Source organism: Paraburkholderia caffeinitolerans (assembly GCF_902859945.1).
In the GTDB taxonomy this organism is placed as follows: Bacteria; Pseudomonadota; Gammaproteobacteria; order Burkholderiales; family Burkholderiaceae; genus Paraburkholderia; species Paraburkholderia caffeinitolerans.
The window spans coordinates 1-115343 of the sequence record NZ_CADIKL010000019.1; the positions used below are offsets into that span (position 1 = coordinate 1).

Sequence of the window (115343 nt, forward strand, 5' to 3'; positions counted from 1 at the left end):
CCGTGTGCTGCTGAACGATCCGGCGACGGGCGTGATGCGTCATGCGGATGCGGGCTACGAGCTTGCGCAGCAGACGGCGCGTGAAGCCGGGCTCAAGCTGCCGATGCTGGGCAAGTAAGCTGTTTGCACGTACCGCTGGCGGGGCGGTGCGTGCGGTACCTGAGAAAAGCGCCGTGCGGCTTGAATGGCCGTGCGGCGCTTTTTTCGTTGCAGTGGCGAGCAAGCACATCGTCCCCGAAGTTCAGCCGTGAGAGGCCAGTTCAATCCGGCTACCTTACCTCGAATCCAGAAAAGCAAAGCTCGCATCGGTATAAGGTTTGTGCCCCGGCTCGCTAGAATTGTGCTTTCGTCCTGCTTACGATTTCGTACAGGCAGGCCGCCATGCCATTCAACGACACACGGGGACCCTAATGACAACACGCTTCGGACGCACGGCACACTGGCTCGGCGCGGGCATCATCGCATTGAGTGCGGCAGCGCATGCCGACACCTCGCTGCTCAACGTCTCATACGACGTGACGCGCGAACTGTACAAGGACATCAACGCGGGTTTCATCGCGGATTACCAGAAAAAAACCGGCGAAACCGTGTCGATCAAGCAGTCGCACGGCGCGTCGAGCGCACAGGCGCTATCGGTGCTGCAAGGCTTGCAGGCCGACGTCGTGACGATGAACCAGCCCAACGACATCGACCTGCTCGCGCAGCAGGGCCATCTCGTGCCTGCGGACTGGCGCGCGCGCTTGCCCGACGCAAGCGCACCGTACACGACGACGATGGTGTTCCTCGTGCGCAAGGGCAATCCGAAACACATCAAGGACTGGGACGATCTCGCGAAGCCCGGAGTGCAGGTCGTGATCGCCAATCCGAAGACCTCCGGCAATGGGCGCTACGCTTACCTCGCGGCGTGGGGTTATCGCAAGCAGCAGGGCGCGAGCGACGCGCAGGCGCTCGACTTCGAGCGTGCGCTCCTGAAGAACGTGCCGGTGCTCGACTCGGGCGGCCGCGGGGCCACCACAACGTTCACGCAGCGCGGCATCGGCGACGTGCTCGTGACCTTCGAAAACGAGGTCGCGCTGATCGATTCGGGAGTCGGTGCGAAGGACTTCGAAGCCGTGTATCCGTCTGTGAGCTTGCTGGCGGAGCCGCCGGTGTCGATCGTCGACAAGGTCGTGGACAAGCGCGACACGCGCAAGGTGGCGCAGGCGTATCTCGACTATCTGTACACGCCTGCTGCGCAGGAGATTATCGCCCGGCATCATCTGCGTCCGCGCGATGCGAGCGTGCTCGCGAAGCACGCCAGCGAGTTCAAGCCGATCAAGACCTTCACGGTCGAGCAGGTATTCGGCAACTGGCAGAAGGCGCAGGCCGCGCATTTCGCCGATGGCGGCACGTTCGATCAGATCGTCGTCGACCGGAACTAACGCGGGATTCGGTGATGAAAAAAGGCGCTTCGCGTGATGGCGAAGCGCCGTTCAACTCATCGCTTCGTGAGCGCGATGCTCGTGGGCTCAGCCGTCAAATACCCCACACTCGCCCCAAACCGGTCCTTGTAATTCGCGCGCACAATCGGATCGAGCGTTGCCACCACCTTGTCGTGCAACGACGATTCCCAGTCGCCCGCATGCTGGAAGTTGCTCATGATGTAGGTCCAGCCGTTGATCTCATCGACCGCATGCAAGCCCGTGGACTCCGCGCCGGCGGGGCAGGACAGCACGCGCGCCAGCGATTTGGTGTCCACGTTGTAGGCCCACAGGAAGTTGTTCACGTGCATGCCCGAATCCTCACCGATAAACAGCGTGCGCAATTTTTCGGAGAACTTGAGATTATCCGGATTCGCGATCTTGTCGGCGTTCGCGAGATTGCCTAGCGCGTCCGCAGCGGCAAGGTCCTCGCCAACCAGTGCTTCCGGCGCGCTCATGTCGACCGGCACCCAGTCGCTGTCGATGGCGCTGCCGGCCGTGTCGCGCTGGCCACCCTTCAGGTTCAGCGCATAGACCGCGCCCGCGGCGATCTTCTTGTCGAGCGCGACGTCGCGCGAGACCGCATTGCCCTTGACCATCGATGTTTCGATCCGTGACATCGCGCTGTAGACGATCTTGTCTTTCGCGTTGATGGTCGTGCCTTCGAGTTTCGTGAATGCCATGCTGGCGCCAAGCAGCGCGGCATAGCGGTGCGTCTCCAGAAACGCGGCGGCCTTCTCCATGCCCGGCTTCACGCGGATCCAGTTGAACTTGCCGCCGAAGTGGATCTTCGTGAAGGTCGGGTCGGCGGGATCGGCGGCCGCGACGTCCATGATGTCGGCTGCCTTCAGCGTGTTCGCAAGCGTTTCGATCTCGTCGCTCGTCGCGTGGCCGATGCGGATCCACGTGAGCGTCGCGGACCCGGCTCCTGCCGACGAGGTCTGCGTCCACTTCGCGACGTACAAGGTCCCCGCCGAGAGATCGGCGGCTTTGTCGGCGATGAACATGAATAAGCCGCCATTGGTTGCGTCGTCACCCATCATCACCGTGCGCTGGTCCGGCATCACCTGAACCAGTTCGTGCGAGATGCGGCCGAGGCAATAGTGCTTCTTCACCGTGCCCGTGCCGTCCGCGTTGACGGTGATCTCGGGCAGGTGGCCGTAGTGATACGGGTTCGCCTTTGTCTCGTCGCCGAAGGTGTTTTTGCTGAACGCCTTGAATTGCGCGTCGGTTGCCGCCTTCGTCGCGTCCGGTTCGTATTCCTCGCTCGAGAGGTGCGTATTCCACGGCGAGAGGCTCGCGCCGCACGTGATCCAGAGCGCGTGCGCCTTCGAGGTGTCGACGTTGTGGTACTTGACGAGCTTGAGCGCGCCCGTCGCCGGGTCCTGGTCGAGCGTCAGCACTGCGATGGGCGAGGGCAACTGGCCGTATTGCGACGCGCTCGCCTGGTCGCGCGTCGTGTATTCGAATTGCACGACCGCGAACACGGCGTTGCCTTTCACGCCGGGAACGCTGGCGTTCTTCAGCGTCAGCAGCGAGCTGCCGTCCGGGCAGTCCGAATAAAACTGGCGCTCCTTGCCAGCGACCGAGCGGTCGATGATCGGCTGGTTGTCGATGTCGTAGTAGCCGCCCGCGAGGATCGTGCCGCCGTGGCCGTCCGGCACCTGGTCGCCCGTTACGAAGAACGGCTTGTACGCGAGTTTGAAATTACTCGATGAGCCATCGGAGAACGTCACCGAAAGCGTCGAGCCGACCGTCGTGGTGGCCATTGCCGCTGCGTTGTCGAGCGTGGGCGCGGCCATGGGTGAAAACGTTGCGGCGGCGAAGGTGGCGGCGGCGGTTGGCGTGGCCGCCGGGCTGTCGTTGCCGCCGCCGCACGCGGTCAGCAGGGCGGGCAGGGCAGCGCCGGAAAGCGGGAGCATGGGCGCGCCGGCGAGCATCTTCAGGAGTTGGCGGCGAGCAGTATTGGGCAACGCGGACATGTGGAATTCAGGGGCGGTTGTTTGAATTCCGTAAGGCTAATGTTTGAATATGAAAGTTAAATGAAAATATTCAGGCTGCCGTCCCGTCCGTTCTTCGACAGACTTCTTCGAACCATGCGTTTTCCGCATGCTCCCCTCGACAATTAATCGTTTGTGATGCTTTTGAGGCCCAGGGATACTGCCGCAATTCCCAGACGTGGCGACGAATCGGCATCCCATCATGCGATCAGACTACAACTTCATTAACGGTCAGTTTTTTGAAGCGGACGCGCAGCGCATCGCCGTCTACAATCCCGCGAACGCCGAGCTGATCGGCCATGTGAGCGCCGCGAGCGTCGCCGACGCGGCCCGCGCGGTCGAAGCCGCCAAAGAGGCGCAGCGCGCCTGGCGCCGTTTGCCGGCCGCCGAGCGCGGCGCGATCCTGACGCGGTTTGCCGATGCCATCGACGCGCGCTCCCCGGTGATTGGCGCGGTGCTCGCCGCCGAATCCGGCAAGAGCGTCGCCGACGCCACCGCCGAAGCCCACTACGCCGCCGAGATCCTGCGCTATCACGCGCAATGGGCGCGCCGCATCGAGGGCGAGGTGATCCCGAGCGACAGAGCCAACGAAAACCTGATCCTGATGCGCGAGCCGATTGGCGTGGCCGCGTGCCTGATCCCGTTCAATTTCCCGATCTACACGTTGCTGCGCAAGATTGCGCCGGCGCTCATCACGGGCAACACCGTGGTTGCGCGGCCGAGCAACAACACGCCGTGCTCGGCGTTCGAGGTGGCGCGCGCGGCTCAGGACGCGGGTCTGCCGCCGGGCATCTTCAACGTGCTGGCGATGGACCACGACACCGCCGCCGCGCTGTGCACGCATCCGGGCGTCGGCATGATCACGCTCACGGGCAGCGTCGCGGCGGGCCGCAAGGTGCTCGACTACTGCAAGGAAAACATCGCGAAGCCGTCGCTCGAACTGGGCGGCAAGACGCCGGCCATCATCGAGGCCGATGCCGATCTCGAAGCCGCCGCCACGGCCATCGTGCGCTCCAAGACCACGCATTGCGGCCAGTTGTGCACGGCCATCGAGCGCGTCTATGTGCAGGAGTCCGTGCATGCGCGCTTCGTTGCGCTGTTGCGCGAGAAGATGAGCGCCGTGAAGTTCGGCGACCGTGCGCGCGACGCGGCGTGCATGGGGCCGCTCGTCAATGCACAGGCGCGTGCCACGGTTCATGCGATGGTCGAGCGCGCCGTTGCCGAAGGCGCTGTGATCGAGACGGGCGGCTATCTGCCGGAAGGCGCGGGCCACTTCTATCCGCCCACGCTGCTGAGCCACTGCCGCCAGGACATGGAGATCGTGCAGGAAGAGATCTTCGGACCGGTGTTGCCGGTGATCGGTTACGAGACGCTAGACGACGCGCTGCGCATGGCCAACGATCACCAGTTCGGCCTCTCCTCGGTGCTTTATACGGAACGCTATCGCTCGGCAATGCGCGTGGCGAACGAGATCGAGGCGGGCGAGCTTTACGTGAACCGCACGCCCGCCGACCCGTACCAGGGCTTTCACGCCGGCTGGAAGCGCTCGGGCCTCGGCGGCGACGACGGCAAGCACGGCATGCTCGAATTCACGCAGACGCGCCTCGTCGTCATGCCGTTCTGATTGATGATTCGTTTTCCTGATTGAACGCCATGGGGCGCTTATTGCAACGAGCGCCCGCCCAATAAGAAGCAGACCGTCCACCGTGGGCCGCGCGCCCACGCAGGCGAGTCTGCAAATGGAGACCATCGTGCAGAAGTCCATCACCAAACCCGAAGCGGCGGCGAACTCGCCGCACACCGATATCCCAGCCGTCGCGGCCTCGGGTGCGTCGCAGCGCTATGTCCAGTTACTGCTGCTCGTGCTCGCGGCCGGCGGCATTTATCCGCTGCTGTATCTGCGTCAGGTTTATCAGACCACGATGCTCGATGTCCTGCACATCGACAATGCGCAACTGGGCTACCTCTATTCGATGCTCGGCATCGTCTTCTTTCTTTCCTATTTGCCGAGCGGCTGGCTTGCCGACCGCGTGGCGCCGCGCTTGTTGATCTGCTTCTCGCTGATCGGCACGGGCGCGCTGGGCCTATGGTATTCGACCGCGCCTGCGTTCAACGCGCTGCTCGTGATCTTCTGCTGCTGGGGCCTCACGACGGGGCTCACGTTCTGGGCGTCGGTGCTCAAGCGCGTGCGCATGATCGCTTCGCCGACCGAGCAGGGCCGCTTCTTCGGGCTGCTCGACGGCGGGCGCGGGCTGGTCGAGGCGCTGCTTGCGACCGCGGCGCTCGCGCTGTTCGCCGCCGCTACCGGATCGGGGCGCGGCGAGGCGGCCGGCCTGCGCCACGTGATCTATATGTACTCGTTCACGTGTATCGCGCTGGGCGCGGTGATGACGCTTTTCAAGGATCCGGCGTCTGCCAAGGACGAAGCCGGCAAGCAAGCGGCCGATGCGGACGCTTCGCTCTGGCGCGATCTCAGGACGCTGGCCTCGATTCCGCAACTCTGGCTCATGGCGGCCGTCGTGTTCTGCGGCTATCAGATCTTCTGGGCCACTTACAGCTTCTCCGCGTATCTCCAGCAGGGCGATCTGCACATGAGCGTGGTGGCCGCCGGCATGGTGACCACGGCGAAACTCTGGATGCGGCCGATCGGCGGCATAGGCGGCGGCTTTCTCGGCGACCGTTTCTCGAACCTGCGCGTGCTGATCTGGGCGATGTTCCTCGCCGTCGCGGGGCTGGTGGGCCTGATCCTGCTGCCTGCGATGCACAACGTCGCGCTGCTGGGCGCGGTGGTGCTATTCATCGGCCTCATGACTTACGCGATTCGCGGCCTCTACTGGACGCTGCTCGACTACTGCGCGGTGCCCATGCGCATCACGGGCCTCGCGATCGGTCTTGTCTCGCTGGTCGGCTACTCGTCCGATATTTTCCTGCCGCTCGTGAACGGCTATTTCACGGAGCACTACGCGGGGCTGCTCGGCTACCAGTTCTATTTCGCCTATGTGGCGGCCATTGGCGCGCTTGGCGGCATTGCCGCGCTGGTGCTCAAGCGCATGTCCCATTCCCACACTGTCTGAATCTGCCCGAACCATGAAAGTCGTCGCCATGCAAACGCATGTCGTCGCGGTGCCTCCCCCGCACCTCGGCGGCATGTACTGGATCTTCGTCACGCTGCAGACCGATTGCGGCATCGAGGGCGTAGGTGAAATCTACGCCGCCACGTTCCATCCGGACGTGATGGTGCCCGCGATCGAAGATGCCTTCACGCGCTATCTGCTCGATCACGATCCGCACCACGTCGAGCGCTTGTTCCGCGAGGCGTATTCGAGCGGCTTCACGCAGCGCCCGGACCTCACGATGATGGGCATCGTGAGCGGCCTCGAAATGGCGTGCTGGGACATCATCGGCAAGGCGGCGAACAAGCCGGTGTACGAGTTGCTGGGCGGCATGGTGAACGAGCGCTTGCGTTCGTACACCTATCTTTATCCGAAGAACGCCAAGGGCGAATACGATTACGACGACCCCGATCTCGCCGCCGAATGCGCGCTCGAGAACGTGAAGCGCGGTTTCACCGCGGTCAAGTTCGATCCGGCGGGACCGTACACGGCGTACTCGGGGCATCAGCTTTCGCTCGAAGTGCTCGATCGCTGCGAAACGTTCTGCCGCAAGGTGCGCGAAGCGGTCGGCAACAAGGCCGATCTGCTGTTCGGCACGCATGGGCAGATGGTGCCTTCGTCGGCCATCCGGCTCGCGAAGCGGCTGGAAAAATACGATCCGCTGTGGTTCGAAGAGCCGGTGCCGCCGGGCCAGCCCGATGCCATGGCCGAAGTGGCGAAGCACACGAGCATCCCGATCTCGGCCGGCGAACGCCTGACGACCAAGTACGAGTTCCACAAGCTGCTGGAAGCGGGTGCCGCATCGATCATCCAGCTCAACGTCGCGCGCGTGGGCGGCTTGCTCGAAGCGAAGAAAGTGGCGGCGCTCGCAGAGGTCTATTACGCGCAGATCGCGCCGCACCTGTACAACGGTCCGATTGGCGCGGCGGCGAGCATCCAGCTTGCAGCTTGCACGCCGAACTTTCTGATTCAGGAAAGCATCGGCACGTGGGATGGTTTCCACGCGCAGATTCTCAAGCAGCCGATTCAGTGGGAAGACGGCTACATCATTCCGTCGAAGGCGCCGGGTTTGGGCGTCGAACTCGACATGGACGTCGTGCGCGCGCATTCGCCGTACACGGGCAAGCGTCTGCATCTGCAGATGGCGGACCGGCCCGCCGACGTGCGCGACACTGCGCCCGCGCGCGGCTGACCGGTGGGGGCAAGCCAATGAACTATGACTACATTATTGTCGGCGCGGGATCGGCGGGCTGCATTCTCGCCGAACGGCTTTCGGCTTCGGGACGTCATTCGGTGCTGCTGCTCGAAGCAGGCGGCTCGGACAATTCGTTCTGGTTCAAGATCCCGATCGGCTTCGCCAAGCTGTATTACGACAATAAGCACAACTGGATGTATTACAGCGAGCCGGAACCGCAGCTTGCCGGACGCCAGATCTACGCGCCGCGCGGCAAGGTGCAGGGCGGCTCGGGCTCGATCAACGCGATGATCTACGTGCGCGGCGCGCAGCGCGATTACGACGACTGGGCGGCTGCGGGCAATCCGGGCTGGTCGTATCAGGACGTGCTGCCGTACTTCCGCAAGCTCGAATCGCATCCGCTGGGCGATACGACCTGGCACGGCGCGAACGGCCCGGTGCGCATCACGCCGATGAAGGATGGCGCGCACCCGATCTGCCAGAGCTTTATCAAAGGCTGCGAGCAGCTCGGCTACGAACGCAACGACGACTTTAACGGTGCGCGGCTCGAAGGGGTGGGCATCTACGATGTCAACACGCGCAACGGGCAGCGTGCGTCGAGCAGCTTCGCGTATCTGCATCGCGCGGGGCAGCGGCCGAATCTCAAGATCGAGCATCATGCACAGGCGTCGCGCGTGCTGTTCGACGTCGATGCAAGCACAGGCAAGCGGCGCGCGAGCGGCGTGGAGATCGTCCAGCAGGGCGTGAAGCGCACGTTCCATGCGAACCGTGAAGTGATCGTTTCGGCGGGCGCGGTCGATTCGCCGAAGCTCCTGCAGCTTTCGGGAGTGGGCCCGCGCGCGCTGCTCGCGCAGCACGGCATCGAGGTGATGCACGAGTTGCCGGCCGTGGGGCAGAACTTGCAGGACCATCTGTGCGTGAGCTTCTACTATCGCTCGCGCGTGAAGACGCTCAACGACACGTTCAGCAGTTGGGCCAGCAAGCTCAAGTTCGGCCTGCAATATCTGATCAGGCGCACCGGGCCGTTCTCGATGAGCGTGAACCAGTCGGGTGGCTTTTTCCGCACTAATCTGGACGAAGCGCATCCGAACATGCAGGTGTATTTCAATCCGCTGTCGTATCGGATTCCCAAGTCGAATCGCGCCCAGCTCACGCCGGAACCGTACTCGGGCTTTCTCGTCTGCTTCAATCCGTGCCGGCCCACGAGCCGCGGTTCGGTCGAGATTGCCTCGGAGAACGTTGCGGATGCACCGAAGATTCGCGGTAACTATCTGTCGACGCAGAAGGATCGCGACGAGGCAATCGCGGGCAGCCGCCTCGTGCGCAAGCTGATGACGGCGCGCGCGCTCCAGGAAGTCACGGTGGAAGAGGTGACGCCCGCCGGCGAGGTGAGCGACGACGCCAGCATGCTCAAGTTCTTCCGCGAGCAGAGCGGCTCGATCTATCACTTGTGCGGCACCTGTGCGATGGGCCCGGACCCGCGCACGGCGGTGGTCGACGCACGCCTGCGCGTGCACGGCATCGAAGGTTTGCGCGTGGTGGATGCGTCGATCTTCCCGAACATCACCTCGGGCAACACGAACGCGCCCACCATGATGGTCGCGGAAAAAGGCGCGCAGATGATTATCGAAGACGCGGATCAGGAGATTGCCGCACGCGGCCTGGCGGCCAACGTTCAGCGCGCGGCGGCGATTTCCTCCTGAAGCCACTCGCGAAAAAGCTGTAGCGGCCTGGACGCCTGCGGTTCGGGCCGGGCCTCGCCAGGCCGGGCCGCGACAGGCCGCACCACGAACCAGTACGACTGGCGCCCATCCACGTGGATGTCGCGCACCGGCGCGAGCCGTCCATCGGCGAGTTCGCGCGCGATCATGTGGCGGTCGGCCATGGTCACGCCGAGCCCTGCGATAGCGGCGCCGATCGCATGATCGAGCAGATCGAATTCATAGCCGCCCGAGGTGTCGACATCGTCGATGTGCGCGGCGTCGAGCCAGTGCCGCCACGTGAGATAGCGCTGGTTCTCGCCGGCGAGCACATGGAGCAGCGTCTGCTGCGTGAGATCGAGCGGGCCTTGCGCGAGCAGCGCCGGCGCGCACACGGCGATGTGCGATTCGTGCATCAGTAGCGAGCTTTCGAGTCCTGGCCATTCGCCGTCGCCGAAGCGGATCGCACAATCGAGCGTGGTGGAATCGGCAAGGCTGTCCTGCAAGTGCGTCGTGAGGCTCAGTTCGAGCGTGGGATGGCGCGCGTGCAGGCGCGTGAGGCGCGGCACGAGCCAGCGGCTCGCGAAGGTGGGCGGCGCGTTTACGCGCAGGCGGTTCAGGTCGCTCTTTTGCTGGATCGTGCGCACGGTCAGTTCAATGCGGTCGAACGATTGTTGCAGCGTGCGCAGGAGAGCTCGGCCCGCGTCGGTGAGTTCGAGCCGGTGGTGATGGCGCTCGAGCAGGGTTTCGCCAAGCTGCTCCTCGAGCTGGCGCACCTGGCGGCTCACGGCGCTTTGCGTCACGTTCAACTGCTCGGCGGCGCGAGTGAAGCTGCCGCTCGTGCCTGCCGCCTCGAATGCTTTCAAAGCATTCAGCGCCGGCATTTTTCGCTTCAAGGTCGTCTCCTCGCGGGTCACGTCGTCTCGAAACGACGGGGCGCCAAAACGACGGAGTATACCGGCGCGCCAGGCGTCTCGGTATACCCTCGGGCCGTCGTTCATTGCCGCGAACGCGCGAGCGCCGCGAGCCCGAGCGTGACGGCCAGCGCGAACACGTAGAGGCCGCCGGGGCCGATTAGCCGCATGAAGACCGAGGCGATGGTGGGCCCGGCCGCGCCGCCCAGCGAGAACACCAGCAGCAGTGTCGCGCTGGTCTGCACGCGGCGGGCCTGGTCGACGCGATCGTTGACGTCGGAGACGATCACGCCGTAGAGCGTGAAGGTAAGCGCGACGTAGAGAAACAGCAGCACGTTCACCAGCAACGGCGCGCGCACGACGATCAGCGCCGCTGCCGCGAGCCCGGCGACGAGCGACACCGCGCCCAGCGTCGTGCGCCGCCCGAGGCGATCGGAAAGCCGTCCAACTGGCCACTGCGAGAGCAGCGCGCCAATCAGCACGATGCCCATCGCATGCGAAATGTCGCTCGCCGGAAAGCCGATGCGCGCGAGATAGACCGGCGTGAGCGCGTAGAACGCGCTGGAGAGCAGCCCCGCGCCGATGCAGGCGGGCAAGCTACGCGGCGCCGCGCGATGCAGTTCGCGCAGGCCGTCGAGCAGCAGCGTGGGGCGCTTGGGCGTGCCGAGCGGCGAAGCGTTCGCGGCCCGGACCGCGGCGACCGGCGGCGGCGCGGTTTGCTGCCAGTCGCCGATCAATGCGACGGGAATCAGCGCGGCCACGAACAGGCCGTTCACGAGCCCATGTTCGAGGTTGCTGCCGGGCGCGCCCACGCCGAGCAGAAACTGGCCGATGCTCACGCCGAGATAGGTGAGCACGAGATAGAGCGCGAAGGCGCGCCCGCGCTGCGCGTTGGGCACCGCGCCGTTGACGCCGCTTTCGATCGACGTGAACACGCCCATCATGCTGAAGCCCGTCAGGAGCCGCAGCGCGGCCCAGATATTGGGCGAATCGAACGATAGATAACCGAGTGCCGCGAGTGCGGCGAGCGCGCCGAAACCGATGAAGGTGCGCTGCGGCCCGATGCGCGTCACGAGCGGGCCGAGGCCGAGCCCACCCACGATGAAACCCACGTAGTAGCACGACTGTACGAGGCCGACGTCCAGCGCCGTATGCTGCGCGGCCAGCATGCGCAGTGAGATCAGCGTGGTGAGCAGGCTATTGCCGCAAACGAGAACCGTGTAGCCGCTCAGCAGGCCAAGGAGCGCCCGCATCCGCGATTAGTGCGTCACTGCGCCAGAACGGCGCTCCACGAAGCGGCGCACGTAGTCGTGGGCGGGGCGGTGCAGGATGTCGTCGGGCGTGCCGCACTGGATCAGACGGCCGTCGCGCAAAATCGCGATCTGGTTGCCGATGCGCAGCGCCTCGTCGAGATCGTGCGTGATGAACACGATGGTCTTCTTGAGCGTCTTCTGCAGTTCGAGCAACTGGTCCTGCATCTCCGTGCGGATCAGCGGATCGAGTGCGGAGAACGCCTCGTCCATCAGGATCACGTCGGTGTTCGCGGCCAGCGCGCGGGCGAGCCCAACGCGCTGGCGCATGCCGCCCGAAAGCTCGTCGGGGTAGTGGTCGGCGTAACCGGCCAGCCCCACCTTGCCGAGCCATTCGCGCGCGCTCGCAAGGGCGTCGGCTTTCTTTTCGCCGCGCGTGACGAGCGCATAGGCGGCGTTGTTGAGCACGGTCTGGTGCGGCAGCAGGCCGAAGCTCTGGAACACCATGCTCACGCCGTAGCGGCGCAGGTGGCGCAGGCCGCCATCGGAGAGCTTGAGCACGTCGTTGCCGTCGATCAGGATCTCGCCCACGGTGGGCTCGATCAGCCGGTTGAAGTGGCGCACGAGCGTGGACTTGCCCGAACCCGAGAGCCCCATGATCACGAAGATCTGGCCCGAGCCGATCGACAGGCTCACGTCGTTCAGGCCGACGTTGCAGCGCGTTTTCTCGAGCACCTCGGCCTTGCTCGCGCCGCCGCGCAGCATTTCCAGCGCACGCTGGCCCGCTTCGCGCGTGCCGAAGATCTTGTACACGTTCTTGACTTCGATGCCGCTCATGGTCGTTACCTCATTGCGTATTCGGAGTGCGCCGGCTTCTGCGTGATTGCTTCATGATGCCAGCGCTAATGCGTTCGCGTTCGTTGGGTGGCTTGTGCGCCGGTCACTTGGCCGGCTGGCTGCTCATGTCGCCGCGCAGGTCGCCGGATCCAGCCTCGTTCGCGTCGCGATTTTCCTGATCGCGGCCGCGGCGAAACGGAATCCGCGAGGGCTGCTTCGACTTGCGCGCGAGGCCGCGCGTGCGGCGTCCCTGGCCGTAGCCCTGACTGATGCGGTCGATCACGATCGCGAGGATCACGATGGCGATGCCGGCCTGCGTGCCCTTGCCGACGTCGAGCGTCTGAATGCCCGCGAGCACATCTTCACCCAGGCCGCGCGAGCCGATCATGGAGGCGATCACCACCATCGAGAGCGCCATCATCGTGGTCTGGTTGATGCCGGCCATGATGCTCGGGCGCGCGAGCGGCAATTGCACGCCGAACAGCAGTTGCATGCGCGTGGTGCCGAATGCGCGCGCGGCTTCGACGATCTCGGCGTCCACGTGGCGGATGCCAAGGTCGGTCAGGCGGATCAGCGGCGGCAGTGCGTAGACGACGGTGGCGAGAATCGCGGGCACCTTGCCGAGGCCGAACAGCATCAGCACCGGAATCAGGTAGACGAAGCTCGGCAGGGTTTGCATCACGTCGAGCACCGGCAGCAGCACGCGGCGAAGCTTGCTGCTCGACGCCGCGAGAATGCCGATGGGCACGCCCAGCACGACCGAAATGAGCGTGGCGACCACCATCAGCGCGAAGGTCTGCATGAGCTTGTCCCACAGCCCGAAGCAGCCGATCAGCCAGAGCAGCGCAACGAACAGGACCGCCACGCCGACGCGGCGCGACGCGTGCCACGCGAGCAGGCCCACGGCGGCGAGGATGACCCACGGCGGCGTCGCGCGCAGCAGGCCTTCGAGCGGCACGAGCACGTAGCGCAGCATCAGGACGCTGAAGTTGTGAAACGCGTCGCCGTGCTGCTGCACGAACGTGGTGACCTGGTCGTTGACCCAATCGGCGATGGAGAGGTGAAGAAACGGAGATCCCATGGTGAGCCTCATTCTGCGTGTGACAGGTGATGCGGGCTGCCGTGCTGCATGAATCGCGGCACGGCTTCGGGCAGGGCGCTTAGCTGCGCAAGCCGGCTTGCACGCGCGCCGCGACGTCCGGCGTGACCCATTGCTTCCAGATTTCGGGGTGCTGCTCGAAGAACGTGCGCGCGACGACGGAGGCGTCGAGTTTCTTGTCATGCATCTGCTGGACCAACTGCTCGTCGAGCGCGAGCGGCAGGCTCACTTTTTCGAAGAATGCCACGGCGCCGGGTGCGCTGTCGTAGAAGGGCGTCGAAACGGCGATCTTCAGATGCGAGACCTTGAACGCCGAGGCGCACGGCGTGCCCTTCGGGTCGGTGATGGTGTTCCAGCAGACGTCCGAATACGGCGCACCCTGCAATTGCACGAACTTGTACTTCGCCATCAGGCCGGCCGGCTGCCAGTAGTAGAACAGGATGGGCTTGCCGCGCTCGTAGGCCGAGGCGATGGCCGCGTCGAGCGCGCCGCCGGTGCCGGGGCGGAAGTTCGTGTAGTCGTCGCCGAGCTTGTAGGCGGCGAGCAGGCGGTTGTTGAAGCGCTCGCAGTCCCAGCCGGCGGGGCAGTTATAGAAGCGGCCCTTGCCGGGCTCTTCGTCGTCGGTGAAAAGGTCCTTGTATTGCGCTAGTTGCGAGACGGAGCGCAGTTGCGGCGCGAGCGGTTTGATGCCGCGCTTGGGGTCGCCGTTGATCAAGTAGTCGGGCACGTACCAGCCTTCCTTGTCGCCGCCCGGGATCAGTTCGCCCACGAGCTTCACGCTGCCGTCCTGGAGTGCGCGCGCAACGATCGGGCTGCGCCCGGTCCAGTGCTCGGCCCACACCTGGAGGTCGTTTTTGGAGAGCGCGGTCTCGGTGGCGGCCGTGGCGCCCGGCACGACCTCGGTTTTGCAGCCGTAGCCCTTTTCGAGCACGGTGCGGACCATTTCGGTCATCAGCGCGCCGCTTTCCCAGGTGATCTGCGCAAGCTTCACGGTCTTGCCGGACTCGCACCAGCCTGGCGCGGCGAAGCTGCTCGTGGCGGCGCTGGTTAGCGCGAGCGCGGCGGCGAAATGCAGGCCGGTACGCGTGATACGTCTCATGTCGTCTCCTCCGTTACGGAAGCTATATATGGGCCTCTTCGCCATCGCGCGGGCCGTGCTTTTTGAATCAACGCGAACAGAGTCTAACGACAGCATTTGGGGTTGCGAAGCAACGAAAAGTCATCGAAGCATTACCTGATCTCATGGCAATGAATTCGCGTCATGCCCCCATGAGATTTCATAGCTTTTGGGCGTGTTTGGCGTGTGCTGGAATTCGTCTCGACGCACGGATCGCACCGATGCAACACGCTGCGCTGCGGTGCACAACACGGTGCACAACACATTGCCAACCTTGGAGACGGAGTCGGATATGAAAGCCCTGGAAGTCTATATCGGCGAAGGTTTTGCAGGACCCGGCGTCAACGCCGCCCATATCAACATCATGATCGGCCCGCGCAGCGGACCGGTGGGCCAGGCGTTCACGAACAGCCTGTCTTCGCCCTCGCAGGGCCATGTGCCGTTCATGGTGGTCGCGCAGCCCAACGTGCCGGTCAAGCCCGCCACGCTCTACGTGAACAAGGCCGACATTCGTGGCGACCTGCACGGCAACGCCACTTGGGGCGCTTCGCAGGCGGCCATCGCGAAGGCCGTGACCGAGGCGATGCTAGACAGCACGCTGCCGCCCGAGGCCGAGAACGAATGGTGCATCGTCACGGCGAACTGGGTGAACTGGTCGTGCGACGACCTCGACGCCGTCTACGAGAACAACTACGCGGCCTGCAAGACCGCGATTCGCGCCGCCATGAACGGGCTGCCCGCGCTGCACGACGTCGCGAAGATCAAAGACCAGATCAGCAATCCGTTCTATACGCCCAAGGCTAAAGCGGCCTGAGCCGCGCGTACCGTTACAGGTGACTACGATGCAATACGTGCAACTCGGCCGCTCGGGCCTCAAAGTGTCGCGTCTGTGCCTTGGCACGATGAACATGGGCACGCCCGACTGGAAGCCATGGATCTACAACGAAGCGCAGAGCGAGCCGATCGTGCGCCGCGCGCTCGAAGCGGGCGTGAACTTCATCGATCTCGCCGATTTTTATTCGACCGGCGTGGGCGAGGAAGTGGTCGGGAACATCGTGCGCCGCCTCGCCAAGCGCGACGAACTCGTGCTCACGACCAAGGTGGGCTATCCGATCGGGAGCGGTGTCAATAACCAGGGCCATTCGCGCAAGCACATCATGGACGGCATCGATGGCTCGCTGCGCCGTCTGCAAACCGATTACGTCGATATCTACATGCTCCACTACTTCGACACGAATACCCCGGTCGAAGAAACCATGGACGCGCTCAACGATATCGTGCGCGCGGGCAAGGCGCGTTATATCGGCGTGTCGACCATGTTCACGTGGCAGTTCGCGAAGATCCTGCAGGCTTGCGAGCGCTACAACTTCGCGCGCCCGATCAACATGCAGTTGCAGTTGAACTGCGCGTATCGCGAGGAAGAGCGCGAGATGATTCCGTTCTGCCAGGACCAGGGCATTGGCGTCTCGGTGTTCAGCCCGCTCGCGCGCGGCCTGCTGTCGGGCGATGCGAAATCGGTGCGTAACCAGACCGACTTCTTCACGGTGCAGATGTACGACGATGAGGTGTCGCGCGAGATCGCACGCTCGGTGGCCGAAGTGGCCGACGCGCGCGGCGTTTCGTGCGCGCAGATCGCGCAGACGTGGGTGTTGAGCCGCCCGGGCGTGACGTCGATGCTGGTGGGCGCCGATACCGTCGCGCAGTTCGAGAGCGCGCTCGCGGCGCTCGATACGCAGCTCGACGCCAGCGAGCTTTACGAACTCGATCGCAACTACACGCCGTGCGACGTGATCAACGACTATGTGAGCTCGCGCATTCCGCGCGCGCCGCGTGCGTCGCGCCGGCTGGAGATCGCAGCATGATTGGCGGCCTGACTGAAACGCGCCTGTGGCGCACGTCGAGTTTCATCGACGGTGAATGGGTGGCGAGCGACGCCACCTACACGGTATTCGATCCGGCCAGCGGCGCGGCGCTCGCGGAAGTCTCGCGCGCCGGCGCGCGCGAGACGCTGCAGGCGGTGGCGGCGGCGGCCCAGGCGTTTCCCGCATGGCGCGACGCCACCGCTGCGGAGCGCGGCGCGAAGGTGCGCCGCTGGGGCGAACTGATGCTCGAACAGCGCGAGGACCTCGCGCGCATCATGACCGCGGAGCAGGGCAAGCCGTACACGGAGGCGCTCGGCGAGGTGGCCTATGCGGCGAGCTTTCTCACGTGGTTCGCGGAAGAGGCGCGGCGTGCCTATGGCGACGTGATTCCCGCGCCGAAGAAGGGCGCGCGCATCGTCGTGACGAAGGAGCCGGTGGGCGTGGTGGGCGCGATCACGCCGTGGAATTTTCCGCTCGCGATGGTCACGCGCAAGGCGGGCCCGGCGCTGGCGGCGGGCTGCACGATGGTGCTCAAGCCCTCCGAGGAGACGCCGCTTTCCGCGTTCGCACTCGCGGAACTGGCGGTGCAGGCCGGCATTCCGCGCGGTGTGTTCAACGTGGTGTCGGGCGACGCGCCGGCGATCGGCGACACGCTGATGGCCTCGAAGGCCGTGCGCAAGATCTCGTTTACGGGTTCGACCCGCGTGGGCAAGCTGCTCATGCGCGCCGCCGCGGACAGCGTCAAGAAGGTCTCGCTCGAACTGGGCGGCAACGCGCCGTTCATCGTGTTCGACGACGCCGATCTCGATGCTGCCGTGGAAGGGGCGATGGCCTCGAAGTTCCGCAACACCGGGCAAACCTGCGTGTGCGTGAATCGCTTCTACGTGCAGTCGGGCGTGCATGATGCGTTCGTCGAAAAGCTCGCGGCGGCGGTGCGCAAATTGCGCGTGGCGAACGGCATGGAGCCGGGGGCGACGCAAGGGCCGCTCATCAACGCCGCCGCGCTGCGCAAGGTGGAGGCGCACGTGAGCGACGCGCAAGCCAGGGGCGGCGCAATCGTGTGCGGCGGCGCTCGGCATGCGCTCGGCGGCACGTTCTACGAACCCACCATCATCACCGGCGCGCACGGCGGCATGATGCTCGCGAACGAGGAAACCTTCGGCCCGGTGGCGGCGGTGTTCCGCTTCGAGACCGAGGAAGAGGCGATCCGCGCGGCCAACGATACCGACTTCGGCCTTTCCGCGTATTTCTACGCGCGCGACATTGGCCGCGTGTGGCGCGTGGCGGGCGCGCTCGAAAGCGGCATGGTCGGCATCAACGAAGGCATCATCTCCACCGAGGTCGCGCCGTTCGGCGGCGTGAAGGAGTCGGGGCTCGGCCGCGAGGGTTCGAAGTACGGACTCGATGAGTACCTCGAAACGAAGTACATGATGATGGGCGGGCTGGGTTGAGCCTGCGTTGAACGCCGGGCGTCACGTCCCCGCGTGCGTTTCGCCCGGCTGCCGCCCGGCAAAACGTACGCCGGGCGCCGCATCCGCATAGCTGCCGACCAGCGTGGACGTCACGACACAACGCGTCGCGGCGATCTTCCACTCGCCATCGATCTTGCGGTACTCGTCTTCGTAATACGCGCCGAGCTGCGTGAATGCGCGCTCGCGCGTATCGAGCATCTGGTAGTGCAGCCCCCAGGTGCCGCGCGCGTGCGCGCTGTCGAGCACCTCGATTTGCGGATTGACGCCGTGATGCATCTCCACGATATGCGGATGGCAGCCTAGCCGCTCGAAAACGGCCACCAGGCCGTCACGGTTGTCGAACACGCCGATCGCGCCGTAGTCGATGCGCACCGGACCGGCGGCAAAGCATTCGCGCATACCTTGCGGGTCCTTCATGTCGCAGCAGGCGAAGTAGCGCGCCTTCAGGCTGCGAATCGCATCGGCGTCTTCGAGCGCGCGCAGGCGCGCCTCCAGGGCTTCGATCGGGCTCATTCCGTCTCCTTGATTCGGCGCCGCACCGCTGCGGATGCCTGAGCGCTACGGTAGCGTTGCGCTCGCGCCAGCCCATCGTCCAGTCGGACGATGCGCGGAGGCAGAGGCCGTTCTTACCATCCGATGACACCAAGGAGACGCCTGCCGATGGACGACGCCACTCGCACACTCTGGGCATTCGAGCAAATCCGGCAATTGAAATATCGTTACTTTCGGGCAGTCGACTGCCACGACTGGGCGCTGCTCGCGCAATGCCTGAGCGAGGATTGCCGGGCGCGCCTGTATGGCGGCAAGTATGCGTACGACGGCCGCGAGGCCTTCGTCACCAGCTTGCAGGCGCTGATCGGCAAACCGACGTTCCTCACCATGCACCATGGCCATCACCCGGAACTGGAACTGCTCGACGACGATCGCGCACGCGGCGTCTGGTATCTGGAAGACCACGCGATCGACCTCGAAAGCAATATCGTGCTGCATGGCACGGCCCTCTACGACGACGAGTACATCCGGCGCGACGGCGTCTGGCAGATCGCGCGCACGCACCACGAGCGGATTTTCGAATCGGTCACCTCGCCGATTCCCGATTCGTTCAGTTTGACGGCCAACCGGTTTCAGCCTCACGCGCTGGCATAAGACGCAGCCTGATTCCGGCGAGCACGCGCCTCGCCCTCTCATTACAACCCGGAGACGATTCGATGGAAAAAGTCATTTACGTGCTGTGGCGCGATTCCCAGGTTCCCGCCGACTCATGGCGTCACGCGGTGCGCACGACGCTTGCCGACACGCTGCTCTCGCGCGGCGCGCACGGCGTGCAGGTCAATCTCGCCGATGCCGACGTCGAGCCAGCAGCGGCCCTGCGTCAGCAGAATACGCAGCCGGGCATCGAAGGCACGGTTTCCATCTGGATCGACAGTTCGGTGGCCATGCTGCGCCAGCCGTTCGACGAAGCCGTGCGCGCTGTCGCGCCGCATTTGGCTGCTTATCTGGTCACCGAATCGCAGCCGATCCGCAATACGCGCTTCGTGCCGAAAGCGGGTGAGCGTACCGCCGGTTTTGCGCAACTCGCGTTTCTCACGCGGCCGCCGCGCCTCACGCACGAAGCGTGGATCGACGTGTGGCACAACCACCATACGCGCGTGGCGATCGACACGCAGGACAACTTCCTCTACGTGCAGAACGTGGTCGTGCGCGCGCTTACGCGCGCCGCGCCGCAATACGATGCGATCGTCGAGGAATGCTTTCCGGCCGCCGCGATGAGCGATCCCTATGCGTTCTTCGACGCCGTGGGCGACGAGGAAAAATTCCAGCGCAATCTCCAGACCATGATGGAAAGCTGCGCGCGCTTCATTGACTTCGACAAGATCGACGTGATTCCAACCAGCCAGTACATCGTGAAGAGCGTCAACGGTTGAATCGATGCGTTGAAGGTCACCCGCGTTCCGCGTGATGCTCGATGAGCCAGTCGCTGAAATTACGCACGCGCTGGGTGTCCTGCACTTCGGGCCGTACGTCGAGCCAATAGCCGGCGGGTCCATCCACTTCGATTTCGCTGAGCTGCACGAGCGTGCCGTTCGCGAGTTCCTGCTCGATCATGTGCCGGTCGGCGACGGCAATGCCGAGTCCGGCCACGGCGGCATGAATGACCTGGTCTAACGTGCTGAACTCCATCTCGCCGCGCGGCGCCATTTCCACATCGAGCTTTGCGGCTTCGAGCCACGCCTCCCACACGAGCAGACGGCGATCGATATCGAGGATATAGAGCCACGGATGCTGCGCGAGGATGGCGCGCAGCGCGTCCTCGTCCGCTGGCGGGCCGTCGAACTCGCGCGCCGACGCCACGAGCACATGGCGCTCGCGCATGAGCCGCGTGCTCTGTCCGCCGGGCAGCGGCTCCATGCCGAAGCGGATCTGGCAATCCTCGTTGCGCTCGCTGCCGTGCAGCGGCCCGTATTCGTTCGTGATGGAAATGCGCAGATCGGGATGGCGTACCTGAAAATCGCGCAGACGCGGCGTGAGCCAGCGCGTGGCGAGCGTGGGCGCGGCGTTCAGCGTGAGGAGGCGGTTCGACGGATCGGCGCGGATCGTGTCGAGGGTATGCGCGATGCTGTCGAACGCGGCTTGCAGCGTGGGCAGCAGACGTTTGCCGGCAGCGGTGATCTCGAGCCGGTGATGATGGCGCATGAACAGCGGCGTGCCGAGATAATCCTCGAGCAGACGAATTTGCCGGCTGATCGCGCCTTGCGTGACGTGCAGATTCTGCGCTGCTTTCGTGAAGCTGAGGGTTCGGCTCGCTTCTTCGAATGAACGCAGTGCCGAAAGAGAAGGAAGTCGGCGCATGATGCAACCTCTTGATGCGAACAAAGCGCCGGACGGTGCCGGCGCCTGACCAATGAGACAGTGAGTTAGAACACGTGCGTGATGCCCACGCGGCTCACGACCTGGTTCTGCGTGCTGGCCGGGTTGAAGCCCGTGATCTGCGCATTCTCCGCCGACCCTGCCGCATGCTGGTACGAACCCATCGCGTAGACCGAGGTGCGTTTGGAAAGCGCGTACTGCGTGATCAGGTTGAACTGGTGATACTTCGGCGACTGGTCGGTTGCGTGGTCGAGGCCGTCCGTGAAGGTATAGCCCACGCCCACCGTGAAGGCCGGCGTGACCGCGTAGGTGCCGGAGAACTCGTAGTTCTGGAAGTGCAGGTCGTGACTGCCGTTACCCGAGGAGAAGTCCACGTTGGTGTACTGGGCCATCAGCTTCAGGCTGCCGAGCGCATACGACGCGCCCGCCGAGAGAATGCCCTGATAGCGCGCGTTGGCGAGCGCATCGCCGTAAATGGCGTTCACGTAGCCGCCGCCGCTACCGTAGCCGGCCACCGCCGTGATCGGATTGTTCACGCGCAGGTAGCCCACGCCGGCGCTGAACGATCCGGCCGTGTACGCCGCCGCCGCGCTATACGACGAGTTGGTCGAGAACTGGCCGGCCTGGCCGCCGAACGAATAGTGGCCTTCGAACTGGAATCCCGCGAACACGGGGCTGATGTACTTCACCGCGTTGTTGACCGGGAACCCGTTGTCCATGTTGTCCATATCGTTCGGGTGTGCGAAATACCAGCCGCCGTAGTTGCCGTTGAGCGAATACGGCTCGATCAGGTCGACGGTGGCGTCCCACTGCTTGCCGAGCGTGAGCTGGCCGTATTGTTGCGATTTCAGGCCCACATAGGCATTGCGCGAGAAGGCGAGGCCGCCGCCCGCGGCTCCCGTGGCCGCGTTGAAGCCGCTTTCGACGCGGAAGATCGCCGCGAGGCCGCCGCCCAGGTCTTCGCTGCCGCGCAGGCCCCAGCGGCTGCCCGCCGGCACGCCGCTTTGCATCTGGAACACGTGGCCGCCGCTGCCCGGCACGATATTGCCGTTCGCGCCATTGACCACGTTATTGGCGTAGTCGATGCCGAGGTCGACGATGCCGTACAGCGTCACGCTGCTTTGCGCATGGGCGCCCGCTGCGGCGAGCGCGAGCGGCAGCGCCGCGATGATTTTTTTCTTCACCCGGAGTCTCCGTTCTGGTTGGGTTGTTTCTGGTGGGTTCTGGTGGTTTCTGTTATGCGCTGGTTACGCGCCAAGCGACTTCTGCACCTTCGTGGCGACATCGGCGGGCACCCACGCCTTCCACATCTCCGGGTGCTCCTTGAGGAACTTGAGCGCTTCGGCCTGCGCGTCGACCTTATGCTCGGTCATGTCGAGAATCGTCGTGTTCAGGAAGTCGATGGGGAAGTTCACCTTCGAGAAAAACGCCGTCACGTCGGGCTCGGCCTGGGAGAAGGGCGTGGAAACGCCGATCTTCAACTGCGAGACCAGGTACGACGACACGCACGGCTGCGCGCTGTTCGGGTCGCGCAGCGTCTTCCAGCAGGCCTCGTTGAACGGCGGCATCTTCAGTTGCACGAACTTGTACTTGGCCATCAGCGCAGCCGGTTCCCAGTAGTAGGTGAGAATCGGCTTGCCGCGCGCATACGCCGACGAAATCGCCGCATCGAGCGCCGCGCCCGTGCCGGGGCGGAAATTCGTATAGGTGTCGTCGAGCTTGAGTAGCTTCAACAGGCGCGTGTTCACGCGTTCGCAGTCCCAGCCCGAGGGGCAGTTCAGGAAGCGGCCATGGTCCGGTTCCTCGTCGTCGGTGAAGAGCGACTTGTATTTGGGCAGGTCGCTTACCGAGAGGAGGTCCGGTGCGACGGGTTTGATGCCGCGCTTCGGATCGCCGTGTACCACGTAGTCGGGCACGTACCAGCCTTCCTTGGTGCCGCCCGGCAGTGTGTCGCCCACGAGCTTCACCGTGCCCGCCTTCACCGCGCCCGCGATGATCTCCGAGCGGCCCGTCCATTGTTCCGCCCACACTTGCAGATCGTTGCGCGAGAGCGCCGTTTCCGTGGCCGCCGTGCTGCCGGGCACCGTGTCGGTCTGGCAGCCATAGCCGTTCTTGACGATGTAGCGCAGCACTTCGCTCGTGAAGTTGCCGCTTTCCCAGGTGATGCCGGCAAAGCGCACCGGCTTGCCCTGGCTGCACCAGGTACCGGTCGCGTGCGCTGCGGGTGCGGCCAGCGCGGCGACGGTGAGCGGAGCGGCGAGGCAGGCCGCGCGGATCAGAGAGGTGATTCGTTTCATTGCATGTCTCCTTGTCGTTTAAATGATTCGGAATGCTTGTCAATGCGCCGTTGAGATCCGGCGCTTTTCCGATGTTGGGACGGGCTGCCTGCGCGTGTCTCGGTGCGGGCGGTGATGCGACGATGCGTTCCTGCGTGGGCCGTTTTAGTCGTAGCGGCTGTCGGTTGCGCGTGTGGCGACGAGCACGGCTTCGTCCAGTTCGATGCCGAGCCCGGGCGCCTTGCCGAGTTCCATCCAGCCTTGCGCGTCGGGCTCGATGGCTTGCGTGAGCGGGAAGTCGCGTCGCGCGGGCGTCCATTCGGGCGGGTCATAGGGAAACTCGACGAAGGGTGCGTGCGCGGCGCCTGCCACCACATGGAGGTTTGCGGCCAGGCCGATGCCGTTGCCCCACGTGTGCGGCGTGAAGACCTTGCCGTGCGCCTCGATCTGCGCGGCGAGCCGCCTTGCGCCTTCCATGCCGAGCGTGCAGACGACATCGGGTTGATAAACGTCCAGACATTCGTGGGCGAGCAGCGCCGCGAACTCGTGCGCGTCGCGTGTCATCTCGCCTCCGGCGATGCGCACATCGGTCTGCTTGCGCAGCCACGCGTGGCCCTCATAGTCGCCGCGATGCAGCGGTTCTTCGACCCAATACACGCGATGGCGCTCGATTTCGCGGATGACCGCGAGCGCCTGTTCCGCGCGCCACGGCGCCTGGATGTCCCAGGGCATGCGCCAGCCCTGGTTGCAGTCCACCATTAACTCGATGTTTTCGCCGGCTGCTTCGCGCACGGCGGCGAGCGCGGCGAGATCGTCGGCGAGGCTTGCGCGCCCGAAACGCACCTTGAGCGCCGGAAAGCCGCGCGCGACCGCGTGCTCGGCCCAGTGCGCCATGCCGTCGAGCGTGCGGTGCACACCCGACGATGCATACGCGCGCACCCGGTTCGAGCGCCCGCCCGCCATCTGCCAGCACGGCTGGCCGAGAATCTTGCCGGCCAGATCCCAGAGCGCGACGTCGAGCGGCCACAGGCGGCCCGCGTGGAAGCTGAGGTTGTCGAGCACGGCGGAGTGGCGCGCGAGGTCGAGCGGGTCGGCGCCGATAAAGAGATCGCGATAGTCGTCGAAGCCGTACATGGCGTCGCCAGAACCGATGCCGACGCGGCCTTCGGTATCTTCCACGCGCACGATGGTGGCGGGAAAGGCGCGGCGTGGCCGGCTGTCCCAGGAGGCCGGAAAGGGCGGGTCGAGTGGCAGACGGTGCTGGCTGACCGTGATGCGGGCGATGCGATTTGTCATGGCGCGTGTGGCGTCGTCCGGCGCGCGCGAGAGCCCACTGCGGCTTACTTCGGCTCACTGCGCGGGCGGCGATTGTCTCCTTGGCCGTTCGAGGTGTTACGGCATCCTAGAGGGTCAATTTGTGGCACTCAATGAAGTCAATTCAAGTAAATGACAGCATTCAATTCCGCGAATTGGGCGCGATAATGACGCCGCATGTCGTGCACGCGCACGCCGTGCTCTGACCGGGAAAACACCATGAACAGCTGGCTGCCCACCTTGCCCGCGCTGCCCCGCAACGAACCGAAGTACCGCGCGATTGCGTACGCGTATGCGCAGGCCATCGACGGCGGCCAGATGCTGCCCGGCGAGAAACTGCCCGCGCACCGGCTGCTCGCGAAAAAGCTTCACGTGACGACCGGCACGGTCAGCCGCGCCTATGCGGAACTGGAGCGCTGCGGGATGGTGGTGGCGCGCGTGGGCGATGGTACCTATGTGGCCGAGCCCGACGCCGACGGCGCGCGTTTGCCCGCGCGCACGGGGCAGACGCCGGCGCAGCGCGTACCGGCGGCAACGGGCGTTCCGGCAGCGGCTGGCGCGCTCCAGCCGGGCGCCGCCACAACGCGGACCTTTGATCTCGGTCAGAACGTGCCGATGCCGACCGACGAAGCGGCACTGCTCACGCAGACGCTGCGCGAACTCGCCGCTGACGAACGTCTCGCCGGCGAACTGCTGCTCTATCAGCCCGAAGGTGGACGCCGCTCGCACCGCGAGGCGGGGGCTCGCTGGCTCGCGCGCCAGGGCTGCGTGGTGTCGGCCGAGCGCGTGCTCGTGACCCAGGGCGCGCAGCACGGGCTCGCTTGCGTGCTGCGCGCGGTGCTGCGCCCGGGCGACACGATCTTCGCCGAGGCGTTGAGCTACCCTGGCATCGTCGCGCTTGCGCGGCAGTTGCGGCTCAATCTCGTGGGCATCGAAATCGACGAGGAGGGCATCGTGCCCGCCGCGCTCGAACGGGCCTGCTTGCTGCTCGCGCCGCGTGCGCTGTTTTGCGTGCCGACGCTGCACAACCCGACCACGGCGACGCTGTCCGAAGCGCGGCGCGCGGCCATCGCCGAGATTGCCGTGCGCCACAATCTCGTCGTGATCGAAGATCTTGTGCCCGCCGCGCTGCTCGACGCGCCGCCCACGCCGCTGGCCGCGCGCCTGCCCGAGCACGGCATCGTCATCAGCAGTTTGTCGAAGGCGCTCGCGCCGGGTTTGCGCATCGGCTACGTGCAGGCGCCGCAGGATTGGGTCGGGAAGATTCTTGCCGTGATACGCAGCGACTGCTGGATGACGTCGCCGCTCTCCGCCGAGATCGCGGCGCGCTGGATCGTGAATGGCGATGTCGATCGGCTCGTTGCGCAGCAGCGCGCCCAGGTGGACGTGCGCCATGCGATTGCGGCCGAGGTGCTGGCGGACTGGACGTATCGCACCGATCCCGCGAGCCCGCATCTATGGCTGCCGCTCGCCGAGCCGTGGCGGGCCGCCGAATTCGCCGCCGCGCTGCGTCAGGCGGGCGTGCATCTGAAGACCGCGGACAGCTTCGTGATCGGGCGTGGTTCCGCGCCGCATGCGGTGCGGCTGAGTCTGGGCGGCGCGCGCAGCCACGAGGCGCTGCGCGACGCGCTGGAGCGGCTCGCGCGCACGTTGCGCAACGGGCCGGAGGGACCTTATTCGGCGTGAAGCCGGAGCCTCACGCCGTCACGCTTTCTTCCGAGCTTTCTTCCGCGATATCGCGCCGCGCTGCCACAAGGCTGTCGACATCCACGGGCACGCGGCGCGCGACTGCGCACATCAATTCATAGCCGATCGTGCCGGATGCTTCGGCCACCTCATCAACTTTCACGCGTTCGCCCCACAACTCCACTTGCGAGCCGATGCCTGCGTCCGGGCAGGGCGTGAGGTCGACGGTCAGCATGTCCATCGAGACGCGCCCGATCACGCGCGTGCGCACACCGTCGACGACGATGGGCGTGCCCGTGGGCGCGTGACGCGGATAACCGTCCGCATAGCCGCACGCGACCACGCCGATGCGCATGGGCCGATCGGCCTCGTAAGCGCAGCCATAGCCGACCGTTTCGCCCGGCGTCAGCGTTTGCACGCCGATGATCTTGCTCGCGAGCGTCATGGCCGCGCGCAGCCCGACGCCTTCGACATGACGCGCCACGCCCGTGGGCGACGCGCCGTAGAGGATCGTGCCGGGCCGCACCCAGTCGCGATGCGCGCGCGGATGCCAGAGCACTGCCGCCGAGTTCGACAGCGAGCGCTCGCCGGGGATGCCTGCGGTGGCGGCGTCGAAGCGGTCGAGCTGCCAGTCGATGGCACTGTCGTCGGCGTTCGCGAAGTGCGTCATGAGCGCGATGTTGCCAATAGTGGGCGTCGCGCGCGCGCGTTCCCAGGCTGCACGGAAAACGTCGGGCCGGTAGCCGAGGCGGTTCATGCCCGAGTTCATCTTCAACTGGATGTCGATTGGCTGCTGCGTGCGCGCTGCCGCGAGCAGCGCGAGTTGATCGTCGCAATGGACGGCCACGGTCAGCCGATGCGCGACGGCGGTGGCGACATCGACGCTATCGAAAAGGCCTTCGAGCAGCAGGATGGGCTTGGTCCAGCCGAGTTCGCGCACGCGCACGGCCTCGTCGAGATCGAGCAGTGCGATGCCGTCCGCGCCGGCCAGCGCCGGATAGATGCGCTCGATGCCATGACCATAGGCATTGGCTTTGACGACGGCCCAGACGCGCGCGCCGGAGGCGCTTTGCTTCGCGGTCTGCAGATTGTGGCGGACGGCTTCGGGATGGATGCGGACGGAAATCGGGCGCGGCATGGGCGATCCTGATGGCGAAGGTGAGTGGCGTTAGCCAGTGGTTTCCGCAATCGTATTGATTTTCACCCAGTTATTTTTAATGTATTTTTCCTGGAATTTGGGTTTATCTACTGCTGGCGTGCCACTCGCGCTACGCGGTCAGGATCAGGCTGCGATCACGTCGATGCGCAGCGCCTCGCCACCCGCTGCGATTTCGAGCAGGCGGTCGACGTTCGGGTGTGCGCCGGGACGGTTGCGCGCGTCGGCCGTGTGCTCGGCGAACACGGCGAGGCCGTGCTCGGCCGCCTTGGCGTCGAGCGCGCCGAAGGCCTGCTTCAGGTAGTGGTAGACCGCGAGCGAGCCCTGCTTGCCCGGCTTGTTCTCGATGGTGGCAACCACCGCGCCCTGGCCGTTCACGAGATCGATGCGCTCGATGCCGTCGATGGCGGGCAGTTGCGCGAGATTGTCCTTGAATGTGGTGCCGGGTTGGATCACTGAAAACACTCCGTTTGAGTTCGATGAGTTGCGTAGGGTCCGTATCTTAGCCGATGGAGGTTCAGCGCTTCGCCTTCGCAATCGCATCGAGAATCGCGTAGGCCGCGTTCACGCGCGCCTCGTTCGGATATGACTTGTTGGCGAGAATCACGACGCCGATCTGCTGCCCCGGTATGAACGCCACGTAAGTCGAAAAGCCGTTGGTCGAGCCGGTTTTATTCAGGAGCGCCTGGGCTTGCGGCGGCAGCGGAGGTGTGAGCGCGCGCGCCGGCATGCCCTTGTAAAGCGCATCGGGGCTGTTGCCGCGCTGGAGCGTTGGCAGCGCGACCGGCCACGGATACTGCTCCCACACCAGATCCTGCGTGAAGACGCCCGACGTGAAATAGCCCGTGTGCGTGCAGGCGATGGCGCGTTGCCACGCCGCGTCGAGCGGCGCGAGACCCATGTTGGCGTCGAGATAGCGCACGAGATCGCCGGTGGTCGAGCGCAGGCCATAAGCCTCGTCTGCGAATACGCCGGGGTGCAACCGCACTGGCGCGTCGTGCTTGTCATAGCCCTGCGCGTAGCGCGGCATGCTGGAAGCGGGCACGTCGAGCCACGTGTGCGTCATGCCGAAGGCGGGCAATAGATCGTTCTGCACGGCGTCGCGAAACGGTACGCCCAAGCTTTGCGCGGCCGCGCGCCCCAGCAGGCCGATGCCGAGATTCGAATACACGCGCCGCGAGCCGATTGGACCCGGTGGTTGCCAGTCGCGCAACCAGGCCGTCATTTGCGTGTCGTTCGTGACGCTGTCCGGCACGAACAGCGGCAGGCCGGTGGTATGCGTGCCGAGATTGAGCACGCTCACGTGGTCGAACGGGCTGCCGCGCAATGCGCTCACGTACTGGCTCGCGGGCGCGTCGAACGAGAGCTTGCCGCTCGTCTGCGCACGGCAGGCCAGCGTGGCGGTGAACGTCTTGGTGAGCGAGCCGAGTTCGAACAGCGTCTCGCTGTCGACGGCCGGCGCGCCGGCGGTCTTCGACGCCACGCCGTAGTTGTAGAACGCATGCTTGCCGCCCACGGTGATGCCCACTGCCACGCCCGGAATGCCGTACTGGGTCCGCAGCGGGGCGATGGCGGCATCCACGGCGGCCTTCACGTCGGGTTGCGTCGCGCTGGCGCTGGCCGCCGCACACGTGATCGTCATCAGAAAGAGTTTTAGCTTGGTTTTCATGCGATTGGCCATGGCCAGGTTTCCGGAGCGGTTTTGGGCGGCGCATAAACACGCCAGTTGGCGTGAAATTTCGGGCGAATCCTTAGAAAAGCACGACGCGCGCCGAGGATTGTGGTGCGTTGCCGGTCCCGCGACAAGCGACGATAATTTGGCTCTGACAAAAGCCAAACTTATAGGTCGTTTATGCGCCCCAATTTACCGCTCCATGCGCTCAGAGCCTTCGAGGCGTCGGCGCGCCACTTGAGCTTCACGCGCGCGGGCCTCGAATTGAAGGTCACGCAGGCGGCGGTCAGCCAGCAGGTGCGCATGCTCGAAGAGTGGCTCGGCGTGCCGCTGTTCAGGCGGCTGCCGCGCGGGCTCGGCATGACCGACGAGGCGCGCGCGCTCTTGCCTGTGCTGAGCGACGCGTTTGGCCGCATCGAGGCCGTGCTCAAGCAGTTCGAAGGCGGACGTCTGCACGAGGTCTTGACGGTGGGCGTGGTGGGCACCTTCGCGATCGGCTGGCTGATGCCGCGGCTCAAGTTGTTTCGCGAGGCGCATCCGTTCGTCGAACTGCGCCTGCTCACGAACAACAATCTCGTCGACCTCGCGGGCGAGGGGCTCGATTTCGCGATTCGCTTCGGCGACGGCATGTGGCCCGCCACCGAAAACACGCGGCTGCTCGACGCGCCGCTCGCGGTGCTGTGCGCGCCCGAGATTGCACGCCGGCTTGCCGCGCCCGCCGATCTCGCGAAAGAGACGTTGTTGCGCTCCTATCGCACCGACGAATGGCTGCGCTGGTTCGTGGCCGCGGGGCTCGAGCCGTGGACCGTGAGCGGGCCGATCTTCGATTCGTCGCGGTTGATGGCCGAGGCGGCCATGCAGGGCGCGGGCGTGGCGCTCGCGCCCGCGCGCATGTTCGCGCGCGAGTTGCAGGCGGGGCTGCTTGCGCGGCCATTCGATGTCGAGGTGCCGACCGGCAGCTATTGGCTCACGTGGCTGCGCTCACGCGCGATGTCGCCGGCGATGCGGTTGTTTCATGACTGGGTCGTGGGGGAGGCAGAGAAGGGCAGGTGACGCGTTTTCCTCCCGCGTTCCTCACAACACATTCAACATCGCCAGCGCCGTTTCCTGCAGATGCGGGAGCACGCGTTTGACCGCGGCTTCGGCGCTTTCATTGCCGATCGACATATTGGTGCTGAGCGCGGCTACTACGTCTCCGTTGCGGTTGCGCAGCGGCACGGCCACGCCACGCACGCCTACTTGCAACTGCTGTTCGATGAGCGCATAGCCATCGGCGCGAGCGCGCACGATCTTCTCGCGCAGCCGCACAGCGCTCGTGATCGTATGCGGCGTGAACGGCACGAGTTCGACCGTGTCGAGCCACGCCGACACCGCCTGCTGATCCTCCAGGTGCGCAAGCAGCACCACGCCGGGCGAGATCAGCGGCGCGGGCACGCGCGCGCCGAGCACGAAGCCCGTGGTCATCACGCGCGAGACGCCGTTGCGCGCAATCACCACGAGGTCCCAGTCGTCGAGCACGCTCACATAGGCCGATTCGTTGAGCGTCGCGCTCAATTGCTGCAAATATGGCTGCACGGTGCGCGGCAAACGTGCCGAATCGAAATACGACCAGCCCACGCGCAGCACGCGCGGCGTCAGTCCGAACAGCCGCCCATCGGTATGGACATAGCCCAGCGATTCGAGCGTCAGCAAATAGCGCCGTGCAGCAGTGCGCGAGAGCCCGGTGCGTTCGGCGGCTTGCGTTGCGGTCATGCGCGCGTGCTGGTTGTCGAAGGCTTCGAGAATGGCGAGGCCTTTTTCGAGTCCGGCGATCCAGTCGCGTTTGGCAAGAGCGGTGGTTTTCATGATCGGATAGCGCAAAGGCCGGGCATGCGCCCGGCCTCGATAACCAGTGATGGAACGAGCGCGCCGTGGCTACGCTTGCGCAGGCTTCATGGTGGCGGCCACGATCAGCGAGATCAGGCAGCCGATGGCGAGATACGCGGCCACCAGATGCCACGAGCCGCCGCCGAAGCTCACCAGCGCCACGGCGATGAACGGCGTGAAGCCGCCGCCCACGACGCTCGCGAATTGATAGCCCACGCCCGCGCCGCTATAGCGGTACTCGGCGCCGAACAATTCGGTGAAGAGCGGCTGCTGCACGCTCACCACCATGTCGTGCGCGAGATTGGCCAGCGCCACCGAGAAGATCACGATCCACACCGTCGAGCGTGCTTCGAGCGCGAGGAAGAACGGCACGGCGCTCGCGAGGCCGATCACCGCGCCAATCAGATAGATGCGGCGCAGGCCGAGGCGGTCGGCGAGCCACGCGAAGCAGGGGATGGTCACGCACGAGAGCGCGCCGACGAAGAGGCCGATGCCAAGAAACAGATCGCGCGACAGGCCGAGGTTGGCGGTCGAATAGCTGAGCGCAAAGGCGGTCACGATATACATCGTGAAGAGTTCGGCGAGGCGCAGCGCGACGATATAGAGAAACGCTTTCGGATGACGCGTGAGCGCTTCGAGCACCGGCATCTTGAGCTTGCGATGGCCGTGCTCGACCTTCTCGACGAACTCGTGCGACTCGTCCATGCTCGAGCGCACCCACAGGCCCACGAGGACCAGCACCACGCTGAAGATGAAGGGCAGACGCCAGCCCCACGAACGGAACGCTGTTTCGCCCAGGCCGTGGCTCAGCAGCGTGACGATGCCGGTCGCGAGTACGAGGCCCACGCCGTAGCCCACTTGCACGCCGCTGCTGTAGAACGCCTTTTTGCCAGCGGGCGCGCTTTCCACGGCCATGAGCGCGGCGCCGCCCCATTCGCCGCCAACGGCGAAGCCCTGGATCGCGCGAAACAGCACGAGCAGCACGGGCGCCCACCAGCCGATCGAGGCGAAGGTCGGCAAGAAGCCGATGGCGACGGTGGAGAGGCCCATCATCATGACGGTGAGCACGAGCATGCGCTTGCGTCCGAGCCGGTCGCCGTAATGGCCGAACACCACGCCGCCGAGCGGCCGGAACAGGAAGCCCACGCCGAAGGTGGCGAAGGCCGCGAGCGTGCCCATGTTGCGGCCGATGTTCGGGAAGAACGCCGCGTTGAAGACGAGCGCGGCAACGATGCCGTAAAGCAGAAAGTCGTACCAGTCGACGACGGCGCCAACGAAGCTGCCGAGCGCCGCCTTCCTCGCCTGGCTGCGCGAGCGGTCGAGGTTGGCCGGTCCGGCGGCGTCCGTGGTGTCGAGGGTGGGGGTCATGAGGGTGTCTCCTTACGCTGGTCTCATGCAATGCCGCTTGCCTGGGGTGCCGCGACGGTGAAACGGAGCATAGGACCGCGTACGCGCCAGGGCAATGCGCCAGGCGCGCATGATGCGCGATAATCGCCCAGATGCGTGCGATTATCGAACGTTTTGCGGGTTAGCACCAAGGCCGGCGAGGGGCGAGTTCACCCCTCGGCTTTGGGCGAAGTGTACGATCTGGTTAAAATCTGCGTTGCCCTTTTCCGTCCGTTTCAGGAGCCTTCCGCATGCCGTCCACCCCCCGTTCCGCCTCGCAGGATCAGGCTAATCCGCTTGGCATGGCCGGTCTGGAGTTCGTCGAATTCGCCGCGCCGGAGCCCGCGGTGCTTGGCGCGCAGCTTGCGCAACTGGGGTTCAAGGCGATCGCGCGCCACGTGAGCAAGAACGTCACGCTCTATCGCCAGGGCCAGATGAATTTCCTCGTCAATGCCGAACCCGATTCGTTTGCTTCGCGTTACGCCGAGGAATACGGCATGGGTGTTTGCGCGATCGGCGTGCGCGTGGACAATGCGCGGCGCGCCTTCGAGCACGCCTTGCGGCTGGGCGCGTGGGCGTTCGAGGGCGAGCGGCTCGGCAGCGGCGAGCTCAAGATCCCGGCCATTCAGGGCATTGGCGACTCGCACATTTATTTCGTCGACCGCTGGCGCGGCCGGGGCGGTCAGCGTGGCGGCGTGGGCGACATTTCGATTTTCGACATCGACTTTCGGCCCATCGACGTCGCGACCGCACAGGCCGATCTCGACCACGGCGGCACGGGCCTCCAGCGCGTCGATCACCTCACGCAGACGGTGGGCGCGGGGCGCATTGGCGAATGGCTCGACTTCTATCGCGATCTGCTGCATTTCCGCGAGATGCACGAAATCAACGCGAATTGGCACGTGGCAGAGGGCTCGCGCGTGATGGTGTCGCCGGACGGCGAGATCCGCATTCCCGTGTACGAGGAGGGCACGCGCCGCACCGAGCTCATGCACGACTACCTGCCCGATCATCCGGGCGAGGGCGTGCAGCACATCGCGCTCGCGACCGACGACATCGTGCCGTGCATCGACGCGCTGAAGGCCAATGGCGTGGAGTTCGTCGAGCCGCCCACTGCGTATTACGACTCGGTCGACGCGCGCTTGCCGGGCCACGGCGTCGATCTCGATGCACTGCGTCAGCGCCATGTTCTGATCGACGGCGAGATTGGCGCGGACGGCGTGCCGCGCCTTTTTTTCCAGACCTTCGTGAAGCGCCGCCCCGGCGAGATTTTCTTCGAAGTGGTGCAGCGCAGCGGCCATCATGGCTTCGGCGAAGGCAATCTCGACGTGCTGGCGCGTTCGCGCGCCAATCAGCCGGTCAAACCGTGACCACGATCTTGCCCACCTGCTCGCCCGCTTCCATGTAGCGATGCGCGTCGACGATGCGATCGAACGGGAAGGTACGGTCGATCGCGGGCTTGAGCGTGCCCGAGGCGAGGCCTTCGGTAATGAAGCGTTTGGCGCGTTCGAGGCGCGCGGCATCGGTGGTGATTTCGAAGAGCTCGTAGCCGCGCACGGTGAGATGGCGCGCAAGCAAGTCCATCACGGGGATGCTCAACTCGCGCGTGTCGAGCGCGCCGTACTGGAAGAACATGCCCTGCCGTGCGAGCGCGCGCAACTGATGCGCTGCTTCGGGGCCGCCCACCGGATCGAACGCGATTCGCGCGCCCGTGCCGCCAGTCAGTTCGAGCACCTGTTTCGTGAGTTCCGCGCCGCCGCCCGCGATCACGTGCTGGGCGCCTGCTTTTAACAGCGCTTCGCGCTTCTTCTCGCTGCGTGTGAGCGCGATCGGCACGGCGCCCACCGTGTTGGCGATCTGGATCGCAGCGAGGCCCACGCTGCTCGACGCCGCGCCCACCAGCACCGCCTCGCCTTGTTTCAATCCGCCTAATTCGATCAGCGCGCCCCACGCAGTGGTGTACATCATCCACGTGGCAGCCGCTGCTTCGAACGACAGCCCGGCGGGGTTCTTCACCACGGCATGCGCGGGGGCGTTCACGCGTTCGCCGTACATGCCGTATTCGAGGAACGAGAATGCGGGCACGACGCTCACGGCGTCGCCCACCGCGAGGCCATTCACGCCGCTGCCCACGGCTTCGATCACCCCCGAGCCCTCATAGCCGACCCCAGCCGGAAAGCGCGGCGCATACGTGTATTCGCCGCTGCGGTACATGACTTCGGCGCGATTCAGGCCAATGGCTTTCACGTGGATCTGCACTTCGCCGGCGCCGGGCGCGGGCACTTCGACATCGTCGATTTGCAGGACTTCGGGGCCACCCGTGCGATGAAAGCGAACGATTCTGGACATATCGGACTCCTTGTCAGGTCGATCGGCACGAGGGGTGCAGCGTGGCTGCAGCGCTCGTTCGATCAAATGGTTTCGAACGAGCACAACTGTAGGCCGCCGCGTGCCTGGAATAAACGCGCGCTGCGATTACTCATTGTTATTCGATCGATAACAATGCGCGACGTTTGTTGCAGAGGCTTGCCGGGAAAGGTATTTCAAGCTGGGTAGCGCCGCCCCACGAACTCCGAGATCCAGTCGACGAACACGCGCACCTTGCCCGGCAGATGGTCGCGATTCGCGTACATGACGGAGATCGGCTTGGGGGCGCTGGCGATGCCGGGCAGCACCTCCACGAGCTGGCCCGCATCGATATGCGGCTGGAGCGCGGGACGCAGCGCGTGCACGAGGCCAAAGCCCGCGAGCGCGCACGCGAGCAGCGCCTCGGAGTTATCGGTGAGCACGCTGCTTTCGAGCTTGAGCGTCACGGTTTCGCCGGCGGGGCGGAAGGTCCAGTCGATGACGCGGCGATTGCGGCCCGTGAAGAAGTTCACGGCCTTGTGCGCGCGCAGGTCGTCGAGCGTGCGCGGCACGCCGTGGCGCGCGAGATACGAAGGCGACGCGCAAGTCACCATCGGCACCGCGCCGATCTTGCGCGCGACCATGCTGGAGTCCCTGAGCTCGCCGATGCGCACGACGCAGTCGATGCCTTCACCGATCAGATCGACGGGCTGGTCGCTCGCGCCGACCACGAGCTCGATCTGCGGATAGCGCTGCTGGAACTCGGGCAGCGCGGGAATAATCACGGACTTGGCGAACGCCGTGGCGAAGTTCAGACGCAGGCGGCCCTTGGGCTGCGGACGCTGCTCCGAGAACTGGGCGAACGAGGCGAACGTGTCGTTCACGCTGGCGAGCAACTGCACGCAGCGCTGGTAAAACGCCTCGCCTTCGGCGGTCATGCTCACGCGCCGCGTGCTGCGATTGAGCAGGCGAATGCCGAGCTCCTGTTCGAGTTGCTGAACGGCCTTGGTGACGGCAGGGCGATGCAGTTGAAGCACCTCGGCGGCTTGCGTGAAGCTGCCGCGCTCGACGATGTTCACGTAGATCTGCATGGTTTGCAGACGGTCCACGGGGGGCTCCTTGGGGCGGCTGGGTGGAGTCGGGCAGCTTGGGGATTAAACACCCAATCCTCAAGAGAGGGATATTCATCCCTGTTTTGAGGAATTGGCGTGCAAAGCGGCGCTCAGCGCCCCTCCCAACAAACCATAGCCAATATACAAGTTGTTTGACAACTAATTAAACCGAGTGCTACCGTGCGGCATATCGACCACACCCATCCCCGCACGAGGCCTCATGAACGTATCCCCGATCGTCGAGCGCGAATTCGCCTCGACCGTGATGGCGGTGCCGCCTCTGGCACGCCGCTCCGATTTCTCGCTCGACGTCGAACAAAACCGCAAGCTCGTTCGCCACATGGAAGCGGGCGGGCTGCGCACGTTGCTGTACGGCGGCAACGCGAATCTTTATCACGTCGCCGTGAGCGAGTTCCGCGACCTGATGGACATGCTGGCGGAGGTCACCGCGCCCGAGACGCGCGTGATCCCGGCCATCGGCCCCGACTACGGCAAGATGCTCGACCAGGCGCGCATCCTGGCCCAGACGCAGCACCAGACGGCTATGGTGCTGCCGCTCGCCGGCTTCACCACGCCCGCGGGCGTCGAGGCGGGCCTCACGCGCATCGCCGACGCGGCCGGCATTCCGCTCACGCTCTATATCAAGAGCGAGAGTTATGTCGACGTGGACACGCTCGCGCGCCTGATCGACCGCGGCACGCTGATTGCGGTGAAGTACGCCATCGTGCGCGAGGACCCGTCGAACGATCCTTATCTGCGCCGCCTGTTGCAGAGCGTGAGCGCGTCGCGGGTTGTCTCCGGCATGGGCGAGCGTCCGGCGCTCGTGCACGTGCGCGACTTCGGCCTCGCTTCGTGGACCACCGGTTCGGGCTGCATCGCCGCGCGCGCGGTGATGGCGCTGCTCAGCGCCGCCAAGGAAGGCCGGGCCGACGAAGCGCAACGGCTCTTCGAAGCCTTCATGCCGCTCGAAACGCTGCGCGACGACATTTCGCTGATCCGCGTGCTGCACGACGCCGTCACGCTCTCCGGTATCGCCGACATGGGCGCGATCCTGCCGCTGCTCTCGCATTCGCCGGCCGAGACGCTGCCCGCCATCGGCGCGGCCGCGCGAGCGCTGCTGGCGTTCGAGCAGTCGCTGACGGCCGCGGCCCAGGACGGCAACCTGACAAGCATCCAGCAAAAGGTTCAGAAAGGCCCGATTGTTGCTTGACAACTTTATGCATGGGTCGGCATTCTTTGATGCGCGACGCAGTGGGCCAATCCAGTTGCAGAATAAGCAGTCGCATTAAAACGGTCGCACAGAGCACATTCCATAAACCGTTGTGAGGAGACAGACGCAATGTTCGATGGACGCTTGAAGGCCAGCATGCTGGCCGTATGTGTGGCGGCTGCGGCGCTGTTCGGCGCGGGCGTGGCGAAGGCCGATCCGGTTTCCCTGAATGTGGTCGACGTGGCCGGCAATCTGCAGCTCACGCAGAAAGCCTTCGAGGCATTCAAGGCGAAGAACCCAAATCTCATCTCCAACATCACTTACACCAATGCGCCGGCGCCGCAACTGCCCGGCAAGATCAAGGCGATGCAGGCCGCGGGCCGCGCCGACATCGATCTCGTGCTCACCGGCACCGACGCGCTGGCCGCCGGCATCGAGCAGAATCTCTGGATGAAGCTGCTGCCCGATCAGTCGGCGGCGCTGCCGGGCGTGCTCGACAAGTACGCGCCGGGGCCGCGCAAGATGCAGGAGCTCGCGCAGGGCTACGGCCTCGAAGTGTCGTATATGCCGGCGGGCCCGCTGATCGAGTACAACCCCGCGAAGGTGCCCAAGCCGCCGCATACGCCGCAGGAACTGCTCGCCTGGTGCAAGGCGAACCCCGGCAAGCTGATCTATGCGCGCCCGGCCAACTCAGGCCCGGGCCGCACGTTCCTGATGGGCCTGCCGTACCTGCTCGGCGACAAGAATCCGCAAGACCCCATCAACGGCTGGGACAAGACCTGGGCGTTCCTCAAGGAGCTCAATACCTGCGTGCCGTACTACCCGGGCGGCACCTCGGCGGTGATGAAGGAACTGGGCGAGGGCACGCGCGACATGACCGTGACGGTGACGGGCTGGGACATCAACCCGCGCGCGCTCGGCATCGTGCCCGCCGATTTCCGGGTGCAGGCGTTCGACAATATGACGTGGGTGAACGATGCTCACTATATGGTCGTGCCGAAAGGCGTCTCGAAGGAGAAGCTCGCCGTGCTGCTCAAGCTGATGAACTTCATGCTCGAGCCGCAGCAGCAGGCCATGACCTATGACGACGGCTACTTTTATCCGGGCCCGGCTGTGAGCGGCGTGACGCTCGCGATGGCGCCGAAGCAGAGCCAGGACGTGATCGCCAAATATGGCCGCCCCGAATACGCCAAGTGGCTCGCGCAGTATCCGCACGTCCAGCCGCTGCCGGCGCAGGCGATGGTTGCGGCGTTCCAGAAATGGGACCGCGAAATCGGCTCGCAGAAGTCGCAATAATGGGGGCACGAGTCTGCAACGGGTGCCTCGCGCCCGTTGCCTGAACCGGGGCAAGTGGATCTCGCGTTTTCAGGAACGTGTCATGAAGCATTCATTCGATCGTCTGCGTCTGGACGCGGTGTGCCGCAGTTTCGCCAACGCCCAGGGCGCCCAGCTCGCGGCGTTGAGCCATCTCGATCTGGAGATTCGCCGTGGCGAATTCATCGCGCTGCTCGGACCCTCGGGCTGCGGGAAATCCACGGCGCTCAATTGCATCGCGGGCCTGTTGTCGCTCACGAGCGGCAGCATCTGGCTCGACGACCTGCGTATCGACGTGCTGCCGCCCGAGAAGCGCGGCTTCGGCATGGTGTTCCAGAACTATGCGCTGTTCCCGCACATGAGCGTGCTGGAGAACGTGGGCTTCGGCCTGAAGATGCAGGGCGTGCCGCGCGAGGAAGCGAAGCGCCGCGCGCGCGAGGCGCTGCAACTCGTGCAGCTCGTGGGCCATGAGGCCAAGCTGCCGGGCCAGCTTTCGGGCGGTCAGCAGCAGCGCGTGGCAATCGCGCGCGCGATCGTGATCGAGCCGCCGCTCGTGCTGATGGACGAGCCGCTGTCGAACCTCGACACCCGGCTGCGCATCGAGATGCGCGCGGAAATCCGCCGCATTCATAGCCAGCTCGAGCGCGCCACGATTTACGTGACGCATGACCAGGACGAAGCGCTTTCGATGGCTGACCGCATCGTTGTGATGAAGGAGGGCGTTGTCCAGCAAGTCGCGACTCCTAAGGAAATTTACAGCCGCCCCGCGAATCTGCACGTGGCGCGCTTCATGGGTTATCGCAATGTGCTGCCATTCGCCGTGATCGGCGAGCGGGGCGAGCATGTCGCGCTGTCCGCGTCGGGCGTCACGCTCACGGGCGTGCCGATGGACGACGCCATCGCACTGGCGGGCGGCAGCGCGATTTCGGTCGCGATGCGCCCCGAGGATTTCGAGCGCGCCGGCGCGGGCGATGCCAATGCCTTCGACGTCGAAGTCGAGATGGTCGAATACGGCGGGCGCGATTCGCTGCTGCTCGCGAACGCGCCGTTCGGCAAGCTGTGGGCGCGCGTGGCCGGCGAGTTCGAAGCGGGCGAGCGCGCCACGCTGCGCGTTGCGCCTTCGCGCGTGCTGGCCTATGCGGAGCGCGCATCATGAGCGCGCTCGCCCGGTCGCGGGCCAAGCCGCCGCGCGACGCACGCGGCTGGCTGATCGCGCCCGCGCTGGGCTTTATCATCGCGATGTTTCTTTATCCGTTTGCCTATGGACTCATGCTGTCGTTCAAGCCGATGAACGGCGGCGGCATGTTCGCGAACTATCTGCAGTTCATTCACGATCTCTCGCTGTGGCCGACCGTGTTCGTCACGCTCAAGCTGGCCTTGCCCGCGACGGTCATCAACGTCGGGCTTGCGCTGCCGGTGGCGTTCGCGCTGCGCCGCAAGTCGCGCTATCAAAAGCTCGTGACGACGCTGCTCGTGATTCCGGTCACGCTCGGCACCGTGCTGATCGCCGATGGCATGCTCAGCTACTTCGGCCCGAACGGCTGGTTCCCGCAGGCGCTGCACGCACTGCATCTCTATACGAACGAAGAGATTCGTCTTACGCACAACTACTGGGGTGTGCTGATCTCGTTGATTGTTTCCGGCTTTCCGTTCGCCTTTCTGCTCACGCTTTCGTATGTGACCGGCATCGACCCGACGCTGGCGCGCGCGGCGGCCACGCTCGGCGCGGGGCCGTGGCAACAGTTCAGGCAGATCTATTTGCCGCTGCTCGCGCCGGGGCTCACGATGGCCGCGTGCCTGTCGTTCGTGCAGGCCTACTCGGTGTTTCCGTCGGCGGTGCTGCTCGGCGCGCCCGCTGGCCCCACGCGCGTGATTTCCATCGCGGCTTCGGAAGCGGCGTTCGAGAGCTACGACTACTCACTGGCTTCGACCATCGCCATCGTCATGGGCTTCGTGCAACTGATCGTGGTGGCCGCGATGCTCGGCGCGAAGCGCTACTTCTATTCGGGTCCGGTGAGCGGAGGGAAAGGCTGATGGGCGTTCATCGACACGATGCGGCTGGGCTGCACGCCGGCGCGCCGGCGCGCGAGGAGCATCCCGCGCCGGCAGCCGGGACTGCGCGGGCGAAGCTGGCTTCGCGCCTGCCCGGCGTGCTCTGGAAAGGGCTCGTGTGGGGCGGCATGGCGTTCTTCCTGCTCAACGTGCTGCTGCTGATCGCGACGGTGGGGGTGAACTCCATCGCCACGCGCTGGTTCGGCACGCCGCTGCCCCAAGGCTTCACGCCGCACTGGTATGCGCAGGCGTGGCGCGACTTCCAGCTCGGCAGCGTGCTGTGGGTCACCTTCGAAGTGGTGGGCGCGGTCGTGCTGCTGTCCATCGCGCTCGGCGTGCCGGCGGCCTATGCGCTGGCGCGCGCGCAGTTTCCCGGCAAGCGCATCGCCATGCTCGTGTTCCTGCTGCCGCTGATGGTGCCGCCCGTCACCTATGGCATTCCGATGGCCACCGCGATGTATCACTTCGGCCTTGCCGGCACGCTGCCCGGCGTGATCCTGGCGAACCTCGTGCCCGCGCTGCCGTTCGTGATTCTCGTGATGACGCCGTTCATCGAGCAGATCGACCCGAACCTGGAATCGGCCGCGCGCATTTTCGGCGCGAATACGCTGCGCTATTTCCGCTACGTTTTACTGCCGCTCCTCGTGCCGGGGATGCTGGCGGCCGGGCTGCTCGTGCTGGTGCGCACGATCGGCATGTTCGAACTCACTTTTTTTACCGCCGGACCCGATACGCAAACTCTGGTTGTCGCGTTGTATTACGCTGTGTTCTCGACGGGCGTGCGCGCGCCGCAGTCCATCGACGCCATGGCGATGATCTATATGGCCATCACGCTCGCATGGGTGCTGGTCGCGCTGCAGTTCGTCAGCCCGACACAACTCGTGTCGCGCGTGAAGGAGTCGCGCTAGCGGAGCGCCGGCGGTTTGATTGACCTATCCGCGGAAACACCTGGAGCCAAGGCAAGATGAGCAACAAGCGAAAGACCCCCCAAGAACTGCGCAGCCACCGCTGGTATGGCGCGAACGACCTGCGTTCGTTCGGCCATCGCTCGCGCACGGCGCAGATGGGGTACAGCCGCGAGGAGTATGCGGGCAAGCCGGTCATCGCGATCCTCAACACGTGGAGCGAGATGAACCCTTGCCATACGCACTTCAAGCAGCGCGTGGAGGAGGTCAAGCGCGGCATCTGGCAAGCAGGCGGTTTCCCCATCGAGCTACCGGTGCAGACGCTCTCCGAGCCGTTCCAGAAGCCCACCACGATGCTTTATCGCAACTTCCTCGCGATGGAGGCCGAGGAAACGCTGCGCTCGTATCCCGCCGATGGCGTGGTGCTGATGGGCGGCTGCGACAAGACCACGCCCGCGCTGCTGATGGGCGCGATCTCGATGAACCTGCCGACGATCTTCCTGCCCGCCGGCCCGATGCTCAACGGCAACTGGAACGGCGTGACGCTCGGCTCGGGTTCGGACACGTGGAAGTACTGGGCCGACCTGCGCGCGGGCAACATCACCGAGGACGACTGGAAGGGCGTGGAAGGCGGCATCGCGCGCTCGCCGGGCCACTGCATGACGATGGGCACGGCCTCCACCATGACGAGCGCCGCCGAGGCGCTCGGCTTCACGCTGCCGGGCTTCGCTTCGACGCCCGCGCCCGATTCGCGCCACGCGCAGCTGGCGGCGAAGACGGGCATGCGCATTGTCGAGATGGTGTGGGAAGACTTGAAGCCCTCGGACATCGTCACGCGCCAGGCGGTCGACAACGCGGTGACCACCTGCCTCGCGCTCTCGGGCTCGACCAACGCGATCGTCCATATGATTGCGCTGGCGCGCCGCGCGGGCGTCGAGCTCACGCTCGCGCAGTACGACGAGGTCGCGCGCCGCACGCCGGTGCTCGCGAACATCCGCCCGACCGGCAAGTACCTCATGGAGGACTTCTATTACGCGGGCGGCTTGCGCGCGATGCTCAAGGAACTCGGCGACCTGATCGACGGTACGCAGATGACCGTGAACGGCAAGACGCTCGGCGAGAACATCGCCGATGCGCAAATCCATAACGAAGCGGTGATCTATCGCCGCGCGAAGCCGCTGATGCCGCACACGGGCCTCGCCGTTTTGCGCGGCAATCTCGCGCCCGACGGCGCGGTGATCAAGCCGGGCGCGGCCGAACAGCGCCTGCATGTGCATACGGGCAAGGCCATCGTGTTCAAGGATTACAACGACATGGCCGCGCGCATCGATAGCGAAGCACTCGATTGCGACGAGAACAGCGTGATCGTGCTCCAGAACGCGGGGCCGGTGGGCGCGCCGGGGATGCCCGAATGGGGACAACTGCCGATTCCGCAGAAGATCCTCAAGAAGGGCGTGCGCGACATGCTGCGCATTTCAGACGCGCGCATGAGCGGCACGAGCTACGGCGCCTGCGTGCTGCATGTGGCGCCGGAATCGTTCATCGGCGGGCCGCTCGCGCTCGTGCAGGACGGCGACCTGATCGAGCTGAACGTGCCCGAGCGACGCCTCAACGTGCTGATCTCCGACGAGGAATGGGCGCGCCGCAAAGCGGTATGGGTCGCGCCCGCGCCGCGCTTCACACGTGGCTATGGCGCGATGTACCAGATGCACGTGATGCAGGCGGACAAGGGGTGTGAATTCGATTTCCTGCAGCGTGACGGCGTGGCCGGCTCGTCCAGCGGCGGTGGTGGGGGTGGCGGCGGCGAGCCCGAAATCCACTAAGGGATTGGCGGCGGGTACGGAGCGCATAGTAGTCAGCCCGAGATGTTTTCGGGGGCATGCAAATTAGTGCGCCAGGTGCGCCGCGCGCGGCTGCGCTATCATGCAGTCCGTTTTTCAATATAAATCCGGCCGAATGCGCGGGGATGCCTCGCGTGCCTCGCCACGCACCCGACCTCTTCAATGCTCGACTTTCATTTCTCCGGGGGCGTCCTGCTCCCGCACATGCAGGCGCTCGACGTGCTCGAACTCTGCGGCATTGCCATTGCGCTCGTGCTCGGCGGCATGGTGAAAGGGGTGACCGGCATTGGTGTGCCGCTCGTCGCCATGCCGATCCTCACGCATTTCCTGCCCGTGAAGCAGGCCGTGCTGCTGCTCTCGATGCCGATCATCCTCGGCAATATCCCGCAGGCGCTCGAAGGCGGGGAGCTGTGGAAGACCGTCAAGCATATTGCCGCGCCGCTGCTTGGCACCGTGATCGGCAATATCGTTGGCGTGGCTGTGCTGATCCGGCTCGAACCGCACCACGCGCTGGCCGCTTCTGGCGTCACGCTGATCGTGGCTGCTGCACTCATGATTGCTTCGCCGCGGCTCAAGCTCTCGTCTTCGATCGTCAAGCCGGTGGGCTTCGCGCTTGGGTTCGGCGCGGCGCTCATGGAGAGCATTGCATCGGTGCCCGGGCCGCTGCTCGCGATGTACCTGATCGCCACGGGCGCGACGGGCCGCGTGTTCACCAAGCAGATCGCGATCATTCTCGTAGTTTCGGTGCTCACGCTGGTCACCACCTTCAGCGGCGGCGCGCACGCCAGCGGCGCCGACCTCGCGATCTCCGCCGCGGCGAGCCTGCCTTCCATCGCCGGCATGTTCCTGATCCGGCCGTTGCGCGACAAGCTGCATCCGCTGGCGTTCCGGATCATCGTGCTCGTGTGCGTGCTCGCTGCAGCGGTTCAGATGATCATCAAATCCGGCGTGATTTGAGGCGACCCGCGTAGGGCGTCACGCCTGCTTGCCGCGCTTTTCCACTGGCGTGAAATCGAAGCTCGCGAAACTGCCGCCCTGATAACGCTGTGCAACGGCATCGAGCGGATTTTCTTTGGCGAGAATTTCGGCGGCGTAATCTTCGGCGTTTTGCTTCGGCTGGTAGCCCAGGCGCGTGGCGTCGTCGTGTTCGCCGCTTTGCACCCAGTAGCTGCGCGTGTTGTTCGACACGCCCCACACGACCGCAAAGCCGATCGACTCCACATTGATCACGCGATCGACGAGATGGAACAGGTCGTCGTGGCCGAACCACGTGCTCAAATGGCGAAACTCGGTGGGCTTCGGCAGGCAACTGCCGATGCGTACGTTCACGGTCTCGATGCCGTGCTTGTCCCAGTAGAGCCGCGCGAGCGATTCGCCCCACGCCTTGCTTAGCCCATAAAAACCGTCGGGGCGAAATGCGCAGTCGAGCGTGAGCTTGTCTTCCACCGGATACATGCCGATCGCGTGATTCGAGCTCGCGAACAGGATGCGCTTCGTGCCATGGCGGCGCGCGCCTTCGTAGACTTCGACAAGCCCGCGCAGGTTGTTTTCGATGATCTCGGGCAGGGGACGCTCGACGCTCGTGCCGGCCATGTGGATCAGCACGTCGACGCCTTCGAGCAGGCGGTCGACCACTGCGGGATCGCGCAGATCGCCGTGCATGACATCTTCGCCGGAAACGAGCGGTTCCAGCGGCTTCGAGCCGGCCGCCGAACGCAGGTTCACGCCGCGTTCGAGCAGGCCACGGCGCAGGACGGTGCCGAGCTGGCCGGCCGCGCCGGACAATGCAACTTTCTTCACAGTGGGGTTACCTCACATAAAAATGCCGAAAGCCGGCGCCCGAGCGTGCATCGGGCGCCGGCCGATGAAACGGTCAGGCTTTCGCCGGGTGCGAGGGACGCAGCGCGGGATCAACCGCGGGGTCGCGTTCGTTGTCCTTGCGCTGGTTCGAAATCAGCCGCCAGGCCACCACCGCGCCGATCACATCGAACAGCATGAGGCAGACGAACAAGGGGTTATAGCCGATCGTGCTCGCCATTGCGCCGACGATGAGCGAGAACACCGTCGCGCCGAGGTAGCCGAACATGCCCGAGAGGCCCGTGGCCGTGGCCACTTCGTGCTGGCCGAAGACGTCCGAGGCGAGCGTGAACAGTGCGCCCGAAATGGTCTGGTGCGCGAAGGTGCCGACGCAGAAGAGCGCGATGGCGGCGTACGGACTCGCGACGAGTCCCACGCAGGCCGGGCCGATCATCAGCACCGCGCCAGTGGTGATGACGAGCTTGCGCGACGTGATGAGCGAGCAGCCGAACCAGCGGATGAAGAGCGGCGCGAGATAGCCGCCGACGAGGCAGCCGAGGTCGGCGGCGAGAAACGGCATCCACGCGAACAGCGCGATTTCCTTCAGGTTCATGTGGCGCACGGTGAACATGTACAGCGGAATCCACGCGCCAAAGGTTTGCCATGCCGGCTCCGCGAGCATGCGCGGGATACCGATGCCCCAGAAGCGGCGCTGCTTGAGCACTTCCTTCCACGACGGGCGCTTGCCCGCGGTGCTCTGTTGCGCGACGTCCTGGCCCGCGCGGATGTACTCGGCCTCGTCCTGCGAGAGCCGCGGATGTTCGGCCGGCGAGCGGAACAACACGAGCCACAGCGCGACCCAGATCAGCGCGGCGCCGCCGGTCACCACGAAGGCAAATTGCCAGTTGTACTTAAGAATGCACCAGACCACGAGCGGAGGAGCGATCATCGCGCCGATCGACGTGCCGGTGTTGAGCCAGCCCGTGGCGACCGAACGCTCTTTGGCCGGAAACCACTGGCTGATGGCCTTCATGCCGGCCGGGAAGATGGCGGCTTCGCTCACGCCGAGCAGGCCGCGGAAGAAGGCCAGCGCGGGCCAACTGGAGGCGAGGCCGTGGAGCATGTTGGCGATGGCCCAGGCGAAGGCGAAGATCGCAAAGCCGATCTTGACGCCCACGGAGTCGAGCACGAAGCCGGCGATAGGCTGCGAGAGGGCATAACAGGCCTGGAACGCAGTGACCACGTACGCATACTGCTGCGTGGACATGTGGAGCGTTTCGGTGAGCGTCGGCGCCGCCACGGACAGCGAACTGCGTGCGAGATAGTTGAAAACGGTGCCGATCATGATGAGGCCGATGATCCACCACCGCAGCCCCTTGATAGTCTTGCGTTGCACTGCTCGTCTCCTGTTGTGCCGGGGTGACCGGGGTCCTCATGTAAGACAGCATTCTATTTGCGGCAAAGTTGTAAAGCAACTTATGTCTCGATGGGGATTTCCCTGGGCGTGCCACGGCGTCCAAGGGCGTACATCGGATTGAGCTGTCGGACGAATGGCCCGCGTATGAGGTACGGCGGACGAGTTGACAATTGATTGGTTGTATTACAACAATGCTGACGTGGCGTCCGGCTGTGCCTGAGCGGCCCGCCTACCTCCAAAAAATGGACGAGACACGATGAATTCACCTGTCATTGCCATCAGCGAACACGCCCTCGAACAACTGCGCCACGTTTCCACCGCGACGCTGACCACCCAGCTCTTCAAGCACGGATTGCGCAACGTCTTCTTGCAAGGCGTGAAGCCGCTTGTCGCTCCAGTGCCCGGCGCGCCCAATCTCGTCGGCCCGGCCTTCACGATGCGCAACATCCCGGCGCGCGAGGACCTCGATCAGCTAAGCGCGTTCCAGAACCCCGAGCATCCGCAGCGCAAGGGCGTCGAGACCGTGCCGGCCGGCGCCGTGCTCGTGCAGGATTGCCGTGGCGTGACTGATGCCGCGTCGATGGGCTCGATTCTCGCCACGCGCATGCGAGTGCGCGGCGTGGCCGGCATGGTGTCGGACGGTCCGGTGCGCGATAGCGCGACGATTGCCGCGCTCGGCCTGCCGGTTTTTTGCGCGGGCGCTTCGGCGCCGCTCAATTTGTGCCGGCATCACACGGTCGATCTGAATGTGCCCATCGGCTGCGGCGGCGTGGCCGTGTATCCGGGGGACATCATCGTCGGCGACACCGACGGCGTGGTGGTGATCCCGCGCCATCTCGCGGAGGCGGTGGCGGAGGCCGCGTGGGAACAGGAGTCGCTCGAGTGTTTCATTACCGAGCGCATCGAGGCGGGCGCGGCGCTGCCCGGCACCTATCCGCCGAACGAGGCGACGCTGGCCGCCTACGCGGAGTGGAAGCAAACACGGCGGTAAGCGCGGCGCTGAGCGCGCCGTTGCTCGGCAGTCGCGGCGTGCAGAACCATGCCGCGCCGAAATTTTTCTCTTTTTCCGATACGAAATGGCGAAGTTTCAGGATCAGGACATCATCGAAATCGTGCGCGGCGGCTCGTGTTTGCGGGTTGCGCCGCAAGCTGGCGGGCGGCTGCTCTCGTGGCATCTGCACGGCGCGCCGGTCATCCACTGGCCCGATGCGGCCGACTGGAGCCAGCCCGCACTGGTGCGTGGCGGCAATCCGCTGTTGTTTCCTTTCATCGCCCGCCATCGCGTGGACGGGCGCATCGGGCTATGGCGCGACGCGCAGGGCGTGGTGCGCGAAGTGCCGATGCATGGCTTCGCGCGCGATTTGCCGTTCACGGCGCAGGTGGATGCGCAAGGCCATGGCGTGCACATGACCTTGACCGACAGCGCGGCCACGCGCACGGGCTTTCCGTTCAGTTTCCGCTTCGAAGCCGTTTATCGGCTGTTGGACGAAACAACGCTCGACGTCGAGTTGATCACGACGAACACGGCCACGGCGGACACAACAGCCATGCGCGACGGCAGCATGCCGTACTACGCCGGCCATCACTTCTATTTCTCGCTGCCGCACGCGCAGCGCAGCGCAGCGACGCTGGCGCTGCCGCGCAACGTGTACCGGCATCAACTCGCGGACGGCACCACGACAACGCCCGAAGCGGGTGCCGAGGTTTACCGCTTCGACGACCCGCGGATCGTCGACCGGTTTCATTGCCTGGAAGGCGCACCGGCGTGTCCGGTGCGCATCGAAATGCCCACGCTGCGGCGCGCGATCGAAATCGATTTGCGCCGTCCCGGCTCGGTGTCCTGGTACGCCGTGACGTCGTGGACGCTCGCGCCCGATTCGGACTTCTACTGCGTGGAACCCTGGCTCGGCCTGCCCGATGCGATTCACAGCGGCCTTGGCCTGCGCTGGCTGGCGCCGGGGCAGACGGAGAAGGCTTCGCTGCGCATCAGCGTGAGCACGCTCGATTGAAGGGCGGGCTGGGTAACGTGGGCAGGTTCACGCTCGCGGCAGGGCTGGCGCGCTCAATGCGTGCGCCGTATGACTTACAATCCGGAACACACCTGACAACTTCGCACGTAGCACTTCACCATGGCTGAGCAGAAAGCGCCGAACATGCCGGCGCGGATTTACAGCGACATCCTGAGCCGCATTATCGAAGGCGAATACAAGGAAGGGGAGCGGCTGCCGACCGAGCACATGCTTGCGGAACGCTTCGCGACCTCGCGTCCGACCGTGCGCGAAGCGCTTGCGCAGTTACGCGCGGACGGCATCATCGCCACGCGCCACGGGTCGGGAACGACCGTCATGCGCCGCCCGGACCCGGACGTGCGCCGCTTTGCGCCGCTCGAAACGTTGTCGGACATCCGGCGCTGCTACGAGTACCGCGTGGTGGTCGAGGCGGGCGCGGCGGCGCTTGCCGCGCAGAAGGCCGACGATGCCGATATTGCCGCGATTCGCCACGAATGGGACAACCTCCAGACCATCGTCGAAACGTCGGGCATTGGCGCGAAGGACGACTTCGCGTTTCATATGGCCGTGGCCCGCGCGTCGAAGAATCAATTCTTTATCACTGCGCTCTCGGGCATCCAGGAGCAGATGGTGTTCAGCATGAATCTGTCGCGCAACCTCTCGCTCGTGAAGTCCATCGAGCGGCAGCGCATCGTGCAGCAGGAGCACCTCGAAGTGCTCGAGGCCATTCAGGCGCACGACACCGAGCGCGCGGCGCGAGCCATGCGTGATCATCTCGAGAACGCGGTGAGTCGCATGTTCGGCTCTTGATCTGCGCTTGGGCCGTGCTCGGGCCGTGCCAGGCCCATCAATGAAAAAAGCGGGATTCGCTTGGGCGAATCCCGCTTTTTGTTCGACCGTGACGCCCATTCGGGCGCCCGGTCAACAACGCCGAAAGGCGTTGCCTTTATTCGTCTGACTTCTTAAGCAGCTTGCTTCGGGCCACGCGTGGCTTGAGCAGCGGCCTTCGATGCAGCCTTGGTGACCGCTTCGAAGTTGCTTTCGGCCATTTCGGCAGCTTGCTTGGCGGCCTTGTTCACCGAGTCGTAGGCGCCTTGAGCAGCCGTGATCGCCGACTTGAATGCTGCGACGGCGGTTTCCGAACCGGCCGGTGCGTTCTTCGCTGCGTTGTCGATCAGCGATTGCACGGCGTGCTGCTGCTGCTCGATCTGGCTTTGCGCGGCTTGCGTGAATTCCGACTGCGCGCTCGAGACGATCGCGTAGACGTTACGGCCATAGGCCAGCGCCTTTTCGGCGGCCGGTTGTGCGAAGCCTGCTTGCAGGGCGAAGAAACCTTGCGGGTCCTTGGCCGACAGCGTGCGCTGAGCGTGTTCCTGGCCTTCGGCGATGGCGGCACGAGCCGTCTCGATGTTCAGTTCGGCGAGCTTGACTGCGCCTTCGAATGCCTTGTTCGTGAGACCGAAGAGGGCTTCAAGACCGGCTTTCTGGGTGGCGGCGAATTGTTCGGGGGTAGGCAGAGTCATGTCGTCGTTCCTGAGGGTGGACCGTTACGCGTCGGTTCCGTTACGAAAAAAAGAAAACTTTCTGTCGATCACCGGTTCGCGTATTGGTGCGATGCAGCAATCAGGTTCCATAATATCTCAAAACAAAGACGTGTCAAGCATTTTTTGTGCGTCGCATCAATTCCGTAAGCCCCTGATTCGCATTGGAAAATCGCGACAAAACGAAGGCGTTTCGAAAGTATCTTTGTGCGCCAGAAATTTCTTATGCGAAACGTATGGTTAGTGCGTTGAACCGCCCAAGCGCAGCCCCTTGTGAGCAAGGGCACAATGGCACTCTCTGGCTACCACTGGTCGACACAGGAGATGTGAAATGGCTGATTCGAGCGGCAAGTCTCTCGGCAAATCCACGACAGGCGCCGGTGCACCGGCTGTCAGCGACCGCAACTCGCTGACCATCGGTCCCGATGGTCCGATTCTGTTGCACGACGTGCATTTTCTCGAGCAGATGGCGCACTTCAACCGCGAGAAAGTGCCGGAGCGCCAACCGCACGCGAAGGGCGCCGGCGCGTTTGGCGAGCTCAAGATCACTGAGGACGTTTCGAAGTACACGAAGGCGGCCCTGTTCCAGAAGGGCGCGAGCACCGAAGTGCTCGCGCGCTTTTCCACGGTCGCGGGCGAGATGGGCAGTCCCGACACCTGGCGCGACGTGCGCGGATTCTCGCTGAAGTTTTATACGTCCGAAGGCAATTACGATCTGGTCGGCAACAATACGCCGGTGTTCTTCGTGCGCGACCCGATGAAATTCCCGCACTTCATCCGCAGCCAGAAGCGGCTGCCTGATTCGGGCTTGCGCGACAGCCACATGCAATGGGACTTCTGGACCAACAATCCTGAGACGGCGCACCAGGTCACGTATTTGATGGGCGAGCGCGGGCTGCCGAGGACATGGCGCCATATGAACGGCTACGGCTCGCATACGTTCATGTGGGTGAACGCGCAGGGCGAGAAGTTCTGGGTCAAGTATCACTTCCATACGAACCAGGGCATGCAGTTCTTCACGAATGCCGAGGCGGAGGCCATGTCCGGCCGCGACGCCGACTTCCATCGCCGCGACCTGTTCGCGGCGATCCAGCGCGGCGAGCATCCGTCGTGGACGGTTGCCGTGCAGGTCATGCCCTATGCCGACGCCAGGACCTATCGCTTCAATCCGTTCGATCTCACCAAGACGTGGTCACACAAGGACTATCCGCTCATCAAGGTCGGCACGATGACGCTCAATCGCAATCCGGAGAACTTCTTCGCGCAGATCGAGCAGGCGGCGTTCTCGCCCGGCAACACGGTGCCGGGCATCGGGCTGTCGCCGGACAGGATGCTGCTGGGCCGCGCGTTTGCCTATAACGATGCGCAGCGCGCGCGCATTGGCACGAACTTCCATCAGTTGCCGGTGAACCGCCCGAAAGTGCCGCTGCAGACCTATATGTTCGACGGCAACATGACTTACGAGCACAGCGGCAACGCTCCGGTCTATGCGCCGAACAGCGGCGGGCGTCCGTGGGCCGACCAGACCGGCTCCGTCGAAGATGGCTGGGAGTCCGATGGCGAAATGGTGCGCAGCGCCTATACGCTGCATGCCGAAGACGATGATTTCGGCCAGGCGGGTCATCTCGTGCGCAACGTGTTCAATGACGCGCAACGCGCGCAACTCGTCGATCAGGTCGTGGCGAGCATGGGCGGCGTGCGCAGCCCGGTGCGCGAGCGCGTGTTCGAGTACTGGAAAAATATCGATGCCGAGGTTGGGCGCGCGATCGAAGCCAAGGCGGGCAGCGGCAAGTAAGGACCCTGTTAGCTGCGCTGTTATCGGGTTGAATTCGGCGCTGAATGTTTGAACCGGAGCGGTGCTTGTGCGCCGCTCCGGTTTTTTTATCGACGCGTGGCTGTGCGTCCGGCGCGCTTCTGCGTGGCGCGAGGCGAGGGCGCATAATGCGCGGATCGCACTATACGGTCCGCGCAATTTGCATTGCGCGCGAGGGAATAAAATCGCTGCGCGGCGCGTTATCCCAGACTGAAACGTTACGGCACGCTCACGTGAAAACATCTCTTTCCGCCACACCTGATTCCGCGACCATGGCATCCGCGCAGAAATACACGCGCGTTGCCGTGCTGCTGCATTGGTTGATCGCCTTGCTGATTCTCGCTAACGTCGCGCTCGGCCTGACCGCCGCGCTGTTGCCCGACGGCACGCTTACCGACGAGTCGATTCGCTTCGTCATCGACACGCACAAATCCATTGGCATCACCGTGCTCGGCCTTGCGATTCTGCGCGTGCTGTGGCGCTTCACGCACCGGCCGCCCCCGCTGCCCGCCGAGTTCCCCTCGTGGGAGCGCTCGGCGGCGCACGCCGCGCACATCGCGCTGTACGTGCTCATCTTCGCAATGCCGCTTTCGGGCTGGCTCCACGACTCCGCGTGGGTGGCCGCCGCGTCGCATCCCATGTATCTGTTTGGGCTGTTTCAGTGGCCGCGCATCGGCTTCATCATGAATCTCGATCCGGCGACCAAGAACCAATTGCACGATCAGTTCGGCGCGCTGCACACGGCGTGCAGCTATGCGCTTTATGGCGTGCTCGCGCTGCATGTCGCGGGGGCGCTCAAGCATCAGTGGATTGATCGCCATTCGGTGCTGCGCCGGATGATGCCGTGAATACCGGAACAAGGACTGCCTTGAACAACCCCCTCGACGAGGCCCTCGCGCGTACGTCGCCGCGCCTCGCGCCGCCGCGAACGCCGTTTGTCAGCATCGCGATTCACCTCGGCGTCATGGTGCTGTGGTGCGTGTTGTTTGCGCGCGCATTTTTCCTGCAAGGCGTGGTCGCGTGGTCGACCGGTATTGCCTATGTGATCTACGACACGCTGCTGCTCGTGTTCGTGGCATGGCAGGCGCGCGTGCTGCTGCGTCCTGCCGGCGCGATGACGATCACGGCTACTGCTGCGCCCGTTTCGCAACCGACGCTTGGCGTGATCGTCGCCGCGCACAATGAGGCGGCAGTGCTGCCCATCACGCTCGACGCGCTGTTCGCGCAGACCCGCGCGCCGCAGCAGATCGTGATTGCCGACGATGGGTCGAGCGACGGCACCGCAGCGTTGCTTGCGGAGCGCTATGGGCTGGCCGATCCTGGCGAAGGGCGCTTGAGCCCGCCTGCGCCCGACTATCCGAATTTGCGCTGGCTGAAGCTGCCGCATGGCGGCAAGGCGCGCGCGCTCAATGCGGCGCTCGGCGCGATCCGGACCGATGCGGTGATGACCGTCGATGCCGACACGCTGCTAGAGCCCGACGCCTGCGCGGCCATGATCGACGCGTTTGGCCGCGAACCCGCGCTCGTGGCGGCGGCGGGGCTGCTCACGCCGGTTTGCGGACACTCGCCGAGCGGACGCTTTTTTCAGTGGTTCCAGACCTACGAGTACATCCGCAATTTCATCTCGCGCTTCGCGTGGATGCGTGCGGACAGTCTGCTGCTCGTCTCCGGTGCGTTCGCGGCTTTCCGGCGTGACGCGGTGATGGCGGTGGGCGGATTCGATCCACACTGCCTTGTAGAGGATTACGAACTGATTCACCGGCTGCGGCGCTATTCGGCGCGTGAAGGGCTCGGCTGGGACGTGCGCGTGATTGGCGCCGCGCACGCCCGCACCGACGCGCCCGGCACGCTCGCAAGTTTTCTGCGGCAGCGTCGCCGCTGGTTTGCGGGCTTTTTGCAGACCCAGTACTGGTATCGCGACATGACCGGGAACCGTCGCTACGGCAAGCTCGGTCTCATGATGCTGCCGGTGAAGGCGTTCGACACCGTGCAGCCCATTTACGGCCTCACGGCGTTCGCACTGTTGCTCGGGTTTCTCTTCGACGGGCGCTTCACGATTGTGTTGCCGGTGCTCGCGGTGATCGTCGGGAAGATCGCGATCGATCTCGCGTTTCATCTGTTTTCGGTGCATCTGTACCGGCGCTGGAGTGGCGATCGCGCGAGCTCCAGCTTCGGCATGGCGCTGCTGGCGGCGATCTTCGAGCCGTTCTCGTTCCAATTGATGCGCCACGCCGGCGCGGCACTCGGCTGGCTGCATTTTCTGCTGGGGCGCCGCAAGTGGGGCGTGCAGCAGCGCACCGGCCTGGGTGCGCCTCGGGGGCGCGGGACGGTGGCGTAGACCGTTGCGCCGAGCGCGCTGGGTTGTGGCTGAATGGGCAGCGCAATCCGCTTGGCGGCCGGCGCGCGGTATCCTCCTCGTGACATGCGAAGCGCTCGCGTGATTTCCGATACGACACAGGAGGCAAGCCGATGCAGCACGACGACCCGAAAGCGCCGGATCCACAAATCAACGACGAATCGCCAGGCGTGAGCGGCCCCGCCCAGCATGGCCCAGATGACCCTGCCCGCCGTCGCGTGCTGGGCGGGATCGCCGCGGTTGGCGTGGGCCTTGCGCTCGGCGGTTGCCAGTCGCCCGCGCAAAGCGCGGGCGCGGGTGTCGCGCCGCGCAGTGCCGGCGACGCGCGCCTCGACGCGGCGCTGCGCGACCAGGTGCGCCACATCGTCGTGATCTACGCGGAGAACCGCAGCTTCGTCAATCTCTACGGCGATTTCCCGGGTGTGCAGACGCCGCTTTCCAGCGTGCCTGCGCAGCGCTATGTGCAGCTCGATCGCGACGGCAAGACGCCGCTCGCGCAATTGCCGAAGATCTGGGGCGGACTGGTGCCGCAGGCACAGGAGCTCGACGGCAAGCGCTACATGATCGGCCAGGAGGCCATTACCGGCCTTGCGAACCGGCCGTTTCGCATCGGCGACGCGCACGGCAATCCGTTGCCGAACGGAATCAAGACACGCGATCTCATCCATCGCTTCTACCAGAACCAGATGCAGATCAACGCCGGCCGCAACGATCAGTTTGCCGCGTGGGGTGATTCGGGTGGCCTCGTGATGGGCTATTACGAGAACTCCGCGGCCACGCTGCGGCTCTGGAAACTCGCGCAGCAATACACGCTGTGCGATAACTTTTTCATGGCAGCGTTCGGTGGCTCGTGGCTCAACCACATCTATCTGATCTCCGCGCAGGCGCCGTACTATCCCGACATTCAGTCGAGCCCGGCGAAGCACCTCGTCTCCGTGCTCGAGGGCGACGATCCACTCGGCACGCGCCTGAAGCTCGCGCCCGCTTGCCCGCCTTCGGCGCTGGGCGGGCCGCCGAAATTCGTCAACGACGGCCTATTCACGCCCGACGGCTATGCGGTCAACACCATGGCGCCGCCGTATCAGCCGAGCAGTGTGCGTCCTGCCGAAGACGGCAATCCCGCATGGGCCGATCCCGCCAATCCGCGTGTGATGCCGCCGCAAACCTACGCGACGATCGGCGACCGGCTTTCCGCGAAGGGCGTCGACTGGGCCTGGTACAGCGGCGCCTGGCAATATGCGCTGGACCACCGCGACACGGGCGCCGTGCCTGACTTCCAGTATCACCATCAGCCTTTCAACTACTTCGCGAACTACGCGCCGGGCACGGCCGCGCGCGCACGGTACCTGCGCGACGCGGGCCTCGGCGACGATCCGGCCACCAACCGCCTGCTCGCCGACATCGACGCGGGGCGGCTACCGGCCGTCACCTTCTACAAGCCGCAGGGCGACCTGAACATGCACGCGGGCTACGCTGACGTGGCCTCGGGCGACCGCCACATCGCCACCGTGATCGAGCATCTGCAGCGCAGCGAGCACTGGGCGAATACGGTGATCGTGATGACGCACGACGAGAACGGCGGCTGGTGGGATCCGGTCGCGCCGCCGCAGGGCGACCGCTGGGGGCCGGGCTCGCGCATTCCGGCGCTCGTGATCGCGCCGTTCGCGAAGAAGGGCTACGTGGACCACACGTTCTACGACACCAACTCGATCCTGCGCTTCATCAGCCGCGTGCATGGGCTCGCGCCGCTCGACGGCGTGGCGTCGCGCGAGCGCGCGTGCGCCGCGCGCGGGCAGACGCCACCAGGCGATCTCACGGCGGCGCTCGATCTGGCGTGATGGCATTCGTGATCGTATGCAGCGGGAGGCGGCGGGTTGCTTATTGGAAACGCAGTTGCCGCTTCCGTGACTGAATCGATGAACTTGTCGTCCGATCAATGAGTTGGCGAGATCCCCAGGCGGTTATCAACAGAGTTGTCCAGAAAAACTGTGGACAACTTTTTCGCGCAAAATTTGTGCATCCGCCGTGGCTTTCGCATGCTTGTTTTTTAAAATCATAGACTTGGCATCGATGTCCCAAGGTTGCCCACAAGGCTCTCAACAAAATCTGTGGACAAGCATGGCGCCGATTTTCGTTTCGGCGGCAAATTTGCTGCATTCGGAAACGGCACGCACAATCCGATACACATCAGACACTTGCCGCACTCGTCCCGGAGTTACACACAGGCCTTTCCACGAAATCTGTGGATAGCGCGCCCGGATGCTGACATGCCTCGCAAGCGCCTTGCGCGAGGCTCGGCTTGCGCCCGATAATCGCCCTCGATACGCCTGATTACGACATGATCGCGACGCCCATGCGTCGCGGCTTCTCCTCCCACTCTGCGTCGCGCCGTGCTCAAGAACTCGCGCTTTGCCGGTCTTCTGCGTATTCCCGGTTTTCTTCCGCTTGCCGGCGCCACGCTCATGCTGGGCGTGGCGATGTCGTTCACCGCACCCTATCTGTCCTTGTTCGGCGTCGAACGCGCCGGCATGACGCCGTTGCGGCTCGGCGTGTTCATGACCGCGATAGCGGCAAGCGGCGTCATCGCCAGCACGGCGGCGGGGCGCTGGAGCGACGCCTCGGGCAAACATCGGCCGCTGTTGCTCGCTTCGCTGTGCGCGGCCACGCTCGGCTATTTGTGCTTGTGCGTTGTGCGCGACTACCGCTTGCTGCTCGCGGTGGGCGTGGTGTTCATCGGCGCGGGCGGCTGCGCGCTCTCACTCGTGTTCTCGTTCAGCCGTGCGGCGCTGCCGGCCGCCGACGACGCCGAGCGCACCTTCGCGAGCGCGACCTTGCGCACGATTCTTTCGGCGGCCTGGGTGTTCGGGCCTGCGGTCGGCGCGCTGGTGCTCGCGGCCACCAGCTTCTACGGGCTATTCCTGTTCGCGGCGGCGAGCTTTGCTGTATGCGGCACGATCGTCTGGCGCATGCGCGAGTCGCGCCAGGACGAGCACGCGACCCAGCATCTGATGAGGCGGCCCACGGCCGAGGAGGTGGCCGCCGAGTTGACGCAAGAGGCCATGGCGCCCTACGAAGGGCAGCCGCTCACCCAGGCCGAGGTGCAGCCCGGTGTGGCGCAGCGTGCACGCGTGAGCGTAAGCGCCCTCGAAGTTTCGCAGAGCGACATCATGCGTGCGGTGGTTGCGCTCACGCTAATCGGCCTCGCCGCCAACGCGACGATGATCGTGCTGCCGCTCTATATCGTGCACGGCCTTCAGGGCTCGCGCCTTGATGTTTCGATCATGCTCGGGCTCGGCGCATTCATGGAAATTCCCATGATGCTCGCGCTCGGCGCGAAGGCGTCGCAGCTGAACAAGTTGCGCTGGCTCGCGGCCTGCGCCGTCGTGCACGCGGTGTATTTCGTGTCGATGTCGGCGGCGCCGGGCGTGCATGCGCTGATTCCCATGCAGATCCTCAATGCATTCGTGGTGGCCGTCACGTCGTGTCTCGGCATGACCTACGTACAGGATCTGATGCCCGAATCGCCCGGGCGCGCCACGGCGCTGTTCTTCAACGCGTCTCGGCTGGGTTCGATTCTGTCCGGCGTGCTCTCTGGCCTGCTCGTGCAGGCGTTCGGGTATCGCGGCACGTTCCTGTTCTGCGGCGTGCTCGCGCTCTGCGCGCTGGTACTTTTCGCGGTTCCCGGAGAGATGTACCCGCGCATGGCGTATGCGGCGCGGCGTCATGCGCGTGAGCGTTTCGGCTCGCGCTCGGGGCGCACCAGCAGCACTCGAGGCGCGAAGCAGCGCACCGATGTAGTTGGCGATCCTGATTAATTGGCGAACGGCAAAGCGCAGCGCAATCGCCGCGCGGCCCCGAAGCATTCAATGCATGTACGTGATGCGGCGCGCGCGATGACTCAGCCGCAGGCCCGCGTCAAGCAGCGCGATGGCGAACCAGCGCGCGGTCTTGAGCATGCCGCTTACGCTCGGCGTCGGCAGCCAGTCGTTGAGCAGTTGCACGGCGGCCTCGCTGCGCGTCGATTGCAGCAGCGCGATGACCTGCAACAGCGAGCCTTCGTCCTTCGCGAGCTCGGAGGCGCACCTGCAGCGCGTGTCGAGCGGGCGGCACAAGGCGCGGCACAGGGTGGCCATCAAGTGCTCGAAATGGTCGATGCCGTTGGTGGCAAGCCCGGCTTCGGCGAGCACGCCGCGCCAGTTTTCGGCTTTGCCATGCGCGTCGCAGTGCGGACGCAGCCAGACGCGCACCGCGCGCAGCACGGTTTGTTCGGCGCTGTCCGGATGCTGGGCGAAGGTTTCGTCGATCAGCGTGTCGTTTCTCGCGAATAGGGCGGTCGGGTTCATGAAGCCTCCTGTCGACCAGAGTTAGTGCTTCGGCACTTACTCTGGTCCCATGCATAGCTATCGGCTGGAATGCGTGCTTCAGCACGAACTCTGGCGTCATGATGCTGCAAATCCCTCTCAAATGCAAGTGATTCTCATTTGCTAAATTAACCCTGACGATATTGAGGCTATTTGGCCTGCCGACTGCGCCGCCCGGAAAGGGCAAGAGGTTTTTTGCATCGCGCAAACACGCGCGGGGCGGGGCTGGCACGGTTCCCGGGCCTCGGGTTCGATGCATAAGTCATTGAACCGAAAGAAACAAGTAAGGTATTATTCGGGCCGCGCGGAGCGGCGACATGTCGCTCCTGGGTTGATCAAGGAAGTCTCAAGGGGCACTTTCCAGGTCAAAAAACATGCGTCTGACGCAATGTGTTGTATTTCGTCTTAGTATGAATCTGAATAAAAACAATGACTTGCATCAAGCATTGATCCGGTCCGAGTTGTTGCGCTGCAAAACTTCCGTATTCCGATTACCCTCGTTAACCCTTGAACGTGTGTTGCATTTCGCCTTGTAGCTGACAAATACGTTACAGCGCGACTGGTCCGATTTTCACCCCACGTCAATCTTTCAAATTGCTTGCGCACAAATCCGTGCGCCGAGGAAGCTATTCGCTCCGCATTTTTAGGGTCCCGTTGAAATGCATTCCGTTCCATTCCTGAGTCTGGCGATCTGGATTCCCATCCTGTTCGGCGTGGTAGTCCTGCGCGTCGGATCGGATCGTCAACCGCAGCGTGCGCGCTGGCTGTCGCTGATCGGCGCCGTCGTTGGCTTGCTGTTGACCTTGCCGCTGATCACAGGTTTTGACAACCATGCTGCCGGCATGCAGTTCGTCGAATTCCGCAACTGGCTGCCCGAGTTCGGCGTGGCCTGGCGTCTCGGGATTGATGGCATTTCGATGTGGCTCGTCGTGTTGACCGCGTTCACCACGCTCGTGATCGTGATCGCCTCGTGGGCGTCGATTACGGAGCGCGTCGGACAATACTTTGGCGCGTTCCTGATTCTCTCGGGTCTGATGGTCGGCACCTTCGCGGCCACCGACGGCATGCTGTTCTTCGTGTTCTTCGAAGCCACGCTGATTCCGCTGTACCTGCTGATCGGCACGTGGGGCCATGCACGCCGCACCTACGCCGCGGTCAAGTTCTTCTTCTTCTCGTTCGCGGGTTCGCTGCTGATGCTGCTGTCGATGCTGTATCTCTACAGCCAGTCGCACACCTTCGACATGTCCGCGTGGCATAACCTCACGCTCGGCTTCGTTCCGCAGATTCTCATCTTCATCGGTTTCTTCGCGGCCTTCGCGGTCAAGGTGCCGATGTGGCCGTTCCACACCTGGCTGCCCGACGTGCACCTCGAAGCGCCCACCGGCGCAACCGTGCTGATGGCGATGCTCAAGCTCGGCGGCTACGGTTTCCTGCGCTTCACGCTGCCGATCACGCCTGATGCCGCGCACTTCTTTGCACCGGTGATCATTACGCTCTCGCTCGTGGCGGTCGTGTACTCGAGTCTGCTCGCGCTCGCGCAGACCGACATGACCAAGATGCTTGCGTACTCAACGGTCGCGCACATGGGTCTCGTCACGCTGGGCCTGTTCCTCTTCAACCAGATCGGCACCGAAGGCGCGATCGTGCAGATGATCTCGTACGGTTTCGTTTCGGGCGCGTTGCTGCTCTCGGTCGGCGTGTTGTTCGATCGCACCAAGACGCGCACGATCTCGGCCTATGGCGGCGTTGTCAACGTGATGCCGCGCTACGCCGCTTTCATGATGCTGTTCTGCATGGCCAACCTGGGCCTGCCGGGCACCTCGGGCTTCGTGGGCGAGTTCATGGTCATCATGGGCGCGATCCGCGTGAACTTCTGGGTCGGCGCGATTGCCGCGACGACCGTCATTCTGAGCGCTGCGTACACCCTCTGGATGTACAAGCGCGTGATCTTCGGCGCTGTGGCGAACAAGCGCGTGGCGAAGCTGGCCGACCTCGGCCGCCGCGAAACGCTGATCTTCGCTTCGCTCGCAGTGCTGGTGCTGGCAGTGGGCCTCTATCCGAAGCCCATGACCGATGCGATCGAGCTTTCGGCAGCGAACCTCGTGAATCAGGCAGGCCGCTCGAAGCAGCCCGCTGACGATGGCGCGCCTGCGGAAGCCGTGCGTGCGGGCACTGATGTTCGTGCCGCGCAGCACTCGCCGACTTGATGCAAGTGCTGGCAAGTGATCAGTAAGGAATGACGGCGCACCTGCGCGCCGCCCCGCTATAAGGCGGCGCGGCGCGCAGGTGCGTCCAGAAGGTTTCGAATTTGGAGATTCGAAAAGAGCCGCTGCGGATCGGTGTCAAGGCCGAAGTAGGGCGCGACGTGCGTGTGTTCCCGAGGCGCGACAAACCTCGCGAACACATGCGACATAGTGTCTCGATTTCGGTTTTGACAAAGATCATTTCTGCATTCATTGATTGTCTTCGATCAGAGCGGCTGTATGATTCGGGCGCGCTTCCTTTGTCGATTGTCAGAGGACGTGTCCGGAACTATTCAATGAATGAATTTCAGGCAAACGTGATGAAAAGAACGACCTTGCAAAGGTTACTGCTTCCCGTGAGTGCCGGATTGGCCATGTGTCTTTCCGGATGCAAGTTGGAGCTCCTCGACCCCAAAGGCAGCGTGGGCATGGCGGAGAAGTCGCTGATCGCGACCTCCACCTGGGCCATGCTGATCGTGGTGATCCCCGTGATCATCCTGACGCTGTGGTTTGCGTACCGCTACCGCGCCTCGAACCGCAACGCCACTTATGCGCCGAAGTGGTCGCACTCGACGGCTATCGAAGTCGTCGTCTGGACCGTGCCGACGCTGATCATTCTGTTCCTCGCCGTGCTCACGTGGAAAACCACGCATGAGCTCGACCCGTACAAGCCGCTCGAATCGAACGTCAAGCCGATCAATGTCGAAGTGGTCGCGCTGGACTGGAAGTGGCTGTTCATCTACCCGGACCTTGGCATTGCCACGGTGAACCAGCTGGCTGTGCCCGTTGGCACGCCGGTGAACTTCAGCATCACGTCCGACTCGGTGATGAACTCGTTCTTCATCCCGCAACTGGGCACCCAGGTTTATGCGATGGCCGGCATGCAGACGCGCCTGCACCTGATCGCGGACGAAGCCGGCGATTACGCTGGCCTGTCGGCGAACTTCAGCGGCAAGGGCTTCTCGGACATGAAGTTCCGCACGATCGCAACGAACCAGCAAGACTTCGACGCATGGGTCCAGAAGGTGAAGGCGTCGCAATCGTCGCTTTCGATGGACCAGTACGCGACGGTCGCCAAGCCGAGCGAGAAGGCTCCGGTTGAGTACTTCTCGACGGTCGACCCGAAGCTCTTCAACAACATCATTGCGAAGTACAACAACGGCCACGTCACGAATTTCAGTGACCCGTCGTGCGTGACCAAGGGGTAAACCAGGCATGTTCGGAAAACTTACACTGGATGCCGTTCCGTATCACGAGCCGATTATTCTCGGCACGATGTTCGGCATGGCAGTCATCGGCGCACTGGTGCTCGGTGGCATCACTTACTTCGGTAAGTGGAAATATCTGTGGACGGAGTGGCTGACGAGCGTCGACCACAAGCGTCTGGGCGTGATGTACATCGTCGTGGCCCTCATCATGCTCGTGCGCGGCTTTGCCGACGCCATCATGATGCGTACCCAGCTCGCGCTCGCGTACAACGCGCCGGGCTACCTCCCGCCGCATCACTACGACCAGATCTTCACGGCGCACGGCGTGATCATGATTTTCTTCATGGCCATGGCCTTCATGGTCGGCCTGATGAACATCATCGTGCCGCTGCAGATCGGTGCGCGCGACGTGGCGTTCCCGTTCCTGAACTCGCTGTCGTTCTGGATGACGGCCGTTGGCGCGGCCCTGCTGATGATCTCGCTGGTCGTCGGTGAATTCGCGCAGACCGGCTGGCTCGCGTATCCGCCGCTTTCGGAGCTCGCATACAGTCCAGGGGTAGGCGTCGACTACTATCTGTGGGCGCTGCAGATCTCCGGTGTAGGCACGCTGCTGACCGGCGTGAACTTCTTCGTCACCATCATCAAGATGCGTGCCCCCGGCATGACGATGATGAAGCTGCCGGTGTTCACGTGGACGGCGCTGTGCACGAACGTGCTGATCATGGCTTCGTTCCCGGTCCTGACGATCGCGCTCGCGCTGCTCGGCCTCGACCGCTACATGGGCATGCACTTCTTCACGAACGACGGCGGCGGCAACGCCATGCTGTACCTGAACCTGATCTGGGCCTGGGGTCACCCTGAGGTGTACATCCTGATCCTGCCGGCGTTCGGCATTTTCTCGGAAGTCGTTTCGACCTTCGCCAAGAAGCCGCTGTTCGGCTACAAGGCAATGGTCTACGCGACCTGCGCGATCATGGTGCTGGCGTTCCTCGTGTGGCTGCACCACTTCTTCACGATGGGCTCGGGCGCCGACGTCAACGCGTTCTTCGGCATCGCCACGATGATCATCTCGATCCCGACGGGCGTGAAGATCTTCAACTGGCTGTTCACGATTTACCGTGGCCGCCTCGAGTTCAACTCGGCCGTGCTGTGGACGCTCGGCTTCATGGTCACCTTCACCATCGGCGGCATGACCGGCGTGATGATGGCGATCCCGGGCGCGGACTTCGTGCTGCACAACTCGCTGTTCCTGATTGCTCACTTCCACAACGTGATCATCGGCGGCGTGCTGTTCGGCTACCTCGCCGGCATGAACTTCTGGTTCCCGAAGGTGTTCGGCTTCAAGCTCAACGAAAAGCTCGGCAAGCGCGCGTTCTGGTTCTGGCTCACGGGCTTCTATGTCGCGTTCACGCCGCTGTACGTGCTCGGCTTCATGGGCGCCACGCGTCGTCTGAACCACTACGACAACCCGGCATGGCATCCGTGGATGCTGATCGCCTGGTTCGGCGCCGTGCTCGTGCTGATCGGCATCGTGCACCAGTTCGCACAACTGTACGTTTCGATCCGCGACCGCAACCTGCCGGAAAACCGCGACCTGACGGGCGATCCGTGGGGTGGCCGTACGCTGGAATGGTCGATCTCGTCGCCGCCGCCGTCGTATAACTTCCCGGTCATCCCGCACGTGAGCGAGCTCGACGAATTCGCGCACATGAAGGAAATGGGCCGCGAAACGCCGGACGTCGCGAACACGAAGTACACCGATATCCACATGCCCTCGAACACGAGCGCAGGCGTCTTTATCGGCTTCTTCAGCCTGGTGGTCGGCTTTGCTGGCATCTGGCACATCTGGTGGCTCATGATTGCGGCTTTCGTCGGCATTCTCGCGACGGCAATCGGCTACAGCTTCCAGAAGAACGAGGGTTACTACATCCCGGCCTCCAAGGTCCGGGCCGATGAAGAAGCGCGTAATCGCGCACTGGTCAAGGCGTTCGAAGACAAGCAGCGCCGTGGCAAGGTTGATGAAGCAGCACTGGAGGCCAACTGATGTCGACGAATACAAGTGCGGCCGCGCTCGCGGCGCACGATCACCACGATCACCCGCCGTCGCATTCGGTGTTCGGCTTCTGGCTGTACCTGATGACGGACTGCATTCTGTTCGGCTCGCTGTTCGCAGTGTTCGCCGTGATGCAGCACCAGTTCGCGGGCGGCCCGACCGGCAAGGACCTGTTCGACATTCCGGGCGTCGCGCTGGAAACGGCAGTGCTGCTGCTGTCGTCCATCACGTACGGCTTCGCGATGATCGGCGCGTACAAGAAGCGCACCGGCCAGGTGATGTTCTGGCTGGCCATCACGTTCCTGCTGGGCGCGACCTTCCTGTACTTCGAACTGCATGAATTCGCGCACCTGATCGAAGAAGGTGCGGGCCCGCAGCGCAGCGCGTTCCTCTCGTCGTTCTTCACGCTGGTCGCCACCCACGGTATCCACGTGACGTTCGGCATGCTCTGGATGATCGTGCTGATGGTGCAGACCCTGAAGGCGCCGGAAATCGGCGAGCGCGAAATTCGCCGCTTGTCGTGCCTGAGCCTTTTCTGGCACTTTCTGGACATCGTCTGGATCTGCGTGTTCTCCTTTGTTTATCTTGCGAGCGTGATCTAAATGAGTGCTCATTCCATCCACGAAGAAGAAAGCCACGGCAGCCTCGGCGGCTATCTGGCAGGTTTCGTCCTGGCGGTGGTGCTCACGGCCGCTTCGTTCTGGCTCGTGCTGCATGGCGGCTTCTCGCGCGAAACCGCGCTGCTCGGCCTTGCCGTGCTGGCGGTCGTGCAGATCCTCGTGCACCTCGTGTTCTTCCTGCACATGAACTCGTCGTCGAGCCAGCGCTGGAACGTGACCGCGTTCACCTATACGGTGCTGACGGTGTTCATCATCGTTGGCGGTACGCTGTGGGTCATGCATAACGTCGGCATGAACATGATGTCGCGTTAAGCGCTTGTTTCGTTGCGTCCGGCTCTCGCGTCGGACATGACGGCAAGACAACGCCGCCTGGGCTCACGCCCGGCGGCGTTTTTCATTTCTGGACCTGGAGTTTCGTTTTGGAAATTTTGCGGGGCGGGGACTTTCCGATCGTGGAAGACACTACGCCGCATGCGTGATTACTAGACGACTGGTCTATTCCGCCGGTAACATGGCAACCCATGAACGCAGCGCCAGCCGTCGAAACTCGGCAACACATCCTCGATACCGCCATGCCCATCTTGCTGGGCAAAGGTTTTTCGGCCGTGGGTCTCAATGAGATCCTCGCGGCTGCGGGCGTCCCCAAGGGGTCGTTCTATCACTATTTCGGCTCGAAAGAAGCGTTCGGCGAGGCGTTGCTGGCGTCGTATTTCACCGAGTACGCGGAACGCCTCGCGGCGCAACTCTCGAGCGAGGCGGGTACGCCGGCCACGCGACTCATCGGCTATTTCGACGCGTGGCGCGTGGTGCAATGCGCGGACGGTCCGGACGGCAAGTGCCTCGCGGTGAAACTGGGCGCGGAGGTCAGCGATCTTTCGGAGCCGATGCGCGCGGTCCTGCGCCGTGGCACGGACGAGATCATCGGGCGCATCGCGGCATGCATCGAAGAAGGGCGTGCAGATGGGTCGCTCGCGGGCGTGAGCGACGCCGCCGTGACGGCGGCGGCTTTGTATCAGCTATGGCTTGGCGCGACGTTGATGGAGAAGATCCGCCGCGACCGCAGTCCGCTCGACGCCGCGATGGCGACTACGCGGCGGTTGTTGAATCTGCCGGCGGGCGATTGATCGAACACGAGCCGGCGTTTCCCGGTAACAGGATTGCATTGAACCGGCGTTCTTGAGCGGGCGCCATGTAAAGGGGCCGTCTGGTACGGCCAGTTAATAGACGACTGGTCTAATAGTGCGTTTATGGCGCGCTGTGCGGATCGGTTTTGCGAGGTGCGCAAGCACACGGGCATCACGGAAAAGAGGAATCTCGATGAAGGTACTGATTGTCTTGACTTCGCACGAAGACCTCGGCAACACGGGCAAGAAGACCGGCTTCTGGCTCGAAGAATTCGCCGCGCCGTATTACGCGTTGCGCGACGCGGGGGCGCAGATCACGCTGGCTTCGCCCAAGGGCGGCCAGCCGCCGCTCGATCCGAAGAGCAGCGACCCCTCGGCGCAGACCGATGCGACGCGCCGCTTCGATGCCGACGCCGCCGCGCGCGCCGAGCTTTCCAATACGAAACGTCTCGCCGAAGTCGACGCGAGCGCGTTCGACGCCGTGTTCTACCCCGGCGGCCACGGCCCGCTGTGGGATCTCGCGGAAGATCCGGTCTCGATCGCGCTGATCGAGAAGACGATTGCGGCGGGCAAGCCGGTCGCGGCCGTGTGCCATGCGCCTGGTGTGCTGCGTCACGTGAGGGGTGCGGACGGCCAGCCGCTGGTGGCGGGAAAAGCGGTCACCGGCTTTTCCAATAGCGAGGAAGCAGCGGTGCAGTTGACCGAAGTGGTGCCGTTCCTTGTCGAGGACATGCTCAAGGAGAACGGCGGCAAGTACACGAAAGGCGCCGACTGGGCGCCGCACGTCGAGACCGACGGACTGCTCATTACGGGGCAAAACCCGGCTTCGTCGGAACCGGTTGCCCAAGCGCTGCTTGTGGCGCTGCGCGACAAGTAAACAAGGACTGGCCGTGCCTGCAAAGGATTGCAGGCACTGCCAGTCCAACTTCGAGTTTCTTCATCGGATGCTTCCCACGCGAGTTGCATCCGGCGAATGCGCCGGTTTGCCCGTTGCGTGCTGGCGCTCAATCGATGCGAGCGGCGCGCTCCTCATGACTGCCGCCATCCACCCCTGATCTCTATTTCCTTTCGGCAACGCGAGGGAATCCCGATTTTTCAACCCGACGCATACGCCACGCGTATTGCGTGCTTGCGTCAATCAGTAACCGTTACGTGACTGGAGCGAGCCACTAAGGTGGCGGCTCTGGTTGATACAGGAGAGCACTAGATGTCTGCATTGTTCGAACCGTTCAAGCTCAAGGGCGCAACGCTGCGCAACCGCATCGCCGTTCCGCCGATGTGCCAGTACATGGCCGTCGACGGCATGGTGAACGACTGGCATCACGTCCATTACGCGCAAATCGCGCGTGGCGGCGCGGGCCTCGTGATTGTCGAGGCCACGGCAGTCTCGCCGGAAGGCCGCATCACGCCGGGCTGCACGGGCATCTGGAACGACGAGCAGGCCAAGGCCTTTGCGCCGACGGTTGCCGCAATCAAGGCGGCGGGCGCGGTGCCGGGCATCCAGATCGCGCACGCGGGCCGCAAGGCGAGCGCGCACCGTCCGTGGGAGGGCGACGACCATATTGCCGAAGGCGATGCACGTGGCTGGCAGACGATCGCGCCGTCGCCGATCGAGTTCGGCGCGCATTTGCCGAAAGTCCCGCGCGCAATGACGCTCGACGACATCGCGCGCGTGCGCGAGGATTTCGTTGCGGCGGCCAAGCGTGCGCTCGACGCCGGCTTCGAATGGCTCGAACTGCACTTCGCGCATGGCTATCTCGGCCAGAGTTTCTTTTCTGAACACTCGAACCAGCGCAATGACGCTTATGGCGGCAACCTCGAAAACCGCAGCCGTTTCCTTCTGGAAACGCTGGCCGCAGTGCGCAAGGTCTGGCCGGAGCACCTGCCGCTGACCGCGCGTTTCGGCGTGATCGAATACGATGGCCGCGACGAGCAAACGCTCGCCGAGTCGATCGAACTGGCCAAGGGTTTCAAGCGCGAAGGGCTCGACATGCTGGGCGTGAGCGTGGGCTTCTCCACGCCGGCAGCGCGGGTTCCCTGGGCACCGGCCTTTCTCGCGCCGCTCGCGCAGAAGGTGCGCCGCGCGGTGGGGCTGCCGGTGTCGTCGGCGTGGGGTATTGGCACGCCTGAGCTTGCGGAACGTTGCGTGGCTTCGGAGCAACTCGATCTGGTGATGGTTGGCCGCGCACATCTCGCGAATCCGCACTGGCCGTACTTCGCCGCGCAAGAGTTGAAGGTCGAGCGCGCCGCATGGACGCTGCCCGCGCCCTACGCGCATTGGCTCGAGCGCTACAAGGTGGGTTAAGCGGGCCGACCGGCAATATTGCCGATCGGAAATCGAGCGGCGCACGCGTCCGGCGTGCTGTATAAACATACAGTAGAATCTCGATCAAGACAGCCCGCACCGGGCTGCGAACCGCCGGGCGGCACCGCCCGGTCTCCCGCGTTTCATCCAGCCGGAATGCCAGCGCAAGTGAGCGATAACCGATCCATTCGAATCCGCGGTGCCCGCCAGCACAACCTCAAGAATCTCGACCTCGATCTGCACACCGGCCAAATGACGGTCGTCACCGGGCCGTCCGGCTCGGGCAAGTCCAGTCTTGTATTCGACACCCTCTACGCGGAAGGGCAGCGCCGTTACGTCGAAACCTTCAGTGCCTATGCGCGTCAGTTTCTCGACCGCATGGACCGGCCGCAGGTCGATCGCGTCGACGGCGTGCCGCCCGCCATCGCCATCGACCAGACCAATCCGGTGCGCAGCTCGCGCTCTACGGTCGGCACGATGACGGAGCTTAACGACCATCTGAAGCTGCTCTACGCGCGCGCCGCGAATCTGTTCGACCGCGTGACCGCGCAGCCGGTGCGCCACGACACGCCCGAGACGATTTACGCGGAATTGCGCGCGCGCACAGCGGCGGGCGACCCGCGCCTGGTCGTGACGTTTCCGGTCGAACTGCCTGAGACGACTACCGAAGAGGAGGTCGCGCAATGGCTTTCCGCGAGCGGCTATACGCGCGTGCAGGCGCAGCGCGAAGTGAAAACCGCCGACGGCACGCGCAAGATGCTCGACGTGGTGGCTGACCGCTTCCGCTTGCAGAACGCCGAAAAGAACCGCGTGATCGAGGCGATTGAGGCTTCGCTCAGGCGCGGCGCTGGACGCGTGAACATTTATGTCGTATCGGAAACCGACGGCGCCGCCGACGTTTCCGATACGAAATCCGAGCCGCAGATCTGGCGTTTTTCCACCGGCCTCCATTGCCCCGACAGCGAGCTGCGATATGCAGATCCGCAGCCGGCGCTGTTCTCGTTCAATTCGGCCTACGGTGCGTGCGAGGTGTGCCGCGGCTTCGGTCGCGTGATCGGCGTCGACTGGGGGCTCGTGATTCCCGACGCGCGCAAGACGCTGCGCGGCGGCGCTATCAAGCCACTGCAGACGCCTGCGTGGAAGGAGTGCCAGGACGACCTGATGCGCTACGCCGCCAAGGCCGGCATTCCACGCGATACCGCGTGGTCGGAACTGACGCAGGAGCAGCGCGACTGGGTGCTCGACGGCACTCCGGACTGGAAGGGCAGTTGGCAATCGCAGTGGTATGGCATCAAGCGGTTCTTCCAGTATCTGGAGTCGAAGGCGTACAAGATGCATATTCGCGTGCTGCTTTCGAAGTACCGCAGCTACACACCGTGTGAAACGTGCGGTGGCGCGCGCCTGAAAACGGAGGCGCTGCAATGGCGCCTCGGCACCGGCGAAAATGCCAGCGAAGTGCTCGCGCCCGAAGCGCGCTTCATGCCGCGCGGCGTGGAGTGGTCGCGCGCGCAGCTCGAAGCGCTGCCCGGTCTCACGCTGCATGATGTCATGCTGCTGCCAATTGAGCGCATTCGCCGCTTCTTCGACAGTCTTTCGCTATCGTCAGCACTGCTTGACGACGCGCTCAAACTGCTGCTTGCCGAAGTGCGCACGCGGCTGAAGTATCTGTGTGACGTCGGGCTCGGCTATCTCACGCTCGACCGGCAGAGCCGCACGCTGTCGGGCGGCGAGGTGCAGCGTATCAACCTGACCACGGCGCTCGGCACGTCGCTCACGAAAACGCTGTTCGTGCTCGACGAGCCGAGCATCGGCCTGCATCCGCGCGACCTGAACCGTATCGTCGAAGCAATGCATCGCCTGCGCGACGCGGGTAACACGCTTGTGGTCGTCGAGCACGATCCCTCGGTGATGCTTGCCGCCGACCGCCTGATCGACATGGGGCCCGGCCCCGGCGAGCGCGGCGGCACGATTGTCTACGACGGCACGCCTGACGACATTCGTTCGTCCGGCACCTTGACGGGCGAGTATCTGGGCGGCCACCGTGCTGTCGCCGACGCTTCTCACTGGGCGCGCCGTGCCGTCGATTCAAGCACCCCGCGCCTCGTGCTCGAAGGCGCGAGCGAGCACAACCTGCGCGACGTCACGGTGGAAATTCCGCTGCAGCGACTCGTGTGCGTGACGGGCGTATCGGGCTCGGGAAAATCGACCCTGGTGCAGGACGTGCTGTATCCGGCACTCGCGCGCCATCTCGGCAAGGCGACCGAAGCGCCGGGCGTCTATCGCCAGTTGAGCGGCGCCGGGCAGATCAGCGACGCCGTGTTCGTCGACCAGTCGCCGATCGGCAAGACGGCGCGCTCGAATCCAGCCAGCTATGTAGGCGCGTTCGACGAGATTCGCAAGTTGTTCGCCAAGGCGCCGCTCGCGAAGCAGCGAGGCTACACGGCGGGTATGTTCAGCTTCAACTCGGGAGAGGGGCGTTGCCCGACCTGCGGCGGCTCGGGCTTCGAGCATATCGAAATGCAGTTCCTGAGCGACGTCTATCTGCGTTGCCCGGACTGCGACGGCAGCCGCTATCGCCCAGAAGTGCTCGAAGTGAAGATCGAGCGCGGCGGCCGCGCGCTTTCGGTGGCGGACGTGCTCGATCTCACCGTGAGCGAGGCAGCGCAGTGCTTCAGTGAGGATGCCGAAGTATTGCGCGTAATCCAGCCGATCGTCGACGTGGGCCTCGAATACGTGAAGCTCGGGCAGCCTGTGCCGACGCTTTCGGGCGGCGAGGCGCAGCGCCTGAAGCTCGCGGGTTATCTCGCGGAAACGGCGCAGGCCAAAGGGAAGGAGAGCAAGGAAGCCGCGGTCGGCGGGCGCCTCTTCATGTTCGACGAGCCCACCACGGGCCTGCATTTCGACGACATCGCCAAGTTGATGCGCGCGTTCGGCAAGCTGCTCGCGGGCGGCCATTCGCTGCTCGTGATCGAGCATAACCTCGACGTGATCCGTGCCGCGGACTGGCTGATCGACCTCGGCCCCGAAGGGGGCGACGCGGGCGGCGAGGTGGTGTGCGTGGGCACCCCGGAAGATGTGATCGCGTGCCCGCGCTCGCATACGGGCGCGGCGCTCGAGCGTTATGAAGCCGCGCTCGGCAACGGTGTCGGCACGCTCGTCGCGGAGGAAGAGGGCATTGCGCTGCAGACGGCGTTGCGCGCGGCGCAGGCGCGCCGCGAGATTCAGGGCGAAGACGTGGTGCGCATCGTGAATGCGCGCGAGCACAATCTCAAGGCACTCGACGTCGACATTCCGCATGGCCGGTTCAACGTCATTACCGGCGTTTCGGGTTCGGGCAAATCCACGCTCGCGTTCGACATTCTGTTCCATGAGGGCCAGCGCCGTTACCTCGAATCGCTGAATGCCTACGCGCGTTCCATCGTGCAGCCTGCGGGGCGGCCGGAGGTCGATGCGGTCTACGGTATTCCTCCCACGGTCGCCATCGAGCAGCGTCTCTCGCGCGGCGGCCGCAAGAGCACGGTCGCGACCACGTCCGAGGTGTGGCACTTCCTGCGGTTGCTGTATGTGAAACTCGGCGTGCAGCATTGCGTGCATGACGGCACGCCGGTGACGTCGCAAAGCACCGATGCCATCGTTGCGCAACTGCTGCGCGAGCATCGCGGCCAGCACGTAGGGCTGCTAGCGCCGCTCGTCGTGAACCGCAAGGGCGTGTATACGGATCTCGCGAAATGGGCGAAGGCGCGCGGCAATACGCATCTGCGCGTCGATGGCGAATTCGTGCCGGTGGCGCCGTGGCCGAAGCTTGACCGGTTCCGCGAGCACACGATCGAGTTGCCGGTCGGCGATCTCGTGATCGAGCCGGAAAACGAGGCGCAATTGCGCCAGTTGCTCGACGCGACGCTCGAAGCCGGCAAGGGTGTCATGCATCTGCTGGCGCCGCTCGACGGGCTTGATCATGCAATTGGCAATGGCAATTCGACTGCGCGCATCGGCATGGTGAAGGTCCTTTCGACGCGGCGTGCCTGCCCCGTGTGCGGCACGAGCTATCCCGAACTCGATCCGCGCATGTTCTCGTACAACAGCAAGCACGGCTGGTGCACGACCTGCGTGGGCACAGGGCTTGCGCTTACGCGCGAGCAGCGCGCGGTCTACGACGATACGGTTCTTGCCGCCGACGATCGCGGCCGCGAGCAAACCTTGCCGTCCGAAGAGCAGGAGCCGGAGGGCATGGTCGACGAGCCGTGTCCGGACTGTCACGGCACGCGTCTGAATCCCGAGGCGCGCGCGGTGACCTTCGACGAGCATGCGATCGTCGATGTCGCGCAGTGGACCGTGGCTGAAACGCGCCGCTGGATTGAATCGCTCGAATTGAACGGACGCGACGCGCAAATCGCGCGCGACGTGGTGAGCGAAATCCGCAGCCGCTTGCAGTTTCTCGAAGAAGTCGGGCTCGGCTATCTGAGCCTCGATCGCGCCGCGCCGAGCCTCTCGGGCGGCGAGGCGCAGCGTATTCGTCTCGCGGCGCAGCTCGGCAGCAATCTGCAGGGCGTGTGCTACGTGCTCGACGAACCCACTATTGGCCTGCATCCGCGCGACAACCAGATCCTGCTCGACGCGCTGCGCAGTCTTGGCGAGAAGGGCAATACGCTGGTCGTCGTGGAGCACGACGAAGACACGATTCGCCGCGCGGATCACATCATCGATATCGGGCCGAGCGCGGGTAAGCGCGGCGGACGCGTGGTCGCGCAGGGCAAGGTCGCCGATCTCGCGGCGCAGGCCGATTCCATCACGGGCCGCTATCTCGCGCATCCGATCGTGCATCCGTTGCAGCCGCGCCGGGAGGTAAAACCGGCGCGCGCGGGCCGCGAAGCGGTGCCCGCGCAGTGGCTCACGGTGCACGGCGGCAAACTGCACAACCTGCGCGATGTGACCGCGCAGATTCCGCTTGGCCGCCTCGTGGCGATCACGGGCGTGAGCGGCTCGGGCAAGTCGACGCTCGCGCGTGATGTGCTGCTTTCGAATTTGCTCGACGCGGTGGGGCGGTCGGTGCTGTCGTCGCCGGCAGAGCGCCGCGCGCGTAAGGCATCGAAGGAAAGCGCACCGGGCGCAGCCGAGCGTCGCTCGAGCGTGCTGGCGCGCACGAGCGCGCGGCCGAAGCTCGATGTTTCGCATACGTGGCAGGGCTGCGACTCGATTAGCGGATGGGAAACCATCGACCGCGTGCTCGAAGTCGACCAGACGCCGATCGGAAAAACGCCGCGTTCGTGTCCCGCTACCTATATCGGCGTATGGGACGCGATTCGCCGCCTCTTTGCCGATACGCTCGAGGCGCGCGCGCGTGGCTACAGCGCGTCGCGTTTTTCGTTCAATACCGGCGATGGCCGCTGCCCCGCGTGTGAAGGCCAGGGCGTGCGCACGATCGGCATGAGCTTCCTTCCCGATGTGAAAGTGCCGTGCGATGTCTGCCATGGCCAGCGTTTCAATCCGGAAACCCTGGCCGTGACGTGGCGCGGCCGGAACATCGGCGAAGTGCTGACGATGGAGATCGACGAGGCCGTGGAGTTCTTCGGCGCGATCACGAACATTGCGCATCCGTTGCAACTTATGAAGGACGTCGGGCTTGGCTATCTCACGCTCGGCCAGCCGTCGCCGACGCTTTCGGGCGGCGAGGCGCAACGCATCAAGCTCGTCACGGAACTTTCCAAAGTGCGCGACGACGTCACGCGGCGCGGCCAGAAGGCGCCGCACACGCTCTACGTACTCGACGAGCCCACCGTGGGCCTGCATATGGCTGACGTGGCGCGCCTCATTCGCGTGCTGCATCGTCTCGCCGATGGGGGGCACAGCGTGGTCGTGATCGAGCACGACCTCGACGTGATCGCGGAAGCCGACTGGATTATCGATCTCGGTCCCGAGGGCGGCGTGGGCGGCGGCACGATCGTCGGCGCGGCGAATCCGGAGGGGCTCGTGAAGATGGCCGCGAGCCACACGGGCGCGGCGCTTGGGCCAGTGCTCGCGCGCACGGCGAGCAGCGCGCAGCCGTCATCTTCGCCAGCGCGCGACGATGGTGCAGACGATGCCGACCCCGATGGCGCGCGTGCCGCGAATCGGCGGGCCAGCGCGTCGTAAGCGGTTCCATGGCGGGCTCCATGAGCACGTCCTGCCGGACGCCCGAGAGCGCCCCGTATAGGCCTCACGGGCGTCAAACCGCTTGATCTGGGCGGCTCGCGCAAGGTATCATGGGCTCCGCTTGCAGCAAGTCGCCGTGCATTTTTAGCGGCACATTCTGGCGAGTGGAGCAGCGGACCTCAGATCCCCTCCGAACCGGTCGCGGGTTTCATACCCAGGCCACCTCATCAGTGCAGCAGGGCTTCGCGGCAACTGGCGAAGCCTTCGTCTTTTCAGGGCAGACCAATCGATATCGATCGACGCCTGGTTCTTGCGATGCGAGAGGAATTATCCGATGTTCGACCTCGACGGTGAGGCGCGCGAACGGCTCATCCTGTGGATTAAACGCCGCATGGAAGAGTACGACATTACGCTCGAAGATCTTGAATTATCCATTGCCGAAAGTGAACGGCAGCCGATGTACCGGGATGCATACGGCAATACCTGGAATGGGGAAGGTGACATGCCGTCCTGGTTGTTGCGTTACAAGCATGCTGGGCAGGACATAGAGCATTTCCGCTGCTAGTGGCAAGGTGTTGCGTGGCAGGCCGCCTGCCGGATTTAGCCAGTTCCGGTAGTAATTCAGTATCGTTTTAAAAATACCTTTTGGTGGATATTGCCCATTTAATCAATGGCGCTTTGCATCCGCCTGTTCCGGTTTGACCATAAGCCGTTTAAGTGCATATTCATCGGCAAGTCGTTGATCTTGCCGGGTGGCCACGCCATGCAGTTGCGCAACAATACCGGCCATTGCGCTTATGCCGCATCCAGGGGGCGAATATGGCGTTGCTGGTGGTGGGTCTGGCAATTTTTATTGCCATGCATTTGATTCGTGTTGTGGCCGCACCGTGGCGCGAGGCGCAGATCGAGCGTTTCGGTATGCCGGTCTGGCGCGCTTGCTTCGGGCTGTTGTCGATTCTCGGCGTCGTGTTCATCGTCCGCGGCTATGGGCTTGCGCGACGCTATCCTGTGCCGATCTGGCTCCCGCCGTTCGGCATGGCGCACGTTACCGCACTTCTTACCGCAATTGCCTTCGTGATGATTGCGGCTGCCTGTGTGCCGGGCAATCACCTCAAGCGTGCGCTGGGCCAGCCCTTTTTGGGCGGCGTGGCGCTCTGGGCGTTCGCGCACCTGCTCGCCAACGGCACGCTGCACGCCATCGTCCTGTTTGGCGCATTGCTGGTTTGGGCGCTGATCAAACTGCGTGCAGACCGGCGGCGTGATCGCAAGGCCGGCGTCGTCCATGCGCAGGGCACCTTTGCGCGCGACGTGCTGGTCGTCGTGAGCGGACTCGTCGCGTGGGCCGTATTCGCCTTCTGGCTTCATGGCGTGTTGATCGGCGTGCGCCCGCTCGGCTGACGTGCCGCGAAAAAAAGAAGCCTGCTCGAGGCAGGCTTCGTCAAGGTACGACTCGGAGTTTCGCGATCAAATCTCAACCGCTGCGATCTTGGGCGGCGTCCGTGAAAGCTGCATGAAAGTGCGCGGTGGATTTCAGGTCACAGATCGAAGAACACCGTTTCACGTTCGCCCTGCATGCAGATATCGAAGTGATAGACGATATTGCCGGCTTGCTCGGTGCGCCGCGCGACCAGGGTCTGGCGGCGCGCTTCGGGCACTGAGGCAAGCACTGGATCGGTGGCATTCGCGTCGGCTTCGTCGTCGAAATAGAGCCGTGTGAACGTGTGAGTGAGCATGCCGCGCATCATGACGATCACGTTGATGTGCGGCGCTTCGTCTGCCTGATCGCGCCCCGGCTTCACCGTGCGCACGATAAAGCGCTGCTCCGGATCCGTGCCGGTTCCCACGCGTGCGAAACCGCGAAAGCCGGTTTCGGCCACCTGCACGCGCGACGCCGGGTACTGACCGCTTGCGTCGACTTGCGAGAACTCCAGCATGGCGTCGAAGACCGGCTTGCCGTCGCCGTCGATCACGCGGCCCATCAGCGTGATGTGCTCGCCGGGCGTCTGCGGGCCGGCCATCTCGGGCGTGAAGAGGCTCTTGAAGTCGAAGTCGTATTGCTGTGGGCACAGTCCATAGGCAAAGTACGGGCCGACAGTTTGCGAAGGCGTTTCCTTGAGTGCCATGATCAACGCTCCATGGGAGTCTGGTTCGGGCCGCGCAGCACGATGTCGAATTCGTAGCCGAGTGCAAAGCCTTCTTCGGTGGTGTCGAGCGAGAAGCGCGAGATCATGCGATCGCGCGCCTGCTCGGGCGTGCCCTGGAAGATCGGGTCGTAGGCGAGCAGCGGGTCGCCGGGGAAATACATTTGCGTGACGAGGCGCGAACCGAAGTAATCACCGAACAGCGAGAAGTGAATGTGATTCGGCCGCCACGCATTGGGGTGATTGCCCCATGGGTACGCGCCGGGCTTGATCGTGAGAAAGCGATAGCGGCCTTCGTTGTCGGTCAGGCAGCGCCCCGCGCCCAGAAAATTCGGATCGAGCGGGGCATCGTGCTGGTCCTGCTTGTGAACATAGCGTCCCGCAGCGTTGGCCTGCCAGATTTCGACAAGTGAATTCCGCACCGGCTTGCCGCCGTCGTCCAGCACGCGGCCCGTGACGATGATGCGCTCGCCGAGCGGTGCGCCGTTACGCGCCGCATTGCGCGTGAGATCGTGGTCGAGCGCGCCGAGATCTTCCGCGCCGTACACGGGCGCGTGCAGATTGCGCAATTTTTCCTTTAGTGGAATCAGCGGCAAGGTCGGGCCACGCTTGACCGACGAGCGGTACGGCGGATAGACATACGCCGGATGCGAATCGAAGTCGCGCGGCGACAGGAAGGACTCATCCATGGGGGGTGTCTCCTGGCAGGATGGTGGTAAGAGGATGCGAGACGCGGCGGACGGTCGCAGCTCACGCATGCAGCCACTTTATCCAAGTCGAAAAGTTATGCAAAATGACGTTTTCTCGCGTCTCGTATAACCAATCGTTATGCAAAACCGGCTTGCAGACTCACGCGTCAAATTTCGTCACCTTCAGTGCTTTCTCGCGGTTGCGCAGTTCGGCAGCGTGCAGCAGGCGGCAGAGAGCCTTTCGATTACGCAGCCAGCGGTGTCCAAGACGATTGCCGAACTGGAGTCGGCGCTCGGCGTGAAGCTGTTTGAACGCGGCCGGCACGGGGCGGTGCCCACGCGGGAGGGCCAGCTTTTCATGCCGCACGCGAGCGCGTGCGTGAGCGCGCTGCGCCAGGGTGTTGCGCTGCTTGCGCGCGAAGAGGGTGCGGTGGCGGCAACGCTTGATATCGGGGTGTTGCCGACAGTGGCGACCGCACTCGTGCCCGCAGCGCTGCGGCGCTTCGGCGGCGAGTGGCCGCGCGTGAGCGTGCGGCTCATGACGGCGGCTAACGCGGAATTGCTCGAGCGCCTGAAAGCGGGGTCGATCAGTTTCGCGGTTGGGCGTCTGGCGGATCCGGAGCGCATGGTGGGCCTGAGCTTCGAGCAGCTCTATAACGAACCGCTGGCGGTGGTCGTGCGCTCGGGGCATCCGCTCGCGCAGGAGCCGGGATCGGCGTTGCCGCTTGCGCAGTTCCCTACGCAGTTTCCGCTGGTGCTGCCGCCGTTCGGAACGCTGATTCGTCAGGCCGCGGACAGTCTGCTGGCGGCGTGGGGTGCACCGCCGCTTACCTCGTTCGTCGAATTGCTGTCGGTCTCGGTGGGGCGTGCGCTTGCGCTCGAAAACGACGCGGTCTGGTTCGTGCCATCGGGTGCGGTCGAATATGATTTGCGCGCGGGGACGCTGGTGCGTCTGCCGTTGCCGAGCGCGGGCGCAGAGGAGCCCGTCGGCCTGATCCAGCGCACCGACACGCAACCGACGGCGGCGGGGCGCGCGTTGATCGACGCGGTGAGGGAAGCCGCGCGCGAACGCAACGCGGCAGCGCATACGAAACCGGCGGCGCGGCGCGGGCGCCAACGCTCGCACGCGACGGCCGTCCCCGGAAGCAAGCGGCGTTCAGGCGCCGCCAAAGGCGAATAAAGCGCTCGTGTCTCAGGCTGCCGGAAGTTTCTTTTTGGAACGGGGCGGTTTGCTGGGCGGCGGGGCCGCTTCGGTGGTTTGGGCGGCTTCGACCGTGCCGGGCACCGTAGCGCCCGTCGACATCCAGAGCACAAGCGCGTCTTCCTTGCTGGTGGAAACGGCAAAGTGGCCGGTGCGGCTGTCGAAGTAGAGGCTGTCGCCGGCTTCGAGATGCGTGGGGGTGTAGAGCTCGGTGTGCAGACAGACGCTGCCGCTGATCACATAGATGAATTCTTCGCCTTCGTGCCGCCCCCAGTCTTCGAACGCGTCCACCGAATGCGCCGTGACGCGCACCAGAAACGGCAGCATGGCCTTGTGCGCAAGCTCCGTGGCGAGCAACTCCATCTCGTAACCGCGATACGCGTGCGGCTTGCCCGCGCCGCGCCGCGTGAGCGCGCGGCGGCCGCCGAAGTCGAGCTTCGGCGTCGAGCCGAATAGCTCGCCCAAGTCGATTTTCAAGCCGGCAACGATCTTCTGCAGCACATCGAAAGTAGGCGACATTAGCCCGTTTTCGATTTTGGAAAGCGTGGAGCGCGACACGCCACACGCGTGGCTCGCGTGTTCGAGCGTCAGGTCGAGAACGAGGCGGGCGGCGCGGACGCGCCGGCCGAGGTCTGCGGTCGACGAAGCCGCTGATTGCGTGAGCGTGGTGTCCATGAGTGGTGACGAGCAGGATCGAGTGTTCTGGCACGTTTCCGATCATAGCAAACCGTCGCCTTTAGGAAACATCGGCCAGATGGCTAACGTTTGCAATCTGAATGTGGGTGCCGTGCAGGCTCGCCAGATCGAATTGTTTCGATTCGCACCGTTCAGGGAACCGAATTAACCATCTTTAAAGATTGCCGTGGATCTTGTCGCCGTGGAAAAGGTCTTTCAATACAGTAAGAATGTGAATAGAGTCTCGATCTGCGTCGCGTGGTCACGCGACGAATCGTATGGCGATCCTTACTATTTGATTAGACGACATAGATCAAGTTTGGAGAAGAAAATGCGCGACGAACGTCTCGAATTGTTGTTGGCCATATCACGTAGAACGCTCGGCATCGAACGCTTCGAGTTGACCGGCAAGCAAACTGCGGACTGGCACCTGGTCAGTGCGGAAGACATTGGCCACGCGCTGGAATCCGCGTACGACGCAGGGCTGATCGTCGGTCGACGGGTTGGCCGTGACGAATGCATGGAGGAATCCTGAGTCGGTCAGCTTGATCGGCCAGAGTTTTCACCATTTCCGTTTGGAAACCGCGCCACAAATTCAATGTTTCCGATGGGAAATTTAAATAGCGGTTTGGGCATGAGAGCCCGGAACCCGGCGGTAACAACGCCAGCCTCGAACCAACCCTGCGCGCGATCCTGTTCTTCGCACCAGGCACGGCTGGACTACGTCCAGACGGCGTACCCATTTAGTCTGGATTGCAAATCAAATCGCGAGCCGCGATTTACAGCGCAGTCAGTCGACGCGTCCGTTGCGAGTTTGCAAGCCTCAGGCGAGCCGGCGTAACGGCTCGAGCGACCAGCCATGCGGCACGCCATGAATGGCGAAGAACCACGCGGCAACCCACGAGGCCGCGACAACGATCAGATCACATCGGCCGCTGCGCCACAGGTTCAGCGAGTGGCGATGCACGATCCACGGCACGCCGAGAGGATTCGGCCAGTCCGCGAACAAATGGATCAGCCCGCCGCATGCGAAGCCGAAGGCCGGCGCGGCAATGGGTAAATGCCCGAGCTCGCGATACGACCACCACAGCAGGGCAATCCAGCCCACGCCCCAATGCGTGAAGGTCCGATGAGTAATCCAGAGTCGGCGCTTCTTGCTCCACCACGCAACCTCCAGCCAGTCGGGCGCAGTGCCGCCGGCCACGCCCGCAACGAATGCGAGTGCGGCATAGAGATGCCACGGGCTGTCCGCCCCGGCGCGCGTGACGATTGCAGCGGCGATAACGCCGGCGGCCCAGCCGGTGGCGTGATGTGCGGTCCCTGATGCCATGAAGCGGTTTGAGTGCAAAGTCGAAAGAGGGCGCAATCTTCGCAGATGCGACGGCTTCGTGACAGGGGGTAACGCGAGGAATTCACCGCGCGCCGTTCGAGACCGCTGTTCGAGACATCAGGTTGCGCAGCGCGCCACGGCGAAGCGCAGATTTTCCTCGGGCGGGTCGTTCGAGCTGGACGCCCCGTGTGTCACTCGAATCACCGATCCGCTGCCGTTCGGCGTGAGGGTGACGAGGTACGAGGCGTTCGAACTCGAGCCAATCGCGAGCTCGGTGGTGTTGCCGGAGTGCGATTCGTGCGTGTGCGACAGATGGCTTCTGAGGCAACTCGCGATTGACGAAGGCGAGCGCGCCGAAGATGCGTAGACCATTGCGCCATCGTCCGAGCCCGAGCCTGAACTGGTGCTGGGCGGCGACGATCCACAGGCGGCGACGAGTGCGAGCGGCAAGGCGGCGACAAGACGTTGCGTGAGCATATTCATGGGCGTCGTAGCGAATGCTGGACAAAAAGCAACGCGAGATGCGCTGCGGCGGACGTGTTTATGAGTATAGGCACACGTCTGACAGTGCAGGCTCACGTAGAAGTAAGAAGATGCAACACGGCGAACCTGGCCTGCGAAGGCTTGCGGCGATAGCACTACGAAAGTTGCCGATACGAAATCGAGAAAACACGCGAGAGAACACGCGAGAAACCGCGCGAGAAACCGCGCGAGAAAAATGCGGAGCAAGGCCCAGGGAAAGAGCCCGGAGGAGTTGGCACAACAGGCCGCGTGAACGAAGCGAAACAAAAAACGCACATGCGGTTGTGCCGCATGTGCGTTGGGTAGAAAGCGGGCAGAGTGGCGAACCGCGCCGTCTGCCCGAAGGCTTGCGCCGCGAGGCGCAAGCCGGTCCGCTTTAGAAACGGTGACGCAGGCCGATCGTTGCGGCAACCTGGTTGCCCGTCGACGAAGGCGACAGGTTGTTGATCGCCGCGATGTTGGCGACCGGCACGCCGTTCTGCATGCCGAGCGAACCCGATGCATGCTGGTACACGCCAGCGAGGTACACGTCGGTGCGCTTGCTGAGTGCGTAGTCGGTGCCGACCATGACGGTGTGCCACTTGGGATGCTGATCGCCAGCACCGGTGCCGGTCACGGTGCCGTCGGTGAACGTGTACGAACCCATCAGCGAAAGCGCCGGCGTAAAGTGGTAGGAGCCGTTGATTTCGTAGTTGTTCAAGTGCAGGTTCAGGCCGCTGACGCCGGCGATATTCATGCCGCCGCTGCCGAGGCTTTGCAGGCCGTCGATCTGCGAATGCGAATACACAAAACCGAACTGCGCTGCACCGTACGTATAGTTCGCACCGGCGCCGAAGCTGCGTTGCGAGCGGGCCGAGATGTTCTGGTCAGCCGAGGCCGCGCCGTTCGCGTTGCCGCCGTAGGTGCCCGAATTGTTCAGTTGCAGGTAGCCGGCAGCAAGATTGAGCGGGCCGTGGTTGTATGATGCGCCCGCGCTCCATGCGCGGCTGTTCGAGAAGCCGCCGGCTTCGTTCGAGAAGCCATACATGCCGCCGAACTGGAAGCCCGAGTAGTCCGCGCTCGAGTACTTGACCGCATTCTTGATCGAGAACGATTGCGCGAAGTTATCGTTGTCGAACGGGTGACCGGCGAGGTTGTTGCCGTAGCCCATGCCCGCTGCCGAAAGCGGTGCGAGGTACTGGTTCATCGAGTCGTACTGACGGCCGAGGGTCAGCGTGCCGTACTTGTCGCTTTGCAGGCCGACGTAGGCCTGGCGGTTGAAGCCGCTGTCGCCGTTCTGGTAGCCGCCGTTATTGAGGTTGAAGCCGCTCTCCAACGTGAAGATCGCCTTCATGCCGCCGCCGAGGTCTTCAGCGCCTTTGAGGCCGAAGTAGTTGTGCGACATCGCCCCGGTGCCTTGGGCCCACTGGCTGTGGCCACCGGCATTGTTTACATAGAGCAGGCCGGCATCCAGCGAGCCATACAGGGTTACGCTGCTTTGCGCGTGTGCGCTCATTGCAAATGCACCGAGAACGCCTGCGACGATAAAGGTTTTTTTCATGCTTTTAACTCCGACTGTACTTGGGAATCTCACGGGGAACGATTGCTGCGGTGTTCCTGTGGTCTGAAGATTCGAAGCGAAGTTTATTCCGGCAATCCCGAAGTTTTGTTCTGTGCGGCGCAATAATACGTTTTCAAAATCGTAATAGAGATATTAATTTTTGTAAGTTACTGCGCGGAAACGATTTTTTCGAATAAATGCAGGGTGCGACAAAATGAGCCATTCGAGATTATGTTGTGTGGGCGCGACGCCGTTTGTGGCTTATCAGGCGGGCTTGAGCGCTATTGTGGTGTTTATTACGGGATATTTCAATCGCATTGTGCAAGGTACTGTTCCAGTTTGCGGCCTCTATAGAAAGAGGTGCTGGCGTTACAATTTACTCAGCCCTCGACCAAGGGCGGTCTTTTTCATCTGTTTTACGCGGCTCTCGGGCCGCGTTTTTTTTGCCTGTCGATATAGAACTATTTTTAGTTCGATTTGAGGCGTGAAAAATAGTATTGCGAAAAATGATGAGAATCATATTGTCGCATTTGCGCGCGCATGTTTTTCGACCATTTTCGGGGGCTTGTGCGAGATGACTGCTCTATTTGAAACCTGGCAAATCCACAGCGAACCGGACAATGGCGTGGGGAGGGGGCGTGGCCGCCGGCTGGGAGCTTGCGGTTAAAATCTTGCCCCTGCCCGCGATGCAACGGGCAGCATTCGCAGAACCTGATGGAAACCGCCATGACCGATTCTTCGCCCACCGCCTCTCCTGCAGACCTCTCCGGGGACACCTATCAGGATCCGGATGCCGGCTCGTCCGAGGTAATCCAGGACCCGCGCTTGTGGCACAAGGACGGCTGGATGGCGCGCGTCATCAAGAACGAGGACGACGACGGCTGGGCCGTCGAAATGATCAAGGACGGCGAGCCTGAGCCCGCGCTGGTCGGTCCGTGGACCATGGGACGCGACAAGAAGAATCCGAAGCCGCTCGACACTTCTGCGTTCAACACGCTGGTGAAAACGGCATCCGAGGTGTTACGCCGCCACGAGCAGCAATTGCGGGCGATGCTGCACAAGCGCCTGGGCGTGCAGACCGACGAGGGCGACATCGACGTGACCCTCGATATCGTGCCCGACGAATACGAACCCTACGCGCTGCTCACGGCGCTCGACGCGTTCGGCGAGCAGATCGCGCAGGTGCGTGTCGCGCCGACCTTCAAGCTGACCAAGGCGCGGGCAGAGTCTTGGGCCGAAGGCGGCTTCGGCCGTATCGATTGACGTGCAGGGACAACCTGCAAGACGCCGGCGAGAGGGCGCTCAGTCCTGCTGGCAGAAAATCGCGGTCAGCAGCGGCCCGGCATGATGGACCACGGCGGTGTTGCCGGCCGCGTCAAGCGCCGCCTGCACCCGGGCCTGCGTGGCCACGACCACCGCGCCGTAAGCCGAGCGCGCGATCGGCTTACCGCTGCCGGTCTGGAAGAGCGGATCGTCTTTCTGGAAGCCCACGATCGCGAACACGCTGAAGCCGTAGGCCGTCAGATGCTGGCCATTCGCGGGCCAGAACGCGTTGATCGAATTGCTTTCGACCCGCATGGGCTTTGCGTTGATCAGCTTCTGGTCGATGAGCCCCGAGATGAACTCGTGTGCCGACTCCTTGCAGGTCAGCGCATCGTCGAGCGCGGCGGCTTGGCCGGCAAGTGGCACGAAGGACAGCGTTCCAAGCAGAAAAGCAGCAAAAGTAAGACGTTTCATTGAAATTCTGGCGAATGAGTCGCGCTGATGCCCGGTATCCCCACGCGTTGCCGCGGACGGGCGCAGCGGGTTGCACTGTACGCGGGTTCGGGCGAACTTGCTTGCGGTGCCGCTTTCAGTGCCGCATTGTGGAAGCATCCCGCGGCTCTTGGGTGATATGGCCCTATCCCTGTTTCAATTGCGCTTGGGCGACCGGAAAATCTGCAGGTTTTCTGGAAGCCGTATATTATTTCGCGGTTATGACTGGAAAAGACAAATCTGCCGAGTTGGGCTCAACTGTGGCTTCCGATGCGGCTCAGAAACCCGCTCCGCGAGCGGTGCCGCAGCCGCGTACATGGGACGCGCGCGCGGCGCGCTGGCTCGTGACGCCGCTCGTGCCTACCTGCGTCACACCCAACCACCTGACCACGCTGCGTCTGCTGATCGGTCTCGTCGGCGCTTACTATCTGGCGCGCGGTGACTTCCTGAATATCAATATTGGCGCATTTTTGATTGTTTTGTCGAATTTCGTTGATCACACGGATGGCGAACTCGCACGGATCAGCGGTAAATCCAGTCGAATTGGTCATTTCTACGATCTCGCCGCCGATGCCGTGACGACCGTTCTGTTGTTTCTCGGCATGGGCTACGGGCTCGGGGTCGTCGCGGCAGCAACCGGGGCCCCCGCGACTGAATGGCGAGTGCCGCCCGTCGTGCTCGGCGGGATTGCGGGCGTGGCGGTTGCCGCGATCTTCTTTCTGCGCATGCGCATCGAGGAAATGGCGGGCAAGGCCGGCACCCAGCAGGCGTTCGTCGGTGGCTTCGAAACGGAGGACGTTCTTTATCTGTTGCCGCTCGTCACGCTCACCGGGATCGTTGGGCCGTTCGTGGTGGCCGCGTCCATCGGCGCGCCGCTTTTCGCCGTCTACGTGGTGCTCGACTACTGGCGCGTCACGCGCCGCATGAGTTCGGGCAGGGATACCCGCCAGGTCTGGATCAGCAGATGAGTGTGCAAGCAGAAGAAGAACAAGTCGCGCCCGCCGCGCGTGTCGCTGGTGCGCAGGGCGTTGCGCCGGCAGCCGGGCTAACGTCAGCGCCCGATGCCGCAATCGACCAGGCGCTGGGCAAGCTGGACTCGACGCAACTGCGCGACGAGTACGTGGATCAGGGCTCGTTCCTCTATCTCTCCGATTTCCTGCCTCGCGACGCGACGCAACGGCTCATCGACGCCGCCAACGCGCTCATGCCCGAGGTCAATCGCAATTTCATCCCGGGCCACAAGGCCGGCGGCAGCGTGAGCCGCCACACGATCGACCGCTTGCAGCCGTATATCGCTGAACTGTACCGCTCGCCGAAGCTCATCGCGTGGCTCGAAAAGATCACCGGCGACCGGCTCCAGCTTTCGCCCGAAGACGATCCGCATGCCTACGCGCTCTATTACTACACGCGCGCGGGCGATCACATCGGCTGGCATTACGACACCTCGTATTACGACGGCCGCCGTTATACCGTGCTGCTCGGCGTGATCGACGAATCGTCGTGCATTCTCGACTACGAGCTGCACACGCGCGACGACAGCAAACCCGATGAACCAGGCGCCGTCCAATATCCGCCGGGCGCGCTCGTGCTGTTCGACGGCGACAAGCTGCGCCATCGCGTGACGCCCAGTCGCGAAGGCGAGGTGCGCGTTTCGCTCACGTTCGAGTACGTGACGAATCCGAACATGCGTCCGTGGCGGCGCTTCATCTCGAACATGAAGGACGCGATCGCGTACTTCGGTTTCCGCCAGGTGTTCCGCAAGGCGCTCCAGTCCGCGCGTGTGGGCGGCGGCAAAGCCGGAGGTTCGGTGTGAGCCGTGTTGCCATTTTGCTGTTGTCGGTCGGCACGGCACTCTTCATCGCACTGCTTGCATGGCAAGGCATCGGCTCGGTGACGGGCGCGCTCGCGGCGGCCGGCTGGGGGCTCGCGCTGGTGGCCGCGTTTCACGTTGTGCCGCTGGTACTCGATGCGGGTGCGATCGCCGTGCTGTTTCGCAAGAGCGGGCAGGTCGACCGGCGCGATGCGGTGCTCGCGCGCTGGAGCGGCGAGTCCGTGAACAGTCTGCTGCCGGCGGGGCAGATCGGCGGTCCGGTTGTCATGGTGCGGCAACTCGCGCAGCGCGGCATGGCCATGCGCGACGCAGCCGCGGCCATCACGGTGAGCACGACGCTGCAGGCGCTCGCGCAAATCGTCTTCGCGGTGTTCGGCATCGTGCTCTTTTCGGTCTACGCCGCAGACGAGGCGCCGCGCAATCTCGGCGTGGCCGCGCTGATCGCCACCGGCGTGCTGGGCGGCCTGATCGGCCTCTTTTACGTCGCGCAGCGGCGCGGGTTGTTCGGTCGCGTGCTGCGTCTCGCTTCGAAGGTGTTTGGCAAGCGTGACTGGTCGGCGCTCGCCACGCGCGCCGATGCCGTCGACGCCGCCGTCAAGGCGCTCTACGCGGATCGCTCCCGCGCGGCAGCCAGCTTCGCGCTGAGCTTCGTGGGCTGGCTCGTCGGCACCGTGGAGGTGTGGCTCGCGCTGCATTTCCTCGGCCATCCGGTCAGTTGGGTCGATGCGCTGCTGCTCGAAAGCATTGGCCAGGCGATTCGCGGCGCGGCTTTCGCCATTCCGGGCTCGCTCGGCGTGCAGGAGGGCGGCTATCTGCTGCTCGCGCCGCTCGTCGGCCTGCCGCCCGAAGCGGCGCTCGCGCTCTCGCTCGCCAAGCGCGCGCGAGAAATCGTACTGGGCCTGCCGGGCCTGCTTTATCTGCATATCAGCGAACGTAGCTGGCAGCGGCGGCGCGCAGTGCGCGTGCCGGCTGTCGAAGTTGCCGATTGATTTTTTTCTCCCAAGGAACGCATGCGCGCCATTATTCTCGCGGCAGGTCTCGGCCTGCGCCTTCAGCAACCCGCTGGAGAACAGTTTCCGAAATGTCTGCTGCAATTCGAGGGCGTGACGCTGCTCGAGCGCCATCTGCAGATGCTCGAGTCGGCGGGCGTGACCGAAGTCGTGCTCGCGCTCGGCTTCCAGCCTGAGCTGGTCGAGGCCGAGCTCAGGCGCATCGGCTGGCCGCATGAAGTGGAGGTGGTGCTCAATCCGCGCTTCGATCTCGGCAGCGTGCTCACGGTGCATCGCACGGCGCAAGCGCTCACGCGCGGCGGCGACGTGCTGCTGATGGACGCCGACGTGCTCTACGACGAGCGCGTGTTCGCGCCGCTCGTGGCGGGCGAGGCGCCGGCTAACCGTTTGCTGATCGACCGAGACTTCGAGGCGGGCGACGAGCCCGTGAAGCTCTGCCTGCGCGATGGCGTGCCCGTCGAACTGCGCAAGCAGCTCGCGGTCGGGTTGAAGTACGACACGATTGGCGAATCGGTGGGTTTCTTCCGCCTGAACGAAACGACGGCGCGCCGCTTTGCACAGATCGTCGAGGGCTATGTCGATACGGGTCGTGCGAACATGCCGCACGAAGAAGCGCTGCGCGATTTGCTGCTCGAGCGCGGCAACGAATTCGAAACCGCGGACGTCACCGGCGCGCCGTGGATCGAAATCGACTTCCCGAATGATGTGAAACGCGCCGGGGAAGAGGTGCTGCCGCAACTGGCGCCGGTCTTGAGCCGCATGAAGCAGGCTGCGATTTGATGGCAAGCTGAGCCGCGTTTTCGCCGCCGCCATGAAGGGGCCGTGAATTCCGTTGCCGAATGAAGACGGCAACGGATTTCACGGCCCTTGTGTTTTTCCGGTCTGCTTGCGGGTGTTTTGTGCGCCGCTTCATCTGTTGCGGACTCACCGTTTTTGGCAACACGGTGCCATAATGGCAGCTTTACGCCATCAGCCACGCTGATTGTCGTTTCTGCCCATGCCCCTTGCCCTCGGCACTTTCATCGTTCCGCTCATCGTCGCGTGCTCGATGTTCATGGAGAACGTGGACGCGACGGTCATCGTCACATCGCTCCCCGCGATGGCCCGCGATCTCGGCCAAAGCCCCATCACACTCAAGCTTGCCGTCACGAGCTACGTGATCGGGCTGGGCGTGTTCATTCCCATTTGCGGCTGGGTCGCCGACCGCTTCGGCTCGCGCAACGTGTTTCGCACCGCCATCGGCATTTTCATGACGGGTTCGCTGCTGTGCGCCGCGTCCCGGTCGCTCGAAATGTTCGTGGCCGCGCGCTTCGTGCAGGGCATTGGCGGCGCGATGATGGTGCCCGTAGGCCGCATCATCATCTTTCGCTCGCTGCCCAAGTCGGACTTCATTCGCGCGGTCAACTATCTCACCGTGCCGGCCTTGCTCGGTCCCGTGATGGGGCCGCCGCTCGGTGGCTTCATCACGACGTATCTGCACTGGCGGCTGATTTTCTTCGTCAACATTCCGATTGGCCTGCTCGGCATCTGGCTCGCGAACCGGCACATCGCGAACATGCACGAAGAGCATCCTGGGCCGCTCGACTGGGTCGGCTTTATTCTCTCTGCAGGCGGCGCTTCGCTCTTCATGCTCGGCCTCTCGCTCGTGGGCGGCGAACTGGTTTCCAATGGGAAAGCCGTGGCGATGTGCGTGGTCGGCGCGCTGTTGCTCGGCGCTTATTGGCTCTACGCGCAACGCGTCGAACGACCCGTTCTCGATCTGAAATTTCTGCGCATCCCGAGTTTTAACGCGAGCGTGGCGGGCGGGTCGCTGTTTCGCATCGGATTGGGTGCTGTGCCGTTCCTGTTGCCGCTCACGCTGCAGGAAGGGCTCGGTATGACGGCGTTCGTTTCGGGCGCCATCACGTGTGCGTCGGCATTCGGCTCGATCTTCATGAAATCGGTGGTCTCGCGCGTCTTGGGCCGCTTTGGCTTTCGTCGCACATTGATCGTCAATGCCGCGCTTGCGGGCGCGTCCATCGCCGTCTATGGGCTGTTCACGCCGGGCACGCCGGTCTGGCTCATCTGGCTCGTGGTGTTGTTGGGCGGCGTGTTTCCCTCGCTTCAGTTCAGCGGCCTCAACTCGCTCGCATACGCCGATATTCCCACCCGGGACATCGGCCGCGCCACCAGCGTCGCCAGCGTGATCCAGCAGGTTTCGCTGGGGCTCGGCGTGACCATCGCGGGCATCGTGCTGCAGATTTCGCATCGGATACAGGGGCATTCGACCATCGTGTGGTCGGACTTCTGGCCGGCGTTCTTTGTCGTCGCGCTTTTTTCCGTGGCTTCGATTCCGGTAACGATGCGCTTGCCCGCCAATGCTGGCGAGGAGATCGCGCGCGGGCGGCACGGCAAAAGCTGATTTTTCTGTCCGATATCGCTGTTGCTTGTCGGGGGATGGCTATCGGCGGATGGCCTGATCGCAAACGATTTCTGTGCGTGCTATAAGCGCAGGGTCCGGGCTGAAAGTCGAATGAAACACCGGGTCATAAGTTGGTGCTCGATGAACTGAATCATGGAGGTCACTCAATGAAGCTGGTCGATAGAACGAAAATTTCCACTGCTGCTCTCGCACTCGTTTCGCTTTCCACCTTGTCCGCGGGCTTTCTCGAGGCCACGCCCGCCATTGCGAAGGACACGGCGCAACGCCCCGCCGTTCTGAACGCGTCGGCGGTGGCCGTTGCCGACAAGTATGCCGCCGACGCCGCCGAGCAGATTTTCAAGGAAGGCGGCAATGCCGTCGACGCGGCGGTCGCGATTGCCTTCTCGCTGGCGGTCACGTACCCCGAAGCCGGCAATATCGGCGGCGGCGGATTCATGACGCTGTACGTGAACGGCAAGCCGTACTTCCTCGACTATCGCGAGCGCGCGCCGCTGGCCGCCACGCGCAATATGTACCTCGACGACAAGGGCAACGTGATCGAGGGCAAGAGCCTCTATGGCTACGACGCCGTAGGCGTGCCGGGCACTGTCGAGGGCATGTGGGAAGCCCAGCGCCGCTTTGGCAAGCTGCAGTGGAAGCAGGTGCTGCAGCCCGCCATCAAGTACGCGCGCGATGGTTTTGTCGTCGACGAGCAACTGGCCAAGCGTCGCGAAGAGGCATCGAAGGAGTTCGGCGGCAAGACCAATTTCGACCAGTTCTTCGGCGAGATGAAGGAGGGCGCGAACTTCAAGCAGCCCGATCTCGCGGACGTGCTCACGCGCATCGCGAATCAGGGCGCGAAGGACTTCTACGACGGCAAGACCGCCGACCTGATCGCGGCGTCGATGAAGGGGCACGGTCTCATTACCAAGCGCGATCTGCAGGAATACAAGGCCGTCTGGCGCCAGCCGGTGGAGGCCAAGTGGAACGGTTATGAGGTGATCACCGCGCCGCCTCCGAGTTCGGGCGGCGTCGGTCTCGTGCAGCTGCTCAAGATGAAGGCGATGCTCGCGCCGCAGTTCAAGGACGTGCCGCTCAATTCGCCGCAATATATTCATTTGATCGCGGAGATCGAAAAGCGCGTGTTCGCCGACCGTGCGCAGTACCTCGGCGACCCGGACTTCTACAAGGTGCCGGTTGCCCAACTGACCGACGACGCCTATCTCGCCAAGCGCGCCGCCGACGTGAATCCCGACAAGCCCTCGGACACGAAGAGCGTGCAGCCCGGCCTCGGCACGTCGATGCCGGAAAAAGCGGGCGCGGCGCACGGCAACAAGATGCCCGAAAAGGCGGAGACGACGCACTTCTCGGTGGTCGACAAGTGGGGTAACGCTGTGTCGAACACCTATACGATCAACGGCTACTTTGGGTCAGGCGTGGTGGTGCCCGGGGCGGGCATCGTGCTGAACGACGAAATGGACGACTTCTCGTCCAAGCCTGGTGTGCCGAACATGTTCGGCGTGGTGGGCAGCGACGCGAATGCGATTGCGCCGAAGAAGCGCCCGCTTTCGTCGATGAGCCCCACGATCCTCACCAAGGACGGCAAGGTGGCGCTCGTGATCGGCACGCCTGGCGGTTCGCGCATCTTCACGTCGATCTTCCAGGTCATCAACAACATCTACGACTTCAAGATGCCGTTGAAGGACGCGGTTGGCACGATGCGCTTCCATCATCAGCTGCTGCCGCCCAACACGATCTTCTGGGAGCCGTACCATCCGATCGACGGCGATCTCGCCAAGCAGGTCGAGGCCAAGGGCTATGTGCTCAAGGGCCAGGATTTCAGTGGCGACATCCAGGCGATCCGCATCGACGGTGATACGCCGGAAGCGGCAGCCGATCCGCGCGGACGCGGTGTGACGCGCGTGATTCAGTGAATTGAAGCTCGCATGCGGTGAATGTTTGTATGCATTTTGTCCTCTTTACTGAGGACTCGGCGATCTGGATCGTCGCGTAGTATGCAAGCTCCGGTGACGTGAAAACTCAACCGGCGTGTGTTTTCCCGGGCGGCGTTTGCCGCCCGTTTTTCTTTTTCGGCTCCGATTGCGCGCACGGGTTTTCTTGAATGGGTCGGGAACGCTAAATACGCTCTAATGTTTGTGGCTGTCCCGATGTCTGCGCACGCAACGGCGATGGGCATGACCCGGTAGCCACGCAGGCGCTTTTCAACTCACGGTCTTACGCGTAGCGCATGCATCTCACAAGCCGCGAACTGGCGTTGCTTACCGACGTCTTCAAGCTGCTGGCCGACCGCACGTTGCCGGAGGACGTCCTGCGGCTCGAAGTGGGGCGGCGCATGCTCGACTTGCTGCGCGCGGACTATCTGGGGTCTTACGTCTGGGATAGCGCGCAGGAAATATTTGCGCATCGCGTGGCGTTCAACATGTCCGCCGACAATCTGGGCGATTACGAGCGCTATTTCCAGTACCGCGATCCGCTGATATCCGCGTTGCTTACACGCCGCGAGTCCGTGCGGGTCAGCGATCTGATGCCGCACGAAGCGCTCGTGCGCACCGAATTCTTCAACGATTTCCTGCGCCGCGACGGCCTGCATTGGGGCATCAATCTGATTGCTTGGGACGGCGACGAAAATATCGGCGATCTGCGGATCTGGCGCGGCGAGCATCGGGAGAATTTTTCCGATCATGAACTTGCCTTGCTCGAACTGATCCGGCCGGCTTTTACCGTGGCCCTGGCGCGGGCCCGCAGTGAAGCCGGCCTGGCGAGGGAGGCCGATGCCTTCGCGGATGGCACGGCGGCGGAGATGGCGCAAACCGGGGCCGATCTGCTCGGGCGGCTCACGCGTCGCGAGCGCGAGGTGGTCAGTCTCGCGGCGGAGGGGCTGCTGGACAAGGAAATCGCGCAGCGGCTCGGAATTTCCTATACGACCGTGCGCACACACCTCGATCGTTCGTTTCAGAAACTCGGCATCAACAATCGCTCCCGGCTCGCACGGCTGTTGCAACTGACGCGGCGTTGAGTTGATCTGGGCGAGACGGTGTGTTGCGCGACGCAAGATCGGGTAACAAGCAAAAAAACGCCCAGTTAGGGTAATCTCCAGCCTCGTGCTGCATCTGCACACAAATTTCTTTCCGAATCAAAACGTCTTCGCGCAGGAAATCCCGATATGTGGACGCTTCCCACCGCCATCCCACCCGATTTCGGTGTCGGGGTGGTATTTCTCAGCGTGCTCGTGACGCAGCTTGGCGCGCCGGTTCCCGCTGCGCCGGTGCTGATACTGGCGGGCACGATGGCGGCGGGGCGGGAAGCGTCGTATGCGAGTCTGCTGCTGGCGGCGGTGGTTGCAACCTTGTTCGCCGATTCGCTCTGGTTCACGGCGGGCCGCATGCGAGGCCGTCGCCTGCTCAACTCGCTCGTCCGCTTTTCGCTTTCGCTCGATACGACGATTCGCGTGGCGCGCAATGTGTTCGAGCGCCACGGTGCACCCATCCTCGCGGTGGCGAAGTTCGTGCCCGGGCTGGGGCTCATGTCCGCGCCGCTGCTCGGCACCACGTCGATGGACGTGCGTCTCTTCCTGATCTGGGATGCAGTGGGGGCAACGCTGTGGGCCGGCACGTGGCTCATCGGCGGGGCGGCCTTGCATACGCAAATCGCCCGCTTCGCGATGTTCGTGCGCGCCAACGGCTGGACCATTTTCGACGTGCTCGCGCTGGCGGGCCTGCTATTTCTCGCTTATCGCTGGGTGCGCCGCATGCAGTTGCGTCGCTGGCTTGCCACCCATCGGATTTCGCCCGCTCAACTCGACGGGATGATGAAATCGCCGATGCCTCCGGTCGTGTTCGACGCACGCCCGCAAAGTGTGCGCGAGAAAGAGGCTTATCGCGTTCCGGGCGCGCGCCCGCTCGATCTGGAGTCGACCGGGGTGCTCGCGCCCGAACTGCTCGCGCGCCCGATCGTGGTCTATTGCGTCTGCCCGAACGAGGCAACGGCCAAACGCATCGTGAGCCGATTGCGCAGCAAGCAGATCCATCACGCGCATGCGCTCAAGGGTGGCCTCGACGCCTGGGAGCGGGACGGCTATCCCGTCGAGCCGCTTTCTTCGGAATTCCATGGCGCGTATGCGCGCGAGGACGAGGGGTTCGAAGCGGGCGTCGAGCAGGAGTTCACGGTGCGGGCGGGCGTCCCGGAGTAATTTGTCCGCGCGACGCCAGCCATCGTCACATCAGGCGGCCGCGTTTGCCGGGCCGCGGTATGGCATGTTTCGGCTGTTTAGCCCGTGGTGTCCTTGAGCAGCCGGGCGCGCGCTGAGCCGAGCGATTCGAAGCGGCCGTGGGTGTCGTCGAAGATGGAAATCGTGCCGTGGCCGATGTCGTACACCCAGCCCTGGACCTGAAGCTTGCCCTGCGCCACGCGGGCCGCAACCGCGGGGTGAGTGCGCAGGTGCGTGAGCTGCAGGCGAACGTTTTCCTCGACAAGCGCTTGCACGACTTGATCGTCGTCCAGCCCGCGCGTTTGCACGACGCTGCGCGCTGCTTCGGCGTTGCGCAGCCAGGCCTGCACCGTGGGCATGTCCGCCGAGGCCTCGGGGCCAGAGGCGAGGCCCTTCATGGCGCCGCAGTCGGTGTGGCCGCATAGCACGATTTGCCGCACGTTCAGCGCCATCACCGCGAATTCCACCACTGCCGAGACGCCGCCAAGCATTTCCCCATAGGCCGGCACGATATTGCCGATGTTGCGGCAGACGAACAGCTCGCCAGGGCGCGTCTGCGTGATCAACTCGGGCGAGACGCGCGAGTCGGCGCAGGTGATGAACAGCGTATGCGGCGCCTGGAAGTTGGCAAGGCTGCGAAACAGCTCTTTGTCACCCGGGAACACGTTACGAGCGAACTCATCCACGCCGTCGAGCAGGTGCAGCAAATCGCAGCCGCACGATTCGGAATGGCTGTCGTGCGAATGGGTATGGTCTGGCATGGAAGTTTCTCTCTTAGTCATGAATCGACACATTCGAATAGCAACAGCGGCAGTTTATGCCGAGTTACGTCCGGTCGCTGTGTTTCGGTTCGGAAAATTCCGTCCGATCGTTCGTTTTCCCGTTTTCCCGTTTTCCGATCGTCACGCGCATGCGCGGAACGCGCTTGAAACACCGTGTCGCGCGGCGCGCTCCATTCGTCTTATAACCGGCCAGCCGGTTGGCCTGGCGAGCCGCACCGAAGTCCGGAAGGCGTGCGTTTACCCGAGGCCGGCGGGGCAGCATTGTACTCGACGCACGAATATATGCGAGGGGCCAAAAAGGAAGGGAGTCTGGGAGAGGGGCGACGGCCGGCGCGCAAACCGGTAGATTGCCGGCGCGGATTTCGCGCTTCCGGCAATCAGTTCGGATGCCGAAAGGATTATCGACGCATGGTCGCCAGGTTCGAGCTCAGGACTCCATGGCGGGGCGTACGGCGCCGGCGCGCCGGTTCGGCATGAAGTACCACACGCCGGCGAGCACCTGCAGCACGATCAGGCCAGTCCAGACGGCTTGATGGGCGACGACCGGATAGTGGCCGTCCACGGCGCTCCAGCGGCTGAGCGCCGCGCCGATCGCGATCTGCGCGAAGAAAATGCCGATGAAGATGACGAGCGTGAATGTGGTGTTGACACGGCCGATCAGGCGCGGGGGGAAGTGTTCGGCGAGCACGGCGTAAGTGAGGATGCCGGTGCCGCCCAATGCGCCATACGCGGCCCAGAGAACCGCTGCGGGCAACGGCACGCGGGCGGCGAGCAGCGCCTGGACGAGCACGAAGAGGGCCATTGTCACGCCGGAAAAGCGCGCGACACTGACGCCGTATTGCTCGAAGGTGCGCGCGAGCGCGCCGAATCCGATATTGCCGACGATGAACGCAGCGCCAAGCACGGAAACGAGCGACGCCGCGCGCGAGGCCACGTCGGCGGTGCCGGCGGGCGCCATGTCGTGCAGGAACGCGCCCACCCACAGCGACTGCATCGCGTAGAACACGATCTGCGTGGAGGAGGAGAACGTCGCGGTCTTCCAGAACGCGTGGCTGCGCAGAATGTGGGCAGTGCCCTTGAATTGTTCGAGGACGCTCGCCTGATGATGCGTGTCGCGCGTATGCGGACCGGCGATCCAGATAATGGCCGCGACTGCCGCGGTGAGCACGGCGAGCCCGACACTCACGTTGCGCCACGGCGCGATCGTGAGCAGCCATGAGAGCGGCGCGCCGACTGCCACGCCGCCGAGGCCGCCCACGGCCATCACGAGGCCGTTGACGAGCGTGAGCTGGGCAACCGGGAAGTGCTGGGCGGTGGCCTTGAAGGCGCCGCCAAGGCACACCGAGACGCCCACGCCAACCATCAAACGCCCGACCATCATCGCGCCCATGCTGTGCGACAGCCCGAACACGAGCGCGCCGGCGGCGGCCACCAGCATCACGCACGCGGTCACGCGGCGCGGACCGAAGTGATCGAGCAGCACGCCGGCGGGGATTTGCGCGCCCGCGAAGCCGAGGAAGTAGAGGCTCGTGAGCGTGCCCAGATCGGTGGCGGTGAGGCCCATTTCATGCGTCAGAAACGGTGCAAAACCGAGGTTGACGCCGCGAAAAAGATACGAAATGAAATAGCCGAGCGCGAAAACGGCGAATACACGCAATCTGAGTGCGGTCATGGTGCGTACGAGACCTGAGCGAATTGAATAACTGGCTCACGATTATTGGCGAGAAGCCGGTTCCGATGCCAGCGAGAGATTTCAGCCGCGATTGTGAGTAGAATTTGACGTCATGTCCCGATCGTTCCCTCCCTTGCAGGCCCTGCGCGCGCTGGAAGCCGCGGCGCGGCGGCGTAGTTTCAGCCGTGCGGCCGAAGAATTGCATTTGACGCACAGCGCCGTGAGCCATCATCTGCGCGCGCTTGAAGCCGAACTCGGCGTCGAGCTGTTTCGCCGCGTGGGCAGCCGCATGATTCCCACAGCGGCCGGCGCGCAGCTTGCCGATCGTGTGCGGCGCAGTCTTGAAGAGCTGCGCGAGGCGCTCGATGCCACGCGTCCGGGCGTGAGCGGCGTCACGCGGCTCGAATTGAGCGTGATGTCCGATTTTGCTTCGGTCTGGCTGATACCGCGTCTGGGCGACTTCTACGACCGCCATCCCCACGTCGATCTCTCGTTGCGCATGCATGCCGACGTCGTCCCGCCCGATCCTTATCCATTCGATATCGGCATTTGGCACCGGCGCGTGGATGAGCCGGGTTTCCAGTTCCGCAAGCTGCTGGACGATCAGGTGGTGGCCGTCTGCAGCCCCGCGTTGCTCGCGCGCTATCCGGCATTCCGTATCGAAGACCTCGCCACCATGCCGTTGCTGCGCTTCTCGCGCCGCTCGTGGCGCGACTTCTTCGAAGCGGCAGGCGTGGCGGGCGACGAGCCGGAACGCGGGCCGGTATTCGATGACGCGGGCCTCCTGCTGCAGGCCACGGTGGCCGGACAAGGCGCCGCCACGGCGCGGTTGCAACTCGCGCGCGGCTTTATCGATCGTGGCGAACTGGTGCAACTGGGACAGGTGCGCATTCCCGCGTCGCTAGACTATTACTTCACGTGGCGCGAGGGCCATCCGCGCGAAGCGGCGATCCAGCAGTTCTATCGCTGGGTGAAAGCCCAGCTTGTTAATTGACACATGCTATTTTTTTTCATGAGTAAATGCGGGTAAAACCTGTGTCCGTGCCTGTCAACGGCACTCTATTGATATGCGTTGCTCGTCGATAAGGACATGCAATGCCGCATACGTGGAATTAGCGGCATCGGCGATTCATGAAAGGAAAGAGTTAGCTGTAAATGCCATTCAATAGCATTTGAAATGACGGCAACAGTGAGTGGCAATAGCGGGTGGCAATGGCAGGTTTTGCATCAGGTCTGACGCAAATGGAGTATCGTTACTTCCCAATGCGATCTTCGTGGCGGACTCAACTGGAAATCAAAGGGGAGTCAGCCGCATTGGCAGCGGCTATTTACTGGTAGTGAATGGTATGTAGTGCAACGGTCCATCGAGGGCCATCAAAAAAGCTGTGACAACAGGAGAAACTGCATGAAGGCTATTCAGGCGTTCAAACTGGCAGCCGGCACGATGCTGGTCGCCGCTTCGCTTCACGTGTATGCGCAGACTGCCGCAAGCGCGCCTGCGGCTGCCCCGGCGGCCGCCGCGCCGACGGCTGCACCGACCGACGCCGCTCAGGCTCAGGTGAAGCAGTCGAAGGCCGATCTCAAGAAGGCGAAGGCCGCCAACCGTGCGCTGTCGCGCAAGGTGCGTGGAGCCCTCGCCAAGGACAAGAACATCAGCGTGGCTAACATCACCGTGCGAGCCAAGGACGGCGCGATCGTCCTGCAAGGCACCGTGCCGGAGCAGGCCCAGGTCGACCACGCCACGGAAGTGGCGAAGGGCGTTGCTGGCGTGACGTCGGTTAAGAACGCACTGACGATCCGTCCGGTCGGGACCTGATCGATTGAACCGTAACTGAATGGCATCCGTTCCGGATGCATTCGGGTTCACTCTGAAGCCGTGCATGCAGTCCGTGAAATGGACTGCATGCACGGCTTTTTCATAGACGCCGCTGGTGCAGTCAGGGCTCGATGTAGTGCATCTTCGGCGACTCGCCCATCAGCAGCGCCTGGTTCGCGTCGGCAGCCGCACGCAAATAATCCCACAGCGCCGTGATGCGTCGCAGCTTGCGCAGATCTTCGCGGCTGCACAGCCAGAAACGCCGTGTTACGACGATTTCGTCGGGCAGGATCGCCACGAGCCGCGGGTCGGGCTCGGCCATGAAGCAGGGCAGGATGGCGAGCGCGCTGCCTTGCAGCGCGGCATGATACTGCGCGATCACGCTCGTGCTGCACAGGCTTGCCGTGACGTTCGGCACGGTGCGTTCGAGGTAGAGCAGCTCGTGGCTAAACGCAAGATCCGCGACATAACTGATGAACGCATGATGGCGCAGGTCAGCCGCCGTCCGGATGGGGGCGTGCCGCTCGAGATAGTCGGGTGTTCCATACAAACGCAAGCGGTAGTCGCACAGCTTCGTAGAGACGTACTGGCCGCGTTCGGGGCGCTCGAGCATGATCGCCAGATCGGCTTCGCGCTTCGAGAGGCTCACGAAATGCGGAACCGGCAGCAGATCGATCGACATGTCGGGATGCTTGCCGGTGAAGCGCGCCAGTTGGGGAGCAAGAAAGAAGCAGCCGAACCCCTCGGTTGATCCCACCCGTACGTGGCCGGAAAGCGATTGCGCGCCGAGCGCGAATTGCTCGCTCGCCGACTGGACCGTGCTTTCGATGGTGTCTGCATAGGCCAGCAGGCGCAGGCCTTCGGCCGTCAGCACAAAGCCGCCCGCCCGCGATTTGTCGAACAGCACCGTGCCCAGCGCCGCCTCCAGTTCGCGTACGCGACGTGCGACCGTGGTGTGGTCGACGCCCAGGCGCTTGGCCGCGCCGCTGGCGCGCTGCGTGCGCGCCACCTCCAGGAAATAGCGCAAATCGTCCCAGTTCAGCGTCTCCATCGGCCTCATTGTGCTTTTTTGCATATCGGATGGGCTTTTTCGTCTCTACACCGTGGATATTCGAATAACTATACTCGGTTAGAGGCCGCTTCATAAGCGCCCGCCTACAATAAGTAAGGATGGAGACGCACGATGCAGATCAGCACGCCGCCAAGACGCCTTCGTTTGCACGCTCCCGACGCGCTCGCGCCATGACCGACGCATCCCGCCATTAGATCGTAGTCCTGTCTATCCGGCTCAGGCCGGCCCGTTCAGACTTTACACAGAGAGTTCAAGATGAACGCAGTCACCCAGGCATCCAACGCTCAAGTCTCGACCGTCAAGCTGTTGATCGACGGCGAGTTCGTCGAATCGAAAACCACCGAATGGCGCGACATCGTCAATCCGGCCACCCAGGAGGTGCTGGCGCGCGTGCCGTTTGCGACCGTCGAGGAAGTCGACAAGGCGGTCAAGAGCGCGCATGCCGCGTTCGCGACGTGGAAGAACACGCCGATCGGCACGCGCGTGCGCATCGTGCTCAAGCTGCAGGCGCTGATTCGCGAGAACATGTCGCGCATTGCGCAGACGCTCACGGCGGAGCAGGGCAAGACGCTGCCTGATGCCGAGGGCGACATCTTCCGCGGCCTCGAGGTGGTCGAGCACGCATGCTCGATCGGCACGTTGCAACAAGGCGCGTTCGCGGAGAACGTCGCGGGCGGCGTCGATACTTATACGTTGCAGCAGCCGCTCGGCGTATGCGCGGGCATCACGCCGTTCAATTTCCCCGCGATGATTCCGCTATGGATGTTCCCGATGGCAATCGTCTGCGGCAATACCTTCGTGCTCAAACCGTCCGAGCAGGATCCGCTCTCCACGATGCAGCTCGTCGAACTGGCCGTGCAGGCGGGCATCCCCAAGGGTGTGCTCAATGTGGTGCACGGCGGCAAGGAAGTCGTCGATGCGATCTGCACGCATCCGCTCGTCAAGGCGATTTCGTTCGTGGGCTCGACGGCGGTGGGCACGCATGTCTATCGCCTCGGCAGCGAGCACGGCAAGCGCGTGCAGTCGATGATGGGCGCGAAGAATCACGCGGTCGTGCTGCCCGACGCCAACCGCGAGCAGGCGCTCAACGCGCTCCTTGGCGCGGCGTTCGGTGCAGCGGGCCAGCGTTGCATGGCGACCTCGGTGGTCGTGCTCGTGGGCGAGGCTCAGCAGTGGGTGCCCGAGCTCGTCGAAAAGGCGAAGACGCTGAAGGTCAATGCCGGCAATGAGCCGAAGACCGATGTTGGCCCGGTTGTCTCGCGCGCCGCGAAGGCCCGCATTCTGGGCCTGATCGAGTCTGGCGTGAAGCAGGGCGCCACGCTCGCGCTCGATGGCCGCGACGTGAAGGTGTCCGGCTACGAGAACGGCAACTTCGTCGGCCCGACGGTGTTCACCAACGTGAAAACCGATATGGATATCTACACGAACGAGATCTTCGGTCCGGTGCTCGTGGTGCTGACGGCGAACACGCTCGACGAGGCTATCGCCATCATCAACGCGAATCCATTCGGCAACGGTGTGGGGCTGTTCACGCAAAGCGGCGCGGCGGCGCGCAAGTTCCAGAGTGAAATCGACATTGGCCAGGTGGGCATCAATATTCCGATTCCGGTGCCGGTGCCGTATTTCAGCTTCACGGGTTCGCGCGGCTCGAAGCTCGGCGATCTCGGCCCGTACGGCAAGCAGGTCGTGCAGTTCTATACGCAGACCAAGACCGTGACGGCGCGCTGGTTCGACGACGCCACCCTCAACACCGGCGTGAACACGACGATCAACCTGCACTGAAGCGCCGCCGTGCCTGATTAATCATCAAGGGAGAATCGCTCATGAAAATCGGTTTCGTCGGGCTGGGCCACATGGGGGCGCCGATGGCGCTCAACCTGCTCAAGGCGGGGCACGCGCTCACGGTGTTCGATCTGAGCGCCGAGGCGATGCAAACCCTCGCCGACGCGGGCGCAACGAAAGCCGCCTCGCCCAAGGCGGCCGCCGCGGGCGCCGAATGGGTCGTCACGATGCTGCCCGCCGCAGCGCACGTGCGCACCGTGCTCACCGCCGAGGACGGCGTGCTGGCGGGCATCGCGAAGGGCGTGACGATCATCGATTCGAGCACCATCGACCCGGCGAGCGCGAAGGAATTCGGCGCGCTTGCCGCGAACAATGGCAATGCATTCGTGGATGCGCCGGTGTCGGGCGGCACGGGCGGCGCGGCGGCGGGCACGCTCACGTTCATGGTGGGCGGCAGCGCTGCGCTCTATGAAAGCGTGAAGCCGGTGCTCTCGGGGATGGGCAAGAACATCGTCCATTGCGGCGAGACCGGCACGGGGCAGGTGGCGAAGATCTGCAACAACCTCGTGCTCGGCGTGACCATGGCGGGCGTGGCCGAGGCCATGGCGCTGGGCGAGGCGCTCGGCATCGACTCGAAGGTGCTGGGCGGCATCATGAATACGTCGACGGGCCGCTGCTGGAGTTCGGACACGTATAACCCGTTCCCGGGCGTGATCGAAACGGCGCCTTCGTCGCGCGGCTACACGGGTGGCTTTGGCACGGACCTGATGCTCAAGGACATGGGCCTCGCGACCGATGCCGCGAAGAGCGTCCATCAGCCCGCCTATATGGGCGCGCTCGCGCAGCAGCTCTACCAGGCGATGAGCAGCCGCGGCGACGGCAAGCTCGACTTCTCGGCCATCATCAAGCTGTATCGCGGCGAGAAGAGCTGACGCGGTTCGCAGTGTTGTGTCCGGCGCGTGCTTTTAACGGCACGCGCCGTTTTTTTACGCCTTCTCGATGGCGGCCATGCGCGCCTCGATGCGTGCAAGCAAGCGCTTGAACCATCGGTTGAGCAGCGCATTGGAAGGCGCTGCGAGCGTCGAGCACGCGAGCATGCGATAGACGTCGTTGCGCGTGACTTTGGAGGGGCGCGCGGGATCGAGCCAGTCGTCGTTGCCGACCAGCCGCTCCAGCGTTTCGAGGCCGATGAGGATCGGCCACAGGCACGCGAGCCGCAAACGCACGGATAGGCGCGGCAACGCAAACGTGTAGTCGATGGCTGCGCGGAAATGATCGAGGGTAATGCGCACGAGCCCGAACATCAGCGGCCTGGCGCGCGCCGAGGTGCCGGGATGGAGCAGATCCTCGGGCGAGAGGCCGGCTTGCGCGAGCATGGTCGCGGGCAGGTAGCAGCGGCCGATGCGCAGGTCCTTGCCGCAATCGCGCAGCACGTTGACCATTTGCAGCGCCTTGCCGAAGCGCACGCCGCGCTGGTACATCGTCTCGCGCAGCGCGGGGTCGAGCGTGCCGGGCAGATGCATATAGGTCATCTTGGTCCAGAACTCGCCCACGCAGCCCGCCACGAGATACGTGTAGCGGTCGAGCGCGTCCCATGTGCCGAGCGCGGCGACCTTGCCCGAGCGTTCGTCGGGGAAGGTGTTCAGATCGAACTCCATGCCTTCGGTGAGCGTCGTGACGATCTCGCGCACAGCCGTGCGGTCGGCTTCGTCGAGTTGAGCCAGCACGTCGAGCGCGCCGTCGAGCGATTCGAGCAGCAGTTTTTCGTCCGATTGCGTTTGCTGGCCCGCGACTTCGCCGGCGATGCGTTGCAGGGCGTCGTCGTGCGCCGCGCCGGAAGCCGTGCCCGCAGTGATGCCCGCCGTTGTGTCGTTGACGCGCTCGCGCAGCGCGAGCAGCAGCGCGAGGCGCTGGGGCGGCGGGATCAGCGAGGTGTCGGCGATGGTGTCGGCGGCGCGCGCGAGCAGGTAGGCCTCGCCCACGGGGTCGCGCATCCCGGCGGGCAGCACGCGCATGGTGAGGTAGAACGAGCGGGAAACGCCTTTGAGCAACGGACCGAGCAGGAAAGCCCGATTAGAATTCTGCATGTCGGTGGGGGCAGTGAAACGGCAGCCGCATTGTAGCGTGGACGAGAAAAGGGGGATCGGTGAGACCCGATCGTGCGTTCTTCGACTTGCAGGTCCGCTTTGCCGAGGGTGCGGCGCGCATTGCGGGCATGCCACTGGAAGCGGCGCTCATCGACTATACGAATCTTTATGTCCGTTTCGGGGCAGGGCGCGCATTCGATGCCGCTCATCCGCTATGGGCCGCCTATGTGCAGGGCGTGCGTGCCTGCGCGGACTTGCGCGGGTTGAGCGACTGGACGTGGGCTTTCTATGCGGATTGTCCGGCGCACCTCGCCGCGCCGCCCTTGGTTGCCACGTTCGGCTGCTTTGGCTGGGCGCGGGACCCGCATGGTGGCGTGCGGCTGCATTTCGATCCGCGCGGCGCGGGCGAGGGGGCCAATGCGGCCGTCTCGCCGCTCGATACGCGCGAGGCGCCGCGCAGGCGGGCCGAATTGCGCCGGCTCGTCGAGCATGTCCGTGCGCACGCGGGTGGCGGTGACCCGCTCGTACACGGCACCTCGTGGCTCTACAACCTTCCGGCGTACCAACGCCTTTTTCCTCCCGCTTATCTTGCGACATCGCAGGCGGTAGACCGGCCGCGCGCACTTTCTCTGTGGGGACAATTTCTCGACCGGCGCGGCCAGTTGCGCCACGACGCTGCGCAGGCCTTGCTCGCGCGGCTCGCCAAAACCCGCGATGTCTCCGCGATCAGCCGGTGCTTTGCACTGCACGCGGTCGCCGTTCAGGCTCCGTTGAGCGTGTTTTACGCGCATTTGCCTGCAGTCGATCGCCCACGTTGAGGCAATGTGCACAGTTAATCGACTGGAAGCTTTCGAACCGAAGCGGGCGTGTGCCCCCTTGTTCATCCGTTTGTTTGCTTGCGGTCAGGTTTGGTAACCGGTGTGCTTACCGCATGTTTCGTGAGCCGCCATGGCAAACGAGCCGGTACAGGCAACTGAAAGGCGCGCAGCCGCGCGATGCAGGCCCTTTCGACCGCGCGGGCCAATGCGCCTGGCATGCGCGGCAATATTGATGAAAGTAATCCACGTAACACCTGGGTAATTGGACTCCTCGCCGCGCCGACTAGACTCCGCCGATGCTTTTCGCCACGGAGTGCCGCACATGTCCACGTCTACGTCACTTGCCATCGATTCGCTGCGCGGCTTCGAGTTGAGCGCGGACGGGCAGTATCTGATGGTCAACGGCAATGAGCCGGACAGCGTCGCCTTGCACTGTTCGGTCATGCACGAATTGCTGGCCGCGCTCTCCAACGCGATTGGCCGTTCCGAGCGCATCCGCCACAAGGCCGCGAGCGTCAAGTTCACGATGCCGTGCGAGGCGTGGGAAGTCGGACGAGAGTCGGGCGCCGTGGAGCATCTCGTGGTGAGCTTTCGCTTGCCCGGCGGCGCCGAGCTCTCGTTTCGCCTGCACCCGGCGCAGGCCGCGCGCATGACCGAGGTGCTCTCGCTCGCGACGGGTCTCGCCAGGCCGCGTTGGCCGGGCCGGGTGCACATGCAATAGCTGCGCTCCGGGCGCGGTTTCCCGCGCAGCTTCCCTTAAGAGTGCGAACGCTTCTTACCGCGATCGCTTGTCGCGCCGCGCACGGCTGCGCGTCGTTTCCGTTGGCCTTTTTTCCGACCTCCCGCATGACGGTTTCATCCACTACGCGCTACGTTCGCGCGCTGACTTTCGCTGGCTTCGGTCTCGGCGCTGCCGCCACCGCGCACGCCACCGAGCCCTTCGTGGTTCAGGACATCCGCATCGACGGGCTGGCGCGCATCGAGCCCGGGACGGTGTTCGCGTATTTGCCGATCAAGCAGGGCGACACCTTCACCGACGACAAGGCCTCAGACGCCATTCGCGCGCTCTTTGCCACGGGCTTTTTCAGCGACGTGCGTATTGCCACCGAAGGCACCACGGTCGTCGTGCAGGTGCAGGAGCGGCCGGCCATCGGCACCATCGATTTTGCGGGCATTCACGAGTTCGACAAGGACAACCTCACCAAGGCGCTCAAATCGGTCGGACTCTCGCCGGGGCTCGTCTACGACAAGGCCCTCGTCGACAAGGCCGAGCAGGAGCTCAAGCGCCAATACCTCACGCGCGGCTACTATGCCGCCGAAGTCACCACCACGGTGACGCCGATCGACCGCAATCGCGTAGGCCTGCTGTTTTCGGTGGTCGAAGGACCGAGCGCGAAGATTCGCCAGATCAACTTCATCGGCAACAACACCTTCAGCGAGGGCACGCTGCTCGACGAGATGCAGCTCTCCACGCCGAACTGGTTCTCGTGGTACACGAAAAATGATCTGTACGCCAAAGACAAGCTGACTGGCGATCTGGAGAACGTACGGAACTACTATCTCGACCGCGGCTACCTGGAGTTCAATATCGACTCCACCCAGGTTTCGCTCTCGCCCGACAAGAAGGACATGTATCTGACCGTGTCGATACATGAGGGCGATCCGTATACGATCTCGGGCGTGAGTCTCGCGGGTAATCTGCTCGACCGGCAAGCGGAGCTCAAGAAGCTCATTACGGTGAAGGCGGGGCAGCGCTTTTCCGCGCAGAAGCTCAAGGATACGACCAAGGCGCTCGTGGACAAGCTCGGCGAGTACGGTTATGCGTTCGCGTCCGTCAACGCCGAGCCGCAGATCGATCAGGTCCATCATGCGGTGAGCCTGACCTTGCAAGTCGATCCGGGACGCCGCGTGTACGTGCGTCATGTGAACATCACGGGCAACACTCGCACGCGCGACGAGGTGATCCGCCGCGAGATGCGCCAGCTCGAAAGCGCATGGTTTGATTCCAGCCGGCTCGCGCTCTCGAAGGACCGCATCAACCGGCTCGGCTATTTCACCGACGTCGAGGTCGCGACGGTACCGGTGGAAGGCACGCAGGACGAAGTGGATGTGGACGTGAAGGTGACCGAGAAGCCCACGGGTACGATCTCGCTGGGCGTGGGCTACGGCTCGGGCGAGGGGCCCATCATCTCGGCGGGCGTTTCGCAGGACAACGTGTTTGGCTCCGGCACCAGCCTTTCGCTGAACGTGAATACGGCTACGACCTATCGCACGCTCTCGGTCACGCAGATCGACCCGTATTTCACGATCGACGGCATCAAGCGCATCACCGACGTCTACTATCGCACGACCGAGCCGCTCTACTATTCGAGCACGAACGACACGAGCTTTCGCATCATTTCGTACGGCGCGGACACGAAGTTCGGCATTCCGTTCTCCGAGACTGACATGGTGTACTTCGGTCTGGGCATCGAGCAGGACCGCCTCGACATCGATGCGAACACGCCGCAAACGTACAAGGACTATGTCGACGAATTCGGGCGCGTCTCGAATACGGTGCCGCTTACGGTGGGCTGGTCGCGCGACAACCGCGACAGCGCTCTCGTGCCGAGCCGCGGCTATTACGCCCAGGCCAACGCCGAGTACGGCACCCCCATCGGCACGGAGTACTACAAGGCAGATGCACAAATGCAGTACTACTACTCATTCGCGCGCGGCTTCGTACTCGGGTTGAACTTTCAGGGCGGTTACGGCAACGGTCTCGGCGGCAAGCCGTATCCGATCTTCAAGAATTACTACGCGGGCGGTATCGGCTCGGTGCGGGGCTACGAGTCCGGCTCGCTTGGCCCGCGCGACGCCACCACGGGCGACCCGATCGGCGGCTCGAAAATGCTCGTCGGCAATATCGAGCTGACTTTTCCGTTGCCGGGCACGGGCTACGACCGCACGCTGCGCGTGTTCACGTTCGTGGACGGCGGTAACGTCTGGGGCTCCGAAGGCAACAGTGTCGGCGCGAACGGGCTGCGCTACAGCTACGGCGCGGGCCTCGAATGGATCTCGCCGATCGGCCCGCTCAAGCTCGACCTCGGCTTCCCGATCGTCAAGCATACGGGCGATCAGTACCAGAAGTTCCAGTTCCAGATTGGGACTTCGTTCTAGGCGAATACAGCGGGGCAACTCGCCCACTCGTCTCAAATCAGCAGCTCTAGCGAGTGATAGAGCCGCCGCCGTTCCGGGTCCTGCGAAGCCTCGCCCGCATGGATCGCCTCCTTGAGGCAAGCGAGAAAGCATTCGGCGGCGGCGGAGAGCGGCACGCCGCGTCGCGCAACCACGCTCACCACGGTGCGGTCGACTTCCTCCTGAAGCGAGAGCGCGCGCAGGTTCTCGCGCGCGAAGCGCGTCTCCACGAGCGGCCAGGGAAAGATGCTCGCCATGTCGGTGTTCATGATGAGCCCCATGGCCACTACGAGCGAATGCGCGAGATGCACCGTGCGCGGCAGCGCCAGGCCGTGGCGGCGGAAAACATCGTCGGTGACCATCTCCTTGCTCGCCGGGTCCCAGTTGAGAATCCATTCGCAATCCTGCAGGTCCTTGAGCGACTGCGCATGTTCGAGCGGATGGCCACGGCGCATGACCACAGCGGATTCGGTGGCGAAGATCGGCGTCTGCGTGAATTCGGCGTGCAGCGAAGCGGGGCCCGGTTTGCCGAGCGAGAAGTCGAGCGTGCCGTCGCGCAGGCGCGGCATGACAATATTCAGCAGTCCCTCATAAAACTCCAGCTGCATCCCGGGCATGCGCGCGCGAAACAGCGTCACGGCGTCGGGTAGGAACGAGAGCGCGAGCCAGGGCGTCACGCCAATCGAGAGCTTGCCGCCGGCGCGCCCGCGCCGCGCGTCGAGCTCGTCCTGGGCGCGCGACATCTGGTGCACGATGGCCCGCGCATGCACGAGCAGCGCCTGGCCGGCTTCGGTGAAGGCAATGCCGTTCGCATTGCGCGTCACGAGTGCGATCTGCTGCTCGGCCTCCAACTCGCGCACGGCCTTGGTGGCCGCCGCGGGCGAGATGCCCAGCGCGCGCGCCGCCGCGCGGATGCTGCCGGCGTCGGCCATGGCCACGAGCGCCTTGAACTGGTGGAATTTCATAGGGAAAACCCGGGAGGAAACCTGCGGTTGGCAGGCTAACCATTCTAGGACTGTCCGCGGAAAAGCGAGGTGATTATCCTGAGACGTCATGCAATCAATGGCTTGGACACAGGAGACACGGATGAACACCATGGCGATCCCCCCGGCAATCGCGGAAATCGAAGCAGAAATGATTGCGTTGCGCCACGCGATTCACGCGCACCCGGAACTCGGCTTCGAGGAGTTCGTCACGAGCGATCTAGTGGCCGAGCGGCTCGCTGAATGGGGTTACGAAGTACATCGCGGGCTGGGCGGCACCGGCGTCGTGGGCACGCTGAAAGTGGGGACCGGCAAGCAGCGCCTCGGCCTGCGCGCCGACATGGACGCGCTGCCCATCCAGGAAAACACGGGGCTCGATTATGAGAGCCGCGTGCCCGGCAAGATGCACGCGTGCGGCCACGACGGTCACACGGCCATGCTGCTCGCAGCGGCGCGGCACCTCGCGCAGTCGCGTTCGTTCGACGGCACGCTGCACCTCATTTTCCAGCCTGCCGAAGAAGGGCTCGGCGGCGCGAAGCGGATGCTCGACGAGGGTCTGTTCGAGCGCTTCCCCTGCGACGCGGTTTTTGCGATGCACAACATGCCCGGCTTTCCCACCGGCAAGCTGGGCTTCCGCCCGGGGCCGTTCATGGCGTCGTCGGACACGGTGATCATCGACATCGACGGGCGCGGCGGCCATGGCGCGGTGCCGCACAAGGCCATCGACCCCGTGGTGGTGTGCGCGAACGTGGTGCTCGCATTGCAAACCATCGTGTCGCGCAACGTATCGCCGCTCGACATGGCGATCGTCACGGTGGGCGCGATTCACGCGGGCGAGGCGCCCAACGTGATTCCGCAGACCGCGCAGATGCGGCTCTCGGTGCGCGCGCTGCGCCCCGAGGTGCGCGACCTGCTCGAAGAGCGCATCACGACGCTCGTGCACGCACAGGCGAGCGCCTATGGCGCCACGGCGCGCATCGATTACCAGCGTCGCTACCCGGTGCTCGTGAACGACGTGGCAATGACGACATTGGCGCAAGACGTCGCGCGCGACTGGCTGGGCGAGGATGGCTTGATCGACGATCTTCCGCCGCTCACGGGCAGCGAGGATTTTTCGTTCCTGCTCGAGCAATGCGCGGGCAGCTATTTGATCATCGGCAATGGCGACGGCGAAGGCGGCTGCATGGTGCATAACCCCGGCTACGATTTCAACGACGACTGCCTTGCCACTGGCGCTGCGTACTGGGTGAAGCTCGCCGAGCGCTTCCTGCGCACCTGAGCCGGGCCATCGCCCAACGTGCACTAAAGCGCGTTCGATCAACGCATTTGATCTAGATACGAAGACATGAGCTTTGCATGGGGCGGGACTAAGTGCTCTGCATGGGCCCGGAGTAAGTGCTGAAGCACTAACTCCGGCCGACAGCTAAAGCGCCAAGTCCCGTCGACCGCGAAGCATGGGACCAGAGTAAGTGCTAAAGCACTAACTCTGGTCGACAGGAGACCCAAGATGAACGCCACTTCACTGAACTCGCAGCCGAATGCCGACGCGCACGGGCACACGCGCGCCTCGCGTGCGAAGGCCATCGCTGCGATCACGCTCGGCAACGGCCTGGAGTTTTTCGACTTCACGGTCTACAGCTTTTTTGCGACGACCATTGGCACGCTGTTCTTTCCGGTGCACGGCGCGCTGAATCAGTTGCTGCTGGCCGTGGGCAGCTTCGGCGTGGGCTTCATCGTGCGGCCGCTGGGCGGCGTGCTGATCGGCGCGTTCGCCGACCGCGCGGGCCGCAAGGCGGCCATGACGCTCACACTCTGGCTCATGGCGCTGGGCTCGGCGATGATCGCGTTCGCGCCCACTTATGCGCAGATCGGTCTTGCGGCGCCTGCGCTGATCGTGCTCGCGCGCCTCGTGCAGGGCTTCGCGGTGGGCGGCGAGGTGGGCGCCTCGACCACGATGCTGCTCGAATACGCCGACGACCGCACGCGCGGTTTCTACGGCAGCTGGCAGTTCGTGAGCCAGGGGCTCAACGTGGTGGCCGGCGCGCTGCTCGGCGTGGCGCTGTCGTCGACGCTCTCGCCCGAGGCGCTCCAGAGCTGGGGCTGGCGCGTGCCGTTCGTGATCGGCATGCTGGTCGTGCCGGTGGGGGTCTATATCCGCCGCCATCTCGATGAAACCCTCGAGCACGCCGAAGACGTGGACATGGCCGCACCCGTGACCGAAGCGGCGCGCCCGCTGCGAGAGATCTTCTCGAAACATCGCGCGGCGCTCGTCGCGGGTGTCGTGACGACCATCGGCGGCACGGCGGCGAACTATATCGTGCTGTTCTACATGTCCACCTATGCGATCAAGATCCTCGGTCTGCCGATGTCGGTGGGCATGAGCGCGGCGCTGGTGGCTGCGCTCGTCACGGCTGCGTGCTCGCCGTTCGCCGGCATTTTGTCCGATCGCTTCGGTCGCAAGCGGGTGTTCGGCTATTCGCGCGTGCTGCTGGTTGCGGTGATCTATCCGGCCTTCATGATGATCCACGCCATGCCCACGGTGCCAACGGTGCTCGCCGTCGTGGCGGTGCTGGGCGCGCTCGTCGCGTTCACCGCGGTGCCCAATATCGTCATGCTGCCGGAGCTGTTCCCGCAGTCGATTCGCGTGACGGGCATGTCCATCGTTTATTGTGTGGGCGTTTCGATCTTCGGCGGCTTCGCACAGTTCTTCGCGACCTGGCTCATCAAGCTGCTCGATAACCCGCTCGCGCCGGCCTGGTATCTGATCGGTTGCGGACTCGTTTCGCTGCTGGCCTTGCCGCTGATCCGCGAACCGGCGGGCCGGCCACTCGACTGAGCGCTCCAGCGGCTCGAAAGGCGCAAGTGAGGCGGGCGGGGCCGCCTGGGCATCGCTAGAGCCGCTGTAAAGGTTCGTATTCCGGCTTTTCTTGATTTGTTGCTATTAACGTAACAATTCGCTCAATTATTTCGCAATAAATAGTCAATTTTGATTGCCGGCAAACACCTGTCGTTTGCAGACAAACTCGACTCTGTCCAAAAGGGAAACACAGTAAGATTCCGCTCCGGGCTTTCTGGCGACGCAGCATATCCGGCCTATCCGGCATAACCGGATTCGTCCGGTGTTCGTCGGTTCAGCGCTGATCGTCGAAAACGGAGAAAAAGCATGACGAGCGGAATTAGGGTGGCACGGCTGTGCCTGTCCCTGGGTATGGCATTCGGGGTTGCTGCGTGTCACGACAAAACGCCTGAGGCGGCGGTGCGGCCACCAGCGAACGTGGACGTTATCAACGTCGCGCTGCGCGACGTGCCAGTGGTATTCGATTACGTGGGGCAGACCGAAAGCTCGCAGCAAGTCGAGATTCGCTCCCGCGTCAACGGCTTTCTTGAAAAACGCATCTACGAAGAAGGCTCGCTGGTTCATCAGGGCGACGTGATGTTCCAGATGGACCGCAAGCCCTTCCAGGCCGCGCTCGATGCCGCGAAGGCCGAATACGCGCAGCAAAAGGCGCGGCTCGACACGGCGCAGGCCAACTTGGCCCGCGTGCGCCCGCTCGCGGCCAAGAATGCGCTGAGCCAGAAGGACCTCGACGACTCCGTCGGTCAGGAACGGGCTGCAGCGGCGGCGCTCGAGCAGGCGCGCGCCAATGTCACGAGCGCGAACCTGAATCTCGGCTACACCACGATCACGGCGCCCGTCACCGGGCTGTCGAGCTTCGCGAAGAAGCAGGACGGTTCCTATATCGACGCGAGCAACAGCCTGCTCACCTACGTCGCGAAACTCGATCCCATGTGGATCAACTTCTCGCTTTCCGAAAACGAAATGCTGAGTCTGCGCTCGCAGGTGAAGAGCGGTGCGCTCAAGCTGCCGGGGATCGGCGAGATGGAAGCGGTGATTGTGCTCGCCGACGGCAGCGTGTATCCCGAGCGCGGCCATATCAAGTTCGCCGATGCGTCCTTGAGCGAAGAGACCGGCACGTACATGATTCGCGCCGAAGTGAAGAACCCGAGCGGCAGCTTGCGGCCGGGGCAGTTCGTGCGCATCAAGCTGCTGGGCGCCGATCGGGCGAACGCAGTGGCGGTGCCGCAGGTCGCTGTGCAGCAGGGGCCGCGCGGCGCGTTCGTGTGGACCGTGGACAAGGACGGCAAGGCGCAGCAGCGCGCGGTCGAAACCGGCGAATGGAACGGCAACGACTGGGTCATCAGCTCGGGGCTGCACGCGGGCGATCATGTCGTGATCGACAACACGCTCAAGTTGATTCCGGGCGCGCCGGTGAAGGAAACGGTGGTGGCGACGCCCCCGGCCGAGGTGAAGATCGGCGGGCAGGAGGTGGACGCGGCGCGGGCCAATGACGCGAGCGCCACGAATGCGGCCAGTGCTGCCAACGCCGCAGCCGGTTCCAACGCGGGCAGCGCCAGTGCGAGTGGTGCGGGCGGTGCGAACGCCAGCGCGAATCCGGCGAAGGCGAAGACGAATGCCGCCAGCGCGAACGCATCCGGACCGGCGCAGCTTTACTTCGCGCCGGGCAGCGAGAGCCTCGACGCGCAATCGGCCACGGCGCTCGCCGCGGTCGCGCAGCGTCTTGCCGCGTCGCCCGGGCTGCACGTGGTGATTTCGGGTTATGCCGATTCGAGCGGCTCCTATGCGCGCAACGAGCGTCTCGCTCACGCACGCGCCTCGACCGTGCGCACGGCGCTGATCGTCGCGGGCGTGCAGGATGCGCGCATCGAGATGCGCAAGCCGGCGAAGGTCGTTGCCACGGACCCGGCCGACAAGTCCCGCCGCGTGGACGTCACGCTCTCGTCCGCCGCGGGAGGTTGAGCGATGAAGTTTTCGCACTTCTTCATCGACCGGCCGATCTTCGCATCGGTCCTGTCGATCATCATCGCGCTGGCCGGTCTCGTGGCCATGTTCAACCTGCCGATCGCGCAGTTCCCCGACATCGCGCCGCCGCAGATCACGGTGAGCGCGACTTACCCCGGCGCGAGCGCCGACATTGTTGCGCAAAACGTCGCCGCGCCGATCGAACAGCAGGTGAACGGCGCCGACAACATGATGTACATGAGTTCGTCGAGCTCCTCCACGGGCAACATGACGCTCACCGCGTACTTCAACATCGGCACCGATCCCTCGCTCGCCCAGGTGGACGTGCAAAACCGCGTGAATCTCGCGCTGCCCACGCTGCCCGAGGCGGTCACGCAGCAGGGCGTTTCAGTGCAGAAGCGCTCGTCGGCGTTCATGATGGTGATTGCCGTCTATTCGCCGGACAACACGTTCGACCAGCAGTACGTCGCGAACTACGCGAACGTCTACGTGCTCGACGCCATCAAGCGTCTGCCGGGCGCGAACCAGTCGGCTATTCTCGGTTCCGCCGATTACGCGATGCGCGTCTGGGTCAAGCCGGACCGCATGGCCAAGCTCGGCATCACCGTGGACGACGTGAAGAACGCGGTCAGCGCGCAGAACCAGCAATTCTCTGCCGGCCGTCTCGGCCAGTCGCCGACCAGCAGCCCGGTGCTGCAGACCTTCCCGGTCGCGACCACGGGGCGCCTCACCGAACCGTCCGAGTTCGACAACATCATCCTGCGCGCCAAGTCGGGTGACGCGGCGATCGTGCGCATCAAGGACATCGGCCATACCGAACTCGGTGCGAAAGACTACTCGATGCGCGGCCGCTACAACGGCAAGACCGCCACGCTGCTCGCGGTGTACCAGCAGCCAGGCGCCAACGCGCTGCAGGTGTCCAAGCAGGTGCGCGCCACGCTCGAGCAGTTGCAGAAGAGCTTCCCGCCCGGCCTCAAGTATGAAATCGCGCTCGACACGACCGGTTTCGTGCACGAATCGATCGACGAGGTGGTGAAAACGCTGCGCGATGCCATCGTGCTCGTGATTCTCGTGGTGTTCGTGTTCCTGCAGAGCTTCCGCGCCACGCTCGTGCCGCTGCTCGCGGTGCCGGTGTCGATCCTCGGTGCGTTCATCGGCATGCTGGCGTTCGGCTTTTCCATCAACATGCTCACGCTGTTCGGCATGGTGCTCGCGATCGGCATCGTGGTGGACGACGCCATCGTCGTGATCGAGAACGTCGAGCGCAACATGACCGAGTTCAAGCTGGCGCCGAAGGAGGCCGCCAAGCGCGCCATGGACGAGGTGAGCGGCCCCGTGGTCGCGATCGTGCTCGTGCTGCTTGCGGTGTTCATCCCGGTTGCGTTCCTCTCGGGCATCACGGGCCAGCTCTACAAGCAGTTCGCCGTGACCATCGCGGTCTCGGTGGTGCTGTCGGGCATCGTCGCGCTGACGCTCTCGCCGGCGCTTGCCGCCATCGTGCTCAAGCCGGGCGAGCACAAGAAGAACCGCTTCTTCACGTGGTTCAACGAACGTTTCGATCGTCTCACCGAGAGTTATGGCCGGACCGTGCAATCGGCGATCCGCCGCGTCATGCTTTCGGTTCTGCTGATCGCCGTGATGTGCGCGGCCACGGGCGTGCTGTTCAAGAAGATTCCGACTTCGTTCGTGCCGGTCGAGGACCAGGGCTATCTGTTCGGCGCCGTCATCCTGCCGGACGCTGCGAGCCTTGACCGCACCGGCGATCTCTCGAAGCGCGCCGAAGACTGGTTCATGAAGCAGCCCGCCGTCAAGGCCGTGGCCGCGCCGATCGGCTTTAGCCTGATCGACTCGCAGTACAAGGCCAATGCGGGCACGTTGTTCGTCACCCTCAAGGACTTCCACGACCGGGGCAAGAACGGCTCGGCCGCCGACCTCATCACGGCGGCCAACCACGCGTTCGCGGGCTTCAAGGACGGCGTGGTGATACCGATCAATCCGCCGTCCATCCCGGGCCTCGGCACGACGGGCGGTTTCGAGTTCTGGGTGCAGACCACCGGCTCCGACAGCTATCAGCAGCTCGGAGAGAAGGTGCGCGAGATTATCGCGAAGGCGCGTCAGAACCCGGCGCTGCGCGGCGTCAATTCGACCATCGACACGAACTCGCGGCAGTTGCTCGTGCAGGTGGATCGCGAGCGCGCCGAATCGCAGGGCGTGGCGGTACAGGATGTCTACTCCGCGTTGCAGACGATGTTCGGGTCTTCTTACGTGAGCCAGTTCCCGAAGGGCAGCCGCCTGTTCCAGGTGATCGTGCAGGCCGAGCCGCAATATCGCACGCGCCCGGAGGACATCCAGCAGCTCTACGTCCGTAACCGCTCCGGCGACATGGTGCCGATCAAGGCCGTCACGACCTACAAGTTCGTCAACGGCGCGGACATCGTCAACCGCTTCAACAACTTCCCGGCCGCCAAGATCACGGGCGACGCCTCGCCGGGCCACAGCTCGGGCGAAGCGATCGCGGCGATGGAATCGATTGCGAACGAGGTGCTGGGCGACGGCTACAGCTATTCGTGGAGCGGCCAGGCCTATGAGGAAAAGACCGCTGGCTCGACGGCGGGGCTCGTGTTCGGCTTCGCGCTGCTGATGGTGTTCCTGATTCTCGCCGCGCAGTACGAGAAGTGGTCGCTGCCGATTGGCGTGCTGCTGGCGGTGCCGTTTGCGGTGTTCGGCGCGCTCGTGGGCATTCTGATTCGCGGCATGGAAGACGACGTGTACTTCCAGATCGGCCTCACGGTGCTGATCGCGCTTGCGGCAAAGAACGCCATTCTGATCTTCGAGTTCGCCGTGGAAATGCGCGAGAAGGAGGGCATGTCGCCGTACGAGGCTGCGCTGCACGCCGCGAAGCTGCGTCTGCGGCCGATCATCATGACCTCGCTGGCGTTCATTCTCGGCTGCGTGCCGCTCGCCATCGCAAGCGGGGCGTCGGCGGCAAGCCGCCGTTCGCTCGGCACGG

At 64.0% G+C, this 115343-nt stretch carries 97 protein-coding genes (1 of these 97 running past the window's edge); 62 read left to right on the forward strand and 35 right to left on the reverse strand.

Annotated elements, in window-relative coordinates:
• Positions 1 to 118: hypothetical protein (locus HV773_RS19155; protein ID WP_175196342.1), on the forward strand; the 118-nt coding region annotated here is incomplete at its 5' end.
• A gap of 292 nt (positions 119 to 410) precedes the next feature.
• Complete coding sequence (locus tag HV773_RS19160) at positions 411 to 1421, forward strand: sulfate ABC transporter substrate-binding protein (protein WP_175196344.1); 1011 nt, start codon at positions 411 to 413, stop codon at positions 1419 to 1421.
• A 56-nt stretch (positions 1422 to 1477) separates the two neighbouring features.
• Here the strand turns inward: HV773_RS19160 and HV773_RS19165 are convergent, their stop codons facing one another.
• Positions 1478 to 3442 carry a PhoX family protein gene (locus tag HV773_RS19165; protein WP_175196346.1) on the reverse strand — a complete coding sequence of 655 codons (1965 nt, stop codon included), beginning with the start codon at positions 3440 to 3442 and terminating at the stop codon, positions 1478 to 1480.
• Between the two features lie 220 nt (positions 3443 to 3662).
• On the opposite strand from HV773_RS19165, the gene aldA reads away from it, so the two are divergent.
• The 4 genes from aldA (at position 3663) to HV773_RS19185 (ending at position 9471) form a co-directional block, all read left to right on the forward strand.
• A complete protein-coding gene (gene aldA / locus HV773_RS19170; RefSeq protein ID WP_175196348.1) occupies positions 3663 to 5084 on the forward strand; it encodes an aldehyde dehydrogenase in 1422 nt (473 codons plus the stop codon).
• A 115-nt stretch (positions 5085 to 5199) separates the two neighbouring features.
• Complete coding sequence (locus HV773_RS19175) at positions 5200 to 6534, forward strand: MFS transporter (protein ID WP_175196350.1); 1335 nt, start codon at positions 5200 to 5202, stop codon at positions 6532 to 6534.
• Between the two features lie 13 nt (positions 6535 to 6547).
• The gene (locus tag HV773_RS19180; RefSeq protein ID WP_175196352.1) at positions 6548 to 7765 is read left to right on the forward strand and encodes a mandelate racemase/muconate lactonizing enzyme family protein; all 1218 of its coding nucleotides are present in this window, start codon (positions 6548 to 6550) and stop codon (positions 7763 to 7765) included.
• A gap of 17 nt (positions 7766 to 7782) precedes the next feature.
• A complete protein-coding gene (locus HV773_RS19185; RefSeq protein ID WP_175196353.1) occupies positions 7783 to 9471 on the forward strand; it encodes a GMC family oxidoreductase in 1689 nt (562 codons plus the stop codon).
• On the opposite strand, the gene HV773_RS19190 is transcribed toward HV773_RS19185, so the two are convergent.
• From HV773_RS19190 to HV773_RS19210, 5 genes are all read right to left on the reverse strand, one after another.
• Positions 9444 to 10352: a LysR substrate-binding domain-containing protein gene (locus HV773_RS19190; protein ID WP_217481924.1), complete on the reverse strand. Its 909-nt coding sequence runs from the start codon at positions 10350 to 10352 to the stop codon at positions 9444 to 9446. The two genes, HV773_RS19185 and HV773_RS19190, sit on opposite strands and share 28 nt — an antisense overlap.
• 113 nt (positions 10353 to 10465) lie before the next feature.
• On the reverse strand, positions 10466 to 11635 hold the full coding sequence (locus HV773_RS19195) for an MFS transporter (protein ID WP_175196357.1): 1170 nt from the start codon (positions 11633 to 11635) through the stop codon (positions 10466 to 10468).
• Between the two features lie 6 nt (positions 11636 to 11641).
• Complete coding sequence (locus HV773_RS19200) at positions 11642 to 12469, reverse strand: quaternary amine ABC transporter ATP-binding protein (protein ID WP_175196359.1); 828 nt, start codon at positions 12467 to 12469, stop codon at positions 11642 to 11644.
• Positions 12470 to 12572: 103 nt separating this feature from the next.
• A complete protein-coding gene (locus HV773_RS19205; RefSeq protein WP_175196360.1) occupies positions 12573 to 13550 on the reverse strand; it encodes an ABC transporter permease in 978 nt (325 codons plus the stop codon).
• 79 nt (positions 13551 to 13629) lie between these two features.
• A complete protein-coding gene (locus HV773_RS19210) occupies positions 13630 to 14667 on the reverse strand; it encodes an ABC transporter substrate-binding protein (RefSeq protein ID WP_175196362.1) in 1038 nt (345 codons plus the stop codon).
• Between the two features lie 310 nt (positions 14668 to 14977).
• On the opposite strand from HV773_RS19210, the gene fae reads away from it, so the two are divergent.
• Genes fae through HV773_RS19225 form a run of 3 tightly spaced genes read left to right on the forward strand, consistent with a single transcriptional unit; the run spans position 14978 to position 17998 of the window.
• On the forward strand, positions 14978 to 15499 hold the full coding sequence (gene fae / locus HV773_RS19215) for a formaldehyde-activating enzyme (protein WP_175196364.1): 522 nt from the start codon (positions 14978 to 14980) through the stop codon (positions 15497 to 15499).
• 28 nt (positions 15500 to 15527) lie between these two features.
• Positions 15528 to 16547, forward strand: a complete 1020-nt coding sequence (locus tag HV773_RS19220) for an aldo/keto reductase (RefSeq protein ID WP_175196366.1) — start codon at positions 15528 to 15530, stop codon at positions 16545 to 16547.
• On the forward strand, positions 16544 to 17998 hold the full coding sequence (locus HV773_RS19225) for an NAD-dependent succinate-semialdehyde dehydrogenase (protein WP_175196368.1): 1455 nt from the start codon (positions 16544 to 16546) through the stop codon (positions 17996 to 17998). The genes HV773_RS19220 and HV773_RS19225 overlap by 4 nt, the downstream gene beginning before the upstream one ends.
• A gap of 21 nt (positions 17999 to 18019) precedes the next feature.
• On the opposite strand, the gene HV773_RS19230 is transcribed toward HV773_RS19225, so the two are convergent.
• On the reverse strand, positions 18020 to 18532 hold the full coding sequence (locus HV773_RS19230; protein ID WP_175196369.1) for a nuclear transport factor 2 family protein: 513 nt from the start codon (positions 18530 to 18532) through the stop codon (positions 18020 to 18022).
• Positions 18533 to 18679: 147 nt separating this feature from the next.
• Here HV773_RS19230 and HV773_RS19235 point away from each other — a divergent pair, with 147 nt between their 5' ends.
• Together HV773_RS19235 and HV773_RS19240 are read left to right on the forward strand one after the other, a co-directional pair.
• On the forward strand, positions 18680 to 19165 hold the full coding sequence (locus HV773_RS19235) for a nuclear transport factor 2 family protein (protein WP_175196371.1): 486 nt from the start codon (positions 18680 to 18682) through the stop codon (positions 19163 to 19165).
• A 62-nt stretch (positions 19166 to 19227) separates the two neighbouring features.
• Positions 19228 to 19944, forward strand: a complete 717-nt coding sequence (locus HV773_RS19240) for an EthD domain-containing protein (RefSeq protein ID WP_175196373.1) — start codon at positions 19228 to 19230, stop codon at positions 19942 to 19944.
• 16 nt (positions 19945 to 19960) lie between these two features.
• Here HV773_RS19240 and HV773_RS19245 read toward each other — a convergent pair whose 3' ends face one another.
• From HV773_RS19245 to HV773_RS19260, 4 genes are all read right to left on the reverse strand, one after another.
• On the reverse strand, positions 19961 to 20869 hold the full coding sequence (locus HV773_RS19245) for a LysR substrate-binding domain-containing protein (protein WP_175196375.1): 909 nt from the start codon (positions 20867 to 20869) through the stop codon (positions 19961 to 19963).
• Between the two features lie 65 nt (positions 20870 to 20934).
• Complete coding sequence (locus tag HV773_RS19250) at positions 20935 to 22071, reverse strand: porin (RefSeq protein ID WP_175196376.1); 1137 nt, start codon at positions 22069 to 22071, stop codon at positions 20935 to 20937.
• A 63-nt stretch (positions 22072 to 22134) separates the two neighbouring features.
• Positions 22135 to 23184, reverse strand: a complete 1050-nt coding sequence (locus tag HV773_RS19255) for an ABC transporter substrate-binding protein (RefSeq protein WP_175196377.1) — start codon at positions 23182 to 23184, stop codon at positions 22135 to 22137.
• A 144-nt stretch (positions 23185 to 23328) separates the two neighbouring features.
• A complete protein-coding gene (locus HV773_RS19260; RefSeq protein ID WP_175196378.1) occupies positions 23329 to 24459 on the reverse strand; it encodes a mandelate racemase/muconate lactonizing enzyme family protein in 1131 nt (376 codons plus the stop codon).
• Between the two features lie 237 nt (positions 24460 to 24696).
• Here HV773_RS19260 and HV773_RS19265 point away from each other — a divergent pair, with 237 nt between their 5' ends.
• Positions 24697 to 26163 (forward strand): aminotransferase-like domain-containing protein, encoded by a 1467-nt coding sequence (locus tag HV773_RS19265; protein WP_175196379.1) that lies wholly within the window; start codon positions 24697 to 24699, stop codon positions 26161 to 26163.
• A 10-nt stretch (positions 26164 to 26173) separates the two neighbouring features.
• Here HV773_RS19265 and alr read toward each other — a convergent pair whose 3' ends face one another.
• From alr to ampC, 3 genes are all read right to left on the reverse strand, one after another.
• Positions 26174 to 27301, reverse strand: a complete 1128-nt coding sequence (gene alr / locus HV773_RS19270; RefSeq protein WP_175196380.1) for an alanine racemase — start codon at positions 27299 to 27301, stop codon at positions 26174 to 26176.
• Between the two features lie 144 nt (positions 27302 to 27445).
• Complete coding sequence (locus HV773_RS19275) at positions 27446 to 27775, reverse strand: DUF2322 family protein (RefSeq protein WP_175196381.1); 330 nt, start codon at positions 27773 to 27775, stop codon at positions 27446 to 27448.
• 61 nt (positions 27776 to 27836) lie between these two features.
• The gene (ampC, locus tag HV773_RS19280; protein ID WP_175196382.1) at positions 27837 to 29000 is read right to left on the reverse strand and encodes a class C beta-lactamase; all 1164 of its coding nucleotides are present in this window, start codon (positions 28998 to 29000) and stop codon (positions 27837 to 27839) included.
• 171 nt (positions 29001 to 29171) lie between these two features.
• Here ampC and HV773_RS19285 point away from each other — a divergent pair, with 171 nt between their 5' ends.
• A complete protein-coding gene (locus HV773_RS19285; protein ID WP_175196383.1) occupies positions 29172 to 30044 on the forward strand; it encodes a LysR family transcriptional regulator in 873 nt (290 codons plus the stop codon).
• Positions 30045 to 30065: 21 nt separating this feature from the next.
• On the opposite strand, the gene HV773_RS19290 is transcribed toward HV773_RS19285, so the two are convergent.
• Together HV773_RS19290 and shiA are read right to left on the reverse strand one after the other, a co-directional pair.
• The gene (locus HV773_RS19290; protein ID WP_175196384.1) at positions 30066 to 30836 is read right to left on the reverse strand and encodes an IclR family transcriptional regulator domain-containing protein; all 771 of its coding nucleotides are present in this window, start codon (positions 30834 to 30836) and stop codon (positions 30066 to 30068) included.
• Positions 30837 to 30905: 69 nt separating this feature from the next.
• Positions 30906 to 32225: a shikimate transporter gene (gene shiA, locus HV773_RS19295; protein WP_175196386.1), complete on the reverse strand. Its 1320-nt coding sequence runs from the start codon at positions 32223 to 32225 to the stop codon at positions 30906 to 30908.
• A gap of 269 nt (positions 32226 to 32494) precedes the next feature.
• Here shiA and HV773_RS19300 point away from each other — a divergent pair, with 269 nt between their 5' ends.
• Positions 32495 to 33613: a 4-hydroxyphenylpyruvate dioxygenase family protein gene (locus HV773_RS19300; protein WP_175196388.1), complete on the forward strand. Its 1119-nt coding sequence runs from the start codon at positions 32495 to 32497 to the stop codon at positions 33611 to 33613.
• Here the strand turns inward: HV773_RS19300 and HV773_RS19305 are convergent.
• Positions 33603 to 34592, reverse strand: a complete 990-nt coding sequence (locus HV773_RS19305) for a zinc-dependent alcohol dehydrogenase family protein (RefSeq protein ID WP_175196390.1) — start codon at positions 34590 to 34592, stop codon at positions 33603 to 33605. The genes HV773_RS19300 and HV773_RS19305 overlap by 11 nt on opposite strands.
• Before the next feature lie 194 nt (positions 34593 to 34786).
• Positions 34787 to 35698 carry a LysR family transcriptional regulator gene (locus HV773_RS19310; RefSeq protein ID WP_175196392.1) on the reverse strand — a complete coding sequence of 304 codons (912 nt, stop codon included), beginning with the start codon at positions 35696 to 35698 and terminating at the stop codon, positions 34787 to 34789.
• Between the two features lie 223 nt (positions 35699 to 35921).
• Here HV773_RS19310 and HV773_RS19315 point away from each other — a divergent pair, with 223 nt between their 5' ends.
• The 7 genes from HV773_RS19315 (at position 35922) to HV773_RS19345 (ending at position 43980) form a co-directional block, all read left to right on the forward strand.
• Positions 35922 to 36911, forward strand: a complete 990-nt coding sequence (locus HV773_RS19315; protein WP_246282339.1) for a dihydrodipicolinate synthase family protein — start codon at positions 35922 to 35924, stop codon at positions 36909 to 36911.
• Positions 36912 to 37067: 156 nt separating this feature from the next.
• A complete protein-coding gene (locus HV773_RS19320) occupies positions 37068 to 38207 on the forward strand; it encodes an ABC transporter substrate-binding protein (protein WP_246282342.1) in 1140 nt (379 codons plus the stop codon).
• A gap of 82 nt (positions 38208 to 38289) precedes the next feature.
• Positions 38290 to 39381, forward strand: coding sequence for an ABC transporter ATP-binding protein (locus HV773_RS19325; RefSeq protein WP_175196396.1), 1092 nt, complete (start codon positions 38290 to 38292; stop codon positions 39379 to 39381).
• The gene (locus HV773_RS19330) at positions 39378 to 40259 is read left to right on the forward strand and encodes an ABC transporter permease (protein ID WP_175196398.1); all 882 of its coding nucleotides are present in this window, start codon (positions 39378 to 39380) and stop codon (positions 40257 to 40259) included. Before HV773_RS19325 ends, HV773_RS19330 begins: the two co-directional genes overlap by 4 nt.
• Positions 40259 to 41185, forward strand: coding sequence for an ABC transporter permease (locus HV773_RS19335; protein ID WP_343052370.1), 927 nt, complete (start codon positions 40259 to 40261; stop codon positions 41183 to 41185). Before HV773_RS19330 ends, HV773_RS19335 begins: the two co-directional genes overlap by 1 nt.
• Before the next feature lie 56 nt (positions 41186 to 41241).
• Entirely contained in the window at positions 41242 to 43005 is a 1764-nt protein-coding gene (gene araD, locus HV773_RS19340; RefSeq protein ID WP_175196400.1) for an L-arabinonate dehydratase, read from the forward strand.
• A gap of 180 nt (positions 43006 to 43185) precedes the next feature.
• Entirely contained in the window at positions 43186 to 43980 is a 795-nt protein-coding gene (locus tag HV773_RS19345; RefSeq protein ID WP_175196402.1) for a sulfite exporter TauE/SafE family protein, read from the forward strand.
• A gap of 18 nt (positions 43981 to 43998) precedes the next feature.
• On the opposite strand, the gene HV773_RS19350 is transcribed toward HV773_RS19345, so the two are convergent.
• Together HV773_RS19350 and HV773_RS19355 are read right to left on the reverse strand one after the other, a co-directional pair.
• Complete coding sequence (locus tag HV773_RS19350) at positions 43999 to 44823, reverse strand: NAD-dependent epimerase/dehydratase family protein (RefSeq protein ID WP_175196404.1); 825 nt, start codon at positions 44821 to 44823, stop codon at positions 43999 to 44001.
• 73 nt (positions 44824 to 44896) lie between these two features.
• Positions 44897 to 46165 (reverse strand): MFS transporter, encoded by a 1269-nt coding sequence (locus tag HV773_RS19355; protein WP_175196516.1) that lies wholly within the window; start codon positions 46163 to 46165, stop codon positions 44897 to 44899.
• Between the two features lie 328 nt (positions 46166 to 46493).
• On the opposite strand from HV773_RS19355, the gene HV773_RS19360 reads away from it, so the two are divergent.
• From HV773_RS19360 to HV773_RS19370, 3 genes are all read left to right on the forward strand, one after another.
• Positions 46494 to 47228 (forward strand): ribonuclease activity regulator RraA, encoded by a 735-nt coding sequence (locus HV773_RS19360; protein WP_175196406.1) that lies wholly within the window; start codon positions 46494 to 46496, stop codon positions 47226 to 47228.
• 85 nt (positions 47229 to 47313) lie between these two features.
• On the forward strand, positions 47314 to 48246 hold the full coding sequence (locus HV773_RS19365) for an aldose epimerase family protein (protein ID WP_175196408.1): 933 nt from the start codon (positions 47314 to 47316) through the stop codon (positions 48244 to 48246).
• A gap of 120 nt (positions 48247 to 48366) precedes the next feature.
• Positions 48367 to 49056 (forward strand): FadR/GntR family transcriptional regulator, encoded by a 690-nt coding sequence (locus HV773_RS19370; RefSeq protein ID WP_175196409.1) that lies wholly within the window; start codon positions 48367 to 48369, stop codon positions 49054 to 49056.
• Positions 49057 to 49208: 152 nt separating this feature from the next.
• Here the strand turns inward: HV773_RS19370 and phaP are convergent, their stop codons facing one another.
• The gene (gene phaP, locus HV773_RS19375) at positions 49209 to 49769 is read right to left on the reverse strand and encodes a TIGR01841 family phasin (protein WP_175196411.1); all 561 of its coding nucleotides are present in this window, start codon (positions 49767 to 49769) and stop codon (positions 49209 to 49211) included.
• 349 nt (positions 49770 to 50118) lie between these two features.
• On the opposite strand from phaP, the gene HV773_RS19380 reads away from it, so the two are divergent.
• From HV773_RS19380 to HV773_RS19400, 5 genes are all read left to right on the forward strand, one after another.
• Positions 50119 to 51582, forward strand: coding sequence for a catalase (locus tag HV773_RS19380; protein WP_175196413.1), 1464 nt, complete (start codon positions 50119 to 50121; stop codon positions 51580 to 51582).
• 290 nt (positions 51583 to 51872) lie between these two features.
• The gene (locus HV773_RS19385) at positions 51873 to 52448 is read left to right on the forward strand and encodes a cytochrome b (RefSeq protein WP_175196415.1); all 576 of its coding nucleotides are present in this window, start codon (positions 51873 to 51875) and stop codon (positions 52446 to 52448) included.
• A gap of 20 nt (positions 52449 to 52468) precedes the next feature.
• Entirely contained in the window at positions 52469 to 53938 is a 1470-nt protein-coding gene (locus HV773_RS19390; RefSeq protein ID WP_175196417.1) for a glycosyltransferase family 2 protein, read from the forward strand.
• A gap of 131 nt (positions 53939 to 54069) precedes the next feature.
• Positions 54070 to 55794: an acid phosphatase gene (locus HV773_RS19395; protein WP_175196419.1), complete on the forward strand. Its 1725-nt coding sequence runs from the start codon at positions 54070 to 54072 to the stop codon at positions 55792 to 55794.
• Positions 55795 to 56346: 552 nt separating this feature from the next.
• The gene (locus HV773_RS19400) at positions 56347 to 57771 is read left to right on the forward strand and encodes a sugar efflux transporter (RefSeq protein WP_175196421.1); all 1425 of its coding nucleotides are present in this window, start codon (positions 56347 to 56349) and stop codon (positions 57769 to 57771) included.
• 48 nt (positions 57772 to 57819) lie between these two features.
• Here the strand turns inward: HV773_RS19400 and HV773_RS19405 are convergent, their stop codons facing one another.
• The gene (locus HV773_RS19405; RefSeq protein ID WP_175196423.1) at positions 57820 to 58299 is read right to left on the reverse strand and encodes a hypothetical protein; all 480 of its coding nucleotides are present in this window, start codon (positions 58297 to 58299) and stop codon (positions 57820 to 57822) included.
• A gap of 677 nt (positions 58300 to 58976) precedes the next feature.
• On the opposite strand from HV773_RS19405, the gene HV773_RS19410 reads away from it, so the two are divergent.
• The 10 genes from HV773_RS19410 (at position 58977) to HV773_RS19455 (ending at position 74564) form a co-directional block, all read left to right on the forward strand.
• Positions 58977 to 60524: an NADH-quinone oxidoreductase subunit M gene (locus HV773_RS19410; protein WP_175196425.1), complete on the forward strand. Its 1548-nt coding sequence runs from the start codon at positions 58977 to 58979 to the stop codon at positions 60522 to 60524.
• A 356-nt stretch (positions 60525 to 60880) separates the two neighbouring features.
• Positions 60881 to 61768, forward strand: coding sequence for a ubiquinol oxidase subunit II (gene cyoA / locus HV773_RS19415; RefSeq protein ID WP_175196427.1), 888 nt, complete (start codon positions 60881 to 60883; stop codon positions 61766 to 61768).
• Between the two features lie 7 nt (positions 61769 to 61775).
• Positions 61776 to 63812, forward strand: coding sequence for a cytochrome o ubiquinol oxidase subunit I (gene cyoB, locus HV773_RS19420; RefSeq protein ID WP_175196429.1), 2037 nt, complete (start codon positions 61776 to 61778; stop codon positions 63810 to 63812).
• Positions 63812 to 64423 carry a cytochrome o ubiquinol oxidase subunit III gene (cyoC, locus tag HV773_RS19425; protein WP_175196431.1) on the forward strand — a complete coding sequence of 204 codons (612 nt, stop codon included), beginning with the start codon at positions 63812 to 63814 and terminating at the stop codon, positions 64421 to 64423. The genes cyoB and cyoC overlap by 1 nt, the downstream gene beginning before the upstream one ends.
• The gene (cyoD, locus tag HV773_RS19430; RefSeq protein ID WP_175196433.1) at positions 64424 to 64753 is read left to right on the forward strand and encodes a cytochrome o ubiquinol oxidase subunit IV; all 330 of its coding nucleotides are present in this window, start codon (positions 64424 to 64426) and stop codon (positions 64751 to 64753) included.
• 209 nt (positions 64754 to 64962) lie between these two features.
• Positions 64963 to 65565 carry a TetR/AcrR family transcriptional regulator gene (locus HV773_RS19435; protein ID WP_175196435.1) on the forward strand — a complete coding sequence of 201 codons (603 nt, stop codon included), beginning with the start codon at positions 64963 to 64965 and terminating at the stop codon, positions 65563 to 65565.
• 193 nt (positions 65566 to 65758) lie between these two features.
• Positions 65759 to 66442, forward strand: a complete 684-nt coding sequence (locus HV773_RS19440; RefSeq protein ID WP_175196437.1) for a type 1 glutamine amidotransferase domain-containing protein — start codon at positions 65759 to 65761, stop codon at positions 66440 to 66442.
• Between the two features lie 330 nt (positions 66443 to 66772).
• Positions 66773 to 67870, forward strand: coding sequence for an NADH:flavin oxidoreductase/NADH oxidase (locus HV773_RS19445; RefSeq protein ID WP_175196439.1), 1098 nt, complete (start codon positions 66773 to 66775; stop codon positions 67868 to 67870).
• Between the two features lie 156 nt (positions 67871 to 68026).
• Positions 68027 to 73999, forward strand: a complete 5973-nt coding sequence (uvrA, locus tag HV773_RS19450; RefSeq protein ID WP_377730937.1) for an excinuclease ABC subunit UvrA — start codon at positions 68027 to 68029, stop codon at positions 73997 to 73999.
• 334 nt (positions 74000 to 74333) lie between these two features.
• Positions 74334 to 74564, forward strand: a complete 231-nt coding sequence (locus HV773_RS19455) for an H-NS family nucleoid-associated regulatory protein (RefSeq protein WP_035533873.1) — start codon at positions 74334 to 74336, stop codon at positions 74562 to 74564.
• Between the two features lie 102 nt (positions 74565 to 74666).
• Here the strand turns inward: HV773_RS19455 and HV773_RS37275 are convergent, their stop codons facing one another.
• Positions 74667 to 74789, reverse strand: coding sequence for a hypothetical protein (locus HV773_RS37275; RefSeq protein ID WP_281365289.1), 123 nt, complete (start codon positions 74787 to 74789; stop codon positions 74667 to 74669).
• A 29-nt stretch (positions 74790 to 74818) separates the two neighbouring features.
• Here HV773_RS37275 and HV773_RS19460 point away from each other — a divergent pair, with 29 nt between their 5' ends.
• Positions 74819 to 75397, forward strand: a complete 579-nt coding sequence (locus HV773_RS19460) for an NnrU family protein (RefSeq protein ID WP_175196443.1) — start codon at positions 74819 to 74821, stop codon at positions 75395 to 75397.
• 137 nt (positions 75398 to 75534) lie between these two features.
• Here HV773_RS19460 and pcaG read toward each other — a convergent pair whose 3' ends face one another.
• Both pcaG and pcaH read right to left on the reverse strand, forming a co-directional pair.
• The gene (gene pcaG, locus HV773_RS19465; RefSeq protein WP_175196518.1) at positions 75535 to 76125 is read right to left on the reverse strand and encodes a protocatechuate 3,4-dioxygenase subunit alpha; all 591 of its coding nucleotides are present in this window, start codon (positions 76123 to 76125) and stop codon (positions 75535 to 75537) included.
• Entirely contained in the window at positions 76125 to 76829 is a 705-nt protein-coding gene (pcaH, locus tag HV773_RS19470) for a protocatechuate 3,4-dioxygenase subunit beta (RefSeq protein ID WP_175196444.1), read from the reverse strand. Before pcaH ends, pcaG begins: the two co-directional genes overlap by 1 nt.
• Before the next feature lie 139 nt (positions 76830 to 76968).
• Here pcaH and pcaQ point away from each other — a divergent pair, with 139 nt between their 5' ends.
• The gene (pcaQ, locus tag HV773_RS19475; protein ID WP_175196446.1) at positions 76969 to 78009 is read left to right on the forward strand and encodes a pca operon transcription factor PcaQ; all 1041 of its coding nucleotides are present in this window, start codon (positions 76969 to 76971) and stop codon (positions 78007 to 78009) included.
• Between the two features lie 12 nt (positions 78010 to 78021).
• Here the strand turns inward: pcaQ and HV773_RS19480 are convergent, their stop codons facing one another.
• A complete protein-coding gene (locus HV773_RS19480) occupies positions 78022 to 78705 on the reverse strand; it encodes a helix-turn-helix domain-containing protein (RefSeq protein ID WP_175196448.1) in 684 nt (227 codons plus the stop codon).
• A 331-nt stretch (positions 78706 to 79036) separates the two neighbouring features.
• On the opposite strand from HV773_RS19480, the gene HV773_RS19485 reads away from it, so the two are divergent.
• A complete protein-coding gene (locus HV773_RS19485) occupies positions 79037 to 79240 on the forward strand; it encodes a DUF6900 domain-containing protein (RefSeq protein WP_175196450.1) in 204 nt (67 codons plus the stop codon).
• Positions 79241 to 79528: 288 nt separating this feature from the next.
• On the opposite strand, the gene HV773_RS19490 is transcribed toward HV773_RS19485, so the two are convergent.
• The 3 genes from HV773_RS19490 to HV773_RS19500 all read right to left on the reverse strand — a co-directional run bounded on the left by HV773_RS19490 (position 79529) and on the right by HV773_RS19500 (position 82097).
• Complete coding sequence (locus tag HV773_RS19490) at positions 79529 to 80035, reverse strand: metal-dependent hydrolase (RefSeq protein ID WP_175196452.1); 507 nt, start codon at positions 80033 to 80035, stop codon at positions 79529 to 79531.
• Between the two features lie 117 nt (positions 80036 to 80152).
• Complete coding sequence (locus HV773_RS19495; protein WP_246282340.1) at positions 80153 to 80518, reverse strand: sugar ABC transporter ATPase; 366 nt, start codon at positions 80516 to 80518, stop codon at positions 80153 to 80155.
• A gap of 415 nt (positions 80519 to 80933) precedes the next feature.
• Positions 80934 to 82097: a porin gene (locus HV773_RS19500; RefSeq protein WP_175196454.1), complete on the reverse strand. Its 1164-nt coding sequence runs from the start codon at positions 82095 to 82097 to the stop codon at positions 80934 to 80936.
• A gap of 726 nt (positions 82098 to 82823) precedes the next feature.
• On the opposite strand from HV773_RS19500, the gene HV773_RS19505 reads away from it, so the two are divergent.
• Complete coding sequence (locus HV773_RS19505) at positions 82824 to 83360, forward strand: hypothetical protein (protein WP_175196456.1); 537 nt, start codon at positions 82824 to 82826, stop codon at positions 83358 to 83360.
• Between the two features lie 39 nt (positions 83361 to 83399).
• On the opposite strand, the gene HV773_RS19510 is transcribed toward HV773_RS19505, so the two are convergent.
• Positions 83400 to 83834: a hypothetical protein gene (locus HV773_RS19510; protein WP_175196457.1), complete on the reverse strand. Its 435-nt coding sequence runs from the start codon at positions 83832 to 83834 to the stop codon at positions 83400 to 83402.
• 239 nt (positions 83835 to 84073) lie between these two features.
• On the opposite strand from HV773_RS19510, the gene HV773_RS19515 reads away from it, so the two are divergent.
• The 8 genes from HV773_RS19515 (at position 84074) to HV773_RS19550 (ending at position 93304) form a co-directional block, all read left to right on the forward strand.
• Positions 84074 to 84820: a CDP-alcohol phosphatidyltransferase family protein gene (locus HV773_RS19515; protein WP_175196522.1), complete on the forward strand. Its 747-nt coding sequence runs from the start codon at positions 84074 to 84076 to the stop codon at positions 84818 to 84820.
• Positions 84817 to 85665, forward strand: coding sequence for a HalD/BesD family halogenase (locus HV773_RS19520; protein ID WP_175196459.1), 849 nt, complete (start codon positions 84817 to 84819; stop codon positions 85663 to 85665). The genes HV773_RS19515 and HV773_RS19520 overlap by 4 nt, the downstream gene beginning before the upstream one ends.
• A complete protein-coding gene (locus HV773_RS19525) occupies positions 85662 to 86672 on the forward strand; it encodes a flippase-like domain-containing protein (protein WP_175196461.1) in 1011 nt (336 codons plus the stop codon). Before HV773_RS19520 ends, HV773_RS19525 begins: the two co-directional genes overlap by 4 nt.
• Positions 86673 to 86693: 21 nt before the next feature.
• Positions 86694 to 87473 carry a phosphocholine cytidylyltransferase family protein gene (locus tag HV773_RS19530; protein ID WP_175196463.1) on the forward strand — a complete coding sequence of 260 codons (780 nt, stop codon included), beginning with the start codon at positions 86694 to 86696 and terminating at the stop codon, positions 87471 to 87473.
• 217 nt (positions 87474 to 87690) lie between these two features.
• The gene (locus HV773_RS19535; protein ID WP_175196465.1) at positions 87691 to 89094 is read left to right on the forward strand and encodes an MFS transporter; all 1404 of its coding nucleotides are present in this window, start codon (positions 87691 to 87693) and stop codon (positions 89092 to 89094) included.
• Between the two features lie 167 nt (positions 89095 to 89261).
• Positions 89262 to 91028 carry a gamma-glutamyltransferase gene (ggt, locus tag HV773_RS19540; protein WP_175196467.1) on the forward strand — a complete coding sequence of 589 codons (1767 nt, stop codon included), beginning with the start codon at positions 89262 to 89264 and terminating at the stop codon, positions 91026 to 91028.
• Between the two features lie 314 nt (positions 91029 to 91342).
• Entirely contained in the window at positions 91343 to 92131 is a 789-nt protein-coding gene (locus HV773_RS37280; RefSeq protein WP_175196469.1) for a helix-turn-helix transcriptional regulator, read from the forward strand.
• A gap of 147 nt (positions 92132 to 92278) precedes the next feature.
• Positions 92279 to 93304 (forward strand): VTT domain-containing protein, encoded by a 1026-nt coding sequence (locus tag HV773_RS19550; RefSeq protein WP_175196471.1) that lies wholly within the window; start codon positions 92279 to 92281, stop codon positions 93302 to 93304.
• Between the two features lie 77 nt (positions 93305 to 93381).
• Here HV773_RS19550 and HV773_RS19555 read toward each other — a convergent pair whose 3' ends face one another.
• Both HV773_RS19555 and HV773_RS19560 read right to left on the reverse strand, forming a co-directional pair.
• Positions 93382 to 94083, reverse strand: coding sequence for a carbonic anhydrase (locus tag HV773_RS19555; protein WP_175196474.1), 702 nt, complete (start codon positions 94081 to 94083; stop codon positions 93382 to 93384).
• 448 nt (positions 94084 to 94531) lie between these two features.
• The gene (locus HV773_RS19560) at positions 94532 to 95776 is read right to left on the reverse strand and encodes an MFS transporter (RefSeq protein WP_175196476.1); all 1245 of its coding nucleotides are present in this window, start codon (positions 95774 to 95776) and stop codon (positions 94532 to 94534) included.
• Positions 95777 to 95888: 112 nt separating this feature from the next.
• On the opposite strand from HV773_RS19560, the gene HV773_RS19565 reads away from it, so the two are divergent.
• Both HV773_RS19565 and HV773_RS19570 read left to right on the forward strand, forming a co-directional pair.
• Complete coding sequence (locus HV773_RS19565) at positions 95889 to 96770, forward strand: LysR substrate-binding domain-containing protein (protein ID WP_175196478.1); 882 nt, start codon at positions 95889 to 95891, stop codon at positions 96768 to 96770.
• Between the two features lie 411 nt (positions 96771 to 97181).
• On the forward strand, positions 97182 to 97592 hold the full coding sequence (locus HV773_RS19570; protein WP_175196480.1) for a BON domain-containing protein: 411 nt from the start codon (positions 97182 to 97184) through the stop codon (positions 97590 to 97592).
• Positions 97593 to 97713: 121 nt separating this feature from the next.
• Here the strand turns inward: HV773_RS19570 and HV773_RS19575 are convergent, their stop codons facing one another.
• Positions 97714 to 98667 carry a LysR family transcriptional regulator gene (locus tag HV773_RS19575; RefSeq protein WP_175196482.1) on the reverse strand — a complete coding sequence of 318 codons (954 nt, stop codon included), beginning with the start codon at positions 98665 to 98667 and terminating at the stop codon, positions 97714 to 97716.
• A 252-nt stretch (positions 98668 to 98919) separates the two neighbouring features.
• Between HV773_RS19575 and HV773_RS19580 the strand changes: the two genes are divergently transcribed.
• The gene (locus HV773_RS19580; protein WP_175196484.1) at positions 98920 to 100446 is read left to right on the forward strand and encodes a CoA-acylating methylmalonate-semialdehyde dehydrogenase; all 1527 of its coding nucleotides are present in this window, start codon (positions 98920 to 98922) and stop codon (positions 100444 to 100446) included.
• A gap of 41 nt (positions 100447 to 100487) precedes the next feature.
• On the forward strand, positions 100488 to 101378 hold the full coding sequence (mmsB, locus tag HV773_RS19585; RefSeq protein WP_175196486.1) for a 3-hydroxyisobutyrate dehydrogenase: 891 nt from the start codon (positions 100488 to 100490) through the stop codon (positions 101376 to 101378).
• 54 nt (positions 101379 to 101432) lie between these two features.
• On the opposite strand, the gene HV773_RS19590 is transcribed toward mmsB, so the two are convergent.
• Positions 101433 to 102533, reverse strand: coding sequence for a phytoene/squalene synthase family protein (locus HV773_RS19590; RefSeq protein WP_175196488.1), 1101 nt, complete (start codon positions 102531 to 102533; stop codon positions 101433 to 101435).
• 59 nt (positions 102534 to 102592) lie between these two features.
• On the opposite strand from HV773_RS19590, the gene HV773_RS19595 reads away from it, so the two are divergent.
• From HV773_RS19595 to bamA, 3 genes are all read left to right on the forward strand, one after another.
• A complete protein-coding gene (locus HV773_RS19595; RefSeq protein WP_175196491.1) occupies positions 102593 to 103351 on the forward strand; it encodes a hypothetical protein in 759 nt (252 codons plus the stop codon).
• Positions 103352 to 103673: 322 nt separating this feature from the next.
• On the forward strand, positions 103674 to 104072 hold the full coding sequence (locus tag HV773_RS19600; protein ID WP_175196493.1) for a hypothetical protein: 399 nt from the start codon (positions 103674 to 103676) through the stop codon (positions 104070 to 104072).
• 125 nt (positions 104073 to 104197) lie between these two features.
• A complete protein-coding gene (bamA, locus tag HV773_RS19605; RefSeq protein WP_175196495.1) occupies positions 104198 to 106510 on the forward strand; it encodes an outer membrane protein assembly factor BamA in 2313 nt (770 codons plus the stop codon).
• A gap of 32 nt (positions 106511 to 106542) precedes the next feature.
• On the opposite strand, the gene HV773_RS19610 is transcribed toward bamA, so the two are convergent.
• Positions 106543 to 107493 (reverse strand): LysR substrate-binding domain-containing protein, encoded by a 951-nt coding sequence (locus tag HV773_RS19610; protein WP_175196497.1) that lies wholly within the window; start codon positions 107491 to 107493, stop codon positions 106543 to 106545.
• 121 nt (positions 107494 to 107614) lie between these two features.
• Between HV773_RS19610 and HV773_RS19615 the strand changes: the two genes are divergently transcribed.
• The 4 genes from HV773_RS19615 to HV773_RS19630 all read left to right on the forward strand — a co-directional run.
• Complete coding sequence (locus HV773_RS19615) at positions 107615 to 108790, forward strand: M20 aminoacylase family protein (RefSeq protein ID WP_175196498.1); 1176 nt, start codon at positions 107615 to 107617, stop codon at positions 108788 to 108790.
• Between the two features lie 228 nt (positions 108791 to 109018).
• Positions 109019 to 110347 carry an MFS transporter gene (locus HV773_RS19620; protein WP_175196499.1) on the forward strand — a complete coding sequence of 443 codons (1329 nt, stop codon included), beginning with the start codon at positions 109019 to 109021 and terminating at the stop codon, positions 110345 to 110347.
• Positions 110348 to 110674: 327 nt separating this feature from the next.
• Positions 110675 to 112330, forward strand: a complete 1656-nt coding sequence (locus HV773_RS37420; protein WP_343052371.1) for an efflux RND transporter periplasmic adaptor subunit — start codon at positions 110675 to 110677, stop codon at positions 112328 to 112330.
• Positions 112331 to 112333: 3 nt separating this feature from the next.
• Positions 112334 to 115343, forward strand: the 5' portion of a protein-coding gene (locus HV773_RS19630) for an efflux RND transporter permease subunit (protein WP_175196500.1). It continues 152 nt past the right edge of the window; 3010 of the gene's 3162 nt are visible here — the first part of the coding sequence; the start codon lies at positions 112334 to 112336; the stop codon falls past the right edge of the window.

Coding starts and splice junctions, on each gene's coding strand:
- HV773_RS19200 (WP_175196359.1), bottom strand. CDS start 12,469: ATGAGCGGCATCGAAGTCAAGAACGTGTACAAGATCTTCGGCACGCGC.
- HV773_RS19330 (WP_175196398.1), top strand. CDS start 39,378: ATGAGCGCGCTCGCCCGGTCGCGGGCCAAGCCGCCGCGCGACGCACGC.
- bamA (WP_175196495.1), top strand. CDS start 104,198: ATGACGGTTTCATCCACTACGCGCTACGTTCGCGCGCTGACTTTCGCT.
- HV773_RS19195 (WP_175196357.1), bottom strand. CDS start 11,635: ATGCGGGCGCTCCTTGGCCTGCTGAGCGGCTACACGGTTCTCGTTTGC.
- pcaQ (WP_175196446.1), top strand. CDS start 76,969: ATGCAAAACCGGCTTGCAGACTCACGCGTCAAATTTCGTCACCTTCAG.
- fae (WP_175196364.1), top strand. CDS start 14,978: ATGAAAGCCCTGGAAGTCTATATCGGCGAAGGTTTTGCAGGACCCGGC.
- HV773_RS19245 (WP_175196375.1), bottom strand. CDS start 20,869: ATGCGCCGACTTCCTTCTCTTTCGGCACTGCGTTCATTCGAAGAAGCG.
- HV773_RS19500 (WP_175196454.1), bottom strand. CDS start 82,097: ATGAAAAAAACCTTTATCGTCGCAGGCGTTCTCGGTGCATTTGCAATG.
- HV773_RS19550 (WP_175196471.1), top strand. CDS start 92,279: ATGTGGACGCTTCCCACCGCCATCCCACCCGATTTCGGTGTCGGGGTG.
- HV773_RS19410 (WP_175196425.1), top strand. CDS start 58,977: ATGCATTCCGTTCCATTCCTGAGTCTGGCGATCTGGATTCCCATCCTG.
- HV773_RS19440 (WP_175196437.1), top strand. CDS start 65,759: ATGAAGGTACTGATTGTCTTGACTTCGCACGAAGACCTCGGCAACACG.
- HV773_RS19490 (WP_175196452.1), bottom strand. CDS start 80,035: ATGGCATCAGGGACCGCACATCACGCCACCGGCTGGGCCGCCGGCGTT.
- HV773_RS19445 (WP_175196439.1), top strand. CDS start 66,773: ATGTCTGCATTGTTCGAACCGTTCAAGCTCAAGGGCGCAACGCTGCGC.
- HV773_RS19455 (WP_035533873.1), top strand. CDS start 74,334: ATGTTCGACCTCGACGGTGAGGCGCGCGAACGGCTCATCCTGTGGATT.
- HV773_RS19210 (WP_175196362.1), bottom strand. CDS start 14,667: ATGAGACGTATCACGCGTACCGGCCTGCATTTCGCCGCCGCGCTCGCG.
- HV773_RS19165 (WP_175196346.1), bottom strand. CDS start 3,442: ATGTCCGCGTTGCCCAATACTGCTCGCCGCCAACTCCTGAAGATGCTC.
- HV773_RS19555 (WP_175196474.1), bottom strand. CDS start 94,083: ATGCCAGACCATACCCATTCGCACGACAGCCATTCCGAATCGTGCGGC.
- pcaH (WP_175196444.1), bottom strand. CDS start 76,829: ATGGATGAGTCCTTCCTGTCGCCGCGCGACTTCGATTCGCATCCGGCG.
- HV773_RS19520 (WP_175196459.1), top strand. CDS start 84,817: ATGAGTGTGCAAGCAGAAGAAGAACAAGTCGCGCCCGCCGCGCGTGTC.
- HV773_RS19160 (WP_175196344.1), top strand. CDS start 411: ATGACAACACGCTTCGGACGCACGGCACACTGGCTCGGCGCGGGCATC.
- ggt (WP_175196467.1), top strand. CDS start 89,262: ATGAAGCTGGTCGATAGAACGAAAATTTCCACTGCTGCTCTCGCACTC.
- HV773_RS19380 (WP_175196413.1), top strand. CDS start 50,119: ATGGCTGATTCGAGCGGCAAGTCTCTCGGCAAATCCACGACAGGCGCC.
- ampC (WP_175196382.1), bottom strand. CDS start 29,000: ATGGCCAATCGCATGAAAACCAAGCTAAAACTCTTTCTGATGACGATC.
- mmsB (WP_175196486.1), top strand. CDS start 100,488: ATGAAAATCGGTTTCGTCGGGCTGGGCCACATGGGGGCGCCGATGGCG.
- HV773_RS19230 (WP_175196369.1), bottom strand. CDS start 18,532: ATGAGCCCGATCGAAGCCCTGGAGGCGCGCCTGCGCGCGCTCGAAGAC.
- HV773_RS19515 (WP_175196522.1), top strand. CDS start 84,074: ATGACTGGAAAAGACAAATCTGCCGAGTTGGGCTCAACTGTGGCTTCC.
- HV773_RS19385 (WP_175196415.1), top strand. CDS start 51,873: ATGGCATCCGCGCAGAAATACACGCGCGTTGCCGTGCTGCTGCATTGG.
- HV773_RS19305 (WP_175196390.1), bottom strand. CDS start 34,592: ATGTCCAGAATCGTTCGCTTTCATCGCACGGGTGGCCCCGAAGTCCTG.
- alr (WP_175196380.1), bottom strand. CDS start 27,301: ATGCCGCGCCCGATTTCCGTCCGCATCCATCCCGAAGCCGTCCGCCAC.
- HV773_RS19240 (WP_175196373.1), top strand. CDS start 19,228: ATGGAAAAAGTCATTTACGTGCTGTGGCGCGATTCCCAGGTTCCCGCC.
- cyoD (WP_175196433.1), top strand. CDS start 64,424: ATGAGTGCTCATTCCATCCACGAAGAAGAAAGCCACGGCAGCCTCGGC.
- cyoB (WP_175196429.1), top strand. CDS start 61,776: ATGTTCGGAAAACTTACACTGGATGCCGTTCCGTATCACGAGCCGATT.
- HV773_RS37280 (WP_175196469.1), top strand. CDS start 91,343: ATGCATCTCACAAGCCGCGAACTGGCGTTGCTTACCGACGTCTTCAAG.
- HV773_RS19260 (WP_175196378.1), bottom strand. CDS start 24,459: ATGACAAATCGCATCGCCCGCATCACGGTCAGCCAGCACCGTCTGCCA.
- HV773_RS37275 (WP_281365289.1), bottom strand. CDS start 74,789: ATGGCCGGTATTGTTGCGCAACTGCATGGCGTGGCCACCCGGCAAGAT.
- HV773_RS19335 (WP_343052370.1), top strand. CDS start 40,259: ATGGGCGTTCATCGACACGATGCGGCTGGGCTGCACGCCGGCGCGCCG.
- HV773_RS19355 (WP_175196516.1), bottom strand. CDS start 46,165: ATGATCGGCACCGTTTTCAACTATCTCGCACGCAGTTCGCTGTCCGTG.
- HV773_RS19530 (WP_175196463.1), top strand. CDS start 86,694: ATGCGCGCCATTATTCTCGCGGCAGGTCTCGGCCTGCGCCTTCAGCAA.
- HV773_RS19300 (WP_175196388.1), top strand. CDS start 32,495: ATGCCGTCCACCCCCCGTTCCGCCTCGCAGGATCAGGCTAATCCGCTT.
- HV773_RS19315 (WP_246282339.1), top strand. CDS start 35,922: ATGAACGTATCCCCGATCGTCGAGCGCGAATTCGCCTCGACCGTGATG.
- HV773_RS19395 (WP_175196419.1), top strand. CDS start 54,070: ATGCAGCACGACGACCCGAAAGCGCCGGATCCACAAATCAACGACGAA.
- HV773_RS19285 (WP_175196383.1), top strand. CDS start 29,172: ATGCGCCCCAATTTACCGCTCCATGCGCTCAGAGCCTTCGAGGCGTCG.
- HV773_RS19360 (WP_175196406.1), top strand. CDS start 46,494: ATGAATTCACCTGTCATTGCCATCAGCGAACACGCCCTCGAACAACTG.
- HV773_RS19580 (WP_175196484.1), top strand. CDS start 98,920: ATGAACGCAGTCACCCAGGCATCCAACGCTCAAGTCTCGACCGTCAAG.
- HV773_RS19570 (WP_175196480.1), top strand. CDS start 97,182: ATGAAGGCTATTCAGGCGTTCAAACTGGCAGCCGGCACGATGCTGGTC.
- HV773_RS19205 (WP_175196360.1), bottom strand. CDS start 13,550: ATGGGATCTCCGTTTCTTCACCTCTCCATCGCCGATTGGGTCAACGAC.
- araD (WP_175196400.1), top strand. CDS start 41,242: ATGAGCAACAAGCGAAAGACCCCCCAAGAACTGCGCAGCCACCGCTGG.
- shiA (WP_175196386.1), bottom strand. CDS start 32,225: ATGACCCCCACCCTCGACACCACGGACGCCGCCGGACCGGCCAACCTC.
- uvrA (WP_377730937.1), top strand. CDS start 68,027: ATGCCAGCGCAAGTGAGCGATAACCGATCCATTCGAATCCGCGGTGCC.
- HV773_RS19495 (WP_246282340.1), bottom strand. CDS start 80,518: ATGAATATGCTCACGCAACGTCTTGTCGCCGCCTTGCCGCTCGCACTC.
- HV773_RS19220 (WP_175196366.1), top strand. CDS start 15,528: ATGCAATACGTGCAACTCGGCCGCTCGGGCCTCAAAGTGTCGCGTCTG.
- HV773_RS19435 (WP_175196435.1), top strand. CDS start 64,963: ATGAACGCAGCGCCAGCCGTCGAAACTCGGCAACACATCCTCGATACC.
- HV773_RS19480 (WP_175196448.1), bottom strand. CDS start 78,705: ATGGACACCACGCTCACGCAATCAGCGGCTTCGTCGACCGCAGACCTC.
- HV773_RS19405 (WP_175196423.1), bottom strand. CDS start 58,299: ATGAACCCGACCGCCCTATTCGCGAGAAACGACACGCTGATCGACGAA.
- aldA (WP_175196348.1), top strand. CDS start 3,663: ATGCGATCAGACTACAACTTCATTAACGGTCAGTTTTTTGAAGCGGAC.
- HV773_RS19600 (WP_175196493.1), top strand. CDS start 103,674: ATGTCCACGTCTACGTCACTTGCCATCGATTCGCTGCGCGGCTTCGAG.
- HV773_RS19560 (WP_175196476.1), bottom strand. CDS start 95,776: ATGACCGCACTCAGATTGCGTGTATTCGCCGTTTTCGCGCTCGGCTAT.
- HV773_RS19370 (WP_175196409.1), top strand. CDS start 48,367: ATGGCTGAGCAGAAAGCGCCGAACATGCCGGCGCGGATTTACAGCGAC.
- cyoA (WP_175196427.1), top strand. CDS start 60,881: ATGAAAAGAACGACCTTGCAAAGGTTACTGCTTCCCGTGAGTGCCGGA.
- HV773_RS19535 (WP_175196465.1), top strand. CDS start 87,691: ATGCCCCTTGCCCTCGGCACTTTCATCGTTCCGCTCATCGTCGCGTGC.
- HV773_RS19610 (WP_175196497.1), bottom strand. CDS start 107,493: ATGAAATTCCACCAGTTCAAGGCGCTCGTGGCCATGGCCGACGCCGGC.
- cyoC (WP_175196431.1), top strand. CDS start 63,812: ATGTCGACGAATACAAGTGCGGCCGCGCTCGCGGCGCACGATCACCAC.
- HV773_RS19615 (WP_175196498.1), top strand. CDS start 107,615: ATGAACACCATGGCGATCCCCCCGGCAATCGCGGAAATCGAAGCAGAA.
- HV773_RS19290 (WP_175196384.1), bottom strand. CDS start 30,836: ATGAAAACCACCGCTCTTGCCAAACGCGACTGGATCGCCGGACTCGAA.
- HV773_RS19620 (WP_175196499.1), top strand. CDS start 109,019: ATGAACGCCACTTCACTGAACTCGCAGCCGAATGCCGACGCGCACGGG.
- HV773_RS19590 (WP_175196488.1), bottom strand. CDS start 102,533: ATGCAGAATTCTAATCGGGCTTTCCTGCTCGGTCCGTTGCTCAAAGGC.
- HV773_RS19345 (WP_175196402.1), top strand. CDS start 43,186: ATGCTCGACTTTCATTTCTCCGGGGGCGTCCTGCTCCCGCACATGCAG.
- HV773_RS19235 (WP_175196371.1), top strand. CDS start 18,680: ATGGACGACGCCACTCGCACACTCTGGGCATTCGAGCAAATCCGGCAA.
- HV773_RS19175 (WP_175196350.1), top strand. CDS start 5,200: ATGGAGACCATCGTGCAGAAGTCCATCACCAAACCCGAAGCGGCGGCG.
- HV773_RS19180 (WP_175196352.1), top strand. CDS start 6,548: ATGAAAGTCGTCGCCATGCAAACGCATGTCGTCGCGGTGCCTCCCCCG.
- HV773_RS19365 (WP_175196408.1), top strand. CDS start 47,314: ATGGCGAAGTTTCAGGATCAGGACATCATCGAAATCGTGCGCGGCGGC.
- HV773_RS19460 (WP_175196443.1), top strand. CDS start 74,819: ATGGCGTTGCTGGTGGTGGGTCTGGCAATTTTTATTGCCATGCATTTG.
- HV773_RS19505 (WP_175196456.1), top strand. CDS start 82,824: ATGACCGATTCTTCGCCCACCGCCTCTCCTGCAGACCTCTCCGGGGAC.
- HV773_RS19575 (WP_175196482.1), bottom strand. CDS start 98,667: ATGCAAAAAAGCACAATGAGGCCGATGGAGACGCTGAACTGGGACGAT.
- HV773_RS19225 (WP_175196368.1), top strand. CDS start 16,544: ATGATTGGCGGCCTGACTGAAACGCGCCTGTGGCGCACGTCGAGTTTC.
- HV773_RS19190 (WP_217481924.1), bottom strand. CDS start 10,352: ATGCCGGCGCTGAATGCTTTGAAAGCATTCGAGGCGGCAGGCACGAGC.
- HV773_RS19510 (WP_175196457.1), bottom strand. CDS start 83,834: ATGAAACGTCTTACTTTTGCTGCTTTTCTGCTTGGAACGCTGTCCTTC.
- HV773_RS19255 (WP_175196377.1), bottom strand. CDS start 23,184: ATGAAACGAATCACCTCTCTGATCCGCGCGGCCTGCCTCGCCGCTCCG.
- HV773_RS37420 (WP_343052371.1), top strand. CDS start 110,675: ATGACGAGCGGAATTAGGGTGGCACGGCTGTGCCTGTCCCTGGGTATG.
- HV773_RS19485 (WP_175196450.1), top strand. CDS start 79,037: ATGCGCGACGAACGTCTCGAATTGTTGTTGGCCATATCACGTAGAACG.
- HV773_RS19325 (WP_175196396.1), top strand. CDS start 38,290: ATGAAGCATTCATTCGATCGTCTGCGTCTGGACGCGGTGTGCCGCAGT.
- HV773_RS19185 (WP_175196353.1), top strand. CDS start 7,783: ATGAACTATGACTACATTATTGTCGGCGCGGGATCGGCGGGCTGCATT.
- HV773_RS19565 (WP_175196478.1), top strand. CDS start 95,889: ATGTCCCGATCGTTCCCTCCCTTGCAGGCCCTGCGCGCGCTGGAAGCC.
- phaP (WP_175196411.1), bottom strand. CDS start 49,769: ATGACTCTGCCTACCCCCGAACAATTCGCCGCCACCCAGAAAGCCGGT.
- HV773_RS19265 (WP_175196379.1), top strand. CDS start 24,697: ATGAACAGCTGGCTGCCCACCTTGCCCGCGCTGCCCCGCAACGAACCG.
- HV773_RS19320 (WP_246282342.1), top strand. CDS start 37,068: ATGCTGGCCGTATGTGTGGCGGCTGCGGCGCTGTTCGGCGCGGGCGTG.